Consider the following 115,343-nt stretch of genomic DNA (forward strand, 5'->3'; position numbering starts at 1 on the left):
GACGCTCGAAATAGCTTCCCGGCCTGCCGTAATCGGCAAGGCCGACGGCTGCGGGGTTGACCCCATGCAGGGCGGCGAGCGCGCCGTTCATGGAATCGTAGATCGCGGTGCGTTCCTCCGGGCGAAGATCAGGCAGCTTGCCGTCCCAGAAAATCCGCCCCTCCACGTAATCCATCACGTAGAACATGGACCCGATGATCGCTTCATCCTCGCACAGATGCAGGACGCGCGGCACAGGCACATCGGCCTGCGCCAAGGCAGCCATGATCCTGTACTCGCGATCGACGGCGTGAGCCGATTTCAGCAGCGCCCCCGGCGGTTTGCGCCGCAGGACGAAGCGGCCCTGCGTGGATGTGATGAGAAAGGTCGGATTCGATTGGCCACCGGCGAACTTCTCTGCACCCGTGAGGCGGCCGAAGCCTGGAATGGTCGCTGCGAGATAGGGGCCGAGGCGTTCCGTGTCGAGATGGGCTGCTTGCGCTGTCATGGGTTTCAACCAAGCACGGCGAGAGTGATCCACTCGGCCGCGAGAGCCGGCTTGTCCGATCCCTCGATCTCGACGGTGACCTGATAGCGCAGCACCGCTTGCGAAGCGGGCCGCATCGAAACGTCGGCGAGGGAGAAGCGCCCCCTCACCCGCGCTCCCACCGGGACAGGCGAAAGGAAGCGGACCCGGTCCAGGCCGTAGTTGATCCCCATGACTCGATCCTTGATCACCGGCAGCGCCTCCTGCCCCATGGCGGAGAGTAGCGATAGGGTGAGAAAGCCGTGCGAGACGGTGCCGCCGAAGGGCGTCTCCGCCCGTGCGCGTTCAGGATCCACGTGAATGAACTGATGGTCCTCGGTCACGGCCGCGAAGCGGTCGATTCTGGCCTGGTCGATCGCCTTCCATGACGAGACACCGACCTCCTGCCCGATCCGGCTCTTCAGGTCATCGAGGGAGACTGACACGGGCGCATGCGCGTTCATTCCGTCGCCTCTCCGAAGATCTTGTGCCCCGTCTCCACGCCGATGCCGCCGTCGAGGGGAATGATGGCGCCCGTCGTGTAGGCGCCGCCGCGTCCGCAGAGGAACAGGAGCGCTCCCGCGATGTCGTCGGGATGGCCGATGCGGCCGAGAGGCACGCTGGCGGCGACCTGCGCGCGCTTGTGCTCGTCGCCCGTGGCGAAGGCCGTCATGCGGCTCTGGAACGGTCCCGGTGCGAAGGCATTCACGGTGATGCGGCGCGGGGCCAACTCCTTTGCCAGGATGCGCGTGAGATGATGCACTGCAGCCTTGGACGTCGCGTAGGAATAGGCATTGTCGCCGATAGGCGCGGCGCCCATGACAGAGCCGAGATTGACGATGCGGGCGGGATCGCCGTCGCTGGCTGCCGCCTCAAGCAGAGGAAGCAGCTGCTGGGTCAAGGTGAAGAGCCCCGCCACGTTGACCGAGAACACACCGTCCCAGGCTTTGTGCGGAAAGCGCTCCAGCGGCTCGCCCCAGGTCTTGCCGGCATTGTTGACGAGGATGTGAAGGTGCGGGGTCCGCGCCTTCACCTCGGAAGCCACAGCCATCACGCCGGCTTCGGTCCCCACATCGCCGGCAAAGCCTTCCGCCGTGCCGGCGGCGTCGAGCGCATTCAGCTCCCGCGCCACGGCCTCGCAGGCCTCGCCCTTGCGCGAGGCGATCAGCACGCGCGCGCCGGCCCGCACGAGGGCCTCGGCGATCATGCGGCCGATGCCCGTGGCGCCTCCGGTCACGAGCGCCGTCTTGCCCGCGACCGAGAACAGTGAGCCGAGGTAATCCTGAGCCATCGGCCGGTCACGCGGCCGTGGGAAGGACATAGTCCTTAAGGATCTTGCGCAGCTCGAGCTTTGAGGTCTTGCCCGTCGCCGTCAGCGGAATGCTCTCCACGAACAGCACGTCGTCGGGCACCTGCCAGCTCGCCACCTTATTGGTGAGATAGGCCAGGATCTCGTCCTTTGCAGGCTGCGCATCCGGCTTCGGCACGACCACGAGAAGCGGTCGCTCGCCCCAGCGCGGATGCGGCATCGCCAGAACGGCACAATTGGCAACGCCCGGCGCGCCCATGGCTGCGTTCTCAAGATCGATAGAGGAGATCCACTCGCCGCCCGACTTCACGAGATCCTTCGTGCGGTCGACGATCTGCAGGAACCCGTCGGGGGTGATCTTGGCCACGTCGCCGGTCCTGAACCAGCCTTCCGCATCGAGCGCCTGGGCGGTGGCCGCTTCGTTGTTGTAGTAGCCCGACGCGATCGAAGGCCCGCGCACGCAGAGCTCGCCGAAGGCCACACCGTCCTTCGGCAGTTCCTTGCCGTTCTCGTCGACAATCTTCATGTCCACCATGAAGAGACGACGACCCTGGCGCACCTTGAGAGCGACCTTCTGGTCGAAGGGCAGCTGCTCCATCTCAGGGCTCAGCATGCCGAATGTGCCGATGGGGCTCATCTCGGTCATGCCCCAGCCGTGGCAGACGCTGATGCCGTAATCCCGCTCGAAGGCTTCGATCATGGGCTGCGGCGCGGCCGAGCCGCCGATGATCACGTAATCGAGCCCTTCCGGTTTGCGGCCCCTCTGCTTCATCTCGTGGAGAAGCCCGAGCCAGACGGTCGGCACGCCCCAGCTGCTGTCAACCTTCTCGGCCTCCATGAGATTGAAGAGGCTCGCGCCATCGAGCTTTGCGCCGGGGAAGATCAGGGAAGTGCCGGAGAGCGGCGCCGAATAGGGCAGTGCCCAGGCGTTGACGTGAAAGAGCGGCACGACGGGAAGGATCTTCTTCCCCATGCCGAAATAGCGCGAAGCCCCGATGACCGATGTCATGGCGTGGATCACCTGCGAGCGGTGCGAGTAGAGCACACCCTTGGGCTCGCCCGTGGTGCCGGAGGTGTAGCTGAGCGCCGCGGCGGTGTTCTCGTCGAGGTCGGGCCAGGTGATCGTCTCGGGCTGTCCGGTCAGCAGGTCCTCATAGCATTTAAGGCCATCGAGCCCCTCCTGCGCCGGCATCGTCTCGCGGCCGGTCATCGCCACGTAGGTGATGTTCTGGGGCAGCTTGGGGCGCAGGGCAGCGACAAGCGGCGCGAAGGTGATGTCGAAGAAGAGCGCCGTGTCTTGGGCGTGATTGACGATATAGACGAGCTGCTCGGGAAAGAGGCGCGGGTTGATGGTGTGGCAGACAGCCCCGATGCCGGAAATGGCGTAGTAGAGCTCGAAGTGCCGGTAGCCGTTCCAGGCCAGCGTCGCCACGCGATCGCCCGGCTTGACGCCGAGCGCGCGCAGCCCATGCGCCAGCTGGGCAACGCGCTTGTGAATGTCCTTGTAGGTGGTGCGATGGATGCCGCCTTCGGTGGTCACCGAGACGATCTCCGTGTTGGCGTGAACTTCCGCTGCCAGATCGATGATCGCCGGGATCGACAGCGGCCGATCCATCATCATTCCCTTCAACATCGTATCTTCCCTCCGTTTTTTGCTTATTCTCAGGAATTTATCGGTGGCTCGCGACTTGTCCAGCCTGACGCAGAGGCGGCATGGAGGCCTGATCGAGAACGGCAATGGTGGCGAGAGCGACCGCCGTCTGCTTTTCGCGCCCGTCCTTCTCGGTGAACACGTCCGCCGCCACGATGATCATGCGGCTGCCGGGTTTGACGACCCGCGAACGGCAGAAGAGCCGGTCACCATCGGCCGGCGAGAACAGGTTGAGCTTGTATTCGGCCGTGAGGACGCCCTGACCGGGCTTGAGCACCGTGGCGGCGGCAATCGTCGTGCCGTTGTCGATCAGGAAGGCCGTGACGCCGCCGTGAAACAGGCCGTGCTGCTGAAGCAGATCATCCCGGCGAGCAACGGAAATCGTCGAGGAGCCGGGCGCCAGCTCGTCGATCTGGGCCCCAACGAGGCGCATGAAGCCCTGGAGGGCCACTCGCTCCCGGATGCCGGCGGCGCGGCTTTCGAATGGGATTGCATCCATGCGGATCGCCTGCACCTCTGCGGAAAAGGCAGGACCGGCTCTGAGGCCGGCCCTGCCCATTGGGGATTTTACTGGCCGAGGCTTGCGGCCTCGATGGTCTCGACCTTGCCACCTTTGACCACGCCGACGACGATGTTGGCGTTGGTGCCGCCGCGCTCGTCGACGCTGGTGATGCGCGCGGGGTTCTTCTCCGGCGACAGCTTGCCGTAGGCCTCGCTCAGCTTGGCATGGACCGCCTTCGGGTCGGAGACGCTGCCGGCAAGCTTCATAGCCTCGGCCACCGCATTGAGGGTCGAGTAATGATAGGATGCTTCCGTGCCCGGGTTGCGGTCGTAGAGCTTCTTGAACTTGGCGATGAAGCCTTCCGCGCCGGGGCGCTTGTCGTAGATCAGCGGCAGAACGCCGACCGAACCTTCGAGCATATCCATGCCGCCGGTGACGGCCGCCATCTCGTCGAGCTTGGCCTGATCCATCACCACGAAGCCCCCCTTGAAGCCGAGCTCGCGCGCCTGCTTGGCGACGAGAGCCGTGGGCTCGGAGGCGCCGCCGATGAACAGCACATCGGGGCTCGCCGCCAGCACGCGGCTCACGCCGCTGTAGAAGTCGGTATCCTTGTTGTAGGACATGGGGTTCTCGGCCACGATCTGACCGCCGGCCTTTGTCCAGGCTGGACCGAAGAGCTGTGCCCAGGCCTTCGCGTAATCATGGTCGCCGCCCGCCATGGCGAGCTTCTTGCCGAAGGTCTTCATCTCCACGTTGATGAACGGCTGCACATAGCCCGCAAAGGACGGCGGAATGCGCAAGGTCAGCTTGTTGCCGCGCTCCGTCATATTCGGCACGCTGGTATAGGCGCCGAGGATGAAGTTGTCCTGCTCGTTGAAGGCCTGGATCGCGAAGGCGCCGCCGGAATGCGGCGTGAAGATCATCGGCGCGTTGTTCTGCGCCTTCAGGCGCTTCGCGTTCACGGCCGCTTCGCTGGGCGAGTACTTGTCGTCGAGCGCCACGATGTTGAACTTGTACTTCTTGCCGCCCACATCGAAGCCTCCGGCATCGTTGATCTCCTTCGCGGCCATTTCCAGGCCGACCAGGGTGTTTTTGCCGTAAAGCGCGGCGCCGCCGCTGAGCGGGCCGGTATAGCCGATATTGACGGTTTCCTGAGCCGATGCGACGGAGGCGAAGCCGGCGGCGAGCGTGACGGCGCCCGCGGTGTGAACCAGGTGTTTCCAAAGAGCCATTTGTTTCCTCTCCTCTTGTTCTTTCTTCACGGCGCAGGAGTTCGACCGTGATCGGCTCCCGTCTCTCTGTTGGCGAACTTTTTTATGGTTCGCAGGCTTCCACAACCGGCGCCGGATCAGGCGCCGATATAGGCTTTTCGAACACGCTCGTCATTGAGCAGGGTCTCCCGGTCGCCTTCCATGACGATCCGGCCGCTCTCGATGACATAGGCGCGATGGGCGATCTGCAGGGCGGCATAGGCGTTCTGCTCGGCCAGCAGCACTGTGGTACCCTTGTCGTTGATGGTCTTGATCACGCCTAGCACCTGCTTCACCACGAGAGGCGCAAGACCCAGCGAGGGCTCGTCGAGCAGCAGGACCTGAGGCCGCCCCATGAGGGCACGGCCGATGGCGACCATCTGCTGCTGGCCGCCGCTTAAAGAGCCGGCCATGTCGTTCCTCTTGTCGTACAGGATCGGAAACAGCTCAAAGACCTGATCGAGGATCCTGTCCGTTTCTGATCTGTCCTGGCGATGGACATAGGCCCCGAGCAGCAGGTTCTTGCGCACGGACATTTCGGGAAAGAGCTTGCGCCCCTCCGGGCAATGCACGACGCCGGACTGGACGATCTGGGACGGCTTGCGCCCCGCGATGTTCTGGTCCTTGAACCAGATGTTGCCGCGGTTGAGCTTGCGCAATCCGCTGATCGCCAGGAACAGCGAACTCTTGCCGGCGCCGTTGGCGCCCAGCATCACCACGAGCTCGCCGGGCTCCGCATGGATTGTGATCCCGTCGAGCGCGCGGAAGCTGCCGTAATTGAGCTGTGCCCCCTCAAGCCGCAGCATAATCGGCTCCCAGATAGGCTTCGATCACACGCTGATCCGACCGGATCTGCGCGGGCGGGCCCTCGGCGATCATCTCGCCGTGATCAAGCACGACGATCTTGTCGGCAAGACTCATGATCATGTCCATCTTGTGCTCGATGAGGCAGACGGTCAGCCCTGTTCGGATCATCTTCCGGATCAGCTCGGCGAGACCCAGGGTCTCCTCCGGGTTGACGCCGCCCGCCGGCTCGTCGAGCAGCACGATCTTCGGGTCGGTGGCAAGCGCCAGAGCAAATGCCACGCGCTTTCTCTCCTCCTGCGAGATGTCTGCCGCCAGATGGTGCGCGACAGAAGAAAGGCCGACGAAATCGAGCACCTCCTCCGCCTTGGCCCGGCAGCGATGCTCGTCTGCGCGCAGGCGCTGCGTGTTGAATACCACATCCCAGAAGGTGGACGTGGTACGTAGGCGGTGCCCGACGATCAGGTTGTCGAGCACGGTGGCCTGATCGAAGAGGTTGGTCGACTGGAAGGTGCGGGCGACGCCGAGCTTCGCGACTTGGTCCGGCCGCAGGCCCGTCACGTCCTGTCCGTCGAAGAGGATCCGTCCGGCTGTCGGCTTGTGATAGCCGCTCACCAGATTGAAGAAGGTGGTTTTGCCGGCGCCGTTCGGGCCGATGATGGCGTTGATGCGGTTCCTCTCGAAGGAGGTGGTCACGTCGCGGACTGCAGTCAGCCCGCCGAAGCGCTTGGTGAGGCCCTGGATCTCAAGCATTGCTTCGCACCTCCTGCTGAGATGCCAGAACGGACCTTTGCAGCCGCCTATCCTGAACGGAGGCCGCGGCGCGCCTCGCCTGCCGCTGGCGCCAATAGCCGATGAGGCCCTGCGGGAAGTACATGATCAGCAGAATCAGAAGCGGACCGAACACGATCATCCGGAAATCCTGCAAGAACTGCAGGGATTGCGTGAGCCAGGTGAGCAGGATCGCGCCCAGCAAAGGCCCGAACAGCGTTCCGATGCCACCGACGAGGATGAAGGCGATCATGTCGAAGGTGTGGCTCTCCAGTGCCATGGCCGGGCCGATGAAGCGTACGAAGCCGGCATAGAGGGCACCGGCCATGCCGGCATAGAAGGTGGAGAGCACGAAGGCCAGAACCTTGGTGCGCATCAGGTTGATGCCGAGCGTCTCGGCAAGGTCCTCACCGTTACGGATGGCGATGAAGGCGCGGCCGAGCAGCGAATGCACGATTCGGCTCATGAACCACAGGCTCAGCACCAGGAAGAACAACACGAGGTAGTACTGCGACCAGGTGTTGTCGAAGCGGATCGGGCCGAGGCCGGAGGGCGCCGGAATGTCGATGATGCCGACCGTGCCATGGGTCAGCGCGTCCCACTTCTCGATGATGAGATAGATGATGAAGCCGACGCAGAGGGTGAAGATCGAGAAGAAGTGGCCTTTGAGCCGCAGCGAGAGGAGACCGGCGAAGAACCCGACGACGGCGCTCAAGGCTCCGGCGAGCACGAAGGCGATCCAGTAGGGCACGCCGTAATCGACGGTGAGAACACCCACCGTATAGGCGCCGATGGCCATGAAGCCCGCATGGGCCAGGTTGAGCTGGCCCGTATAGCCCAGGATGAGGTTCAGGCCCACGGCCGCAATCGCCATGATGTAGGCAAGCGACATTACGTAGATGTAGTAGTCGTTTGCTGCGACCATCGGAAAGATGATGGCAAAAGCCAGCAGGACCGCGAGGAGAGGCTTCTGCCAGGTCTTCGACGTCATGCCCGGGCTCCGCTGGGAAAGAGGCCTTGGGGTCGGAACGACAGGATCAGGACGAGCAACGCGAAGGCGATGATGTCCTTGTAGTTCGTGGAGACATAGAAGGCGCCGAAACTCTCCGCGAACCCGATCACCAGACCGCCGACGATGGCGCCGGGGATGCTGCCCATGCCGCCGAGAATGATGATCACGAAGGCCTTCATGATCACGAGGTGGCCCATGGACGGATAGATCAGGTTGATGGGGGAAAACAGCGTCGCGGCCACAGCGGCCAGCGCACCGGAGATCGCGAAGGTCAGAACCGAAACCTTCGTGGCATCGATGCCGACGAGGGCCGCTCCTTCCCGGTTCTGCGCCGTGGCGATGATCGTGGAACCGGTGAGCGTGCGCGTGAGGAACAGGTGGAGGACGAACATCAACCCGAACGCCGCCGCGATGATGATGAGCCTCTGTGCGGGAGCGACGAGATCGAAGAGGCGCACGATCTGCGGGTAAGGCGGCGCCAGGCGGTGGAACTCCGCACCCCAGATCGCCTGAATGCCGGCCTCCAGGAACAGGAGGAGGCCGATCGCCGCGATCATGTCGTGCAGCGGCGGCGCATTTCGCAGGCGATGGAAGATGAGGCGATCCGACAGAACGGCGAGTGCCGCGACGACGACAGCCGCCCCGGCCATCGCAACCCAGTAATTCGCACCGAGCGAACCGACGAGATAGAACGCCACATAGGCGCCGACCATGTAGAGGGCGCCATGGGCGAAGTTGGGAATGTGGAGAATTCCGTAGACGAGCGTCAGACCAAGGGCCACGAGCGCATAGACGCTCCCGAGCGTCAGCCCGTTCAGAACCTGCTGAAAGAAGATGTTCAAGGAGCCGTGTCCTCCTCTTGGGCACCGGGCTCCCGTGCTCGACCGCATGCCCTGCCTGGCTGGGGCAGGAACGAGGGCCTTAAGCCTTGCGGCATCAAACCCTCAAGCAGATCAATCCGGGATCCTCGGATCGTTTCCTCTCGAATGAACGGTACGGTCTTTTCCGGAAGCCGAACCGCCGGCAGCGCTTCGTTGGCTCTGCCCTTTGTTGAGAAGAGACTGACACGAGACCCTGGCCTCGTCAACGGATCATGGGAGCAGAATTGCACCGATTTCAAACCGCTTCATATCTGCCCTGGACTCGACATTAGAATAACCGGTACAGTCGAGATGTTGCATTCATGGCATCGCGCCCGGCGCCCGTTCGTGCTAGGAGCTCATGTCATGGGCGGCCTTGCCTGCCTTCCCGGCCAGGAGCCACGAACCGTTATGACGCCGACCTCCAGCGCCCTTCCCCGCCAGACCAAGCGCTACGAGCAGAAGCGGCAATCCATCCTCGATGCCGCCGTGCGCCTCTTCAATCAGAAAGGATTGAAGGGGACGACCCTGGCCGATGTGGCCCAGAGCGTCGGGCTAATCACCAACAGCGTCACCTATTACTACCGCAAGAAGGAGGAGCTTGCGACGGCCTGCCTCCTGCGCTCCATTGAGGCCCTGGAGGAGCTTATCGCCGCAGCCCTGCGCCAGGAGACGCCGGAAGACCGCTTGAGGACGATCCTGCGGCTCTATTGCGAGACGCTTGCGGAGAGCGCTTCGGGCGCCCAGCCGCCGCTCATGAGCTTCAGCGACATGCGGTCGCTGACCAGCCCTCACATGGAACTGGTGTTCGGTACCTACAACCAGATGTTCCGACACCTGCGCAGCCTGTTCGACGGGGAGGATGCGCCGCCGCTGACGCGGGCCCAAAGGAACGCGCGGACGCATCTGCTGATTTCCGTCATGCATGGCGTCCGCCACTGGATAGACCATTACGAGCCGGAGGATTACCGGCGCGTCGCCGACAGGATCGGCGATATCCTCATCAACGGGCTGGCCGCTCCGCAATCCGCCTGGCATCCGACGGTCCTGCCGCATATGACCTGGCCCTCGGCCGAGGAGATCTCGCCCGAGGCCTTCCTGCGCTCGGCCACCATCCTGATCAACGAGCAGGGCTACCGGGGCGCCTCCGTTGAGAAGATCTCGGCCCGGCTGAACGTGACGAAGGGTTCGTTCTACCACCACAACGACAACAAGGACGATCTCGTGGCCGCCTGCTTCGAGCGCACCTTCGCCGTGGTGCGGCAGGTCCAGCGGGCGGCGGAAGCCAATGGAGAGACCGGCTGGGATCATCTCTGCGCAGCCACCAGCGAACTGATCCGCTACCAGCTCTCCGACCAGGGGCCGCTGCTGCGCATCTCCGCCTTCAGCGCCCTGCCGGAGGGCTTGCGTGGCGAAACGAAGCGCACCATTGACCGCCTGGCCCAGCGCTTCGGCAGCTTCGTCGTCGACGGCATGGTCGACGGATCGATCCGCCCGCTCGATCCCTCCGTCGCGGCCCACGTGGTCGACAGCATCATCAACGCGGCCGTCGAGCTCGAATGGTGGGTGCCCGGCATCACGACGGAATCAGCCGCCGACCTCTACGCCAAGCCCCTGTTCATGGGCGTGTTCACGCCGGACCCTTGCGAGGAAGAGCGCCAGCCGGCCAGCAGGGTGCGCAGCGCGGCGACCAGCGCCAGCGGCTGATCGATCAGGACATGATGATAGGCTTCCGGGATCGCGATGATCGGAGTTCCCGGCGGCGGGAGGCCTCTCATCCGTGCGATGTCATCCTCCCGCATCAAAGTCGAACGCTCCCCCAGCAGGATCGCCAAAGGGCATTTCGGAGCCGATAGCGCGGGTGCCGGGTCTTCCCACTCATAGTCGCGCCACAGGTAAGGGTCGAAGCGCCAGGACCAGCCGGATCCCTCCGATGTGCGGACCTGGGCCAGCGACGTCCGGGCAATGAAGTCCGCAATGAAGAGGTGTTCGCAGGGCTGGGCGGGAACGAGCCGGAAACGGTGCAGGGCGGCTTCCAGGGTGGGATAGATCTTATGGGGGCGCATTTCCCAGGGTGCGCCCTTCTCGCGGCGCTCGCGTCGTCGTTCGGCCGAGAAGATCGGCGTGTCGATGGTGATGACCCCGCCGAGCCGCTCTCCGTATCGGGCAGCGGTTTCAAGGATCGGGAATCCTCCGAAGGAGTGACCGATGAAGACAGGCTTTGCCGGACCTTCGAAGAGCCCTGTCGCCTCGGCAACAATCATCGCCTCCTGCACGAAGATGTCGAACGAGTAGCGCTCGCGCCGGTCCGACCCGCCCATGCCCGACCAGGAGAGGGCTGTGCAGCGATACTCGCTCGAGAAGAACGGCGCGATGAAGCTCCACCAATCGGCATGGGCTCCATTGCCGTGGAGGAACAGAAGCCCGGGCTTGCTGCGCTCGCCCCAGGTGAGCGTTTCGATCCTGGCGCCGGCCGCGTCGATGAAGCTGCGCTCCGGCGCATCCGCCAGAGCGTGCTTGAACCAGTCCGGCGCGCTCGGGGGCGCGTCGGAGAGGGACGCAAGCGGTGGAGGACGCAGCGGATCAGGAGCCGTGTCGTTCATGGCCAATGCGATCCTTCGTCAGAGATCGCGAAAGCCCCTGCCCTCGGCGACAAGGCGTTCGAGCAGGGCGGCTGGCTTGAAATCCGCTCCGAACTCAGCCTCGTAGGCGCGCAGCCGCTCCAGCACATGGCTCAAGCCCACCTGCTCGCCATAGAACATCGGACCGCCGCGGTAGACAGGCCAGCCATAGCCGTTGATCCAGACGATATCGATGTCGGAGGAGCGGATGGCGATGCCCTCCTCCAGGATCTTCGCGCCCTCGTTGATCATCGTGTAGACGCAGCGTTCCAAGATCTCCTGGTCCGAGATCGTGCGCCGCTCGATTCCCTTCTTCGCCGAGAGGTCGAGGATGATCTGCTCCACGAGCTTGGAAGGCTTGGCGTTGCGGTTCTCGTCGTAATCGTAGAAGCCGGCGCCCGTCTTCTGGCCGCGACGGTCCTGCTCGCAGAGGATCTCGCGCACCGTCGCGCCCTTCGAGGTCTCGCGCGACCAGCCGATGTCGAGGCCGGCGAGATCGGCCATGGCGAAGGGGCCCATGGGGAATCCGAACTCGTAGAGCACACGGTCCACATCCCAGGGCATCGCACCTTCGAGCACCAGACGGTTGGCCTCGCGCTGGCGCGGCGAGAGCATGCGGTTGCCGACGAAGCCGTGGCAGACGCCCACCAGCACGGCGATCTTGCCGATCCGGCGACCGAGCTGCATGGCGGTGGCGATCACGCGCTTGTCGGTCTTCTCCCCGCGAACGACCTCGAGCAGCCGCATAACGTTCGCCGGCGAGAAGAAGTGCATGCCGAGCACGTGTTCCGGCCGCTTCGTCATCGCGGCGATCTCGTTCACGTTGAGATAGGACGTGTTGGTGGCCAGAATCGCGCCGGGCTTGGCGATGGCATCGAGCTTGGAGAAGATCTCCTTCTTGATGTCCATGTTCTCGAACACGGCCTCGATGATGAGGTCGCAATCGGCAAGGTCTTCCAGCTTGAGGCTTCCGGTGAGGAGCCCCATGCGGTGCTCCACATCCTCCGCTCTCATGCGGCCCTTCTTGGCCGTGCTGTCGTAGTTGCGGCGGATGACCGACAGGCCGCGCTCAAGAGCCTCGGGCTTGGCCTCGACAATAATGACGGGTAGCCCCGCATTGGCGAAGTTCATCGAGATGCCGCCGCCCATGGTGCCGGCGCCGATGATGCCGACCTTCTTCACCGGCAGGGTGGGCGTGTCGTCGGAAATGTCCGGGATCTTCCAGACCTGGCGCTCGGCGAAGAACACGTGGCGCTGGGCCGCCGATTGCTCGCCGCTCACGAGCTCCTGGAAGAGTTGGCGCTCCAGCTTGATGCCCTCGTCGAAGGGCAGGTTCACGGCGGCCTCGATGCAGCGGATGTTGTATTCCGGCGCCTGGAAGCCACGGAACTTGCGGGCATTCGCCTTGCGGAACGTGTCAAAGATGTCCGACTTACCGCGAGCGGCCGCGATCTTGTCGTCGAGATCGCGCACCTTCTTCAGGGGCCGGTTCTCCGCGACCACCTTACGGGCAAAGGCGATGGCGCTCGCCAGAAGGTCGGTCTCGTCGACGAGCTCGTCGACGATGCCCATCTCTTTCGCAGCTTTCGCCGAGATGGGAGTGCCGGAGGTGACCATCTCGAGAGCGCGCTCCGGCCCGACGAGGCGGGGAAGGCGCTGCGTGCCGCCGGCGCCCGGCAGCAGGCCGAGCTTCACTTCCGGGAAGCCGACTTTCGCCGAGGGGACGGCCACGCGGTAGTGGCAGGCGAGCGCCGTCTCCAGACCGCCGCCGAGCGCCGTGCCGTGAAGGGCGGCGACCACCGGCTTTGCCGAAGCCTCGATGAAGTCCACGACTTCGGGCAGCATCGGGCGCTTCGGCGGCTTGCCGAATTCGCTGATGTCGGCGCCGGCGAAAAAGGTGCGGCCTTCGCAATGAAGCACCACGGCCTTGATGCCCGAATCGGAATTGGCTGTCCTGATTCCCTCGACGATGCCCTCGCGCACCTGCGCCGAGAGTGCGTTCACGGGAGGCGAATTGACGGTGAGCACCGCGATCTCACCGTCGCGCCTCAACGCGACGACGGGATTGATGCGGGTTGCGGAACTCGTCTCGGCCGCGCTGCTCATGCTGCTCTCCTCCCCTGATTCGGTACGCTTGTCTCAAGGACGTGTCTTAGTAGATCTCGAATAGACCAGCAGCCCCCATGCCGCCGCCGACGCACATGGTGACGACGCCGTATTTCGCGCCGCGGCGCTTGCCTTCGATGAGGATGTGCCCGGTCATGCGCGCGCCCGACATGCCATAGGGATGGCCGATGGAGATGGCGCCGCCGCTCACATTGAGCTTCTCGTTGGGAATGCCGAGCCGGTCGCGGCAATAGAGCACCTGGCAGGCAAAGGCCTCGTTGAGTTCCCAGATGTCGATGTCGTTCATGGTCAGGCCGTGTTGCTTAAGCAGCTTCGGCACCGCGAAGACCGGCCCGATTCCCATCTCATCCGGCTCGCAGCCGGCAATCGCCATGCCGCGATAGGCGCCGAGCGGCTGCAGGCCGCGGCGCTCAGCCTCCTTCGCCTCCATCAGAACGGCCGCCGAGGCGCCGTCCGACAACTGGGAGGCATTGCCCGCCGTAATGAAGCGGCCTTCCTTCACGCGCTGCCCGTCCTTGAACACCGGGTTCAGCGCCTGCAGATCCTCCAACCGCGTCTGCGGGCGATTGCCCTCGTCCTGCGAGAGTGTGATCTCCCGCTCGGAGGTGGCGCCGCTCGCCTTGTCGACGACGAGCATGCGCGTCGTCATAGGGACGATCTCGGCTGCGAAGCGCCCCTCGGCCTGAGCCTGCGCCGTGCGCTGCTGCGACTGCAGCGCGTATTCGTCCTGCGCCTCGCGGGAGATTCCATAGCGGTCCGCCACGATTTCGGCCGTCTCGAGCATGCTCATGTAGAGCGCCGGAATCGTCTCCACGAGCGCAGGATCCTTGGCGCGATAGCGGTTCGCATGCTCGTTCTGGACCAGGGAAATCGATTCAAGGCCGCCGCCGACGGCGATGCCGATCCCGTCGACGACGATCTCCTTGGCGGCCGTCGCGATGGCCATAAGACCCGAGGCGCATTGCCGATCCATGCTCATGCCCGCGACGCTCGTCGGCAATCCTGCACGTAAGGCCGCCTGGCGGGCGATGTTCGATCCGGTCGAGCCCTGCTGCAAGGCGGCGCCCATCACCACGTCACCGATCTCGCCGGGATCGACGCGTGCGCGCTTCACCGCCTCCGCGATGGCATGGCCGCCGAGGGCCTGAGCCTGGGTATCGTTGAAGGCGCCGCGATACGCCTTGCCGATGGGGGTGCGCGCCGTGGAAACAATGACAGCTTCACGCATCTTGGGATCCTCCCTGGATCGCTGGGGCCATGGCAGCCCCTTCATTCCAAGCCACCCGGCGCCGGCGGCGGCGAGCGCTCCTAACCTTGTCGGGTTCTATTAATGACAAAAGCGGTATGTTTTTGTCTAGCCTAAATCCTTTTGAAAATATGATGAAATTTCGCATCGGCACAGTTTTTCGAAAAATCGGCTTGCATCTGGAAACAGCGGAGATACCCTACCTTCAACACATAGTGCGCGCTTTCCGGGGAGGAAGCGAAGGATGCTGGCCCTACTCAGCAAACAGCCGGGCGGACCCGAGGTGCTCGTGCTGGAATCCGTGTCCGAGCCGCGCCCGAATCCGGGAGAGGTCCTGCTGGCCGTGCAGGCCTGCGGCGTCAATTATCCCGACGCACTGATCATTGAGGATCGCTATCAATTCAAGCCGGAACGTCCCTTCGCTCCAGGCGGTGAGGTTTCAGGTATCGTCGAGGCGGTTGGCGAAGGCGTGTCTTTCATCAAAGCCGGCGACCGGGTGATCGGCTCCTGCGGCTGGGGCGGCATGGCCGAGAAGCTCGCCATTTCCGCCAGCCGTTGCATTCCGATGCCTGACAGGATGCCCTTCGACGAGGCCGCGGCCTTCGTCATGACCTATGGCACCTCCTACCATGCGCTCAAGGACCGGGCTCATCTCAAGGCGGGCGAGACGCTGCTTGTGCTGGGTGCCGCCGGAGGCGTGGGGCTCGCAGCTGTGGAACTCGGCAAGGCCGTGGGCGCAAGAATCGTCGCGGCGGTCTCGTCGGAAGAGAAGGCGGCGCTTGCCCGGCAGCACGGTGCGCAGGAGAGCATCGTCTATGCACCTGGACCTCTCGACAGGGAGAGTGCAAAGACTCTGGCCGAGCAGTTCAAGCAAGCCTGCGGGCCCAACGGGGCCGACGTGATCTACGATCCGGTCGGTGGCGATTATTCGGAAGCGGCCCTTCGCGCCATCGCCTGGGAAGGCCGCTTCCTCGTGGTCGGCTTCCCGGCAGGCATCCCGAAGATTCCGCTCAACCTGCCACTCCTGAAATCCTGCCAGATCGTCGGCGTGTTCTGGGGCGCCTTCGCCAAGCGCGACCCCAAGGCCAATGCCGCCAATCTCCGGGAGCTTCTGGAGCTCTACGAGCGCGGCACCATCAGGCCGGTGATTTCCGAGCGCGTGCCGCTGGCCCGTGCGGGCGAGGCCATTGCGGCCTTGAGCGCGCGCAAGGCCATGGGCAAGATCGTCGTGACCATGAACGGAGCTGATGCTTCATGAGCCGCCCGGCCCATCCCTGGGAGCGCTCCTATCCATCCGGCGTTCGGTGGGATGCTCCCATCGAACCGACGACGCTGCCAAGGCTCCTGGACGAGGCGGTGGCGGCCTATGGTGACAGACCCGCCATCGAATATCGCGACAGGCCTGTCAGTTACACCGAGATCGGTCGTCAGGCTGATGCGTTTGCCGCCGCCCTTCTCCGATCATCGATCGATCCGGAAGGAGCTGTCGCCCTCTATCTGCCCAATACGCCTTATCATCCCTTCGCGTTCTTCGGCACTGCGAAGGCCGGAATCCGGCTCGCTCATCTGAGCCCCCTCGATGCCGAACGGGAGCTGGCGCACAAGCTGCACGACAGCGGCGCGCGCATTCTTGTGACGACCAATCTCGCCAGCATGCTGTCAATGGCGCTCAAGCTCTTGGATGCCGGCCATGTGGACCAAGTGATCGTCGGCGAAGACGCCGTCTGGGGATCGTGCCCGGCGCCTGTGATGCCGATCCCGGAGCGGCCCGATGTGATCACCTTCGAAGCTTTCACGCGCGATGTTGTTCCGCCCGCGCAATGGCCCACGATCACGCCTGACGACATCGCTCTGCTGCAATATACCGGCGGCACCACCGGCACGCCGAAAGGCGCCATCCTCACCCACGGCAACCTCACTGCGGCTGTTGCCATGTACGAGGCTTGGTTCGGCCCTCAGCTGAACACGCGCCCCGGCGAGCAGAAGGTGATCTGCGTCTTGCCCCTGTTCCACATCTATGCGCTGACCACGATCCTGCTGCGGCAGATCAGAAACGGCAACGAGATCCTGCTGCGCCTGCGCTTCGACCCCGAGACGACGTTGCGCGACATCGAGGTGAAGCGGGCGACCGCCTTTCCCGGCGTTCCCACCATGTGGATTGCGCTTGCCAATTATCCGGGGATCGAGAACCGCGATTTCTCCTCGATGATTCATTGCAGCTCCGGAGGGGCACCCCTGCCGGTCGAGGTCGGGGATCGCTTCCATCGCCTGACCGGTCAGCGACTTCTCGGCGGTTGGGGCATGACGGAAACATCCCCCGCCGGCACGAACCTGCCGCTCAAAGGACCGCCGAAGCCCGGCTCCATCGGCATTCCCATGCCGGGCGTCGAGCTCGACATCGTGTCCCTCGACGAGCCCCGCCGGGTGCTCGGCGTCCGTGAGACCGGAGAGCTTCGCGTCCGGGGTCTCAATGTCAGCCGCGGCTACTGGAACAAGCCCAAGGAGACGGCCGAGTCCTTTACCGAGCACGGGTTTCTGACCGGCGATATCGGCTACAGGGATGAGGACGGCTATTTCTTCATCGTCGACCGCCGCAAGGACATGATCATCTCCGGCGGCTTCAACGTCTATCCGCAGGTGATCGAGCAGGCAGTCTACGAGCACCCGCAGGTGGAGGAGGCCATCGTCATCGGCATTCCGGATGCCTATCGCGGCGAGGCCGCCAAGGTGTTCGTGAAGCTGAAGAACCGCGCACCCGGCTTCACTCTGGAGGAGCTGCAGGCCTTCCTCGCCGACAAGCTCGGCAAGCATGAGATGCCCGTAGCTCTCGAAATCCGCGATGCGCTTCCGCGTACCTCCGTCGGCAAGCTGTCGAAGGTCGAGCTGCGTGATGCCGAGCGGCGCAAGGCGGAGGCCGCAACATCGTGATCATCAACGCTCTTTCGCTTCAATTCTACGCTTAGAGGATATCGCCCATGGATCTGCGGTTCACCGATGAGGAGCTCGCCTTCCGCGACGAGGTGCGCGCATTCTTCCGCACGGCCCTTCCCAACTCAATCCGCCGCAAGATGATCGACGGCCACCACCCGAGCAAGGACGACCTCGTCACCTGGAGCCGCATTCTCAACGCCAAGGGCTGGGCGGTGCCGCACTGGCTGGTGGAATGGGGCGGCACCGGGTGGAGCCCCGTGCAGCAATACATCTTCCGCGACGAGCTGCAGCAGGCGCCCGCTCCCGAACCGCTCGCCTTCGGCGTCAACATGGTCGGACCTGTGATCTACACTTTCGGCAACGAGGATCAGAAGCGACGCTTCCTGCCGCGCATCGCCAATCTCGACGACTGGTGGTGTCAGGGCTTCTCGGAGCCCGGCGCCGGTTCCGACCTCGCGTCTCTGAAGACGACCGCCAAGCGCGATGGCGATCATTACATCGTCAACGGCCAGAAGACCTGGACCACGCTCGCACAGCATGCGGACTGGATCTTCTGCCTGGCACGCACCGATTCCGCCGTGAAGAAGCAGGAGGGAATCTCCTTCCTGCTCATCGACATGAAGACGCCGGGCATCACCGTCCGCCCGATCCAGACGATCGACGGCGGGCACGAGGTCAACGAGGTGTTCTTCGACGACGTGCGCGTGCCGGTGGACAATCTTGTCGGCCAGGAGAACAAGGGCTGGGACTATGCCAAGTTCCTGCTCGGCAACGAGCGCGTGGGCATCGCCCGCATCGGCATCTCGAAGGCGCGCCTGAAGCGCGTGCGTGAGCTCGCGAGCCTGGAGCGCGTCGGCGACGTTCCGCTAATCGCGATCCCGCGCTTTCGCGAGAAGCTCGCTGCCATCGAGGTGGAGCTGAAGGCGCTCGAGATGACGCAGCTGCGCGTGGTGGCCGCCGAGAGCCGGCGCGAGAAGGGCAAGCCCGATCCCGCCTCCTCGATCCTCAAGATCAAGGGATCCGAAATCCAGCAGGCCACCACCGAGCTTTTGATGGAAGTCGTCGGCCCCTTCGCCATGCCTTACCAGCCGGAAGAGGAAGGCCGCAACGAACCCCTCGATGGACCGGACTGGGCGAGCACCGCCGCGCCGACCTATTTCAACTGGCGCAAGATCTCGATCTATGGCGGTTCGAACGAAATCCAGAAGAACATCATCGCCAAGGCGATCCTGGGGTTCTGACCCCTCATGTGACATGAGCTTTGAGGAAACGCGGACATGGACTTTGATCTCAGCGAAGAGCAGCGCCTCCTGAAGGACAGCGTCGATCGCTTGATGGCGGACCGCTACGACTTCGAGAGCCGCCAGCGCTATGCCAAGGAGCCGGAAGGCTGGAGCCGTGAGCTGTGGAGCGCCTATGCCGAACTCGGCCTTCTCGCCCTGCCCTTCGACGAGGCTCATGGCGGCTTCGGTGGTGGTCCGGTGGAGACCATGACGATCATGGAAGCCTTCGGACGCTCGCTGGCGCTCGAGCCCTATCTTGCCACCGTCATTCTCGGCGGTGGCCTGCTGCGGCACGGCGGAAGCGAAGAGCAGAAGGCAGCTTATCTGCCCCAGATCGCCTCGGGCGATCTTCGTCTTGCCTTGGCCCACACGGAACGGCAGTCGCGCTACGACCTCTTCGATGTCGCGACGTCTGCCCGGCACGACGGCGGCGGCTTCGTTCTCGATGGCCAGAAAAGCGTCGTGCTGCACGGCGACAGCGCCGACAAGATCCTGGTGACCGCCCGCGTCGCCGGTTCCCGCCGCGACCGGGACGGCATCGGCCTCTTCCTCGTCGACGCTAACGCACCCGGCGTTTCGCGACGCGGTTATCCGACTCAGGATGGGCAGCGCGCCGCCGAGGTGACGCTGGAATCCGTGCGCGTCGACGCCGGCAATGTCATCGGTAACCCGGAAGGCGCTCTGCCCGTCGTGGAAAAGGTGACCGACATCGCCATCGCGGCCCTCGCGGCCGAGGCCATCGGCGCCATGGACGAGATGCTCAAGCTCACGGTCGACTACCTCAAGACCCGCCGCCAGTTCAACACCACCATCGGATCGTTCCAGGTGCTGCAGCACCGCTCGTCGGAGATGTTCATTGCCCTCGAGCAGGCGCGCAGCATGGCGATGTTCGCTGCCATGATGGCGCAGGAGGAGAATTCCGAGGAGCGGCGCAAGGCGATTTCCGCTGCGAAGGTGCAGATCGGCCGCTCCGGCCGTTTCGTCGGCCAGCAGGCGATTCAGCTGCACGGCGGCGTCGGCATGACCATGGAATACAAGGTCGGCCATCTCTTCAAGCGCGTGACGATGATCGACACCCTGTTCGGCGATGCCGATCACCATCTGTCCAAGCTTGCCGAAACCGGCGGCCTGATCGCGGCCTGAGGAGGCGTCGATGCTGTTTCCCATAAGCCCGCGAGCCGAGGAACTGCGCAACCGCGTGACGGAATTCATGGAAGCCCATGTCTATCCGGCGGAAGAAATCTTCGAGCAGCAGCTCAACGCCATGCCCAATCGCTGGGGTGTGGCGCCGGTCATGGAGGATCTGAAGGCGCGCGCCAAGGCTCAAGGGTTGTGGAACCTGTTTCTGCCCAAGCGCCATTACCCGGATTCCCTGACGAATCTGGAATACGCCATGGTCTGCGAGATCATGGGCCGCTCGCCCATCGGTGCGGAGCCGTTCAACTGCTCCGCACCCGATACCGGCAACATGGAGACGCTGATTCTCTATGGCACGGAAGAGCACAAGGAGCGCTGGCTCAAGCCCCTGATGGAGGGCGAGATCCGCTCGTGCTTCGCCATGACCGAGCCGGAGGTGGCCTCGTCCGATGCCACCAACATCCGCACGGAGATCCGCCGCGAAGGCGACGAATACGTCGTCAACGGACGCAAGTGGTGGACCTCCGGCGCCATGGACCCGCGCTGCAGGATCGCCATCGTCATGGGCAAAACGAATCCGGATGCGCCCAAGCACCAGCAGCAATCGATGATTCTGGTGCCGATGGACACGCCCGGCGTAAAAGTGATCCGCCCGCTCACCGTCTTCGGCTATGACGACGCGCCGCACGGCCATGCGGAGGTTTTGTTCGAGAACGTGCGCGTGCCCGCCTCCAACATCCTGCTCGGCGAAGGACGCGGCTTCGAGATCGCCCAAGGCAGACTTGGGCCCGGTCGCATCCATCACTGCATGCGCTCCATCGGCTTGGCCGAGCGGGCGTTGGAGACGATGTGCAAGCGATCCCTGTCGCGCAGCACCTTCGGCAGGCCCGTGGCCGACCATGGCGTGACGCGCCACTGGATTGCCGAGTCGCGCATGGAGATCGACCAGGCGCGCCTGCTCACGCTCCAGGCCGCGCGCATGATGGACGAGGTCGGCAACAAGGCGGCCCGCGCCGAGATCGCCATGATCAAGGTCGTGGCGCCGAACGTGGCGCAGAAGGTCGTGGACCGGGCCATCCAGCTCTGCGGCGGCGCCGGCGTCAGCCAGGATTTTCACCTTGCCTATGCCTATGCCCGCGCCCGTGTGCTGCGGCTCGCCGACGGCCCGGACGAGGTGCACCGTGAGACCGTCGCCAAGATCGAACTCGCGAAGTACAAATCCGCCGACCGGCCGCGCAATGCAGGACCTGCCGCATGAGCTCTCCCTTCGACCTCACCGGAAAGGTGGCCATCATCACCGGATCGAGCCGCGGCATCGGCCGCTCCATTGCGGAAACCATGGCCTCGCTCGGGGCCAGGGTCGTGGTATCGAGCCGCAAGATCGAGGCGTGCGAACCTGTGGTCGAAGACATCCGCGAGAGCGGCGGCGAGGCCATCGCCATGGCCTGCAACATCTCGCGAAAGGCCGAGGTGGAGGCCCTCGTCACCGGCACCCGGGAGCGGCTCGGGCCGATCGACATCCTGGTTTGCAACGCCGCCGTCAATCCGGTCTACGGCCCCATGAGCAGCCTCAGCGACGAGGCATTCGACAAGATCATGGGCGCCAACGTGAAGAGCAATCTGTGGCTCTGTAACCTCGTCATTCCGGAGATGGCGGAGCGGGGTGGCGGCGCGGTCGTGATCGTCTCGTCGATCGCAGGCATCAGGGGCACGGGGGTCATCGGCGGCTACGGCATCTCGAAGGCGGCGGACTTCGCGCTTGCCCGCAATCTTGCGGTGGAATGGGGCCCGCAGAACGTGCGCATCAACTGCATCGCGCCGGGCCTGATCAAGACTGATTTCGCGCGGGCCCTGTGGGAGGACCGGCAGGTGCTGGAACAGCGCAACACCCAGACTCCCCTGCGCCGCATCGGCACGCCTGACGAGATCGGCCCGGTGGCGGCCTTCCTGGCATCGTCGGCGGCAAGCTTCATGACCGGCCAGACCGTCATCGTGGATGGCGGTGTCACGATTGCATGACCGCCCGAGGGTGGAACAGGAAGAGCGCGATCCCGTTCCACTCCTGATTTCACCAGCGATCCGAGCTCATGGGAAACCTGCTTCGCATCATCCTCGCCATCCTCCTGCCGCCCGTCGGCGTGTTCTTCACCGTGGGCCTGGGCGGCCAGTTCTGGCTCAACATCCTGCTGACGATCCTGGGCTACATCCCCGGCATCGTCCACGCGGTTTGGATCATCGCGCGCCGGAACCCTCCGCAACCTCGCTGAAGACCGCACTTATCTTGGTGCTGGAGCGCACATCGCAGAACCTGTTACGTGAACGGAGTCCAAGTCCGACCGTTTCACTTCCGCAGGTGCCGAGCTCCTCGCACCTCGACGAGAGAAGACTTTTATGACGATCCTCGACCCCATTTCTGGTTGTCAGATCAAGATCGATCCCTCAGGCAAGCCAGACCGCTTGGCCGCTCGACAGGATCGTTTCGCCGGGAGGGAGCAACAGGCCCGTGCAGGCCAGACGCCCGGCGTACGAGCACGATCGACATCGCCTGACCTGCCGCCTCAGCGTCACTCCCCTAAGCGTACCGAAGCCTAAGTCCTCGAAAGGCTTGCTGCATTCAGCACGATCCAAACTCGGGATCCTCTCTTTGTCTCAGAGTTTCCGTTGGCAGGAGATAGTCAGGAACGGAATCGGAAAGCTTTCTCGACTGTGAGGCAAGGTGCCGCGATGCGGCCATGGGCTGGAACCCCCCTCGATCGTCGGACGTTACGTCGCGATTATCCAAGGGATTGAATCCATGAGAAAATTTGCTCTTCTGGCTGCAGCCGTGATCGGATCTGGTCTTCTTGCCGGCACCCCCTCGGTGGCTCAGCCGAGCATTCAGTTCGGTGTCGGCCCCGATGGACGCCCCCAAATCGGCGTTCGCGATCCTCAGCAGGAGGAATATGAGCGGCGCGAACGCTGGCGTCAGCGCCGGGATGCTGAGCGTGCATACGAGCAGGGACGGCGTGATGCTCGGCGCGATGAGCGACGCTATGGCGCTTACGAAGAAACCTGCCGAAACGTCACGATCGTGGAAGAGGACCGTTGGGGCCGCTCCGTGACTCGGCGCGTTCGCCGCTGCGACTGATAGGACTCGGAGACCTCGCAGCAAGCCTGTCGTCAAGCGTATGCGAGGGGTCCTCCCTACAGGGCTTTTTGCCCGCCAAAGTTAGCCTGTGGTTAACCCTATCGCCCTTAGGATCGAGGCTCCAAAGTGAAGGAGCCTCACGATGCGTATCCTCAAGAACTCGCTTGTCCTGTTTGTGTCGGCTTCTGTACTTGGCCCGTTCTTCGTCATGTCTGCCTACGCAACGACGATCCTGGCATCTGCCTTCATCGGCCATTAGGTTCATTCGAGACACGAAATGCCCGGACGATCCCGGGCTCGTAAACTGTCTTGGAATGATCGACCTGTTGCGCCTGACCGCCCGCTCTACGAGAGCTTAGGAATGGCGCACCCGACACGATTCGAACGTGTGACCTTTGCCTTCGGAGGGCAACGCTCTATCCAGCTGAGCTACGGGTGCTTGCGGCGATGGGCCTGGACTTTCCCTAGCCGATTACGGCCTTGAGGGCAACCTCTGACAACACGGATGGCCGCTTGGACCATCTTGCGGAAAAAGCGGTTGCCGCCTCTTCCGCACGGCAAGCCCGCGTTGCGGCGGCGGGCCGACCGTCAGAACGACCCTGCCGCTGCCCCGACTGCGTGATGGCGGCATCGACCGGCATCCCGCACGAAAAGTCCTGGAGCCTGTCAGGTCTCGTCGGTTGCGGCTCGCTGCCTGGAGACGTAGCCGAGGGCAAGCACCAGGACGGCCCCGGTGAATGCGCTCGGGATCTCCGCCTTATGGCCGAGGTCCTGACCGAGTTGCTCAAGCAGCCACGGATCGGAGATCAGCATCTCCCCGGCAACCCAGCCGAGAAGAGCCGCACCGGCCCAGACCAGAAGGGGCAGGCGATCCAGGAGGGCCATGATCAGAGCGGCGCCGGCCACGATGAGCGGAATGGAGATCGCCAGTCCGACGACGAGTAGGACAGTCGAGTCCTGCGCCACGGCGGCAATCGCCAGAACGTTGTCGAGGCTCATGACGGCATCGGCGACCACCACGGTCCACACCGCATGCCAGAGGCGATTGGTTTCCTTGACGCCCCCCTCGTCATCGTCGCCGGTCAGAAGCTTCACGGCGATCCAGAGCAGAAGAAGACCGCCTACGATCTTCAGGAAAGGCGTCGTCAGCAGTGCGGCGACGAGGATCGTGAAGATGATGCGCAGGCCGACGGCAACCCCGGCGCCCAGAATCATGCCGATGCGGCGCTTGTCATCCGGCAAGCCGCGGCAGGCCAGGGCGATGACGACGGCATTGTCTCCGGACAGGATGATATTGATCCAGATAATGCCGAGGAGCTTAAGAACTTGAGGGAGAAGAGCTTCCATGATGAAGGACTTGATCAGATGTCGCCGGGTGAACAGGAGCTTGAACCGGCTGCGACCTGAAAGGTCCGATCCCACAAGGGGCTCTGCGGCTCAGAGGTGTTCTCGGCAGAAAAAGAGGCACCGCCCCTGAAAGAACGTGGCGGTCGCGATTCAAACCGCCCGAGGACACAGCCCTCGGGTCTGCTTATTTTGAAAAGCTTGGCGGCCCGGTCGCGTGCGGGACCCCAGGCAGAGCGGGAACACCAACTGCCTCGATGCTCCGGCGCCAGCCCTGCCCTGCAGCACTCAGCGTCAGACTGCAGGAGGAACCCGGCAGGACGATATCGTCCAGGCCGCCGCCATCCTCGAAGGCATCGGGGCACGCCTCGCCGTCGGCCTCCCCTCGCTCAGGCAGTTCCGCCAGTGAGAGCACCTGTCCGAGATCATCGAGAAACGGAGGACTTGCCCCGTCGATGGCAGGCAGCCATGCGAAGAGAAGCAGCCCGAGCAGGGCCTGAGCGATGAGACATTGAATCCGGAAACGGGCCAACGCTTGATCCAGGTGAACCAGGGGATGCCTCAAGGCATCCAACCTGAACCTCTACCTAATGGATTAACGGCGGCAGAGCAAACAAACCGGCTCCGGATCGAGTTCGCCTGCCGAATTATGAGGTCTTAAGCGCACCGCTCCCAGCCTTAGGCAGGACCAGGGCGAGATCGGCCTCACTCAGAATCCGGAACTTTCCGGACTCCAGATCCTCCGGCAGATCCAGGGCGCCGATCCGGTCGCGGTGCAAGGCAGTGACGTGGTTGCCAACGGCCGCGAACATGCGCCGGACCTGATGATAGCGCCCTTCCGTCACCGTCACATGGGCGCTGGTCGGCGAGAGCACCTCCATCTGCGCCGGCAGCAGCGGCTTGTCCTCGCCTTCCAGCAGCAGGGTTCCGGCTGCGAAGGTCTCCGCTTCATCGCCTCTCAAAGGGCGATCGAGGGTCACATTGTAGCGTTTGGGGATACTCGCCCGGGGCGAGATAATCCGGTGCAGGAGATTGCCGTCATCGGTCATGAGCAGCAGCCCCGACGTTTCCTTGTCGAGGCGCCCGACGGTCGAGAGGGCCGGGTCGCGCCGGCGCCAGCGGTCCGGCAGCAAGCTGTAGACCAGAGGTCCGGCCTCCTTGTGGGAGCAGGTGACCCCCAGGGGCTTGTGCAGCATCAGGATGAAGCCCGGGGGCGGGTCGAGGGGCCTGCCCTGAACCCGCATCCGCTCCGAGAGGTCGCGGGTCACCGCGATGCGTTGATCGGAATCCTCGATCGTGCCCCCATCCAGGGTCACCAACCCGGCCCGGACGAGCTGCTGCACCTCGCGGCGTGAGCCATAGCCCAGATTGGCAAGGAGGCGGTCGAGACGGAGTGTCTGAGCCTTGCTCATTTGAGCGCCTCGTAGATCTTATAGCCGGCAGCCTCGGCCTTCGGGGTCACGCGCCGTAAAAGGGGCTTCAGCACCCCTTCGTAGGGCAGATGACGGTTGGCGACGAGCCAGAGAACACCTCCTGGCCGCAGGGCCTCGGCGGCCTGGCGGATGAAGCTCTGGCCCAGGGACTGGTCCTCGGCGCCGCCATCGTGGAACGGCGGGTTCATGACCACGAAGTCGAGCCCCTTAAGGCCGGTTCCGGCCCGAATGTCAGCCCAGCGGATCTCCGCCCGCGGGTCGTCGATATTGCGGGCGGCCATCTCGACGGCTCGGCGGTCGACATCGACCATGGCCAGGTGTTCCACCTTCGGGGAGGCCAGAATCGCCCGGGCGAGGATGCCGATGCCACAGCCGAAATCCGCGCCTCGGCCGCTCAGCGAAGGCAAATTCTGCTCCAGCAGCACGCTGCCGGGGTCGAGCCGGTTCCAGCTGAACACGCCGGGCCAGGTCCATAGACTCAGGCCTTCGGCCAGGCGCGGTCCGCCTTCGGCCAGGGCCGCGTCGAGGCCGTTCGGATCCGGCGGCCGTTCACAGGTGCAGATGCGATGATGCCGCCGGGATGTCTCTGAGACCGCGCAGCCGAAGCTTTTGAGTTCCTTGGCGATCCGGGAGCCGCCCTTGTCCTTGGGTGCAAGGGCTGTCAGGCGGCCGCCTGTTGCCAGCGTTCGCAGGGCCAAGGCGATGGTGTAGCGCCGCTCCACGGTGCCGGGTGGAGCGAGCACGAGCATGTCGGCAAGGGAGCTGCACTCTTGCTCTTCCAGCTTGGCGGAGCCGGGAATCAGGGGCGAAAACTGGATCGCCTCCTTCGGCGCTTCGGCCAATCCGGCTGATGGCGTTCCATAAACGCCGCTTCTCTTCGTATCTGGCAAGGTAACTTGGTCCACGCTGAACGCTCAGAGCATCGAGCGATGCCCGCTCCTTTGAAGTGCGCATCGCTCGATGCTCTGGCGTTCTTAATATGCCGTGGCCCGGAAGGTAAGCCTCATCGGTCGCTGGAGGTCTGGTTGGCATCGCCGGCCGGCCGGATTTCCGATTCCCCGACGGCCCGCTGGGTGCCGCTCACGGTCTCTTTGATCCTGTAGCCGCGCTCTCCGGTGCTGTCCTCCGGCATGAGTCGAATGATCTCGTAGGTGCCGCTCGTGCGATCGGCAAAATGGGTTGCCGTGGCATGGACCAACTGGCCCATGGAATATTTGTGGCTCACGAGGCTCTCCTTTTGCAGCAAACAAAAAAGCCGCTCCCAAGGAGCGGCTTTGCCAGGCGGCGCGGATGCCGCACCGCCTTTTCCGACAGCGAATTACGCCGTCTGGATGTTGTTGACGGCAACCTTGCCGGAACGACGATCCTCAGCCGTGTCGAAGGAAACCTTCTGGCCTTCACGCAGGCCACGGATTCCGGCGCGCTCGAGAGCAGTGGCGTGAACGAACACGTCCTTCTCGCCATTGTCCGGCTGGATGAAGCCGAAGCCTTTTTGATCGTTGTAGAACTTTACGGTGCCCGTCATCATGGGAGTATTCCTTGGTTTGTATGCATCAGTGCACGTGAGCAAGGGGCATGCGAAAGCACGACCGCGCGCTCGGGTTAGTCGATGTTTGGAAGAGTGTCTGAACGTGCGCCTGGCGTGCCAAGGCGTAACAGCCCGATTGTCCGGCCAAATGTCGATGGATCTTATGTACTGCCCATTCAAGGCGAATACAAGGCATGATCGCAGAAAGGGCCCAAGCCTCTTTTTCCGAAGGCCTGCCCTGCCTTTCAGCTTGCTCGCCAGCGCTCGGCCCATCGATTCAATACTTCAGACGCAATGCCCGAACTTCCTGGGTTTCGTCCCCACAGGTGATGCGGGCTCTCGGGCAGGCGGAGACGTAGACCGGCGTCGGGCAATAGGTTTGCATGAAGCTCTCGTCGATGGCGCAGGTCACGTGCACGCGATAGCCCCGCTGCGGAACGCCCGGCACGTCATGCAGGACAGAATAGCCGAGCCCCTGGTCGGCGAGCCTGGCAATGGGCCGCGTTGACTGGACCCGAGCGGACTGGACCCCGGTGACGGCGGTCATGTCGGCAGCCAGAGCCGCCGAGCCCAACAGACCGGACGCGAAAGCCGTTCCTAACAAAAGCTGCTTCATGCTGCGCCTCGCTGCATTCCCTTGAATTCGATCCCTGCCGCACCCGCCCGCGGGGGATCCGTGCAGGATTAATGCAAAGCTCAGCTTGGGGATCCACGCAGAAGGCTTGCACGAAGGATTAACCACGCCTTGATCCCCCAAGGCCCACCCCTCGGGTTTTAAGCAACCGGTAGGATTTTTGACCCGATAAACGCCATCCAACAAGGCGTGAACTGACCAGGATCCCATGCACCACATCCATCTTGCTGAGGGTATGCGGCTTCGTTTTCCGGCGCGCAGCGCCGACTTCGACCAGGGCGTCGAGATCGGCATCGTCGCAGCGCTGATGAGCCAGGATCTGACGGAATTCACCCGTAAGATCTCGCGCGAGAACCTGGGCCAAGTCCGCGCCCTGGTGGAGCAGTTCGGCTACCGGCTCGTCGAAGGTCGCGAGGATGGGGATTTCGTCGAGATCAACTTCCTCAGCCGCACAGCGCGCCCGCGCCTGCGGGTGGTCCATTCAGGCGCCTGATTCCCATCAGGCTCTTAAGACTCAAGCCGAAAACTTCTTTTCCATGGCGCGCAGCCGCTCGCGATAGGCGGTATAGAGGCCGCTGAGGGCAATGATCCCGGCGCCGGTGATTGTCCAGGCGTCGGGGATCGATCCGAACACAAGATAGCCGAGCGAACCCGCCCAGATGAGCTGGACATAGGAAAACGGCGCGATCAGCGAGGCATTGCCGTAGCGGTAGGCCAGGACGATCAGCCAATGCCCGATCGCGAACAGAACGCCCATGCACAGGCCGAGGCCGATCTCGGTTGCATCCGGCGTCACCCAGTTGAACGGCATGAGCGTACTCAGCACGAGCGTGCCGACGAGGGCGGAATAGGCCAGGGTCGTGAACGCATGATCACCGCCAATCTTCCGGGTCACGACGGCGCCGACGGCCCAGCTCGACGCACCGATCATCGGGAGCAGGGCCGCGAACTGGAAGGCGCCGGTTCCGGGACGGACGACGATCATGACCCCTATGAAGCCGACCGCCGCCGCACCCCAGCGCCGCCAGCCCACGGATTCCCCCAGAACGATCACCGACAGCGCCATGATGAGGATCGGCGAAACGAAGAAGATCGCCGTGGCATCGGCCAAGGGGAGATGAGGGAGGCTCTCGATGAACAAAAGCGACGAGCCCACCATTCCGAAGCCCCTGACCACCTGCAAACCCGGCCGGCGGGAGCGCAGCAGCGCAGGCCCTCCCTTCACCAGCACGATGGGAATGACCACGAGCGCAAACGTGACATAGCGCATCCAGGCCACCTCCGGGGGCGGCAGGGTGTAGGCCAACTGCTTGGTGATCACGTCCGCAATGGAGAACACGATTGTCGAGGCGATCAGGAACAGAATTCCCCGCAGCGGAGAGGGAGCCGGCAGGCTGGAGAGCTCCAGGGGAGCCGCGTTCGTCCGGACAGCGGGAGAGGAGGTCATGAAGAGCTCAAAAAAGAGGCTCGTGCGGGGGCCGCAACGAGCCTGGAGGTCTCAAGTCTGGAGGTAATAGGATTCTGCATAAAATACCGATTACCCCGGCAGAGAAGTGCAAACTCGGCACAGCGCGCATGCTTTGGGTGAATGGATCCGGTCTTGATGAGACCTACACTTGCACCATGAGCATAAGATAGCTGAGACCGAAAAGGTCTCACACTCCCGTCAAAGATTCCTGGCCGGCATGGCAGGTACGGAAAGCCCTTATGAAGGATCAATCGCCGGATATGCCGAGCCGCTTGGTAAGCGGAACCCCTGCCTTTCACCGCCTGAACCTGGCGCTGTTCGCCTCCGGCTTCTCGACCTTCGCCATTCTTTACTGCGTCCAGCCCCTCCTGCCGGAATTCTCGCGGGAATTTCACGTGAGCGCCGCCGCCAGCAGTCTGTCCCTGTCGCTCTCGACGGGGCTCCTCGCCGTGGCCATGCTGGTAGCGGGCTCCCTGTCGGAGGTGTGGGGGCGAAAACCGATCATGGTCGCCTCGCTCCTGCTCTCGGCCGTCCTGACCATCCTCTCCGCCGCAGCACCCAGCTGGACGAGCTTTCTGTTGGCACGCATGCTGATCGGCATCACCTTGAGCGGGCTTCCGGCCGTGGCCATGGCCTATGTGAGCGAGGAGGTGGATCCGAAATCGGTCGGCCTCGCCATGGGGTTGTTCATCGGCGGCAACGCAGTCGGCGGCATGACGGGACGGATCATCAGTGGTGCTCTCACGGATCTCGGCTCCTGGCGACTGGCCGTCGGTCTTATCGGCCTGATCGGTCTGGCTTCGGCCCTCGCCGCATGGAGGAGCCTCCCGGCCTCCGCTCATTTCCAGCCGCGCCGGGCTCGGCCGGCCGAGCTGCTGAGTTCATTCGGAGAGCATCTGCGGGATCCGGGTCTTCGCGCCCTGTTTGCCGAGGCCTTTCTGCTCATGGGCAGCTTCGTGACCCTCTATAACTATCTCGGCTATCGCCTGACGGCGCCGCCCTACTCGCTGAGCCAGACCGCCATCGGCGTCATCTTCGCGGCTTATCTGATAGGGACCTGGAGCTCGGCCTGGATCGGTGCTCTGGCCGGCCGGCTCGGCCGCAGGCGCGTGCTGTGGTCCATGATCGCGATCATGCTCGCAGGGACGGCCCTGACCCTCTTCGATCACCTGCTGCTCATCTTGGCCGGCATCATCGCGGTGACGTTCGGCTTCTTCGGCGGGCATTCGATCGCCAGCAGCTGGGTGGGCAGCCGGGCCGTCACGGCCAAGGCACAGGCCTCGGCTCTCTACCTGTTCTGCTACTATCTCGGCTCCAGCGCCATCGGCACCCTCGGAGGCGTGTTCTGGACCCGCTGGGGATGGCTCGGCGTAACCGGCCTCGTGTCCCTTCTGCTGCTCGCAGCCCTCGCTCTCGCCTTATGGCTCATGGCTCTCCCGCCCCGCAATGTCGGGCACGATTCAGCAGTTTCGTAGACTGGGACAACCAGGTAAGGCACTATAGAATTAGTGATAAATCAAAGGCTATATACACGAATTGTTACAATGTATATAAGCTTGATTTAGGATTAATCGTACTACGTGAGGCTATAGCAATCGATGTTCTATCTTGTAGAGCGTCTTATTGTTGCCCCATTAACCTTCATGTTGCGCACCCTTGTACAACAAACAAGGGAATGAATCGTGGATCAACGCAAGGTAACGCTCACACTCGCAAGCTTGTTCATTGCCGGCTCGGCTTTTATCTCTGCCTCCGTTGCGCAGGCTGAACCGGCCAGCACCTCCGGAAAGGTTATTCAGAGCGGTCGCGCCTCCTGGTACGGCCCGGGCTTTCATGGACGCAAGACAGCGAGCGGCGAAACCTTCAACACGAATGATCTGACCGCCGCCCACCGCACCCTCCCCTTCGGCACGAAGGTCAAGGTCGTGAACAAGCGGACGGGCCAGTCGGTCGTGGTTCGCATCAATGATCGCGGTCCTTACGCCCATGGCCGCGTCATCGACCTGTCCAAAGCCTCGGCACAGGCCATCGGCATTTCAGGCGTCGATCCCGTCGCCGTCGCCCAGCTCTGACGAAGACCTTTTCAGCCCAAAGCATTTTTTATTACCTAACCATTGCAAACCATCCCGGCCGAGACCTCTCGGCCGGGATGGTCAATGGAACCGAGACGCCGTCAACCCGCTTTTCCCCAGTCACCTTTTCTTGAGAAGAGGCCTTTGGAAGCGCATGCAGATCGGCTCGTTGCTCGCATCAACAACCGTCCTCCTGACTCTGCTGTTTGCCGGCAGCCTCACGGCTGAGGCTCAGGCTGGGCGTCCCTGGGTCGATCCTCCCGCTGGCTCGCCAGGATCGTCCTCGATTCCCGATATCGGGAATCAAGCCCCACCTGCGCCAGCACAATCGCCGCCAGCCCCACCAATCTCGGCACCTGCTGCGCCATCTGCGCAATCGGTACAGCCGCAGACGCCGATCGTCAGACCTGAGGTGCCAGTCACTCAGCAGGCAGAGCAGCCGAAGGTCCTTCCACCTGCTGTCTCGCCACCCACTGCCTCGCCTCCTGCAGTCACCGCTCAGCCGATGAAAGATCCGGATGCCGAGAAACGGCAGACACGAACGGCTACGGCCAAGGCATTTGCCATCGACTACCTCCATTCATGGTCGGCCTCGAACGATGCCGCGCTCGAAGCAACGGCAGCGTTCTATGCGCCCAGCATCCTTTTTCACGGGCGCGAGGTAAGCATGCAGCGGCTCTTCAACGAGAAACGTCGCTTCGTGCGGCGCTGGCCGGAGCGCGATTACCGTCCACGCGAGGATGGGATCGGCACTGTGTGCAACCCGGCGGGCGAGATCTGCACGGTGCACGCGGTGTTCGACTACACGGCGTCCCATCCCAAGCGCAGGCGAATTTCGCAGGGGACGGGAGCTCTTCAGCTTGTCGTCCACTTCATCGGCGACAGGCCCGTCATAGTTGCAGAACACAGCACGCTGCTCGGTCAGGAGCGCAGGCGAAATCTTGCCCTGGAGGGTGCTTCGAATGATCGATGATACCATGACACACGATCCATCCGCGGATCCGCGCCGCAACTGGAACCAGATGCGGGAGAGAATGCGTGAGACCATCCATGCAGAACTCGACAAGATCAACCCGACCGACGATGCCAGACGAGCGCTCGAACTGATCATCGAATCCTCCGTGCGTCCGTCGGAGGTGGATGGTGCGCTCAAGCTCACCATCATCGACCAGGACGGCAAGCCGCGGACGATCGAGAAGGAAGGGCAGCAGACCGAGTTCACGCTTCAGGACCTCTTGGAGGAACTACGCGTCAGGTATGGGGTGCTGTTCAGGTCGGCAAAGCCTGATGCTGCCGCTCTCGCGCAAGGCGAAGCCGGCCCCCAGAGGCGTGAGAAGCCGCAGCGGGACTGGCTCAAACTCGACGCCGAAGCGCTGAAGCCCGAGGCCGAAGCTCCCGCATCTCCGGCAGAACCTACTCCGCTTCAGAATCCTTCAATGGGGAAGCCGCGCATTCACGAATGGTCCCGTAACCCCTTGCGCAGCTGGAAGACCGCCCTGGTGCCAAAGCTCGGCTCGAAGGCCGAACCCGGAGACCAAGCCGCTCCGGTGGCAGCCGAGCATGAGCAGGCCGTGTTTGGCGGGATCCGCAGGCATTCCTGGCTGCGCCCTGGCCTTGCGCTCGGAGCCATTGCAGTTCTTGCTCTTCTCGGCGTCGGCGCCTTCCTGTTCCAGGGTGATGAGCCCAGCGTCCCTCAAGCCAGCGCAGCTGCTCCTGCCGAACCCAGTGATGTCGCATCCACGCCCATTCAGGATCCTGGGCCGTCGAGCACCGGCTCGACCGTGTCCTCCGGTTCATTGCGTGGCGTGCCGGACGTGATCGACACCGCCACCCTGTCCCTGAACGGAGAGGTTGTGCGTCTGTTCGGCGTCGAGTGGGCTCCCGGCGCCGGCAAGCCCGATGATCTGACCCGCTATCTCAACGGCCGCGAAGTTGCCTGCGAGCCAGCAGGCTCGAACGACGTATACCGGTGCCAGGTCGGAGGTCAGGATCTGTCGCGGGTCGTGCTCTTCAACGGCGGCGGGCGGCCGACGAACGATGCATCGCCGGAGCTGAAGGCCGCGGCCGACAAGGCTCGGGAGGCGAAGATCGGCGTCTGGGGCAAGCCGCAGCTATGAGAGCGGTCCTTGCCGGAACAAGGGCCGCTCACATGCTGAATTCATGGTATCAGGCGCCTGCTGCAGCAGGAGCGGGAATCTCGATCTCGATCTCAAGGGTCGAGATGTCCGAGTCGCGATTCATCTTCACCTGAACGTTGTCCTGCTCCACCATCACGTGGCGGCGGACGACGGCCAGGATCTCCTCCCGCAGCTGGGCGACGAGATCGGGCTTGCCCCCGACGATGCCGCGTTCATGCGCCAGCAGGATCTGCAGGCGCTCGCGCGCCACGGGCGCGGAGGTGCGCCGGTTGAAGAAGCTCAAGAGGTTCATGCAGCCCTCCGTCCGAACAACTTGCCGAACAGGCCCTTCTTGTCGGTGGGGATGGTAAGCTCGACGGTTTCGCCCTTGAGTCGGCGCACGGCATCGAAATAGGCCCGGCCCGGTGCGCTGGCAGGATTGTTGAGCGTCACCGGCGAACCGACGTTCGATGCCCGCAGGACCTCTTCGCTCTCCGGAATGATGCCGATGAGCGGAATGGAGAGGATCTCGAGCACGTCGTCGACCTTCAGCATCTCGCCGCGCTCGGCGCGGACGGGATCGTAGCGGGTCAGCAGCAGGTGCTTCTCGATGCGCTCGCCCTTCTCGGCCCGCTCCGTCTTGGAGTCGAGAAGGCCGATGATGCGGTCGGAGTCACGCACCGAGGAGACCTCGGGGTTCGTCACGACCACGGCAACGTCCGCATGCCGCATCGCCATCGTCGCGCCGCGCTCGATGCCGGCCGGGCTGTCGCAGATGATCCAGTCGAACTTCTGGCGCAGCTCGTCGAGCACGCGGGCCACGCCCTCTTCCGTCAGCGCATCCTTGTCGCGAGTCTGAGAAGCGGGAAGCAGCGACAGGTTCTCCAGCCGCTTGTCGCGGATGAGCGCCTGATTGAGCTTCGCATCGCCCTGCACCACGTTGATGAGATCGAACACCACGCGGCGCTCGGCTCCCATCACCAGATCAAGGTTGCGCAGGCCGACGTCGAAATCGATGACGACGACCTTCTCGCCGCCATGCGCCAGCGCCGCGCCCAGAGCTGCCGAAGACGTTGTCTTGCCAACGCCACCTTTGCCGGAAGTTACGACCAAGACTTTGGCCATTGTCGTCTCTCTTTCTTTCAATCCAATGTTTTCAGGATGATGGAGTCGCCATCCAGGTTCACTTGCACGGGCTGACCGAGGAACTTGCCCCCGAGATCGTCAGCGGTCTTGTAGAGCCCATCGATCGCAATCAATTCGGCTTCGAACTTGCGGCAGAAGATGCGGGCTTTGCCATTGCCCGTGCAGCCGGCGATGGCGCGGCCGCGCAGGGTGCCATAGATGTGAATCGAGCCGCCGGCGACGATCTCCGAGCCCGAGGCGACGGAGCCCAGGACCGTCACGTCCCCTTCCGGGTGAAGGATCGATTGTCCCGAGCGCACGGAGCCTTCGATGAGGAGCGACTTCTCCGGCACGGGCGCATCGCTGAAGGGCGCGCCAGCCGCGGCGACAGCGGCATTGGCCGCATCCGGCACATCGATATCGCCTGCCGGCTTGCCGCCGTTGATCTGGGGCGGCATGTCGGCGTCGACGTTCTCGGGAGCGGCGCCCTCCAGCCCGATCACGCGGATGTTGCGCATCTTGAAGGCCGCGAGCAGGAATTTCAGCTCGGACTTCGACGGCTTCAGGGAGGATACGTCGGCAATGATGGGACGCCCGGTGAAAAACCCGGGGGAGCGTTCGGAGACGGCGTCGAGGTCCTCGAGCCAGTCCCTCAGCGGCACTTCGGGCGCGAGGACCAGGGCCATGAAGGACCTGCCGCGGAAGCGAAGTGATGGTCGGTTGCGAACGGCAATGGTCACGGGAGTTCAGGTTCCTTAAATTCCCTCTGATTTCGACCGTTTATGGTTAACGGACCGTTAAAGGAGCTGCCAGACCCTCATAAATTTCTTAATGCCGCCGCCTGCCTTGCCCCTGAACCTCGCCCTGTGCGGGGATCGCCAATAAGACATTGAGCTTTTTCAAGGAATATAAAGATAAAGTATATCTCTTTTTGATTATTCTCTATCACTTCATGAGTACTAATCCGGACGCAAAGCACAATTGACCGCGGGTTCTATGAGCATACGATGAACCTCCTTCGTTTTGTTTCATCATTGCTAAGACGCTATTCAATCCATAAGCATTGAAAACGGAACGATCACATCGACAAACAGCCATAAGGCTCCTCCGGGGAGGACATTGATGTCGGGTCGAGTCTCTGCTTTTCCTTTCATACGCGGTCTTTTCGGCCGGCTCCCGTTTCAGGCTGCCGTCGCTGCAGCCTTTCTCGTATCCGGCACATTGGCCGTTTCGGCTCAGACGGAATCGACCTTCAATCCGGCCCGTGCGAATTCGGGCACGCTCGGGGTGATCTCAGGCGGCGCGGACGGCACCTATATCCGCATCGCGGCAGATCTCGCCAATGTGCTCGATGGGGAGGATTTGCGCGTGCTGCCGATGATCGGCCGCGGCTCGCTGCAGAACTTACGCGATATCATGTTCCTGCGCGGCGTCGACATCGGCATCGTGCAGATGGATGCCCGCGAGCAGCTGAATGCGGAAAAGCTGCAGGACAGCGCGGTGCGGCGCCTGCGCTTCATCACCCGCCTCTACAACGAGGAGGTCCACATCATCGCCAGCCGGGACATCACCGACATCCGGCAGCTCGACGGCAAGAAGGTCAACATCGACAAGGCTGGCAGCGGCACCAACCTGACCTCGCGCCTCATCTTCGACAAGCTCGGCATCAAGCCCGAAGTGACGACCTTCGATCAGGCCTCGTCCTACGCCAAGCTCAAGTCCGGCGAGATCCAGGCCGCCGTCTACGTCGCGGGCCGGCCGGTACGCGCCATCGCCGAATTCCAGACCGAGGGGCGCTTTCATCTCCTCCCGATCCCGTTCGAAGGGGAAATTGCAGAGAGCTATTTTCCAGCCAGGTTCGGGAACACGGATTACCCTCAGCTCGTCGACAGCACCAAGCCGGTCGAGACCCTGGCCGTCGGCAGCCTGCTCGCCGTGTTCAACTGGCCGGAGAATTCCGATCGTTACAACCGCGTGAAACGCTTCGTGGATGCGTTTTTCTCCCGCTTCGATGAATTCCTGCAGCCGGGCCGTCACCCGAAATGGAAGGAGGTCAACCTTGCGGCGGACGTTCCCGGATGGGAGCGCATCAGGCCTGCGCAGGATTGGCTCGACCGCGCCAAGACAGCCAGCAAACCCTCGCCCCAGGTGCAGAGCTTCGAGAGCTTCATGAACGGCCGGGGAATCAACGTCTCGGCAGAGCAGCGCGAAGTTCTGTTCCGCGAATTTCTGGCGTGGCAGAGCGACCGGCAGAGGGCCCTCCGGCGGACCAGCCGGCAAGATTGACATCCCAGGCAGGACCGAAAGCCGAAGGCTTCTCCTCACGCCTTCGGCGGCTACGGAAGGAGGTCCGACATGATTGGGCACAAATTATTTGGATCAAGACTTCTAACCACCGAATTGCTGACCACCACATTGCTTGGCCTCTCGCTCATCGGCCCCGCCGGCGCACAGGATTTTTCCCGCAAGGATGCTGGCACGGAAGCGATCGACCGCTCATTGGGCAACAGCATGGCGGCGAAGGATCTTCAGGACCTTCTCCCGCTTCTCCTAACCTCCCAGAAACGCATAGAGCTTGCCGCCGATCTTCAGGCATCCATCAGCAGAGGCGATCTGGGTGCAGCGGAGGCCAGCCTCAACGCAGCCATCGAGGTCGGAACCCTTGCGATTGTTCTTTTCGATCACCTGAAGGATCCGGGCCTGCTCCGCACCCTGCAGGATCTCGACGTTCCCATCGCCTCCTCTCTTCCCGCCGCGACCAGGACGGCTGCAGCCTTTGCAATGCCCGAAGCCTGCGGGATATCCGCTGCGGTTGACAGCACCAATCTGGCGCAACTGCAGCAGGCTCTTGAGCAGGAACAAGCCTACAGCGCCATGGTCTCGCAGACACTCACGGCGCTGATGCAAGAGCACAACGCCGTTACTGCTCAGCTGGAAGCGGCTTCAACCTCCCAGGACCTCAAATCAACCGAAATGCAGCAGGCTTTGCAGCAGGAGCAGGAGAGAAGCGAAACGCTCAAGCACGAGCTGCAAAGGCTCCAGGAAGAATACCAGGCCTTGCAAGCGGCCAAGAGGCAGGCGCCGCCCGTAGCGGATGTCTCCGCGTGGGAGACGCGTCTACAGCAGGAGCGTGAGAGAGGCGACCAGGCCGCGCGCCAGTTGGCCAGCGCCCTCGCGGAGCTGGGCAAGGTTCAGTCTCTCAAGGATGAAATCGCGACATCGGCAACATCGGCAACAGCCCGCTTGTCCGAGTTGGAAAGGGCTCTGGCGCGGGCCCAGATGCGGGGCGATGCGCTGACGCAGGAACTGGCGGATGCGAGCAGTGAACTGTGGACCCTGAAGGAGCCCCGGCAGCCGGGGCCTGCCCCTGTGCTGTTCCGGCTTGCGGCCGCAGGCGCGGAACCTCCGCTGGCCCCACCCCAGCAGGAGAGTGCTCCTGCCCCGGTCGCCGATGCGAAACCCTCGCCTCCCGAGAGCAAGCCGGCGCCGCCGGAAGCCACCTCGGCCCTGCCAGGCAAGGATCCTCCTCCCGTCGTCATCGCGTCCCTGCCGGAGGGCATCCAGCCGCTGCCTCTCGCCGTCACAGGCACGCTGCAACCGCCAGGAAGAACTGAGCCCGCCAGGGCCGAGGATCGCCTCGTTTCCCGTGCCGACGAACTCTTCCGCAAGGGCGACGTGAGCGGCGCCCGTCTCCTTCTTGAGCATGCTCTTGCGAGCGGCAACGCCCGTGCGGCCTTCCTGTTGGCCGAAACCTTCGATCCAAACGTGCTCTCGAAGCTCGGAGCTCTGGGCATTCGCGGCGATGCGGCGAAAGCACGGGAGTTCTACGGGCAGGCGCGGGCGCTGGGCATGACTCAGGCCGGGGAAAGGATGGAGGCTCTCAGGTAGAGGGCCTGAAGTTCGATGAAGAAAGGATCCGGCGAAGGAGAGGCGCCCTAGAACGGCACCCACTCGCCGCCTTCGGTCAGCGAATCCACCGCACGCTCAAGGGCGGTGCCGGCATCGAGCAGCTGCTGGGCTGTCTGCTGGATCTGCAGAGATGGTCCGGGCAGGCCGGCCACGTGCTCCGTCAACTCCCGCACCCGGTCGATCAACTCGATGAGATCGGCCGTGAGGGAAGCTCTCTCCTCTGCCTCTGCGGCAGGGGACCGTCCCGGCTTCAGACGGGGGGCGAGAGGGATCACGTTCGACATCGATTGAAAATCTTCTTTTGTTCTGCCGAGGGCAATGGAGTGCCCGAGCGTGATCCACAGCAAACCGCAGCCATAGGACCTGCTACGCTTCTTGGCGACCCCCTTTTTCTCGCAGTCTCGCCGTCTGGGATGCCCTGATCCGCCCCTTGACTCCAATATGGTGGAATTGCATTCTATCTTAATGGAGAACGCCTCACCCATTAACGCTCATCTGGCTACCCGTCTGCGCGGTCTCCGGACCGGATCGGGAATGACCCTCGACGGTCTCGCGGAGTGCACGGGAGTCAGCCGCTCGATGATCTCGCTCATCGAACGCGGCGAGAGCAGTCCGACGGCGGCTGTCCTCGACAAGCTCGCTGCCGGCCTCGGCGTGACCCTGGCGTCGCTCTTTGCGGAGAAGGACGGCACCGCTGCCTCTCCCTTGTCGCGACGCGGGGATCAACAGGTGTGGCGTGATCCGGAGAGCGGCTACATGCGGCGCAACCTGTCGGCTCCCGGCTTCCCCTCACCCATCAAACTGGTGGAGGTGGTGCTTCCGCCAGGCGCGCGTGTGGCCTATGACACGGGGCACCGGGCTGCAACAGTCCATCAGCAGATCTGGATCATTGAGGGCACCATCGAACTCACCCTCGGCGAAGAGACCTACCGCCTCGCTGCGGGCGACTGCCTGTCCATGCACCTCGACCAGCCGACTGTTTTCCGCAACCTGACCGACGCCCCTGCCCGCTATGTGGTGGCGCTCGCCACCGATGCGCGTGCGGGAGCAGGCCTGCACCGATGAGACGTCATCCATGAGCAACATCGCCATTCACGTGCTGAGTCCGGAGGAAGCCCGGGAGCAGGTCGGCGCCCTCTCGGCGGTTCTGATCGACTGTGTCGAAGGTGGCGCCTCGGTCAGCTTCATGTCGCCCCTGACCGGGGAGAGGGCCGATGCCTTCTGGCACGGAGTTGCCGATGGTGTCGCCGACAGGGAGAGGATCCTGCTCGTCGCCAGGGAGCCCTCCGAGGGCATGATCGTCGGCACCGTTCAGGTCATTCTCAAGCAGCCTGAGAACCAGCCCCATAGGGCCGACATCGCCAAGATGCTCGTCCACCGCCAAGCCCGCAGGCGCGGCGTCGGCGCGGCTCTGATGCGTGCGGCCGAAGAAGCTGCCGCCAAAGCCGGCAAGACCGTGCTCGTGCTCGATACGGTGACCGGCGGGGATGCCGAGCGGCTCTATGAACGGGTCGGCTGGGTCAAGTCGGGCGTCATCCCGAACTATGCCCTCTGGCCGAAGGGCGGATTCTGCGACACGACAGTCTTCTACAAGCAGATTTCCGCCGCCTGAGGAGGACATTGCTTGCACTGGGCAGAGGCTCCGCCTATGGCTAGAGCCTCGTAGGTCGTGGCGGCAGAACCTGTTACGGCTCTTCGAGAACCATCCTGCTTCTCCCCTCACCGCCAGACTGATCGATCATGGAATTGTCCACTGCGGCGCTGCTTGCCGCCTCGGGCCTTGCGGCCGGCCTCGTCAATGCCATCGCGGGCGGCGGCACCTTTTTCACCTTCTCCGCCCTCGTCGCCGCCGGTCTCCCGCCTGTCGTCGCCAATGCGACGAGCGCCGTGGCCGTCACCCCGGCCAATCTGTCGAGCGCATGGGCCTACCGGCGCGAACTCGCCACCAATGCCCGGCGCTTTGCGGCCCTTGGAATCGTCAGCCTGATCGGCGGCCTGGGCGGCGCGTACATTCTCACCGTCACCAACAACGATGCATTCCGGCAGCTCGTGCCGTGGCTCCTGCTGTTCGCGACCCTGCTCTTTGCCGCGAGTCCGAAGATCGTGGCGCTGGCGCGCGCCATCGGCAAGCACGAGGGTGACCATCCCTCCACGAAGGCCTGGGCCGCCGGCCTCGCGTTTCAGACGGGCGTCGCCGTCTATGGCGGCTTCTTCGGCGCGGGCATGGGCATCGTGATGCTGGCGGCGCTCGCCATCACCGAGGGTGATGATTTCCACCTGATCAACTCCGCGAAGCACCTCTGCTCCACGCTCATCCAGCTTGTTGCTGTTGTATTGTTCATCGCGGCCGGGCTCGTAAGCTGGCCCGAGACGCTCGTGGTAGGGGCGGCTTCCGTGATCGGCGGTTATCTCGGCGTCGCCTTCGGCCGCCGCCTGCCGGCGAGCATCATCCGCTGGCTCGTCATCGCAGTCGGCGCAGCCCTGACACTGTATTTCTTTATCCGCTGAATTCAGTAACCATATGCGAAATAGCGTGAGGCCGGGCGGCTTTTTGCAGGGTGCTGCCCGATTCACGCCACAAGCATGCTCCTTTCTGCCAAGACTCGATTCTGAGTTCTCGCAAAAAGGAAATGACCGTGGCCGAATCCCAAAATCTGTCAGGACTCGATGGAACGCAATCGGTGAGCGCTCTCGGCCTGCGATGGGCTGCCTTGCGCGGCATGCTGAACTCGCCGCTGATCATGGTCGAGGATCAGCGCGCATTGCGGGATGAACTGCTGCGCGAGCTGGCTACCATCGAGCAGGATTTCAGCGATCTGCCGTCGCGCAGCACGATGGAGATCTCGGCGAAGCTCGACATCGCGAAGTCAGCTCTGCGGGAGCGCGTCCAGAATGGCGAAGCCTGGCTCGTCGACCTGATCGACAGCATCCAGGCCGATCTCCACTCGGTTCATGCGAAAGCCCCGACTGCGACGCAGTCTGCAACGCCTTCGGGAAGCCGTTCACCTGCCAATCTCAGCCGCCCGCAACAGCAGCAGCGCCCTGAGGAATCCACGAGTCCGGCGGCTTCGAATGCGGAAACCGGAACATCGTCGGCGGCTTGATTGAAAAACGCCGCGCCTGACGGAACCAGGCGTGGCGCATGCGTTCGAACGCGTAACGTTCCTGCGCTACACAAGACCCGGATCGATGCTGCTCCGTCTCTCGAGCCACGCGGGAACGGGCAGGTTCTTGGAGCGCAGGAAATCCGGATTGAAGAGCTTGGACTGATAGCGCGTTCCGTAGTCGCAGAGCACGGTCACAATGGTGTGCCCGGGGCCAAGCTGCTTCGCGAGGCGGATCGCACCGGCAACATTGATGCCTGACGAACCGCCCAGGCATAAGCCCTCATGCTCCAGCAGATCGAAGATGATCGGCACCGCCTCCTCGTCCGGGATCTGGAACGCGACATCGATCGGCGCGCCTTCCAGGTTTGCGGTGATGCGGCCCTGGCCGATGCCCTCCGTGATCGACGAGCCCGAGGATTTCAGCTCGCCGGTCGTGTAGTAGCTGTAGAGGGCCGCCCCCATGGGATCGGCGAGAGCGATCTTGATCTTCGAATTGCGTTCCTTCAGCGCCATGCCGACGCCGGCGAGGGTGCCCCCGGTGCCGACTGCACTGACGAAGCCGTCGACCTTCCCATCCGTCTGCTCCCAGATCTCCGGTCCTGTGGTCTCGAGATGCGCCTGCCGGTTGGCCACGTTGTCGAACTGATTGGCCCAGATGGCGCCGTTCGGCTCAGCTGCGGCCAGACGCTCCGCCAGCCGTCCCGAGACCTTCACGTAGTTGTTGGGATTGGCATAAGGAACCGCTGGCACCTCGATCAGCTCGGCGCCGGCGAGCCGCAGCATGTCCTTCTTCTCCTGGCTCTGGGTGTCCGGGATAACGATCACGGAGCGGAAGCCGAGGGCATTGGCGACAAGCGCCAGACCGATGCCCGTATTGCCTGCAGTTCCCTCAACGATGATGCCGCCCGGGCGCAGCGCGCCGCGCCTGACCGCATCCTGGATGATGAAGAGCGCGGCCCGGTCTTTCACCGACTGGCCGGGATTCATGAATTCGGCCTTGCCGAGGATCGTGCAGCCGGTGAGCTCGGACGCGCGGCGAAGCCTGATCAGGGGCGTGTTGCCGATGGCGGCGGGAACGTCGGGTTTGATCGTCATCAGGTCATACCTCGTTGCAGAGCAGGAAGGCTTCCTCACATTCCTGAGGGCCTGAACCAGGAATGCCCAGGCTTATAATCACATTATATATATGTAAATTTACTGATAATTACATATCTTGACGTTCTTTATAACGAACTCCATGTTGGCTGCGCAAGACGCATGAGGCGCCTGGCAACTCTCTTATACGCAGCTTTAGGAGCCATCATGTCCAGCTCTGCATTGGCATCGCCTTTTCCCGAAGGAAACCGCGCGAGCCTGACCATCAACGCTCCGGCTACCTTTACAGCCGCAGCCGGCATCATCGGCGGGGCGGCTCTCCTGGGCGCGATCATCAACCCGCGTCAGGCGGCCCTCTATGTGCTCGGCGCGGCCCTCGGCCTTGTGCTCTATCATGCCGCCTTCGGCTTCACCTCGGCCTGGCGCGTCTTCATCGCGGACCGCCGCGGCGAGGGCCTGCGGGCGCAGATGGTCATGCTAGCCATTGCCTCGGTGCTCTTCTTCCCGGTCCTCGCCTCGGGCACCCTCTTCGGCCAGAGCGTTGCCGGCAATGTCTCGCCGGCGGGGATCGGCGTGGTCTTCGGCGCCTTCATCTTCGGCATCGGCATGCAGATGGGCGGCGGCTGCGCTTCCGGCACGCTGTATACGGTCGGCGGCGGCTCCACCCGCATGCTGATCACGCTCGCAGCCTTCATCGCCGGATCCGCCATCGGCGCTGCTCATCTGCATTGGTGGACGGCACTTCCGAGCCTGCCTGCCATTTCGATCATCAAGGTCTGGGGACCCTGGACGGCGCTCGCCGTGCAGCTTGCCGTCTTCGTCCTCATCGCAGTCGTGACCGTGGTGGCCGAGAAGCGCCGTCATGGGCGCCTCATCACGGCCGATCCTTCGCCGCGCCAAGGTCTCGCCCGCTTCCTGCGCGGTCCCTGGCCCATCGTCGCGGGCGCGGTCGCGCTGGCGCTCTTGAACTTCGTGACGCTCTACCTCGCCGGTCGTCCCTGGGGCGTGACCTCGGCCTTTGCGCTCTGGGGCTCGAAGATCGCGGCCGTCATCGGTTTTGACGTGACGAGCTGGCCCTACTGGTCCACGCCGGCCCGCCAGGCCGAGCTCAACGGCAGCATCTTCAACGACATCACGACGGTGATGGATTTCGGCATCATCCTCGGCGCCCTGCTGGCGGCGGCTCTGGCGGGACGTTTCGCTCCGACTTGGAAGGTGCCGCTGCGCTCCGCCATTGCGGCGATCGTCGGCGGTCTGCTCCTCGGCTATGGCGCCCGCCTCGCCTATGGCTGCAACATCGGCGCGTATTTCTCCGGCATCGCCTCTGGCAGCCTGCACGGTTGGGTCTGGCTCGTCGCGGCCTTTGCGGGCAACGTGCTCGGCACTCGGGTGCGTCCGCTCTTCGGCCTCGAAGTGGAACGCGTGAAGCTCACCAGCTGCTGATAGGCAAAGAGGCTTTCCGCTCGCATCCGGAAAGCCTCTCATCCGTTGCCGCGATGCCGACGGGTGGCGGCGCCTGTCAGGCTCGCGGCTGAGGCACGATGCGCATGTAGGGCCGCGGAGCCTTCCATCCGTCCGGATAAAGTTTTTTCGCCTCATCATCCGACACGGAACCGGCGATGATGACGTCCTCGCCCTGCCGCCAGTTCACGGGGGTCGCAACCCTGTGCTTCGCCGTGAGCTGCAGCGAGTCGATGACCCGGAGCACCTCATCGAAGTTGCGGCCCGTCGTCATGGGATAGACCAGGATCAGCTTGATCTTCTTGTCAGGGCCGATGACGAAGACGTTGCGCACCGTTTGATTGTCCATCGGGGTGCGCCCTTCGGAGCTGCCGCCCGTGCTCGCCGGGAGCATTCCATAGAGCTTGGAAACCTGCAGATCGGAATCGCCGATCATGGGGTAGTTCGGAGCATTTCCCTGGGTTTCCTTAATGTCGTTCGCCCACCGCGCATGATTGTCAACGGGATCCACGCTCAAACCGATGATCTTGACGTTGCGCTGGTCGAACTCAGGCTTGATCTTGGCCATGTAGCCAAGTTCTGTCGTACAGACGGGGGTGAAATCCTTCGGGTGAGAGAAGAGCACGCACCACGAATCTCCGATCCACTCGTGAAAGCGAATACGCCCTTGTGTCGTTTCAGCCTCGAAGTCCGGTGCTACATCGCCAAGCTGGAGCGCCATGGAAACCTCCTCTCGCAGAGCATGTATCCTCAAGAACGGATGAACTATACCACAGACTTCAGGGAGCCGGCATCGGCCTTGGCACGAGGTGCTGCTATTCCGCGCTGGAGAGTCGTGAGGATTTCCCGCTCGTGCTTTCCCGCCTGGCTTGCGCGATCACGCTCATGACCGTCTCGTAGGATTGAGCTCCGGAGACGAGATAGGCCTGCGCCCCGGCCGTGACGATCAGGGCAGGAACGCCGGAAATACCGATCTGCCGCGCCAGCTGCTGATCCTCCAGAACCTGCTGCGTGTACCGGCCGCTCGCGAGAGCCTCGCGCAGATCATCCGCTTCGAGATCGACGGATCGGCCGATGTCGAGGAGAACGTCCAGGTCGGCCAGATCGCGGCCCTCTTCGAAGAAGGCCTTGAACAGGGCCCGGTTCATGGCATCCAGAAGACCCGCTCCACGGGCGAACTCGGCGGCCTCATGGGCCCTGCGGCTGCGGGGCTGGACCGGCGGCAGCTTCAGGCTGAGGCCGCGGGCCTCAGCCATCGGATAGACGGACTGGCTCCAGACCCGGTGCAGATACTCCGCGTTGGGATCGAGCGTCGGCTCCGGCTCGGGCCGCAGCTCGAAGGAACGCCAGTCGATCTCGACCTCGTCGCCAAGCTCAGCCTGGATCCTCTCCAGGACGGGTCGCTCGAGATAGCAGAACGGGCAGACATAATCGCTCCAGACCAGAATCCGGATGGGATTGTCGTCAGGCATCGGTGCGCTCCTTTCCGCCGGGGATGATCTCACCTTTCGAACCAATGCTTCAGAGTTTCGCAGATTCGTGTGACCTTCCATCTTCACTCTTCAGTGACTTGATCAGGCCGCTCAAGGCCAGGAAGTCATTCTTGCGGGTGGATGTACGGCGCCAGGCGAGGCCGACCGTGCGCGTCGGTGCCTCGTCAGGAAACTCGATGAGCGCCACCCGCTGCCGGTCGACCTCCGACTTGGCGCACAGCTCCGGAAGCAGCGTGATGCCGTGTCCGGCCGCCACCATCTGCATGATGGTGGTCAGAGAAGCGGCCCCCAGGGCCTTCCGTGCCTGCATGTTGGCGATGCGGCAGAACTGAAGCGCCTGATCGCGCAGGCAATGGCCCTCCTCCAGCAGCAGCAGGCGTTCCTGACCGATGCGCTCATGCAGATCGCAGGTGGCCCATTTCTGCACGGCCTGGCTTTGGACCGCGACGAGGAAACGGTCCTCGAACAGGGCTATGGTTTCGATCTGCGGCTGCTGGATGGGCAATGCGAGAAGAGCCGCGTCGAGGTCGCCGCGCATCAGCTCCTCGAGCAATGCGTTCGTCTGCGTCTCGCGGATCTGAAGATCCAGGGCGGGATATTGCCTTGCGATCTCCGTAAGGATGTCAGGCAGCAGGTAGGGCGCAATCGATGGAATGATCCCGAGGCGCAAGGGGCCCGTGAGCACGCCATGATGCTGATGCGCGAAATCCGACAACTCGCGCACCTGGTTCAGGATCGCTTCGGCGCGGGCTGCGATCTCCTGGCCAACCTGTGTCACGGCGACGGAGCCGCCCCGCCGCTCCAAGAGCTCCACGCCGAGCTCGCGCTCCAGCTCCTTGATCTGCATGGAAAGCGCCGGTTGCGTGACAGCGCATTGATCGGCCGCCAGGCCGAAATGCTTTGTCCGTGCCAGCGTCTCGAAATATCGTAGCTGCCTGAGGGTCACCATGCCATAAGAATATCTGATCGCATTTTGCAATCAATACAATTGGATCTTATCGCGTCTCCCCGCCATGGTGCGCGGCGCTGAATGGGGACGACCATGACAAGAACAACGACGATGACCACCACGGCCGGGGCGCCGATTGCCGACAACCAGAACAGCCTGTCCGCCGGCTCCCGCGGTCCGCTGTTGCTGCAGGATTACCAACTCATCGAGAAGCTCGCCCATCAGAACCGCGAGCGCATTCCGGAGCGCGTGGTCCATGCCAAGGGATCGGCCGGCTACGGCACGCTGACCATCACCAGCGACATCACGCAATATTCGAAGGCGAAGGTCTTCTCCGAAATCGGCAAGCAGACCGAAGTGTTCCTTCGCTTTTCCACCGTCGCCGGCGAGCGCGGCGCGGCGGACGCCGAGCGCGACGTGCGTGGCTTCGCCCTCAAGGTCTATACGGAAGAGGGCAACTGGGACATCGTCGGCAACAATACGCCGGTGTTCTTCGTGCGCGATCCGGTGAAATTCCCCGACTTCATCCGCACGCAGAAGCGCCACCCGGCGACGAACCTGCGCTCGACGACGGCGATGTGGGACTTCTGGTCTCTCAGCCCCGAGACCCTGCATCAGGTGACGATCCTGTTCTCGGATCGCGGTCTGCCCCAGGGCTACCGCTTCATGCACGGCTTCGGTTCGCACACCTATTCGTTCATCAACGAGGCCGGTGAACGCTTCTGGGTGAAGTTCCACTTCAAGTCCATGCAGGGCATCAAGACCTGGACGAACCGCGAGGCCGAGACCATCATCGCCAAGGACCGCGAAAGCGCCCAGCGCGATCTCTACGAAGCGATCAAGGGAGGCGATTTCCCGCGCTGGAAGTTCTGCGTCCAGATCATGCCCGAGACGGACGCGGAAAAGACTGCCTACAATCCGTTCGACGTGACCAAGGTATGGCCGCATGCGGAATATCCGCTGATCGAGGTTGGCGTGCTCGAGCTCAACCGCAATGCGCAGCATTACTTCGCCGAGGTCGAGCAATCCTCGTTCTCGCCGTCCAACATCGTGCCCGGCATCGGCTTCTCGCCGGACAGGATGCTGCAGGGCCGCATCTTCGCCTATGCGGACGCGCATCGCTACCGCGTCGGCACCCATTACGAGGCGCTGCCCGTCAACCGCCCACGCTGCCCGGTGCATCACTACCATGCCGACGGCGGCATGCTGTTCGACATCCCGGACCGCGGAAACGCCTATTACGAGCCGAACTCCTTCAACGGTCCGGTGCAGACGCCCCGCGCCGCGGAGCCGCCGCTCAAGATCTCGGGCGATGCCGACCGCTACGATCACCGCGCCGGCAACGACGACTACAGGCAGCCGGGCGACCTGTTCCGCCTTATGACGCCGGACGAGCAGGGCCGGCTCATGGACAACATCGCGGAGGCGATGCGGGGCGTACCGGAGGAGATCGTGAAGCGCCAGATCGTCCACTTCTATCTCGCCGACAAGGCCTATGGCCTCGGCGTGGCGGACCGCATGGGCCTCAAGGGCGCAGTGATGATCCAGGCTGCGGAATAACAAAAATCCGTAGGGGCAAAGCGAGTGGCTCGGGAGAAATCCCGGGCCGTTTTTCGTTGTGTCACGCCACTGGCATTCCGGGGCGCCGAAGGCGAGCCCGGAATCCATAACCACGACGGCTCAAGAGAAGATGAGCGGCGTTGCACCTCTATCTGCAATTTTAGCGGTTATGGATTCCGGGCTCCGCTCGCGCGGCCCCGGAACGACTGCGGATGCAATTCTCAAACCAACCCCTCACCTTGCAAAAACGGATTGGTCTGCCTCTCCTGCCCGATGGTACTCATGGGGCCGTGACCGCAGATGAAGGTGATGTCGTCGCCGAGCGGCAGGAGCTTGTGCTTGATCGAGCGGATCAGTGCCTTGCCGTCTCCGCCCGGCAAATCGGTGCGTCCGACGGAGCCCTGGAACAGCACGTCGCCCACCAGGGCAAAGCGCTGATCTTTCGACACGAGAACGACGCTGCCGGGTGAATGGCCGGGGCAATGCAGCACGTCGAGAGTGAGATCGCCGACGCTCACCGTGTCGCCTTCGTTCAACCAGCGGTCCGGTGTCACGGGACGTGCTTCGAAGCCATACGCCCGTCCCTGTTCGGCGAGACGCTGCAGAAGAAAATCGTCGGCCTCGTGCGGCCCCTCGACCGGAACACCGAGTTCTTCGCGCAATTCGGCGGCGCCGCCCGCGTGATCGATGTGGCCATGGGTGAGGATGATCTTCTCGATGGTGACCCCGCTTTGCGCGATGGCTTGGCGGATGCGCTCGAGATCGCCGCCGGGATCGATCACGGCGGCCTTCTTCGTTGTCTCGGACCACAGCAGCGTGCAGTTCTGCTGGAAGGGGGTCACGGGAATGATGGCGGCGCGAATGTCGGGCACAAGGGAATCCTTCCTGTCGTCGGGATGAGACATAAGCGTCGAATACGGAACTGGGAAGCCTTAAGGCTTCCCAGCCCGCTTCACTTGACCTCGCGTCGCCCCGGTTCACATAGTCCCTCATCGAATCACAAGCGAGGACACGAGCATGGAAACCAGGGCCGCCGTGGCATGGGAGGCTGGCAAGCCGCTCACCATCGAGACCATCCGCATCGAGGGACCCAAGGCCGGCGAAGTGCTCGTGGAGGTGATGGCGACGGGCGTGTGCCACACCGACGCCTACACGCTCTCGGGTCTCGATTCCGAGGGCAAGTTCCCGGCGATCCTCGGCCATGAGGGCGCGGGCATCGTGCGCGAAGTCGGCCCCGGCGTGACGACGCTCAAACCCGGCGATCACGTGATCCCGCTCTACACGCCCGAGTGCCGCAGCTGCAAATCCTGCCTGTCGCGCCGGACCAATCTCTGCACGGCCATCCGGTCAACGCAGGGCCAGGGCCTGATGCCGGACGGCACCAGCCGGTTCCGCTGCGATGGCGAGACGGTGTTCCACTATATGGGCTGCTCGACCTTCGCGAACTTCACCGTGCTGCCGGAGATCGCATTGGCCAAGGTGCGCGAGGACGCGCCCTTCGACAAGATCTGCTACATCGGCTGCGGCGTGACCACCGGCATCGGTGCGGTGATCTACACCGCGAAGGTGTGGCCCGGCGCGAACGTCGTGGTGTTCGGCCTCGGGGGCATCGGCCTCAACGTGATCCAAGGCGCCCGCATGGTCGGTGCCGACAAGATCATCGGCGTCGATATCAACCCGGCCAAGGTCGCGATGGCGAAGAAGTTCGGCATGACCGACTTCATCAATCCGAAGGAGGTCGGCAACGACAAGGTCGTGCAGGCGATCGTCGATCTCACGGGCGGCGGCGCGGATTTCTCGTTCGATGCCACCGGCAACACGGACGTGATGCGTCAGGCGCTCGAATGCTGCCACCGCGGCTGGGGCGAGAGCATCATCATCGGCGTGGCGGAGGCCGGCAAGGAGATCGCCACCCGTCCGTTCCAACTCGTCACCGGCCGCGTCTGGAAGGGAACGGCCTTCGGCGGTGCGCGTGGGCGCACGGACGTGCCGAAGATCGTGGACTGGTACATGGAGGGAAAGATCAACATCGACGACCTGATCACCCACACCATGCCGCTCGACGAGATCAACACCGCCTTCGATCTGATGCACGAGGGCAAGTCGATCCGCTCGGTCATCGTCTATTGATCAGGGAACAGAGCATTGAGTTTCGAGACCGTCTCGCAATCCCGCTGCTTCGGCGGCACGCAGTTCGTCTACCGCCATGTTTCACGGGAGACCGGCACGCCCATGCGGCTGGCGGTCTTCGTGCCGCCGCAGGCGAAAGATGCGAAGGTGCCTGTCCTGTGGTTTCTCTCCGGACTGACATGCACGGAGGAGAACTTTACCGTGAAGGCGGGCGCTCAGCGGGTGGCTTCGGAACTCGGCCTGATGCTGATCGCTCCCGACACCAGCCCGCGCGGCGAGGGCGTGCCCGACGATCCGGACGGCGCTTACGATTTTGGCCTCGGCGCCGGCTTCTACGTGGATGCGGTTGAGGGGCCCTGGGCGAGGCACTACCGCATGCGCTCCTATATCGAGCAGGAGCTGCCGGAACTTGTCGCCGACACTCTGCCGGCGGACATGAGCCGGCAGGGCATCACCGGCCATTCCATGGGCGGGCATGGGGCGCTCACCATTGCGTTGCGCAACCCCGGCCGATTCAAGGCCGTCTCGGCCTTCGCGCCCATCGCTTCGCCGATGAATTGCCCCTGGGGCGAGAAGGCCCTGTCGAACTATATCGGCCCCGATCGGTCGGCCTGGCGCGACTACGATGCCTGTGCCCTGATCGAGGACGGCGCCCGCCTGCCCGACCTCCTGGTCGATCAGGGCACCGCCGATAGTTTCCTGGACAGCCAGCTCAAGCCCCAGCTGCTGGAGGAGGCCTGCGCCAAGGCCGGCCAGCCCCTGATCCTGCGCCGTCAGGAGGGTTACGACCACTCCTACTTCTTCATCGCCACCTTCATCGAGGATCACCTGCGCTGGCATGCCGAGCGGCTTGGTCTCTGATCGGGTTCATCCTTTCCGGAACAGCTCTGGGTGCCGGAGCTGGAGGGCCTGGACAAGGGCAAGGGTTTTCATATCGGCGATGGCGCCCTGCTCCATCAATCCCATGAGCTCGCCGATGCCGATCTCCAACACCTCGATCTCCTCGTGCTCATCAGCGAGCCCGCCGCCCTCACCCACCCGGTCGGCGGCGGTGTAGGGGGCCAGGAACAGGTGCAGGCGCTCCGTGGTCATGCCGGGGGCCGACCAGGCCTTTCCCACCGGCTCCAGCGTCCGAACCCGCAGGCCAGCCTCCTCCATGGTCTCGCGACGGGCACAAGTCTCCGCGTCGTCCTTGTCGAGCAGGCCCGCCACCGCCTCCAGGAAATCGGCATGTCCCTCCACATGCATGACGGGCGCTCGGAACTGCCGGATCAGGATGACCTTGCGCTGTTCCGGATTATAGGGAAGCACGGCCGCCGCATCGGCGCTGTTGAGAACCTCCCGCGCCATGGTTCGGCCGTCCGGCATCTGGACCGTCAGCTTGAGAAGCTTGCGCCAGCCCTCGTAGAGGGTTTCGACCTGCTTGATCTTGTAGCCTGCCACGTCCTGCTCTTTCCTGCTTTTGCGATTTTCACCCTATGACAACACGCAAAACGCTCAAGTTATCCCTCGCCTCATGGTGAAGCTTAAGGGCAGGTTCGTGCGTTAAGGGCAGGACATATAAGGAGAGTGGCGTGCTCGAGGATCTGGTTTCCGCCATCAGGACAAAGCAGGCGATCCTGTTCGCCGGAGCGGGCGTTTCCATGACCGTGGGCCTGCCCTCCTGGAGCACCCTGATCGAGCACATCGCCGACGAGCTGAACATCGACCTCTCCGACTTCAGGGGAACGGATCTCAACCACCTGACGCTTGCGGAATATTACCGGCTTAAGCAGGGCAGCATTGGCCCCTTGCGCAGCTGGATGGACCGGAACTGGAGCATTCCCGAGGAGACCCTGAAGAAGTCCCGCGTCCACGAGCTCATCTGCAAGCTCGACTTTCCGATCGTCTACACCACGAATTTCGACCGCAACCTGGAGACCGCCTATGACCTGCACGGCAAGAATTATGTGAAGATCGTCAACGCCAAGGACATCGCGCGCATCCGCGAGGGCATTTCGCAGATCGTGAAATACCATGGCGACTTCGACGACGACGGCTCCATCGTCATCGCAGAAACCGATTACCTCGAGCGGTTGTCCTTCGAATCACCCCTCGACATCAAGTTCCGCTCGGATTCGCTGGGCAAGACCATCCTGTTCATCGGCTACAGCATGACGGATCTCAACATCCGCTTCCTGATGCACCGGCTCTGGAAGACCTGGGCTGGATCGGGCTACGAGCGCGACCGTCCGCAATCCTACGTATTCATGCTGCGGGCCAATCCGGTCGAGCAGGCGGTCCTGGAGCAATGGGGCCTGCAGGTGCTGATGGAGAAGGAGTGTCCGCCGGAGAAGGCGCTGGAAAAGTTCCTCGCCAAGCTCAGCAAAGCCGTCGAGAAGGACGATGACGGTGTCTGATTGGCACCGGCACCGCCTTGTGCCAATGTGCCCGCCTTTCGCATATCTCAAGATGATTTCATGGCCGAAGCACAAAAACCCCGTCTCTCGCTACGCGACGTCCTGACCGACGGGCGCATTGCGCTCATGCTGCCCTTAGGGTTTTCCTCGGGTCTGCCATTCCTCCTCGTCTTCAGCACGCTCTCGGCCTGGCTGCGGGAGGCAGGGATCTCGCGGACCGAGATCGGCATGCTGAGCTGGGTGGCCCTGGCCTATTCCTTCAAGTTTCTCTGGGCGCCCATCGTCGATCGCTACGATGTGCCGGGTCTCGCGAATCTTCTCGGACGGCGTCGCGGCTGGATGGCGCTCTCCCAGATCGTCACGGCGCTCGGCCTCGTCGGCATTGCGCTGAGCAATCCGCAGACCAGCCTCCCTCTCACCATTGCCTCGGCGCTCCTCGTCGCCTTCGCCTCGGCCACGCAGGACGTGGTGGTCGATGGCTGGCGCATCGACGTGGCCTCCACCGAGCGCCAGGGCATGATGGCCGCCTCCTACCAGCTCGGCTACCGGCTGGCTCTCATCTGCGCGGGCGCAGGCGCGCTCTACATCGCGGAGTTCATGAGCTGGCGCAGCGCTTATTTTGCCATGGCCGTTCTCATGGGCGTCGGGCTCGTCGGCACGCTCCTGGCCCCACGCGGCAACGAGAGCGCTGCGCGCGAGCGGCTCCCCTTCAGCGCGGCGATCATCGAGCCGCTCACCGATCTCTTTCGGCGCAAGGGGCTGATCCTCATCCCCATCCTCGCGCTCATCGCCTGCTTCCGCCTGCCGGATTTCGTCGCCGGCGTCATGGCGAACCCGCTCTACATCGACCTCGGCTTCTCCAAGACCGACATCGCCGATGTGTCGAAGCTCTATGGCATCTGGGTCGGCATCGCCGGCGCCTTCGCGGGCGGCCTGGCGCTGACACGGCTCGGCCTGTGGTGGACGCTGCTGGTCGGCGCCGTGATCGCCGCCTCGTCGAACCTGATGTTCGCTTGGCTTGCTTTCGAGGGAGCCGACAAGCTCCTGTTCATCCTCTCGATCAGCATCGACAATTTCGCCTCGGGCTTCGCTGGCTCTGCTCTCATTGCCTATATGTCGGGCCTGACCTCGCCGGGATTCGCCGCCACGCAATATGCGCTGCTCAGCTCGCTCTACGCCCTGCCGGGCAAGCTCATCGGCGGTGCCTCCGGCGCTGTGGTGGATGCCTATGGCTATCCGCTCTTGTTCACAGCCACGGCCAGTATCGGCATCCCCCTGGTGATCCTGTGCTTCGTGGTGCGTCGGGATACCATGAAGACGGTCGCCAAGAGGGATGCGGAACTGGACGACACCGCGCCCGCCGTCGCTGCCGGGTCACGGGCATAAGCTCAAACAGTCATCCCGGGGCTGCGCAGCAGAGCCCGGGATCGTTGGACCAGAATGGCGCCTCATCTTGATAGCGACCCCGGCTCTGGCTCTGCTCGGCCGGGATGACGGATCATAGATCTGCAATCAAACCCAGCCACCATCCACGAGGTAGGTCTGCGCCGACATGGCGCTGGAATCGTCAGAGCCTAGGAACAGCGTGAAGTTGGCGATGTCCTGCGGCACGAGCTTGCGCTTCACACACTGGCGCTTGAGCAGTTCCTTCTCGCCTTCTGGAGTCAGCCAGAGATCGATCTGGCGCTGGGTCATGATCCAGCCCGGCACCACGCAGTTGACGCGGATGTTCCTGTCTCCGAGCTCCCGTGCCAGCGCGCGGGTGAGGCCCACCACGGCGGATTTCGCAGTCTTGTAGGCTGCGAAGGCATCGTCGCTCACCATGTAGCTCGTCGAGCCCATGTTGATGATCGAGCCGCCGCCCGCCTTCACCATGTCCGGCAGCACGGCCTGCGCTGCGAAGAACTGGTGGTCGAGATTGGTGGCGAAGCGCTCGCGCCAGTATTCCGGCGTCACCTGGTCGATGGTGTGGCGGTCGTCGCGCGCCGCGTTGTTGACGAGGATCGTGATCGGCCCGACCGCCTCGCTCGCGCGCCGAATCGCCGCCTGAAAAGCGGGGATGTCGCGCACGTCGCTATGCTCAAAGTGAACATCCTTCCCAAGCTCCTTCGCCAGGGCTTGGCCGGCCTCGGCGTTGTAGTCGAGGATGGCGACCTTACTTCCTTGCGCATGGAACGAACGCACAATGCTTTCGCCGATGCCGCTCGCGCCGCCGGTGATGAGAACGGTCTTGCCCTTCAGGGAGCCGTAAATGGTCTGGGTCATGAAACTCTCTTCTCGATGTCAATAAAGCGCTCTAAGAGACGCGCCGGCTCGCAGCCGGTCAACTCGCCCCCGGCCCCGGTGTTGCTCCCGGCGGACACTTGCCGAGAATGATCATGCCGAGCACCTCGTCCTGTGTCACGTCCTGCACGTTGGCGGAGCCCACGAGCTTGCCGTTCTTCATCACGCTGACCCTGTCGGCGAGGCCGAACACGTCGTGGATATCGTGGCTGATGAGGAAGATGCCGATGCCCTCCTTCTTCAGCTGCAGCACGAGGTCGGCCACCTGCTGCGTCTCGGCAGGCCCGAGCGCCGCCGTCGGCTCGTCCATGATGAGCACCCGGGCGTTGAAGTAGATCGCGCGCGCAATCGCCACCGACTGACGCTGGCCGCCCGAGAGTGCCTTCACCGGTTCCTTGAAACGGCGGAAATGCGGGTTGAGACGCGCCATCACGTTGCGCGTCTCGGCCTCCATCGTCGCATCGTCGAGGGTGCCATAGGGCGTGAGCACCTCGCGGCCGAGGAAGATGTTGCCGGCCGCATCGATATTGTCGGCGAGCGCCAGCGTCTGATAGATCGTCTCGATCCCATAGCGCTTGGCATCGCGCGGCGTCGAGATGTCGGCATGCGCGCCGTTCACGTAGATCTCGCCCGCATCCGGCTTGTAGGCGCCGGAGAGAATCTTGATCAGGGTCGACTTGCCGGCGCCATTGTGGCCGAGCAGGCCCACCACCTCGCCGGGACGAAGATCGACGGACACCCCGTCCACGGCCTTGATGCCGCCGAAGGCGATGGAGATGTTGCGCATCTCGACGAGAGGCGTCGTTCCATTCGTTTGCATGATGCGCTAATCCTTACTTGATGCGGCGGCGATAGAGGCTGTCGACCCAGACCGCCAGGACGAGCACAGCGCCAACGACGATGTTCTGCAGGGGCGTATCGACGCCGAGCAGCACCATGCCCGATTGCAGCGACTGCATGACGAGGGCGCCCAGCATGGCGCCGGCAATGGTGCCAATGCCGCCGGCAAGCGACGTGCCACCGATGACCGCGGAGGCGATCACGTAGAGCTCGTCGAGGCTGCCCGCCGCATTCGTCGCCGCGTTGAGGCGCGCGGTCGAGATGCAGGCAGAGATGCCGCAGAGCAGGCCCATGAGGCCGAACACCTTCATGAGGGTCCAGCGGGTGTTGATGCCCGACAGCTCCGCCGCCTCCGGATTGCCGCCGATGGCGAAGACGTAGCGGCCGAAGCGCCGGCGCGTGGCGATGAAGGTCATGATCAGGCCGACCACGACGGCGATCAGGACCGGCAATGCGACACCGTGCGGAATGAACAGCCCGCCCTCGGGCCATGCGATGCCGTTGGCTTCCGCCCAGCGGCGCGCCGTGCCGGCGGGAAGCGGATAGGCGTTGACGATGGCGGCGGCACCGAGCACGGCGACGCAGGCGACAACGGCGATGACCGCATCGGCCCAACCGGGCCGCACCGGGAAACCGAAGCGCAGGCGCCGCCGGCGCGCGAAGCCTAGCGCAATGACGATCAGGCCGCAGGCGAGCGCTGCGATGACCCATGTGACGGTGGCGCCGAGCGCGCCTTCCACGCCGCCGCCGAAGGCCTTGAAGCGCGTGTCCATGGGCGCGATGGTCTGCCCCGCCGTGACCCACCAGGCCGCGCCGCGCCACACCAGCAGGCCGCCGAGGGTGACGATGAAGGAGGGAATGCCGAGATAGGCGATGAGCCAGCCCTGGAAGAGGCCGATCAGCCCGCCGACCGTGACGGCGATCAGCACCGCAAGCGGCGCGGTGAGCCAATGCTCGAGCCCGAGATAGGCCGGCAGCCACTGTACCTGCGCGACGCCGATGATCATGCCGGTGACGCCGAGGATCGCACCCACCGACAGGTCGATGTTGCGGGTGACGATCACGAGCACCATGCCGGTGGCCATGATCGCCACGGAGGCGGTCTGGACCGACAGGTTCCAGAGATTGCGCGGGGTGAGGAACACGCCGCCGGAGAGGAGATCGAAGCCGATCCAGATGACCGCGAGCGCTGCCAGCATGCCGAGCATGCGGACATCGATCTCGAGCTTCGAGAGGAGCGAGCCGGACGCGGCGCTCGGCGGCGGGGCGGTGCTGGCAACGGGTGCGGTCATGGGAGTGGCTCGTTTGGAGAAGCGTCATTCCGGGGCCGCAAAGCGGAGCCCGACCCGGAGGGCCGCGCCGCAAGCGTGGAAATCCATAGCCGCTAGCAATGCAGGATGAAGCACAAAGGTCCGTGCATCGTCCTGAACCGTAGTGTTTATGGATTCCGGGCTCGCGCCAGAGGCGCGCCCCGGAATGACAGTGTTGGATCAGTTGCAGGCCTTCACACTGCCTGCCTTCACGCCCTGGCAGACCACCTCCTTGGAAGCCCAGCCGGCATTGATGACCACGTCGAGATTGTCCTTCGTGACCGCGACAGGGGTCAGGAAGAGAGCGGTCATGGTCTGCTTCTTCGGGCCAAGGTTCCATGGCTTCGCGCCTTGGATCTCGCTGAGCTTCTTGCCGCCGGCGAGCTGGATGGCGATCTCCGCGGCATTGCGGCCGAGTTCACGGGCGTCTTTGAACACCGTCACGGTCTGCGTGCCGAGCGCCACGCGGTTGAGCGCCGCCTTGTCGGCGTCCTGGCCCGACACCGGCACGGTGCCGGCCAACCCTTGAGCCGCGAGGGCCGCGATGGCGCCGCCTGCGGTGCCGTCATTGGCGGCGATCACCGCGTCGATCTTGTTGTTGTTCTTGGTCAGGAACTGCTCCATGTTCCGCTGCGCGTTGGCAGGGAGCCAGCCGTCGGTATAGGCCTCGCCGACATTCTTGATCTTGCCGGAAGCCATGGCGGGCTTGAGAACTTCCATCGAGCCCTGGAACAGGAAGTTGGCGTTCGGATCCGAGCCCGAGCCCTTGATGAAGGCGTAGTTGCCCTCGGGCTTGACCTTCAGAACCTCGCGAGCCTGGAGGCGACCGACCTCGACGTTGTCGAAGGTGAGATAGAAGGCCTGCGGGATCTCGATGAGGCGGTCGTAGCCCACGACTGCGATGCCTTCGGCCACGGCCTTCTCCACCGCGGGACGAACCGCATCGGCATCCTGCGCCAGAACGATCAGCGCCTTGGCGCCGCGGGAGATCAGGCTCTCGATGTCGGTGAGCTGCTTGGCAGGCGAGGACTGGGCATCGGCCGAGACATAGGTGCCGCCTGCCTTCTCGACGGCGGCCTTGATGGCGGCCTCATCCGTCTTCCAGCGCTCTTCCTGAAAGTTCGACCAGCTGACGCCGACCACCGGGCCCTTGCCTTGGGCGAAGGCGGCCCCGGCGGAGAGCGCCAAGGCGGCAAGGGAGATGAGAACGTGTTTCTTCGATACCATTGGTTCCTCCTGATCGGCGTCCCTCGGGGGTTCAAGGCGCCGGGCACATGGCAGCTGTCGGACCCAGGCGGATCGACGGACGTGGCTCAACCTGCCATGCATTATTGTTCGAGCGCGGAAATAATTATCCCGAGACAATCCACCTTCAAGCTCCCCTTTCTAATATTTTGGTCTGATATTCAGCACGCACCGATTTGTTTTATTCGTACTGTGAATAAACTACGGCCATGAGCATGCTTCCACTCTCGTCTCGTGAATCCGCCCGACGGCGCCTGCTCGATGCCTTGCGCCGGGAGGGGCCTCTGGCGCGCGTGGAGATCGGCCAGCATCTCGGCATGAGCCCGGCGACGGTCTCGGAGCTGACGGCAAGCCTGATCGACGAGGGCATCCTGATGGCGGAGGACAGCGCCGATCAGAGCCCGGGCCTGATGCGGGGGCGGCCCAAGACCCGCCTTTACTTCGCCGAGACCCTGGGGTCGGTCGTCGGGGTCTGGACGGGCTTCAACCGGATCGAGCTGCGGCTCGTGGACAGCGCCGGACGCACCCGGGCGAGCCGCCATGTGGAGCGCCGCCTGCGCAATCTCGAAGCCGAGGAGCTGATGGATGTGCTGGCCCAGACCATCGCCACTTTTGCCGAGGAGAGCGGCGCCCGCGACGTGAAGGCCGTGGGCCTCGCCTGCCAGGGCTATGTGGACACCCGCGACGGGATCGTGGCCTGGAGCCCGGTGCTCGGCACTCGCGACCTCCCCCTGGCGTCGGGCCTCAGCCAGCGTCTCGGCAAGCCGGTTCTCATGGAAAACGATGCCAGCGCCATGGCCTTCGCCATCGCACAGCGCAATGCCGACCTGCGCTCCGGCCGCACCGCCTGCCTGATGGTGGGCGACGGCGTGGGCCTCGGCTTTCTCATCCAGGGCGAGCTCTATCGCGGGGCGCGCTTCGGCGGCTCCGAGTTCGGCCATGTGCGCCTGCGGCGGAGCGGCCCGCAATGCCGCTGCGGCGGGCGCGGTTGCATCGAGGCCTATCTCGCCGATTATGCCCTGCACCGGGACGCGCAGCTTATCGACCACCGCCCAGCCCCGACCCTGCTGCTGCCGAGCGAGGAGGCCATGAGCGACATCGTGGGCCAGGCCCGCGCGGGCGATCCCGCCCTCCTCAACCTGTTTCATGCGGCCGGCGAGGTTTTGGGCGACGCGGTCGGCATCCTGATCCAGACGCTGGAGCCCGACCACATCGTGATCTGCGGCCCCGGCACGCGCGCCATGGACCTGCTGCGCCCGTCGTTCGAGTCCGCGCTCGAATCCCAGACCATTCCGGAACTGCGCGCGCTCGCCACCATCCACGTGGTGGAATCCTCCATGGACCTGCTGACGGAAGGCGTGGTGATGCAGGCCCTGCGCGACCTCGACCTCGACCTCGCGCGGCTGAAGGCGGCGTGAGAGTTTCACGACGGAGCGGGCCCCATCCTTGAGCCCTCATCCTGAGGAGCCTGCGGAGCAGGCGTCTCGAAGGATGCTTCCAGAGAGTACGGAATCCTCCTTCGAGACGGATTGCTGGCGCAATCCGTCTCAGGATGAGGTGAAAAGAACGAGGCTGACAAGAACACGGCTGTGCCTCAGCACAACGAAAATGCCGCCCGGCTTGCGCAGGGCGGCATGACTTTTAAGTCTTCGTCTTTCGTTTAGATGACGAAGAAGTCGTTGTGAGTCAGGGGAAGGTTCTTGGTCAGAGTTGCGATTTTCACCTGAGCCTTCGATCCTGTGCCGTCCTGATCGTAGTAGAGTGCGCCGGTCTTCTTGTCATAGATGATCCGGTCCTCCCGATCCTGCGCCTTCGTCGCCTTCACGAACATGTCCGAGCCGAACTTCTTCGGCTTGGACGCCGTGCCGGAGCCCAGCTTGGTGAAGTATTTGTTATCCAGGTGGAAGCTGTCATCGCGCACGTTGAAGTCGAGGATGCGGTCGACGTTGCTGCTCTTGTTGAGCTTGGTGTCGAACACGAAGGTGTCCTTGCCGGCTCCGCCCCGCAGCAGGTCGTTGCCGAGGCCGCCATAGATCTTGTTGGCTCCGGCATTGCCGGTGATCACATTGGCGAAGTTGCTGCCCTTGAGCTGAAGAGCGTTGCCGCCGATAGCGTACAGATACTCCACCTCGGTGCCGGCCCCCATGTTGAAGTTGACGGAGGCATAAACCGTATCGATGCCGCCGCCTGGCACTTCCACCACGTAGTCGCCGAGATCGTTGGCGTAATAGGTGTCGTTGCCGGTTCCGCCCTCCATGGCATCGATGCCGGTGCCGCCGTCGATCAGGTCGTCGCCAGCACCGCCGAAAAGAGCGTCGTTGCCACCAAGGCCGGAGAGGACGTCGTTGCCGCCCAAGCCATCGATCCTGTTGCTGGCATCGTTGCCGGTCAGCGCGTTGGCAACCTCGCTGCCGGTCAACGTGGTGGCCACCGTGCTCACATCCAGGCGGATGTTCTCGATGTTGGCGAAGTCGCTTTGGTGCGTCAGGACGAAGTCGCTGGTGATCACCACGGTATCGGTGCCTTGCCCGGCATGCTCGACGATGCGATCACCCGCAGCGACATAGTAGGTGTCGCTGCCGGTCCCGCCCTCCAGGATATCGGCGCCGGCACCGCCGACCAACACGTCATCGCCGGCTCCCCCTTCCAGGGTATCGGTACCAGCGTCACCGTTCAGCACGTCGTTGCCGCCTTCGCCCTTAAGACGATTGGCGATCTCGTTGCCAATCAGCGTGTCGCCAGAGCCTGAACCGATCAGGCCTTCGATGGATGAGAACGTGTCTCCGGCGACAGTGCCGGTCCCGCCGGCCGGCAGGGCGATCGTGACGGAAACGGTGGAACTGGCATAGCTTGCATAGTCAAAGCCTTCACCACCGTTGAGATCATCCGCACCGGCCCCGCCGTCTAAAGTATCAGAGCCATTCCATCCTGCGAGTGCGTCATTCCCGTCGCCGCCGAAAAGAGCATTATCATCGGTGTTAGTGCCCTGCAGGGTATCGTTGAATTTTGATCCTATCAGCCCCTTGATCGAAACCTTTCCTTCGTACATGCCATAAGTGTCGCCTGCTGCCTCGCCCCTGTTCTGGGACGCATCCCAAAGGACGGCAGCAACAGCTTCGGTAGCCCCTGCATAGGAGGCAAAGTTATCCCCAGCATCACCCTCCAGCCGATCGGCGCCAGCGCCACCTTGCAGCGTATCGTTGTCGGCATTGCCGAAGAGCTGATCAGCACCAGCACCACCGATGATCAAATCATTGCCGGCGAAGCCATAGATCTCGTCGTCGAGGATGGCGTTCTGCTTCTCCCCGGTCCAGCCGATCAGAACGTCGTCGTAGTTCGTTCCGCTCAAGGCCTCGATCTCGATATAGGTGTCGCCCTTGGCTTCATTGGTATTCTGCGATGCATCCTCAAGGCTGACCGTGACGCCGATGCCGGCGGTGGAGTATTCGTAGGTCAGATAATCGCGACTGTCGCCGCCCTCGAAATAATCCGCGCCTGCACCGCCATAAAGGAGATCCGAACCGCCAGCCCCTTTGAGGGTGTCATTGCCATTGAAGCCCTTGATCGTGTCGTTGCCGTCATTGGCCCAGAACTGGTTATCGTTCGCGTCACCCTCCAGCAGGTCATTGAAGGTCGAGCCGTCGATGACCTCGATGCCGTCATAGCTGTCGCCGGCGGCATATCCGGTGTTATCCGCGATCTTGTGCATGAAGACCTTTACGGCCGCATCGGCGTCGGCATAGGTGGCCGTGTCTTTGCCGGCACCGCCTACGAGGCTATCGCCCCCTGCGCCACCGATGAGATGATCATCTCCAGCGCCGCCTAGAAGCGTATCCTTTCCGTCATTCCCGTAGAGTTGATCACCGCTGTGTTCAGTCCCGACGTAGTAGTCGTTCTTAGCCGTGCCTTGGACGTTGACCTTGACGAGACGTGGATCAACAATGGCTGAGGATACGTCCTGCTGGCTGCGCGTCCAGTCTTCCCAAGCCACAGACAGACGTCCGTCGGCCATTTCTGTGATCGTGGGCTGGCGAAAACCGTTAGGACCGTCGAGGGTCAAGGGATTGTTATTCTCGTTGCCGCTGTTGCCATTGGCATCCATGACCTTCAGAAGGATTTTGGGTGTGAAGGTCGTGTCGGAATACGTGACGGCAATTCGGCCACCGCGGATTGCAGTGACATTGAAGTGACCCTCAAACGTATAAGCGTCGTTCGTGATTACGATGTCGCTGCCTGAGCCGATGCGAACACCGTCTTGGTTATAGAATCCGGCAACAAGGTTTTTACCTTGGGACTTGACAACGGCAAATTGTCCGTTGGGGACACCATTGGCATCCTTCAAGGCGACAACCTGCGATCTATCTCCAGCTCCCACATTTACCAATGTGCCAAGGGCGCCCGTATTACCGGTCAATGTAAAAGTTCTAAAATAAATGTTGTCGCCTTCACCATACGAGTAAACGTACTTGTTAGATGCAATCTGATTGATACTCGGGTAGTCAACTATCGAATCCCCATCATGGAGCACGTAGGGGCTGTTGTTCGTCAGCGAGCCATCGGCAGCATGCGCCTGGAAATAGACGAAGTTGTTCTTTGTGTAGATGCTCACGAAGCCGCCATCCATTTTGGATGACACAGAGGCCAGCTCTGAAGCACCGGTGACGTTCGTTGTTACCGTTCTGACATCGCCACCGCTGTAGCTACCATCGTCTTTGAGGGTAAAAACACGGGTCTTCAGCGTGCCATTGGTGACCGCACCCGCATTCCAGCTGACGACGAAGCTGCCATCGGTTCCGATAGCTTGGATGTCCAGATTGTTCCCTGGCGTGTTCTCAGTATCGATGGAGTAAACTGCACCATCAGTGTTGCCACCACCGTCATAAACCTGGAATTTCAGCTGATTGGCTTCACGCCATCCCACGACATAACCGCCATTCGGCAGGTAAGCGATCGAGGGCCGATCAGCATATTGTCCAGAGACTTCGCCGAGTCGGACATCGTATTTGGCTTTCCAGATTGCGAATGTCATGGTCACTCCTCCAATTGTTCAATCTTTGGCTGTTTAGCAACAGAATCACGCCAGGCCTGGCTGGGCTGCCCTGGTAAATGATCCAACGTTATGTTGCAAGAATATAGCGTTAAAAGTTTAACCGGAGGTGTTCTGCCGCACATGGCGGGCTCCAGCGGCCAATTCTCTATTGATTCCGTTAGGTTACACCCCAAGGGAAGCCGAGGATCGTCGCCTGGCGTGGAGCTCGCGGTGAGGTGATATGTAGCGGGACGGTAAGCCCGGGCCGGGTTTCGCCACCCCATAGCCATCCGCACCGGGAGCCGCTATTTCTTGCCATAAAGCAGCCTCACCAGCCCCCGAGACCCGATGCCCTCCTCCCGTCCTGTCCAAGCCGGCGATCACGTGTTTCTCGTCGACGGCTCGTCCTTCATCTTCCGGGCCTATTTCCAGTCCATGAACCAGGACCAGAAGTACAATTCCCGCTCCTCGGACGGGATGCCCACGGGCGCCGTGCGGCTCTTCGTGTCCAAGCTTCTGCAGTTCATGCGCGACGGGGCGGCGGGGCTCAAACCCACGCATCTGGCCATCGTGCTCGACAAGTCCGAGGGCTCGTTCCGCAAGGAGCTCTACGAGGATTACAAGGGCCACCGGCCCGATGCGCCGGAGGACCTGAAGGTCCAGATGCCGATCATGCGCGAGGCGATCCGGGCCTTCGGGCTCGAGCCTGTGGAGCTGCAGCGCTACGAGGCGGACGATCTCATCGCCACCTATACCCAGCAGGCGAAGGCGCGCGGGGCGGACGTGCTCATCATCTCCTCCGACAAGGATTTGATGCAGCTCGTGGGGCCCAAGGTCTGCTTCTACGATTTCGAATCGGGCTCCAAGGGCAAGCCCGGCTACCGGCCCGAGCGGAATCTCGATGAGGCCGCCGTCATCGAGAAGTGGGAGGGCATCCCGCCGGAAAAGATCGGCGACGTGCTGGCGCTCATGGGCGACACCTCGGACAACGTGCCGGGCGTGCCCGGCATCGGGCTCAAGACCGCAGCCCAGCTCATCAAGGAATACGGCGATCTCGAAACGCTGCTGGAGCGCGCGGGCGAGATCAAGCAGCCCAAGCGCCGCGAGACGCTGATCGCCAACACGGAATCGGCGCGCCTGTCGAAGAAGCTCGTGACTCTCGACTGCGAAGCGCCCGTGCCGGTGCCCCTCGACGAGCTGCGCGTGCCGAACCCCGATCCGAAGACGCTGGTCGGCTTCCTCAAGGCCATGGAGTTCTCGACCCTGACCCGGCGCGTGGCGGAGCTCTACGAGGCCGATCCGTCAGCGATCCCACCCGACCCGCGCCTCATGCCCGGCGGCGAGGCGATCCGCTGGACCGGCAACGGAACCGGCGTGACGGCGCCCACCGACGATGCGGTGCCCTTCTTCGACAAGGCCGACGCGGCCTCGGGCGAGGTCGATCCCTTCGCAGGCCTCGACCTGCCAGAGACCGCAACCCTCCGCAAGCCCGTCGAGGGCCTCGGCACGCCCTCGCAGCTGGCCGGCACGCGCGCGACGGAGGCCTCCTCGGCTCCCATCGACGTCACATCTTATGAGACCGTCACCAGCCTGGAGCGCCTGAAGGAATGGGTTGCCCTAGCCCGGGAGCAGGGCTATGTGGCCGTCGATACGGAGACGAGCGATCTCGACGCCAACCGCGCCGATCTCGTCGGCTTCTCGCTCGCTGTGGAGCCGGGCAAGGCGTGTTACGTGCCGCTGCAGCACCGTGATGAATCCGATCTCTTCGGCGGCGGCCTCGTCAAGGGCCAGATTCCCATCACAGATGCCCTCGACGTGATCCGCCCGCTTCTGGAGGATCCTTCAGTCCTCAAGATCGGCCAGAACATGAAATACGACTGGATCGTGTTCGAGCGCCACGGCATCGAGGTGCACCCTTATGACGACACGATGCTGATCTCCTACGTGCTTGATGCCGGAAAAGGCTCGCACGGCATGGACGAGCTCTCGCGCCGCCATCTCGGCCACTCGCCGATCACCTTCTCGGATGTCGCCGGCACGGGCCGGAACAAGGTGACCTTCGACAAGGTCGAGATCTCCAAGGCCACGGCCTATGCGGCGGAGGATGCGGACGTTACCTTACGCCTCTGGCATGTGCTGAAACCCCGCCTTGTCTCGGAGCGCCGCGCAACGGTCTACGAGACGCTGGAGCGCCCGATGGTCGACACGCTGGCGCGCATGGAGATGCGCGGCATCATGGTCGACCGGCAGATCCTGAGCCGCCTCTCGGGCGATTTCTCGCAATCCCTCGCACGCCTCGAGGACGAGATTCACGAGATGGCGGGCGAGAAGTTCTCGCTTGGGAGCCCGAAGCAGATCGGCGACATCCTGTTCGGCCGCATGGGCCTGCCCGGCGCCAAGAAGACGCCCTCCGGCCAATGGGCGACGCCCGCGACGCTGCTCGACGAGCTAGCGCAGGCCGGCCACGAGCTGCCGGCCAAAATCCTCGAATGGCGTCAGCTCTCTAAGCTGAAGTCGACCTATACGGACACGCTGCAGGAGCACATGAACCCTGAGACCAAGCGGGTGCACACCTCGTTCTCGCTGGCCTCTACCACGACGGGGCGGCTTTCGTCGTCGGATCCCAACCTGCAGAACATCCCGATCCGCACGGAAGCGGGCCGCAAGATCCGCAAGGCCTTCGTGGCGCAGGAAGGCCACAAGATCATCTCGGCGGACTACAGCCAGATCGAGCTGCGCCTGCTGGCCCACATCGCCGACATCCCACAGTTGCAGGAAGCGTTCGCCAATGGCGTCGACATTCACGCGGCGACCGCATCCGCCATGTTCGGCGTGCCCCTCGACCAGATGACGGGCGACCTGCGCCGCCAGGCCAAGACCATCAATTTCGGTATCATCTACGGCATCTCGGCCTTCGGCCTCGCCGTGCGCCTCGGCATCGGCAACCAGGAGGCCTCCACCTTCATCAAGCAGTATTTCGAGCGCTTCCCCGGCATCCGCACCTATATCGACGACACGAAGAAGTTCGTGCGCGAGAAGTCCTACGTGACAACCCTGTTCGGGCGCGTCTGCCACTACCCGCAGATCAGGTCCGGCAACCCGTCCGAGCGCGCGGGGGTGGAGCGCCAGGCGATCAACGCGCCGATCCAGGGCACCGCCGCCGACATCATCCGCCGCGCCATGATCCGCATGGAGGATGCGCTCAAAGCCGAGCGCCTCTCCGCCCGCATGCTGCTGCAGGTGCACGACGAACTGGTCTTCGAGGTGCCGGACGATGAGGTCGAGGCCAGCTTGCCCGTGATCTCGCGCGTGATGACCGAAGCCCCCTCCCCGGCCGTGTCGTTGAAAGTGCCGCTGGCCGTGGACGCCCGCGCCGCGCAGAACTGGGATGAGGCGCATTAGCATGGCAGCGTTGCGCTTCAACGTTCGGAGCGTCCTGCTCCTGCTGCCATGCGCTTTGCTTGTTGGTTTCTTCGTTTACGATCTCGGGGTATCCCTTACCGCGCCTGTCTGCCTTTCTCCCGCCAGTCTCGGCACAGGATGCCTTCCTTTGGGATGGGAAGGTCCTTTTTCCGACCACTGGGGCAACAGGTCGCGCAGCAATGCAGTCATCGATAGATCATTGAACCTCGGTTTTGGTTTGATGGTTTTCACAATCTGTTCAGCGCTGCTTTACAGGCGCAGCGCCGAACGTTCGAATCAATCTCTCATCGTCATGCTCCAGATCGGCTTGGTGCTTGCACTCCTGCTCAAGAGCACATTGTTGAACGAAGCCTCATGACGGCAGATCTTGACTGCCATGGAAGAGGCCCAGCTGCTTTGAGCAGCCTTCTCGTTCGGCATGCTGCTGCAGATGACGCTCAAACGATCTTCGGTTTCGTGTCAGGTCTGATCGAGGACCATCTGCCCGGTCAGGCACCCTGGACGTCGGCAGAGCGGATTGAGACGGACGGCTTCGGTCCCGATCCCCTCTTCGAGGCTCTTATCGCCGAGCGGGACGCTAAGCCTGTCGGCTTCGTGTCGTTTTTCCGCGGCTACGCAGGCTGGCGCGGCAAGCCGATGGGTATCGTTCATGCGCTCTATGTTCTGCCCGAAGAGCGCCGCACGGGAGCAGCGCGAGCGTTGATGGCCGCCGTTGCGAAGATCGCACTGGAGCGGGATTGGGTGCGTGTCGAGCTCTTCGTCGAAGAAGAGCGGCCTGCCATCCACTTCTATGAAGCGATCGGCATGCGCGATCTTCATCACCGGCACATGCGGCTAGACGGTGAGACGCTCGTGCATTTGGCCAACAACTGCCTTTGACTTCCTAATCGGATGCTCCACCATCTTCGCAAGCATTGCGAAAGAGAGAGGTCCGGAGTACCCCATGACCTACGAACTCTACTACTGGCCGACGATCCAAGGACGCGGCGAGTTCGTGCGGCTGGCCCTCGAAGAGGCGGGCGCCGACTACATCGACGTGGCGCGGGAATCCGAGGGCGTCGCCGTGATGCTGCGGATGATGGAGCATGCCGGGCATCCGCCTTTCGCGCCGCCTTTCCTGAAGGACGGCGAGACCGTCATCGGCCAGACGGCGGCGATCCTGCTGTATCTCGGGGCACGGCACGGGCTCGCGCCCAAGGACCCGGAAGGCGGTCTCTGGACGCACCAGATCCAGCTCACCCTCAGCGACTTCGTGGCGGAAGCCCACGACACCCATCATCCGGTCGGCGTCGACCTCTATTACGAGGACCAGAAAGGGGAGGCCCTCAAGCGCGCGAAGGCGTTCCGCGGCAGCCGCATCCCGAAATTTCTCGACTGGTTCGAGACGATCCTCGCCCGCAATCCTGCAGGCGAGAGGCATCTCGTCGGCAGGTCTCTCACCTATGTCGATCTCTCCCTCTTCCAGGCCGTCGAGGGCCTCTCTTACGCCTTCCCCAAGGCCACGGCCCGCGCCCTGAAGACATCGCCTCGGGTGGCGGCCCTGCATGATGCCGTAGCGGAAAGACCACGCGTCAAGGCCTACCTCGCAAGCCCGCGGCGTATTCCCTTCAACGAAGAGGGCATTTTCCGGCGCTATCCCGAACTGGATGGCTGAGCCGCAAGACCGAAAAACTTCACAGGACCAAGAATCTTGAAGCAGCCCCTTCCCCTACCTTTTGGTAAGCGCTATATTGTAACGTGATTATCAACGGGGCCTCATTTTGCCGGGATGTGGGGTGCCATCGCAGCTTCGCTCTGAAGCCTTCATGCGCCGCGGAATCCGCCGATGAAGCGGAAGGTAGCCGCCATCCTCGCTGCGGATATCGTCGGCTTTTCCCGCCTCATCGCGGAAGACGAGGATGGGACGCTGCAGCAGCTCGCGGCCTATCGCAACGTTCTGGACGATTTCGTGGCTCATCATGGCGGGCGCGTTTTCAATACGGCCGGCGACTCGATCATGTGCGAGTTCGACAGCGCGGTGGAGGCCACACGCGCGGCCATCGACATCCAGGACTACATGAAGGCGCAGAACCTTGCCTGTCCGCAGAACAGGCGGCTGCAGTTTCGGATCGGCATCTCGGTGGGGGAGGTGGTCGAACGCCAGAATGACCTCTTGGGCATGGCCGTCAACATCGCGGCCCGTCTGGAAACCCTTTCCTCCCCAGGCGGCATCTGTCTCTCGCGCGCCGTCCATGAGGCCGTTTCCGGCCAGATCGCCGTGCCGTTCATCGATATCGGCGAGCGGCAGGTGAAGAACATTCCCTTCCCAGTCCATGCCTTCACGATTGTCGGACCGGATGCGGGGATCACGGCGCAGCCGCCGCGGTCTCCCCTGCGGAGGCTGGCCCTGTCGGCGCTGTCGCTCGCGGGCGCCTGCCTGATCGTCCTCGTCGGCGCAGGAGGGCTTGCTTCGCATCGCCAGCCGTCAAGGCCGATGGAGCCGTTGGCGGCGAGCCGGGATTCCCGGGCTCCGGTTCGGCAATCCGCTCAGGCTCTGCTGCTCCCTGCCGATCCGATCGAGGTCTTCTCGCGGCTCGTGCAGCGCGGAGGACAGATCGAAGACCCGCACTCTGCGCCGGGCCTGTATCACAATGCCCTGCTTTTTGAGGCGAAGGGCGAGTCCATCGGTGCGCATCGCGCCTATTACACCCTGGCCCGGATGGGCCTGGACTTCGTCGATCCGCATCTGCGCTATGCGGCGCTTGTCCGAGCCCATGAAGGGCGCTTCATCGCGCGGCAGGTCTATGCCGAGTTGAACGAGGATGCGCCGACCCGCGCGACGGCCCTCGTCCATGCCCTGCAATTCGACGGCGCGGAGCGGAAGGCGCGGATCGGCGTCCTGATCGGGAAACATCCGGATTACGCACCGGCCTACTTCTTCCTGGCCGAGGAGTATTCGCAAGACAAGACCGGCAGCCTGCAGACCGCGCAGGACAGGCAGACCGAACGTGCGGCGCTCACCGAATTTCTGAAGGCGCACCAGGATAGCCGCCTGGCGCAGTTCTTCCTGGATCAGGCCGTCGCCGCCGACTGGATCGACAGAGCCCAAAGACGCCATGCGAGGCATGCGGTGTCGGCCGAGAACATTGTGGCGCTGCCGGCCTTCGAGCCCTAGTCCTGTTCAGTCGACGAAAGCATCGCGACACGCTCGATACCCTGGGCCGTATCAACGATGGGTTAGGACCTGCCCCTTTAGGATCTCTCCCCATAAAAGCCACATCAACCGTGATTGAACTGATGGCGATGCATCGTGCAGGCGACGTCGACCCGCAGCGTGGCGCGGTTGCCGCTGATCATGTCAGGAGCCGGCCATGAGTGATGAGAAAGAAGGGGTTGCCATCCGTCTCTGGCGCGACCGCGCGCAGCTGCGCGAGGAGGAGCGGAACGAGGCCCAGGCCCGCCTCCGCATCGCCCTGGAGAAGGTGGCGATCCTGATGGCCGAGAACGAAAGGCTCGAGGCTGAGAACAAGCGCCTGCGCGCCCTTCACGCGCCGGACACGGTCTCAGCCCGTGCCGAAACCGAGCTTCAGATGGAGGCCCTCAAAGGCGCGCTCCTGCCGCTGATCTCCCAACCGACCGGCCAGCTGAACGCCTGAGGGTCTTCAATCTGCTGGATCCTGCTGCACCGCACTGAGCCAAGCGGGGAGATCGCCTGCCTGAACCGACTTATCCACACGCCAAGCTTAGTCTTTCACTGGGCTGTCATGCCTAGGCATTAGGACTTGCCTTCCTGGATGATACACCATTTCATAGCATGGTGTTTGGAATGCTGCCTTGTGCTGACGCAACGTGAGGGCCCATCATGGCGAATGTCTGGATCAACGAGTTTCACTACGATAATGCCGGTACTGACACTGGAGAGTTTATTGAGATTGCAGGACTTGCCGGAACGGATCTGACGGGTTGGAAAATTATCGCCTTCAACGGCAATGGCGGCGCAGCTTACGCCACCCTCAATCTGACTGGGGTGATTGGCAATGCGACTGGGACTGGGCACGGATTCTTCAGCTTCACGGCTGCACAATTCACTCCGGCATCGGGCACCACTCCTGTGACCTTCCAGAATGGGAACACGGCTGGCACTGAGCCAGACGGCTTTGCCCTAGTTGATAACAATGGCAATGTCGTCGAATTCATCAGCTATGAGGGCGTGATCTCAACGACTTACAATAACCAGTCCATCACCAGCACGAATATTACGAATGGTACTGGGACTGGGGTGTTCGAAGACGGCACCGGAGCCGTTGGCGGCTCAATTCAGCGGCAGGGTACGGGCGACAGCTCGGAAGATTTCACCACTTGGGCGGTTTTCAATACAGCTGATACCGCTACTGCAGGCAATATCAACGCCGGTCAGACGTTCACCTCTCCCGATCCAACCCTCTCCATCGCGGCCACAAGTGCCGACAAGGCCGAGGGCAGCGATGGAACGACAACCGAATTCACCTTCACAGTCACGCGCTCATCCACTACAGGCTCACCAACCGCTACCTGGACTCTGGATCCAGGCCAGGCTTCGCTCAACGACTTCGTCGGCCCTCTCACCGGAACAGTCACTTTCGCCGACGGCTCGCCGACGGCGACGATCACGATCCAGGTTGCCGCAGATGCCGAGTTCGAGCAGGACGAGACCTTCTCGGTCACGCTGTCCGACCCGGTCGGGGCTACTATCCCCGATGGTTCGGCGACGGCGACCGGTCAGATCGACAATGACGATACGACCACAGACGAGATTCTTTCCATTTCCGCTACTCCTATCGTTCAGAATGAGGGCAAAGCTCCTGATTTCACAATCTACACCTTCACGGTCACCCGTGAGAACGGCGACGGCACGACAGAATTCACTTGGTCCATTAGGGGTCTTGGCGACAATGGCTTGACCCCTGAGGATTTCTTAGAGACGACAGACAAGGTGACCTTCGCTGAAGGGCAGACCGAAGCTGTTGTCCAGATTCGTGTCCGGGGAGACGCACGCTTCGAAGCCGACGAGCCATTCGAGGTCCGCATCAGCACCGAAAAGGCTGATGTTCAAATCCAGAATGACACCGCAAGCGGCACCATCACGAACGACGATCTGCAGCAGAGCTTCTCCATCGCGGCGACGAGTGCCGTGAAAGCCGAAGGGGATAGCGGCGAGACGGTGTTCACCTTCACCGTCACCCGCGCCAACTCGACGGGTGAAGCTGCAACGATCGACTTCGATCTGAGCGGCCTTGGCGGTGCGGGCCGGGCGACGAGCGACGATTTCGTCGATGCTGACGGAGGAACAATCCAGTTTGCTGCCGGCGAGACCACCAAGACCATCGAGATCAGGGTAAGGGGCGATACGACGATCGAGCAGAATGAGGCTTTCTCGGCCACCCTGTCTAATCCCAGCGAGGGCGTACTGGGCACTGCAACGGCGGGCGGGCAGATCGTCAACGACGACTTCCATCGAATCTATGAGATCCAGACGCAAAATCCCAACCGGGAATCAGTCCTCAACGGTCAGACGGTCACCACCACCGGCATCATCACCGGCATTCAGATGACCGGCACCACGCGCGGCTTCTACATCCAAGATGTGACGGGTGACGGCAATGCTGCCACCTCCGATGGCATTTTCGTGTTCATGGGATCGAACTGGACTCCGAGTTTCGAGGTCGGCGACGAAGTTGCCGTCAACGGCCGGGTCGACGAAAACTTCGGCCTCACGCGGATTGACGGTGGCACAACGAGCCGCGCTGCAACAGTTACCCTCATCGACAAGGGCAACGCTTTGCCTGAAGCGATTGTCATCGGCCCCAATGGGATCAAGCCGCCGACTACCTCCGTTGCAGAGGCTATTGATTTCTACGAAGCCTTGGAAGGCATGCGCGTCACCATCGAGCCGACCCGTGTGGTCGGCGCGACCAACAATTTCGGTGAGATCTACACGGTCATCGAGGGGGCCTACGATCCATCGAGCCTCAATGACCGCGGCGGCCTGTCCATCGCGCCGGGCGACTTCAACCCGGAGCGGATCCAGTTCGACAACATCCGCGATAGCCTCAACATGCCGATGCTTGACGTGGGCGCAAGGCGGGATTCCATCACCGGAATCATGTCCTACGGCTTCTCGACCTATGAGGTGCTGATCGGCACTTCACCCAAGGTGACGGCGCAATCGACCCTGCAGGCGGAAGTCACGAACGTGAGGGCCTCGAACGAGTTCTTCCTCTCGTTCGCCAATTACAACGTCGAGAACCTGGACATCAATGATGACGACGGCGATGCGGACGTGGATGGCGGCCAGTTCGCCAAGCTCGCCGACCAGATCGTCAAGAACATGGGCTCACCGCACGTTATCGCCCTGCAGGAGCTTCAGGACGACAGCGGCACCGTCGACAACGGCATCCTTTCCGCTGACATAACCTTGCAGAAGCTCGTGGACGAGATCGTCAAGGCGGGAGGGCCACGCTACAAGTTCGCCTATCTCAACCCCGAGGACGGAAAGGATGGCGGGGCAGATGGCGGCAACATCCGTCAGGCCTTCCTCTACAACGATGATGTGGTGGATCTCGTCCCCGGATCGCTTGAGCGTATCATCGATCCGGATCCCGCGGTCAACGACGCCTTCAATGCAAGTCGAAAGCCTCTTGTTGCGAAGTTCATATTCAATGGTGAGGAATATACCTTCATCAACAACCACTTGAACTCGAAGAACGGCGACGGCGCGATCTTCGGCACCACCCAGCCACCCGCTCTCGGCAGCCAGGCTCAGCGCATCGAGCAGACGAAGCTCATCAACGCCTATGTCGACGACCTGCTGGCGGACGATGCCAATGCGAACATTGTCGTCCTCGGCGACATGAACGACTTTTCCTGGAGCGACCCGCTCAAGACCCTCGACGGCACTTTCGGCGGCGGTCAGCAGGTCCTCTGGAACATGGCGGACGAGTTCATCGCCAATCCAGCCGACCGGACCGACTACGTATTCGAGGGTAATTCCCAATCACTCGACCACATCTATGTCTCGGCCGCCATGCGAGCCCGCATGGAAGCCCTGGACATCCTGCGCATCAACTCGGAATTCGATATCGAGCAGCGGGCGAGCGATCACGACGCCCTCGTGGCGCGCTCGACCTTCAAGATCACCCGTGCGGCAGCGGGCAATTCCACGGTCGTCGGCGATGATGGCAGCAATGCCCTGCTCGGCAACGGCGGCAACAATGTCATGAATGGTGGAGCCGGCCGCGATTACCTGCAGGGCGATGCCGGCAGCGACCTGCTGATCGGAGGATTGGGAGCGGATGGTCTCTTCGGCGGAGACGGCATCGACTGGGTTTCCTATGAAGGAGCGTCCACCGCGGTGCGTGCGAACCTAGCTGCGCCTGGCGGCAACACCGGGGAGGCAGCCGGGGACACCTATGGTTCCATCGAAAACCTGCTTGGCTCACGTTTCGCGGACGCACTGTTCGGCAATGCCGGAACAAACGTCATCGACGGCGGGCTCGGTGCGGATGTGATGAATGGCGGCGCGGGCGACGACGCCCTCATCGTCGACAACGCCGCTGACGTCGCCATCGGAGGCAGCGGCAGCGACACCGTGGCGACCTCGATCAACTTCGCCCTGGGCGGGGATGTGGAGAACCTCATCGCCACCGGCGCGGCGGCCCTGCAGCTGAAGGGCAACGGCCTCGCCAACGCGATCACCGGCAACGCCGCCGCCAACAAGATCCACGGCGGGCTCGGCAACGACCTGCTGCGGGGCGGCTCGGGCAAGGACGTGTTCGTGTTCGATACAAAATTGAACAAGAGCACGAACGTGGACAGGGTTTACGACTTCAAGTCCTCTGACGACAGCTTCTACCTGGACAATGCGGTGTTCACGAAGCTGGGCCCCGGCTCGGCATCCCGGCCGAAGAAGTTCACCAGCGACATGTTCGTGACTGGCACGAAGGCGCAGGACCGGGAAGACCGGATCATCTACGACAAGAAGACGGGCAATCTTTATTACGATGCCGACGGTACCGGTAAGATCGGGCAGGTGAAGATCGCCACGATCGTCAACAAGACAACCCTCAAGTTCGACGACTTCTTCGTCATCTGAGCGGCTGACGCTCGATCCCCTTACAGCGGAAGGCCCCGATCAATCGGGGCCTTTTGTTTTGAAGGCTGGGCTCAGGCCGCCACGCGGCCCATGGCTTCGTTCAGGCATTCCACCGTGACGCTGCCGCCCCTGGCGACGAGGCTGCAGCCCTTGGGCACCTCGCGCCAGCCCTTTGTCTTGTCGTCGATGGGCTCGGAGACGATGAGCAGGTTGCCGTCGTCCTCGCGGAAGTAGAGGGTCGGCGGCTTGGCGTCGCACGCCCAGCGATAGACCCAGAGGCTCTCGCCGTCGGTGAAGGCGGCGGTGAAGCGTAAGGCCTCCTCGATGCCGGCTTCGTCCATCAGGCGGCGCACCACTTTCAGCGTCCGCGCCATGGCCGTCACCGGCTCCTCGGCCAAGCCGTTGGCAAGCGCCATGAGGAAGATCGCTTCCGAATCCGTGGTGCCGAGGCGCCGGTCGTAGAGCTCGTCCGGGATCATCGCCTCGAGGCGCCGCTTGATCCGCCCGTAGCCGCCGATCTGGCCGTTATGCATGAAGAGGTAGCGGCCATGGGTGAAGGGATGGCAGTTGGCCCGGGTGGTCGAGGTGCCGGTGGAGGCGCGCACATGGGCGAAGAAGAGGCGCGAGCGCACCTGCTCGCACAGGCTCCTCAGGTTCTCGTCGGACCAGGCGGGGCGGACCTCCCGGTAAACGCCGGGCTCGCTGCGCTCGCCATACCAGCCGATGCCGAACCCGTCCCCGTTGGTTCCCGTCTTGGCCTCGACCGCGTGCAGCGACTGGTGCACGAGCGAATGGGCCGGGGCACAGACGAGTTCGTCGAGGAAGATCGGCTCCCCCCGATAGGCGAGAAAACGGCACATCGGTCTAAAAAACCCCCGGCACAGCAAGGCTTTGTAACGATGTTGTACTATCTTTGACTTATGGTGAATAGCCGGTTAACGGCCACGCCGTTGCGGCCGTGAAGCCGTTCCCATAAAAGCGGTCTTCCATCACTTGAAGAACGAGCCGGTCGCGCCGGCCTGCCGGGGACCTGTACGCATGCTTCGCCACTCTCGCCTGGCGCTCGCCGCCGCCCTGACCCTCCTGCCCCAGGCAGCCTTCGCGGCAGAGTTCGATGGCGCGAGCCTCGGCTTCGCATGGGCCCTGCCCTTCATCGGCATCCTCCTCTCCATCGCCCTGTTCCCGCTGCTGGCCTCCCATTTCTGGGAGCATCATCAGGGCAAGATCGCGGCTCTGTGGGGGTTTTTGGTGCTGGTGCCCATGGCTCTCGTCTTCGGGCCGACGACGGCAATCCACGCCCTCGCCCACACGGCGCTCCTGGAGTACATCCCGTTCATCCTGCTCCTGCTCGCCCTGTTCACGGTGGCGGGCGGCATCCTCGTGCGCGGCAACATCCATGGCGCGCCGGGCACCAACACGGTCCTTCTCGCCATCGGTACCGTGCTCGCCAGCTTCATCGGCACCACGGGCGCCTCCATGGTGATGATCCGCCCGGTGATGCGCGCCAACGACGACCGGCGGCACAACATGCACGTGATCGTCTTCTTCATCTTCCTGGTGTCGAACATCGGCGGCTCGCTCACGCCGCTCGGCGACCCGCCGCTCTTCCTGGGCTTCCTGCGCGGCGTCGACTTCTTCTGGACGACCACGCACCTTCTGCCGGAGACGCTGTTCGCCAGCATCCTCCTGCTCGCCCTGTTCTTCGTGATCGATCTGGTGATCTACAGGAAGGAAGGCCACGTGCGGCCCGATCCGACGCCGGACAATCCGGTGCGCGTCGTGGGCGGCATCAATTTCCTGCTGATCTTCATCATCATCGCCGCGATCCTCATGAGCGCCACCATGGATCTCGGACGGGTCACCCTGCTCGGCGCAGAGATCGAGCTGGCCAATGCTTTGCGCGATCTCATCATGATCGCGGTCACCATCATTTCGCTGAAAGTGACCCCGAAGGCGAACCGGATCGAGAACGGCTTCTCCTGGGGCCCGATCAAGGAAGTGGCGAAGCTCTTCGCCGGCATCTTCATCGCCATCATTCCGGTGCTCGCCATGCTGAAGGCCGGTGCGAACGGCGCCTTCGCGCCCCTCGTCGCCCTCGTGACCCATCCGGACGGCAGCGCCAACAACGCCGCCTATTTCTGGCTCTCGGGCGGCCTCTCGTCGTTCCTCGACAACGCGCCGACCTACCTCGTGTTCTTCGAGCTCGCCGGCGGCAACCCGCAGCAGCTCATGACGACCGGCGCGCTGACCCTCACCGCGATCTCGGCGGGCGCCGTGTTCATGGGCGCCAACTCCTATATCGGCAATGCGCCCAACTTCATGGTCTATGCCATTGCCCGCGAAGGCGGCGTGAAGATGCCGAGCTTCTTTGGCTACCTGCTCTGGTCCGGCGCGATCCTAATCCCAACCTTCCTCATCCTGACGCTGCTGTTCTTCAGGGCTTAAAAAATCCGTCATTCCAGACGCCTGTCAGGCGATCCGGAATCGCAAGCCGTATAAAGCACCACTCTCATCACGCGATCCCGGGTTCTGCTGCGCAGCCCCGGGATGACGGCAGACTAGGCGCCCAACCGATCCGCCACGTCCTCGGCGAGTGAGAGGCTGGAGGTCAGCCCCGGGCTTTCGATGCCGAAGAGGTGGACGAGGCCAGGCAGTCCATGCTCCGCCGGGCCGTCGATCATGAAGTCGGCGGCCTTCTCGCCCGGCCCGGTGAGCTTCGGGCGGATGCCGGCATAATCGGGCACCAGCGCCCCGTCAGGCAATCCCGGCCAGTAGCGGCGGATGGCGGCGTAAAAGCTCTCCGCGCGGCTCGGATCGACCTCGTAACCCTCCCGTTCGATCCATTCCACGTCGGGCCCGAAGCGCATGCGGCCCGACAGGTCGAGGGTGACATGGGTGCCCAGGCCTCCGTCGACAGGCGACGGATAGATGAGCCGCGAGAAGGCGGCTCTGCCGAGGCAGCCGAAGTAATTGCCCTTGGCGAGCACGAGCGGGGGCACGCGCGCGACCGGATAGTCCTCGGTTGCGCGGGCAAGGGCCTGCGCGCCGAGGCCCGCCGCGTTGACCACCGCGTCCACCATGATCCCGGCGGGGTCCGCGCCGCCGACCTGCACATTCCAGCCCGTTCCGCTGCGCACAAGACGCTCGGCCGGAGCATGGAAGGCGATGACGCCGCCGGCATCCTCCAGGTCGCCCTGCAATGCGAGCATGAGCGCGTGGCTGTCGACGATGCCGGTCTCACGGGACAGCACGGCCCCGGTGCAGGAGAGGTTCGGCTCAAGCCGCCGTGCCTCCTCGCCGGTCAGGAAGGAGAGGCCCTCGACGCCGTTCGCCAGCCCCTGCTCGTAGATGCCCTCGATCTTGGCCTGTTCGAGATCACCGGTGGCGACGATGAGCTTGCCGCATCTGGCATGCGGCACGCCATGGCTCTCGCAGAAGGCATAGAGCCTGCGGCGTCCTTCAACGCAGTGGCGGGCGCGGAGCGAACCGGACCGGTAATACATCCCGGCATGGATCACCTCGCTGTTGCGCGAGGAGATTCCGTTGCCGATGCCACCGGTCGCCTCCGCCACGATCACATCGTGTCCGCGCAGGCTCAAACGCCGCGCGACGGCAAGCCCCACCACGCCGGCGCCGATGACCAGAACGTTGATGGCTGCCTCCTGCGAAGGATTTTAGAGGCGCTTGCCCGTCCGTTCGTCGAACAGATGCACGAGGCGCGGATCCGGCGTGATGCGGATCTGCTGGCCGGGCTTGGCGTCGACGCGTTCGCGGAACACGCCCACCACGTCGGCGCCGGCGAATTTCGCGAAGACCTGTGTCTCCGATCCGGTCGGCTCGATGACGGCGACTTCGGCCGGCAGGCCGTTGGCCTCGTCCAGCATGAAATGCTCCGGCCTGATGCCGTAGACGACCGGCTGCCCGTCCGAGGCCGCGGGCGCATGGGTGACCGGCAGGACGGTGCCGTCCTGCGCGACGAAGCGGCCGCCCTGCAGATGCCCCTTCAGCATGTTCATGGCGGGCGAGCCGATGAAGCCCGCGACGAAGAGGTTCGCCGGCCGGTCGTAGAGCTCGAGCGGCGCGCCGATCTGCTCGACCACGCCGTCATGCATCACCACGATCTTGTCGGCCATGGTCATGGCCTCGATCTGGTCGTGGGTGACGTAGATCGTGGTGGTCTTGAGCCGCTGATGCAGGGCCTTGATCTCCGTGCGCATGGCCACCCGCAGCTTGGCGTCGAGGTTGGAGAGCGGCTCGTCGAAGAGGAAGACCTGCGGGTCGCGCACGATGGCGCGGCCCATGGCGACGCGCTGGCGCTGGCCGCCGGAGAGCTGGCGCGGATAGCGGTCGAGGAACTTGGTGAGGCCGAGAATCTCGGCGGCCCGGTCGACCCGCTGCTTGATCTCGGACTTGGGCGCCCGCTTCAGCTTGAGGGAGAACCCCATGTTGTCCGCCACCGTCATGTGCGGATAGAGCGCGTAGTTCTGGAACACCATGGCGATGTCGCGCTCCTTGGGCGGCACGTCGTTGACCACCCGCGGGCCGATGCGAAGCTCGCCGCCGGAGATGTTCTCCAGGCCTGCGATCATGCGCAGCAATGTGGACTTGCCGCATCCGGACGGCCCGACGAGGGTGACGAACTCCCCGTCCTGGATGTCGATCGATACGCCCTGGATGACCGATACGGGTCCGAAGCTCTTCTGGATGTTGCGAATCTCGACCGAGGCCACAGGGCTTCCCTCCAAATCGTCGTTGACCGGCACCTTTGGCCCGGCCGGATCATCGTAGGCACCTGCAGGAACGGGTCAAGCAGGCAGGCCGCTTCTTCCCAAATGAGCTAGCTTGAGCTCGGAAGATCCGACGGCAGATCCGCCTCCGGAGCCAGGACCTTGCCGGGGTTGAGGATGTTGTGCGGATCGAGGGTTCTTTTCAGCGTTCGCATCAGGTCCAGGGCCACCGGGTCCTTGTAGCGCGCCAGCTCGTCGCGCTTGATGAGGCCGATCCCGTGCTCGGCGGAGATCGAGCCGTTCATGCCGTCCACGATGTCATGAACGATCCGGTTGAACCGCTCCCATTGGCGTAAGAACGCCGCCTTCTCCATGCTGACGGGCTGGCTCAGGTTGAAGTGGATGTTGCCGTCCCCGAAATGCCCGAAGGCGCAGACGCGCACGCCGGGCATCGCTTCCTCGCAGGCCTGCGTTGCGGTGACGATGAAATCCGCCACTCGGGAGACGGGCACGGCGACATCGTGCTTGATCGACCCGCCCTCGAGCCTCTGCACGTGGGCCAGGCTTTCCCTTAAGGTCCAGAGTGCATCGCCCTGGGCCTCGCTCGCGGCAAGGACGGCATCCTCCACGATTCCCGCCTCCAGCGCCTCGCCCAGGACCCTTTCGAGACGCTCGCGCAGGTCGATCCCGGGATCGGGCGACGACAGCTCGATCAGGGCATAGGCCTCGTGCTCGCCTGCAAGCGGACGGACGGCACCGGCGGCGTGCCTGAGAACGACCTGCAAGGCAAAGCGCGGCATGAATTCGAAGGCCGTCAGCTGGTCTCCCGTTCGCTGGCGCAGGCGCTCGAAAAGATCGAGCGCCGCATGGGGGGAGGCGCAGCCCACGAAGGCCACGGTGCGGGCCTTCGGATGGGGAAAGAGCTTCAGCACGGCGGCCGTGACGATGCCGAGCGTTCCCTCCGAGCCGATGAAGAGGTTCTTGAGATCATAGCCCATGTTGTCCTTGCGCAGGCCTTTCAGCCCGTTCCAGATCCGCCCGTCGGCGAGCACGACCTCGAGCCCGAGAACGAGGTCGCGGGTATTGCCGTAGCGCAGCACGTTCACACCGCCGGCATTGGTGGCGATGTTGCCGCCGATCCGGCACGAGCCCTCGGAGGCGAGCGACAGGGGGAAGAGGCAATCCGCCTTCTCCGCCTCGTCCTGCACCGCCTTCAGGATGCAGCCAGCCTCGACCGTGATGGTGGCGTTGAAGGGATCGACCTCGCGGATGCGGTCGAGCCTTTCGAGCGACAGGACGATGCCGCTGCGCGGAACGCCGCCGCCCACAAGGCCCGTGTTGCCACCCTGAGGCACGATCGCGACACCGGCTTTCGCGCATTCGCGAACGACGAAAGCTACGTCTTCCGTGCTGCCGGGACGGACGACGGCCATCGCCGTGCCGCGATAGAGCTTCCGCTCCTCGACGAGATAGCCTTCCATGGCAACAGAATCGCGGATGACCTGCTGGTTGCCCAAGCGCTGGGACAGGCTGTCGAGCAGTTCGAGGTGGGTGTCGGGCATCGGGAGCACCAAAAGAAAAAGGCGGCCAGAGGCCGCCTTCTACACGATTTCAGCGCATCGTGCGGAAAAGTGGATCCGGTTTTCCGGTCCACACGATGCGCAAGTTAAGAATGAGCATCGGATAGATCCCAAAAGTGCATTCCACTTTTGGGTCCGATGCTCGAGAAGAGATAACTCTCAGGCTTTAGGCCGCGATCGAGGTCTGCGGCCCTGCGGAGCGCACGTCGGAATCCACGTGACCTTCGAAGCGCTTGAAGTTCTCGTTGAACATATCGATCAGGCGCTTGGCGGTCTCGGCGAACTCCGCCTTGTTCTGCCAGGTCTTCACCGGATACAGGATGTGCGGCTCGACGCCGGGCACCGAGGTCGGCACCGCAAAGCCGAAATAGGGATCGCGGCGGAAATCGGCGCGGGAGAGCGAACCGTCGAGGGCTGCGGTGAGCAGACGGCGGGTGACGCGGATCGGCATGCGCCGGCCCACCCCATACTTGCCGCCGGTCCAGCCCGTGTTGACGAGCCAGCAATCCACATGGTGCTTGGCGATGAGGTCGCGCAGCAGGTTGCCATAGACGGACGGATGCCGCGGCATGAAGGGTGCGCCGAAGCAGGTGGAGAAGGTGGCCTCCGGATCCTTCACGCCCTTCTCCGTGCCCGCCACCTTCGCGGTGTAGCCGGAGAGGAAGTGGTACATGGCCTCGGCCGGAGTCAGCTTCGCGATGGGAGGCAGGACGCCGAAGGCATCGCAGGTGAGCATCACGATGTTCTTCGGAATGCCGGCGCGGCCCGTGGCGCTCGCGTTGGGAATGAAGTCGAGCGGATAGGCGCAGCGCGTGTTCTCCGTCCTCGAGGCGTCGTCGAAATCGGGGATGCGCGTAGTCGGATCGATCACCACGTTCTCCAGCACCGTGCCGAAACGCTCGGTGGTCGAGAAGATTTCGGGCTCCGCCTCGCGGGACAGGCGGATGGTCTTGGCATAGCAGCCGCCCTCGAAGTTGAAGACGCCTTTCTGGCCCCAGCCATGCTCGTCGTCGCCGAGCAGGATGCGGTTCGGATCGGCCGAGAGCGTGGTCTTTCCGGTGCCCGAGAGGCCGAAGAACACGGCCACGTCGCCCTCCTTGCCCACATTGGCGGAGCAATGCATGGGCATGACGTTCTGCGACGGCAGCACGTAGTTGAGATAGGTGAAGACCGACTTCTTCATCTCGCCCGCATAGGACGTGCCGCCGATAAGCACGATCTTGCGCTTGAAGTCGCAGGCGATGACCGTCTCGGAGCGGCAGCCGTGGCGGGCCGGATCGGCCTTGAAGGACGGCAGGTCGATGATGGTCAGCCCCGGCACGTAATCGGCGAGCTCGCCCTGCTCGGGACGGATCAGGAGGTTGCGGATGAAAAGGGAGTGCCAGGCATATTCCGTGAAGACCCGCGCCTTGACCCGGTAGGCCGGATCGGCGCCGCCGTAGAGGTCCTGCGCGAACAGCTCCCTGCCCTCGGCATGGGCGAGGAAGTCGGCTAGCAGGGTGTCGAAGTGGCCGGGCGTGATGGAACCGTTGTTGTCCCACCAGACGGTGCTTTCCGTGGTCTCGTCGCGCACCACGAACTTGTCCTTGGGCGAGCGGCCCGTATGGATCCCGGTCTCGGCCAGAAGCGCGCCACCCTTCACGAGCTTGGTCTCGCCCCGCGTGAGGGATTGCTCATAGAGCGAAGGCGCCTCAAGATTCCAGTAGACCCGTTTGAGATTGCGGAGGCCGGAGGCCTCAGCGCCCTGTGCGCTGTTGAAGACGCCGATATTTTCCACGGAAGACTTCTCCTGATTGCCAGTCACCGCGCAGCCGGATGTGCCGCCGTCCGATGGCCGTCACTTGGGGTGGATCAAACAATGCGGCGGAAACCGTACCGTCTCGCTTGAACATAGAACCTTCTTTAGGTCAGCTGACGGGACCGTCAACTCAAGTCGTTTCATCGCATTCTATTTTCGCCGAAACCAGATCTCAATCACCCGCTGTTCCGGGGATTTTCAGGGTTTGGGAGGGTTCTTTCGTATGATTGACAGCTTCTCCCAGCGGAAATCCCGGTTTCTCAGAGCGGGACTGCCTGCGCGCTTTGCGCCAGGGGCAACCTTTCCATTCCGTAAGAGTGCGTCCATCCCCGGTTGAAGCGACAGATCCTAGACCCCACTATCAGGACCACCCCTGGTCCTCGCCCAGGGGAAAACCATATTCATGCCACGAGAAAGGCGCAGTTGGGGACATTTTAAGGCCCTCTGCGTTGTCAGACGAGACACAGTAGCTGACTTTCGTCCGTGCCAAGCTAAGGAAGAGTTCATGCCAACGATCGCCCTTGTCGATGACGATCGCAACATCCTGACCTCTGTTTCCATCGCCCTCGAGGCGGAGGGCTACCGCATCCAGACCTATACGGACGGGGCCTCGGCTCTGGACGGGCTCAAGCATGCCCCGCCGGATCTGGCCATCTTCGACATCAAGATGCCGCGCATGGACGGCATGGAGCTGCTGCGCCGCCTGCGGCAAAAATCGGACCTTCCCGTGATCTTCCTGACCTCGAAGGACGAGGAGATCGACGAATTGTTCGGCCTCAAGATGGGCGCCGACGACTTCATCCGGAAGCCCTTCTCGCAGCGTCTCCTGGTCGAGCGCGTGAAGGCGGTGCTGCGCCGCTTCGCCCCCAAGGACCAGAGCGCCCCAAAGGAAGCCGATCCGAAGGCCCTGGAGCGGGGTCAGCTCAAGATGGATCCGGAGCGCCATGCCTGTACCTGGAAGGGCGAGCCGGTCACCCTGACCGTGACGGAGTTCCTGATCCTGCAGGCTCTCGCCACACGCCCGGGGGTGGTGAAAAGCCGCAACGCGCTCATGGATGCGGCCTATGACGATCAGGTCTATGTGGACGACCGGACCATCGACAGTCACATCAAGCGCCTGCGCAAGAAGTTCAAGTCGGTTGACCAGAGTTTCGAAATGATCGAGACCCTTTACGGCGTGGGCTACCGCTTCAAGGAAGGCTGAGCCCATTGAGGGCTCAGGCAGCCCGGCGCGCAACCTGGAAAGACCGTCATGGTCCGGTGCCTTCCATCGGGTCATGAGTCAAGCGAGTGGCATGAAGGCTGACCCCATCCACGCCGAGGCGGCATTCGACGATCCGCCTGCCCCCCATGGCGTCCTGGCCCGGCTGAAGCATTTCGGCCGCATGCTGGTGCAGCGCGCCTCGTCGAGCCTGACGCGCCGGATCGTCGTGCTCAACCTCGCCGGTCTGGTGGCCCTGCTGATAGGCTTCCTCTATCTCAACCAGTTCCGCGAGGGCCTCATCGAGGCGCGGGTGCAGAGCCTGCTCACCCAGGGCGAGATCATCGCCGGCGCGATCGCCGGTTCCGCGACGGTGGAGACCAACACCATCACCATCGATCCGGACCAGCTGCTGCAGATGCAGGCCGGAGAGACGGAGCGGTTCAACGACGAATCCCTCTCGTCGCTCGAATTCTCCATCAACCCCGAGCGCGTCGCGCCCCTGTTGCGCCGGCTGGTGACGCCGACCAAGACCCGCGCCCGCATCTTCGACCGGGAGGGCATGCTTCTCCTCGATTCCCGGTCGTTCTATTCCCGCGGCGACATCCTGCGCATGGACCTTCCTCCCGTCGCCACCGTGGAGGACACGATGACCGCCATGGAGCGCACCTGGAACAGCATCCGCAAGATGTTCCGGCGCACCAAGCGCCCTGTGCTAGAGGAGGCGGGGCCGATCAACGGCAAGTCCCTGGCAGAGGTGCAGCAGGCCTTCGGAGGCCAGCAGGCGAGCGTGGTGCGCGTCAACAACCGCGGTGAGACCATCGTGTCGGTGGCCGTGCCGATCCAGCGCTTCCGCACGGTTCAGGGCGCGCTCCTGCTCTCGACCCAGGAAGGCGACATCGACGCCATCATCGCCTCGGAGCGCTTCGCCCTGCTCCAGGTCTTCCTGGTGGCCGCCATCGTGATGATCGTGCTGTCGCTGTTTCTCGCCGGCGCCATCGCGGGTCCTGTCCGGCGCTTGGCGGAAGCGGCCGAACGGGTGCGCTGGGGCACGAAATCGCGCCAGGAAATTCCCGACTTCACCGGCCGCGCCGACGAGATCGGCCACCTGTCGGGCGCCCTGCGCGACATGACCAGGGCGCTCTACAACCGGATCGACGCCATCGAGAGCTTCGCAGCGGATGTGGCGCACGAACTGAAGAACCCGCTCACGTCGCTGCGCAGCGCCGTGGAGACCCTGCCGCTCGCCCGCAGCGATGATTCCCGCCAGCGGCTCCTGTCGATCATCCAGCACGACGTAAAACGCCTCGACCGGCTGATCAGCGACATCTCGGACGCCTCGCGCCTCGATGCGGAGCTTGCCCGCGCCGATGCCGAACCCGTGGACATGGTGCGCCTGCTCGAGGCGGTGGTGTCGGTGGCCAACGAGCGCCGCCAGGAGCACGACGCGCTCATCACGCTGAATATCGACAATGCGGCCAAGAACCGTGACGCCTTCCTGGTGCTCGGCCATGACAGCCGCCTGGGGCAGGTCTTCAACAACCTGCTCGACAACGCCCGCTCGTTCTCGCCGCCCGACGAGGCCGTCAGGGTGTCCATGCGCCGGCGCCGGAACGAGGTCGAAATCCTGGTCGAGGACAGGGGTCCCGGCATCGAGCCCGATGCCCTCGACCGCATCTTCGAGCGCTTCTACACCGACCGGCCCGAACAGGGCTTCGGCCAGAATTCGGGCCTGGGGCTGTCCATCTCCCGCCAGATCATCGAGGCCCACCGGGGCACGATCCGGGCCGAGAACCGGCTTGGAGCCCCCGACGAGAGCGGCGAGCCCAGCCGTCTCGGCGCCCGCTTCGTCATCCGCCTCCCCGTCGAAGGGGCCAGGGCCCGGAAGGACCAGGGGAGAAAAGGCAAGGACCGGGTGAAGCGCGAGCGCGAAGCGGGGAAGGCAGAGCCTTGAGCGACGCGCAGACCATCCACGCGGGCTGCGTGCTCGTCGGCGAGGCCGGGCTGCTGATCCGCGGCGTGTCGGGCTCCGGCAAATCGACCCTGGCCCGTGAGGTGCTGTCCTGCATCCGCCAGGTCGGCGGCTTCGCCCGGCTTGTCAGCGACGACCGGACCCGTATCGAGGCCCGGCACGGTCGCCTCGTGGCCTCTCCGGTGAAGCCGCTTAACGGATGCATCGAAGTGTTCGGCCTCGGCATCGTCCGGCAGTCCCATGAGCCGGCTGCCGTCATCCGCCTGGTGATCGATCTCTGCGAGAGCCTGCCGCGCTATCCGGAAGAGCTTGACAGGCATGCTGCCCTCTGCGGCGTCATGGTCCCTCGCGTCCGCATGCAGGCCGGGGCAGTCTCGGCGGACATCGCCTTGGGCTGCCTGAGTGGTGTTTGCGACACGGTAGTGACACTGTGATGAACTTTTCGACTCAATGCACTTGCGCTTGGCTTCGCGGTGCACAAAATAGCGGCTCCGCTCTCGGAGCGTTCGGACCTGTAACATTATGATTGGAATGGTGCTCGTCACCCACGGGCAGCTCGCGACGGAATTCAAGGCAGCGCTCGAGCATGTGGTGGGACCCCAAGAGCAGCTTGAAACCATCACGATCGGCCCCGAGGACGACATGGAGACACGGCGCAAGGACATCATGGATGCCGTGTGCCGGGTCAATTCGGGGCAGGGGGTCGTGGTTCTGACGGACATGTTCGGGGGCACCCCCTCGAACCTCGCCCTGTCGTGCATGAATGGCGGCTCCGTCGAGGTGGTGGCCGGCATCAATCTGCCCATGCTGATCAAGCTCGCCAGCGTCCGCGACGAGGAACCCTTGAACGACGCGGTGTCCCACGCCCAGGAAGCGGGGCGCAAATACATCAACATCGCCTCGCGCGTGCTCTCGGGAAAGTAACCAGCATGGACGGCTCCCTCGATCAGGACTGCCCCCCGGTCGTCGTGCCCGAAGGTGCCCTGGTGCGGGAGCTGCCCATCATCAACCGCCGCGGGCTGCACGCCCGCGCCTCGGCCAAGTTCGTCCAGACCGTCGAGCGCTTCGATGCCGACGTGACCGTCACCCGCTGCGGCGAGACCGTGGGCGGGCGCTCCATCATGGGCCTTCTCACCCTCGCAGCCGCCCAGGGCACCACGATCACCGTCACCGCCAAGGGGGCCGACGCCTCGGCCTGCCTGCAGGCCATCGACGATCTTCTCGCCAACAGGTTCGGCGAGGACGAGTAGGCTCCAAGGGGTTCCCCCGCACGTCATCACCGGCCTTGTGCCAGTGATCTCGATGCCATGAAGCGCCGAGCCTCACAGGATCGGGATGGCCGGGACAGCCCGGCCATGAGGGGACGGTTGTTGATGCTCGCCCTCCGTAAAACATATAAAGACATCTTTATATCTTGATTGCCTCTCCGGCGGCTCTCTGGTAGAGACGGCGCCAATTCACCCGGAACTGGTGCAAAAGAGAGGCCACATGGCACAGGATTACATCGTCAAAGACATCGGCTTGGCCGAGTTCGGCCGCAAGGAAATCTCCATCGCCGAGACCGAGATGCCGGGCCTCATGGCCGTCCGCGAGGAATACGGCGCGAAGCAGCCCCTGAAAGGCGCCCGCATCGCCGGCTCGCTTCACATGACCATCCAGACCGCGGTGCTGATCGAGACCCTGAAGGCTCTCGGCGCCGACATCCGCTGGGTGTCCTGCAACATCTACTCGACCCAGGACCACGCCGCCGCGGCGATTGCCGCCGCCGGCATTCCGGTCTTCGCCTACAAGGGCGAGACCCTGAAGGAGTACTGGGACTACACCGCCAAGCTGTTCGACTGGCACGGCGGCGGCATGCCCAACATGATCCTCGACGACGGCGGCGACGCCACCATGCTGGTGCATCTCGGCCTGCGCGCCGAGCAGGGCGACACCGCCTTCCTCGACAAGCCGGGCTCGGAAGAGGAAGAGGTCTTCTTCGCGCTCATCAAGCGCCTGCTCGGCGAGAAGCCGAAGGGCTGGTTCGCCGGCCTCGCCGACTCGATCAAGGGCGTCTCGGAAGAGACCACCACCGGCGTGCATCGCCTCTACATCATGGAGAAGGAGGGCAAGCTCCTCTTCCCGGCGATCAACGTCAACGACTCGGTCACCAAGTCCAAGTTCGACAACCTCTATGGCTGCCGCGAATCCCTCGTCGACGGCATCCGCCGCGGCACGGACGTGATGATGGCCGGCAAGGTCGCCATGGTCGCGGGCTTCGGCGACGTGGGCAAGGGCTCGGCCGCTTCGCTCCGCCAGGCCGGCTGCCGCGTGCTCGTGTCGGAAGTCGACCCGATCTGCGCCCTGCAGGCCGCCATGGAAGGCTATGAGGTCACGACGATGGAAGACGCCGCCCCCCGCGCCGACATCTTCGTCACCGCCACCGGCAACAAGGACGTCATCACCCTCGACCACATGCGGGCGATGAAGGACCGGGCCATCGTCTGCAACATCGGCCACTTCGACAACGAGATCCAGGTCGCGGGCCTCAAGAACTTGAAGTGGAACAACGTGAAGCCGCAGGTCGACGAGATCGAGTTCCCCGACGGGCACCGCATCATCCTGCTCTCCGAAGGCCGCCTCGTGAACCTCGGCAACGCCATGGGCCATCCGTCCTTCGTGATGTCGGCCTCGTTCACCAACCAGACGCTGGCCCAGATCGAGCTCTTCACCAACCAGGGCAAGTACGAGCGCAAGGTCTACACCCTGCCCAAGCACCTGGACGAGAAGGTGGCTTCCCTGCACCTCGAGAAGATCGGCGTGAAGCTCACCAAGCTGCGCCCCGATCAGGCCTCCTATATCGGCGTGTCCGAGAAGGGCCCGTTCAAGCCGGATCACTACCGCTACTAATCGGCCCTCACGCCACTCCCTCCCGAAAGCCCGGCTCCGCCGGGCTTTTTTCTTGGACCGCTTCCTTGCGACGCCCCTATCGAATCGACAAGCTGTCGCACCCGCATGTGTGTGTCCCAATTGCAATATGGTTCGACGAATTGCGCACAGGTTCTCCAAAGGAAGTTTAAGCCGGTATTAACCCCCTTCCTGGCGGAGTCAGGGGTGGTCTAGAGTGAACGCGAATCGACCGGCTGTGCTTTGGCTTCGAACCTGCGCCGGCAGTTCCGTTCATGCGTAGACGGTTGACTCCTGCGGCGTCGGAAGGCGCAGCCGGGGATTGATCCAACTTGGCCTGATTGTCGGGCCGCCAACACGGGAAGGGCAGCACGGCATGGCCGCGCACGGGGAGCGACACGACCGCAGCGGGGACGGGAAAAGCCTTCTCGTCGGCTCGGCCCGTGTGTCCCTGCCCCTGATGCTGCTCGCCGGAACCTCCCATGCGGCCCTGGCCGACGACCTGCTCCTGCCGTTATCCGAGAAAGCCTCGGATCTCCTCGGCTTCCTGCACAGCTTCGACCTGCACAACGCCGTCTATTTCGGCCTCTTCATGGGCCTCGTGGCCTTCTCGACCACAACATCCCTGCTGCTGATGCGCGAGCAGAAGCGCGCCGCCCGCGTGGAGCGCTCCCTGAGGAACGAGCTTGCGGCTTTGCGCGGCGCCGACGATCTCGCGGCCCTCCTCATGGGCTCGGAGCGCCAGCTGCTCGTCAGCTGGCACGGGCGGGATGGCGAAGTCCGCTTCCAGGGCGATCCCTCGATCATCGGCGAGAATGCCCCCGCCCAGCGCGCCCTGGCCTTCGGCACTTGGCTCACCGCGGCCGACGCGGCTGCCGTCGAAAGTGCCCTGGAGCAGCTCAAGGAGCGAGGGCAGGTCTTCCGCCTGACCGCGCGTTGCGTCGGGAACCGCTTCATCGACGTGGAAGGCCGCACCATCGGCGGCCGGGCGATCCTGCGCCTGCGGGATGTTACCGGCGATCGGGCCGAACTTCTCAAGGTGCAAGCCAACCTAGCGACGGCGCGCAGCGATCTGCGCTCCATGACCATGCTCCTCGACGACGTGGCCTATCCGCTCTGGATCCGCGATGCGGACGACAGGCTGCTCTGGGCGAACCAGGCTTACCTGCGCTCGGTCGAGGCCCGCGACCTCGACGACGCCGTCAACCGTTCGCTCGAGCTGCTCAGCGCAACGACCCGGGAGGATGCGCGCCGTCAGCGCCAGGAGGGCTCTACCTACGCGAGCCGCGTCACGGCGGTGGTGGCAGGCCACCGCGCAGTTCTCGACGTGATCGAACGCCCCACGGCCGGCGGCAGCGCCGGCATTGCAGTCGACGTATCGGAACTGGAGGCGGTGCGCACCGACCTGCAGCGCCAGATGGATGCGCATGTGCGCACCCTCGATCAGCTGCCCACGGCGGTTGCGATCTTCGACGGCGCGCAGAATCTCATCTTCAGCAACGCCGCCTATCAGCGCCTCTGGGGCCTCGATGCAGGCTTTCTCGCCTCGCGCCCGACGGACAGCGAGGTGCTCGACCGGCTCCGGGCAGCCCGCAAGCTTCCCGAACAGGCGGATTTCCGCGCCTGGAAGGGCGATTTCCTGCAGGGCTACCGCTCCGTCGAGCAGCAGGAGACCTGGTGGCACCTGCCGGACCGGCGCACGCTCCGCGTGGTCGTCAATCCCAATCCGCAGGGCGGCGTGACCTATCTCTTCGACGACGTGAGCGAGCGCTTCGAGCTGGCTTCGCAGGTCCATTCGCTCACCCGCGTCCAGAGCGAGACCCTCGATACCCTGAAGGAAGGCGTTGCGGTGTTCGGCTCGGACGGGCGCCTCAAGCTGCACAACCGCGCCTTCGCCGAGATGTGGAACCTCGCGCCCGAGATGACGGCCGCGAACCCGCATATCGACACGGTGATCAAGGCCTGCCGTCCCCTGGCTCCGCGCGACGAGCCCTGGATCGACATCCGCGGTGCGGTGGCGGGCCTCGCCGACATGCGCATGGGCCTCTCCTGCCGCATCGAGCGGCAGGACTGCTCGGCGCTCGATTGCACGGCGCAGCCCCTGCCCGACGGCGCAACGCTCCTGAGCTTCACCGACGTGACGGCGAGCGTGAACGTGGAGCGCGCGCTCACCGAGCGCAACGACGCGCTCGAGCGCGCCTCGCGCCTTCGCGACGAGTTCGTGCATCACGTGTCCTACGAGCTGCGCTCGCCGCTCACCAACATCATCGGCTTCACGCAGCTTCTCGGCGACGAGACGGTGGGCGCGCTCAACCCGCGCCAGCGCGATTACGCCGATCACATCATGCGCTCGTCGGCGTCGCTGCTCGCGATCCTCAACGACATCCTCGACCTCGCCTCCATCGACACGGGCTCGCTCGAGCTCAGCCCTGAGATCGTCGACATCCGCTCGACCATCGAGGCCGCCATGCGCGGGCTTGAGGATCGTCTCGCCGAATCCTCGCTGAACCTTATCATCGACGCGCCGGACGACATCGGCACCTTCGTCGCCGACGGCAAGCGCGTGCGCCAGATCCTGTTCAACCTGCTCTCCAACGCGGTGGGATTTTCCTCGCCCGGACAGACGATCCGCGTCTCGGCCCGCAAGCACGGCGGCGAGGTGGTCTTCGAGGTGCAGGATCAGGGCCGCGGCATCCCGCCGGAGATCAAGGCGCGCATCTTCGAGCGGTTCGAGAGCCATACCCTGGGAACGCGTCACCGCGGCGTGGGCTTGGGCCTGTCGATCGTGCGCTCCTTCGTGGAGCTGCATGGCGGGCGCATCGACATCTCGTCCGCGCCGGGCATGGGCACCACGGTCACTTGCATCTTCCCGAATGTCCGGCATGAGACGCCCTCCGATGGCCGAGCGGCGCAATCCGCGTTAACTCCCATCGCAGCCGAGTAGGAACAGCGATGGTGAATGGACCGGCCCTCATGCCCGAGCAGGATCTTTTGCAGGCCGCATGGCTTGTGACGCTTCCCGATCACGAGGCGACGGAGCGTTTTGCGAAGGTGCTCGCGGAAGAGTTCAGGCCCGGCGATCTCGTGACCCTCTCAGGAGGCCTCGGCGCCGGCAAGACGACGCTGGCCCGCGCCCTCGTGCGCACGCTGGCGGGCGACCCGGAGCTCGAGGTCCCCAGCCCGACCTTCACCCTGATGCAGGTCTATGACGGCCAGCAGCCCGCCATCGTCCATGCGGACTTCTATCGCCTGTCCGGCGGCTACGAGCTGGTGGAGCTGGGCTGGGACGAGATGACGGAGAATGCGATTGCCCTCGTCGAGTGGCCGGAGCGCGCCCAGGATGCCCTGAAGCCCGACCACCTCGACATCCGGCTCGATTTCGCCCCCGGCGGCCAGGGCAAGGGCCGCCTCGCCATGCTCACCGGGACGGGCGCCTTCGCCTCCCGGCTCCAGCGCATGAAGGCCTACCGCAACCTCGTGGAGCGCTGCGGGTGGGCCGATGCCAGGCGTCAGCCCATGCAGAGCGACGCCTCCGTGATCCGCTCCTACGAGCGTCTCGTGAAGCCTGACGGCTCGACCGCGCTCCTGATGATCTCGCCGCCGCGCCCGGTCGGGCCCGCCGTGCGGCGCGGCAAGCCCTACACGACCATTGCCAAGCTTGCCGAGACGGTTCATGCCTTCGTCGCCATGGACAAGGGCCTGCGGGCCCTGGGCTTCAGCGCGCCCTACATCTACGGCGAGGACCTGGACACAGGCCTCCTCCTGATCGAGGATCTCGGCTCCGAACCCTTCACGGACGGGGATGGGCCGATCCCGGAGCGCTACGCGGAAGCCACGCGCCTGCTCGCTCGGCTCCACGGCCAGACCCTGCCGCAATCGCTGCCTGTCACTGATGGCATCGACCACGCGATCCCGCCCTACGATCTCGAAGCCCTCCTGATCGAGGTGGAGCTGCTGCTCGACTGGTACGTGCCGCATATCATCGGCACCCAGCTCTCGGGTTCGGTGCGGGCGGAATTCATCAATCTCTGGACCGAGACCCTGGGCGAGGTTCTCTCGGCGCCGACCACCTGGACCGTGCGCGACTTCCATTCGCCCAACCTGATCTGGCTGCCGGGGCGCGAAGGCCTCCAGCGCGTCGGCATGATCGACTTCCAGGATGCGGTGCTGGGCTCGCCCGCCTACGACGTCGCCTCGCTCCTGCAGGATGCGCGCGTGACCGTGCCGCCGGAGCTGGAGCTGAAGCTCATCGGCCTCTATGCCCGCGACCGGAAGGCGGTCGATCCGGCCTTCGACGTCTCGGCCTTCGCCCGCGCCTACGCCATCATGGCGGGCCAGCGCGCCACCAAGATCCTCGGCATCTTCGCCCGTCTCGACCGTCGGGACGGCAAGCCGCACTACCTCAAGCACCTGCCGCGGATCGAAGCCTATCTCATCCGCAACCTCGCCCATCCGGCCCTCGGGAAGCTCAAAGGCTGGTACGAGACCTACCTGCCGCGGCTCATCCCCCATGCGGATGAACCTCCTCCCGAAGCCTGAGCCAGTCCCTTGTCCCAGACCCCTCCGCATGCGCCCCGCAAAGCCATCGTCCTCGCTGCAGGCCTCGGCAAGCGCATGCTGCCGATCACCGCCACGATTCCGAAGCCCCTCGTGAAGGTGGCGGGCCGGAGCCTCATCGACTTCGCCCTCGACAAGCTGCACGAGGCCGGCGTGGAGTTGGTCGTGGTGAACGTGCACCACTTCGCCGACATGCTCGAAGCGCATGTACGCACCCGCGAGGCGCCGCGCATCATCATCTCCGACGAGCGCGCGGAGCTGCTCGAAACCGGCGGTGGCGTAAAGAAGGCGCTGCCGCTCTTGAGCGACGAGCCCTTCATCACCTTCAATTCCGATTCGCTCTGGATCGAAGGTCAAGAGCCCAATCTCAAGCGCCTCGTGGCCGCCTGGGATCCGGAACGGATGGACATCCTGATGCTCGTCGCGCCGTTATCCACAAGCATCGGTTTCGAAGGCCGCGGCGATTTTCACCAGGATTCCGAGGGCCGCCTGCGCCGACGCGGAACCGATGACAGCGCGCCTTTCGCCTACGCGGGCGTGGCCATCGTGAAGCCGGAGCTCGTCCACGGCACGCCGGATGGAGCCTTCTCCGCCAACGCCTTCTACGACCGCGCCATCGCGAAGGACCGCCTCTACGGCTTGTGCATGGAGGGGCGGTGGCTGCATGTTGGAGAGCCGCAGGCCATTGCCGAGGCCGAACGATGCCTCGCCGCCAGCAAGCGATGAGGTTTGGGAGTGCCCACCAGTCCGCGCGTGTTTTCGATCCCTCCGGGTTGCGCCTTCCTGCCGACCCTGGTGGACGCGCTGCTGGAGGGTAGGCTCGTCGGCTCCTTAGGCGATGATCCCGCGGCGCTCTCCGACATCACGATCTATGTCCCCAACCGCCGCGCCACCCGCGCGCTGATCGCTCTTCTCGCCGAGCGCGGCGAAGGCCGGGCGCAGCTCCTGCCGCGCATCGTGCCGCTCGGCGAGACGGACGAGGCCGAGTTCGAGCTCACAGGGCTCGAGGGCACGCCGCTGCAGGAGGCCGCGAGCCTGAAACCGCCGATCCCGCCCCTGGAGCGCCGCCTCATCCTCACGCGTCTCGTGCAGCGCTGGTCGGCTGAAGTGGACCGCGCCCTGCTGCAGCTCGGACCCGAGGTGCCCTTCATGGTGCCGGCCTCGCCCGCCGATGCGGTGAACCTCGCGGGCGATCTCGAGACCCTGATGGATGCCTTCACCACGGAAGGCATCGACTGGCGCGCGCTCGAACTGGCCGTTGACGCGGATTACTCGAAATATTTCGAGATCACTCGCCACTTCGTGCAGATCGCCAGCGAGAACTGGCCGAGCATCCTCGCCGAGCGCCAGGCGAGCGATCCGGCGCAGCGCCGCAACGCCTTGCTGGAAGCGGAGGCCCGGCGCCTCACCCGCGAACGCCCGGAGCAGCCGATCATCGTGGCGGGCTCGACGGGCTCGGTGCCGGCGACCGCGCATCTCATGGGCGTCATCGCGCGTCTGCCCAAGGGCGCCATCGTGCTGCCCGGCCTCGACACGGATCTCGACGAGGAGAGCTGGTCAACCATCGGCGGCCACGGGGACGACGAGAATGATCCGGTGCACAGCCATCCGCAGGCCTCGCTCCGCCGCCTTCTCGACAGGCACCTGCGCATTCCACGCTTCGCCGTCACGGTTCTGGGCGAGCTTCCGGACGCAGGAAGAGCCCGCAATCATCTCCTCTCGGAAGCCTTGCGTCCTGCGGACACCACGGATCGCTGGTCGCTGATCGCGCCCGATGATCGGGTCGCGTTGAGCCGGAGCGGCTGCGAGGGGCTTGCCATCATCGAAGCCATGGACGAGCGCGAGGAGGCCTTCGCCATCGCCATCGCGCTGCGCGAAACGCTCGCTCATCCGTACAAGACGGCGGCGCTCGTCACGCCGGATCGCGCGCTGGCGACGCGGGTGACGGCGGAACTCGCCCGCTGGGGCGTGAGCGTCGAGGATTCCGCCGGCATCCCGCTTTCCGACACGCCGGCCGGGCGCCTCGCGCGTCTGGCAGCCGAAGCGGCGGCCGACGACTTGAGGCCCGTGCGGCTGCTCGCGCTGCTCGCGCATCCGCTCGTGCGCCTCGGCCTGCCGCGCGCCACCGTGGAGCATGCGGCAAGCGTGCTCGAGATCGGCGTGCTGCGCGGGCCTGCGCCTGCGCTCGGCATCGAGGGCCTGCGCGCGGCGTTGGCCAGCCGGCGCGCCGAGAACAATCATCGCACGCCGCGTCCGCGCAAGCGCCTGACGGAGGCCGACTGGGATCTCGCCGACGATCTGCTGAAGCGCCTCGGCATCGCCTTCGACACCTTCACGCCTGCCGTGCACGGCGAGGGCAAGCTCGATCTGATGGCGCTGGTAGAGCATCATCGCCGCGCCGTCGGATGGCTCTGGACCGGCCCCGAGGAGGACCCGGAGGAGCAGGAGGGAGAATCCTCCCGGGAAGCGCTCGCCGCGCTCTTCGACGATCTTGAACACTCGGACATCCGCGCAGAGGAAGGCCACCCGCTCGAAGGCCGCTTCAATGATTACCCCACCTTCTTCACGGCGCTCGCCAAGCAGCGCGCTTTAAGCCCCTCGCCGCGCTCAACCCATCGCCGCCTGAAGATCCTCGGCCTTCTCGAAGCGCGCCTTCTCTCGGTCGACCGCGTGGTGCTCGGCGGATTGGACGAGGGCACCTGGCCGCCGCGCACGGTGACGGATGCGTTCCTCAACCGGCCCATGCGCTCGCGCGTCGGCCTGATGCCGCCGGAGCGCCGCATCGGCCAGACCGCGCACGATTTCGTGCAGGCGCTCGGCACGCACGACGTGGTGATCACCCGCGCCCACAAGCGCGACGGCTCGCCCATGGTGCCCTCGCGCTTCCTGCAGCGCCTGAAGGCGTTCACCGGCAAGGAGGTGTGGGAGACGATGACGAAGGCCGGCGAGTATTACCGCCGCCTCGCGCGCACCCTCGACACGCCGGAGCCCGCACCGCCCTTGGCCCGCCCGAAGCCGAAGCCCGACCCCGCCCTCTTCCCGCGTCGTTTGAGCGTCACGGAGATCGAGACGCTGGTGCGCGACCCCTATTCCATCTTCGCACGCCATATCCTCAGGCTCGATGCTCTCGATGCGATCGCGGTGACGCCGAGTGCTGCGGATCGCGGCACGATCATCCATGACGTGATCGGAACCTTCGCCGAGAAATACCCGAAGGCCATTCCCGCCCATGCGCTGGAAGAGTTGCTGGCGCTCGGCGCCGATGCTTTTGCGAACATCGCCGAGACCTACCCGGAACTCTATGCGGAATGGTGGCCGCGCTTCACGCGGCTCGCCACCGAGTTCGTTGTGTGGGAGCAGGCGCGCCGTCCCTCTCTCGTCGAGGTCTATGCGGAGCGCTCAGGGTCCCTGTCGATCCCGCTGCCGGACGGCTCGATATTCTCCTTGCGCGCCCGCGCCGATCGCATCGAGCAGCGCCGCGACGGCGGCTTCGCCATCATCGATTTCAAGACGGGCCAGCCGCCGGGTGTCAAAGAGGTGTATGCCGGCTTCTCGCCGCAGCTGACGCTGGAGGCGATGATGCTGATGAAGGGCGCCTTCAAGGGCCTGCCAATGGCTAAGGAAACGCCGGACCTCATCTACATCCACACCACCGGCGGACGCACCCCTATCGATCCGCGCGAGATCAAGCCTGGACGAGGAGAGGAGCGCTCGGTAGCCGAGATCGTGGAGGAGCATCGCCGCCGCTTTGAGGGGATGATCGTGCGCTACGCCAAGGGCGAAGCCGCCTATCTCTCGCGGCCCTTCCCGAAATATGCGCGACGCTTCTCCGAATACGATCATCTGGCGCGCGTGAAGGAATGGTCGCTTGCGAGCGCCGGTGGCGGCGAGGGCTTCGAATGAGCACCGATCTCGTCATCCCACAATACACCAAGGACGCGCAGCGCCGCGCCGCGAACCCGCGCGCCTCGGCCTGGGTGTCGGCCAATGCGGGTGCGGGCAAGACCAAGGTGCTCACCGATCGTGTGGTGCGCCTGCTGCTTGCAGGCTCCCTGCCGGGACGCATCCTGTGCCTCACCTTCACCAAGGCCGCCGCCGCCAACATGGCGATCCGCGTCTTCGAGCGCCTCGGCCGCTGGGTGACCCTGGACGAGGAGAGCCTTATCCAGGAACTGACGGAGCTCGAGGGCGAAAAGCCGAGCCGCAAACAGGTGAAGCTCGCGCGCACGCTCTTCGCCCGCGCGGTGGAGACGCCGGGCGGTCTCAAGATCGACACCATCCACGCCTTCTGCGAGCGCCTCCTGCACCTCGTGCCCTTCGAGGCCAACGTGCCGGCGCGCTTTGCCGTGCTCGACGAGAGCCAGACCGACGAGATGCTGGCGCAGGCGACATCCAACGTCATGGCCGATGCGGCGAGCGGCAGTTTTCCGGAACTGGCTGAGGCGCTCGACATCATCAGCGTCGATGCGGTGGGCGATGCGCTTTCGTCCGCCATCAATGCCGCCCTGAAATGCAAGACGTTCCTGCACGATCCCACGGGCTCCGCCCAGCTGCGCAAGGAACTCGGGCTCGGTTCGGATGAGACGCTCGAAGTCATCGAGCGCATGATGCTGGAAGGCGGCTTCAAGCCGGAGGAATGGCCTGCCATCGCGCAGGAGCTGCTCGGCGGAAAATCCACCGACCAGAAGCGCGCCGCATCCCTCATCGCCGCCGCCGAGGCCGCCGAACTCTCCGAGAAGCTGGAGAACTATCTCTCGGTGTTCCTCACCGATGGCGGCACGCCGCGCAAGGGATCGGCCTTCCTCACCAAGGATGTGAGCGAGAGCCTGAAGGATCAGCTGCTGCGCGAGCAGGACCGCGTGTGCTCGCTCATCGACAAACGCAAGGCCGCGCGCGCCGCCGAACGCACGGGCGCGCTGTTCACGCTTGCATCCGAAATTCACACGCGCGTCGAGCAGGCGAAGATGCGCCTCGGCGCCCTCGACTTCCAGGACCTCATCGACAAGACCCTGGCGCTGCTCTCGCGCGGCGACACGGCCTGGGTGCTCTACAAGCTCGATCGCGGCATCGACCATGTGCTGATCGACGAGGCGCAGGACACGAACCCGGAGCAATGGGAGATCCTGCGCAGAATCACCGAGGATTTCACCGCAGGCGCCGGTGCGGCGGGCGGGCGCGTGCGCACGCTCTTTGCGGTGGGCGATCCCAAGCAGTCGATCTACGGCTTCCAGGGCGCTGCCCCACAGGAATTCGAGACGACCCGCCGCAGCTGGTCGCAGAAAGTGCGCGAGGCGGCACTCGCCTTCGAGGACGTGTCGCTCACCATGTCGTTCCGCTCAGGGAAAGCCGTGCTCTCGGCCGTGGACGCCACCTTCGCGGTCGAGCGGCACTTCAAGGGCCTGTCCTTCGAGGACAAGGCCATCGGCACTGTTCACGAGAGCGCGCGGCCCCACGCACCGGGCCTCGTGGAATTGTGGCCTGTCGAAACGCCTGCGGAGGAAGAAGAGCCCGAGGCCTGGGTTCTGCCCGTCGACGAACCCGAACAGCAATCCCCACCCGTGGTGGTGGCGCGGCGCATTGCGCAGGCCGTGAAATGCTGGACCACCAAGGGCGACGAGATGGGCCGCGTCTGGAGCGCCAGCGACATCCTCGTGCTGGTGCGAAAGCGCGGTACAGCCTTCGAGGCCGTGATCCGCGCCCTGAAGGGCGCAGGCGTGCCGGTGGCGGGCGCCGACCGTCTCAATATCGGCGAGCACATCGCCGTGCTCGATCTCGTGGCGGCGGGCCGCGCAGCGCTCCTGCCCGACGACGACCTCACACTGGCAACCGCGCTGAAATCCCCGCTCGTGGGGCTCACCGACGACGACCTCATCCGCATTGCTGTCGACCGCGCGGAAGAGGAGTCCCTTCATGCGGCGCTGGCGCGCCATGCGCAAGCCGGCGATGCGAAGGCGAAGCGCGGATGCGAGGCGTTGAACGCCTGGCGCGAGCTGGCCAAGATCCACGGCCCCTTCGGCTTCTTCGCCACCCTGCTCGGACCACGCGGCGGACGCTCGCTGCTCGTGGCGCGGCTGGGGAGCGAGGCGGGCGATGCCATCGACGCTTTCCTATGCTTCGCGCATCAGTCGGAGATGACGGAGACGCCGTCGCTCACCTATTTCCTCAGCCGGTTCGAATCGGCCGACCACACCATCAAGCGCGACCTCGATTCCGTGAACAACGAGGTGCGCGTGATGACCGTGCACGGGGCGAAGGGCCTGGAGGCGCCCATCGTCGTGCTCATCGACGGCTGCGAGGTGCTGGGCCGCGATCCGGCACTGCTGCAGCTGCAGACGACAACAGGCGACAGGATCCCCGTCTGGGCGCCGGGCAAGAATTCCGATTCGAGCGTGATGGCTGAAGCCCGTGACCTCCTGCACGCCAAGGGGCACGAGGAGCACAACCGGCTGCTCTATGTGGCCATGACCCGCGCCAAGGACCGGCTTGTGATCGCGCCCTACCGGACAACCGGCAACGAGACCAAGCAGGAGGCCTGGTGCGAGATGATCCGCCACGGGCTCGTCGAGAAGGCCGGCGGACTGGAACTCGACGAGGCGCCCTATGGCCCGATCTCGGTCTGGCGCGACGGCTCGCCCTTGGCCCGCACGCTGGCGGCCGAATCGGACGTCCCGCCGCTCGATCCCGTCGCCGTGCCGGGCTGGCTGACGACGGCGGTGGCGGCGGAGCCCGAGCCCCTGCCGCCGATCCGCCCGTCGAGCGCGCTCGGCGCCGCCGACCGCATGACGCGTCCGGGCGACGGTCCCTACGCGCCCGAGGCGCGGTTGCGCGGCACCCTGGTCCATGCCCTGCTGGAGCGCCTGCCCGCGCTCACTCCCGAGCACCGGGCGAGCATGGCGCGCGCATACATCAAGGCCCGCGCCCCGCGTCTGGCGGCAGAGATGCGGGAATCGATCCTGGCCAATGCCCTCGACGTCCTCGATCACCCGGACCTGAAGCCGCTCTTCGGCAAGGGCTCGCGGGCGGAAGCGCCCATCGCAGGCCGCGTGATGACGGCGGAGGGCGCAATCATGGTCTCGGGCCAGATCGACCGTTTGGCAGTGCTCGACGAAGAGGTGCTGGTAGCGGACTTCAAGACGACGGCGCGCCCTCCGAGACCCGGCCAGACGCCGCCACGCTCTTACGTGGCGCAGCTTGCCCTTTACAGGGCGCTGCTCGCCGAGATCTACCCGGGCAGGCGCATCCGCACCTTCCTGGTCTGGACCTCGGGCCCGGCGATCCACGAGCTCATGGAACCCGACCTGGAATCGGCACTTACCCTCATCAAAGCGGCGTGAGGGGAAGCCCCCTTGCTTGATTCCCGTAACGCCCGTTCTTACCTTGGCCCTATAGCCGAGCGGCTCGAAACCTGAGTCGCGTTCAATGTCAAAGGTGATGGTATGGCGACCGTTAAGGTGACCGACTCAAGCTTCGCGCAGGATGTCCTGCAATCCTCCGAGCCCGTCGTGGTCGATTTCTGGGCCGAGTGGTGCGGCCCCTGCCGCATGATCGGTCCCGCTCTCGAAGAGATTTCCGACGAGATGGCCGGCAAGGTGAAGATCGCCAAGCTCAACGTGGACGAGAACCCGCAGGTCTCCTCCCAGCTCGGCATCCGTTCGATCCCGGCGCTGATGGTGTTCAAGGACGGCAAGGTCGTCGCCCAGAAGGTCGGCGCCGCCCCCAAGGGCGAGCTCTCCCGCTGGATCCAAGCTTCGGCTTGATTGGTTTGAGATTTTGAGATGACAGAAGGGGCCGAAAGGCCCCTTTTCTTTTGATAAACGGGCGCGGCGTTGTGAACCCTCTCCCCCCTGCGGGGGAGAGTTGGAGAGGGGGGTGTGAGCGATAGCCTATGAAGGTTTGGCGCCAGCACCCCCCTCCCTAGCCCTCCCCCACAAGGAGGGAGGGGACTTGCGCCACACTCGTCCGACGATCCCGGATCTCCGCTGCGCTTCGTCGGGATGACGAGGCGGGACGGTTATTCCGGCAAGGTCCCGTTCGCCGCCAGCACCTCGCCGGCGAGATACAGCGAGCCGCAGATCAGCACGCGGGGCGGGCGGTCCCAGACGTAGTTGTGGAGCGAGGCGAGCGCGGATTCGACGCTTGCCGCCGTCGAGGTGGTCAGCCCCACGCCTGCCGCGATGGACGCGACCTCCTCGGCCGGGCGGGCTGCGATCTGGCCGGAGATCGGCACCGCGATCACCTCCCGCGCCAGCCCTGAGAAATTCTTGAAGAAGGCCCCGGAATCCTTGGTGCCGAGCATGCCGGCGATCAGCACGAGGGGGGCGTCCGAACGCTCGCTCTGGTCGGCCATGGCAGCGGCGAGAACCCGGCCGCCATCGGGGTTGTGGCCCCCGTCGAGCCAGATCTCGCAGCCCTGCGGCGCGATCTCCGGCAGGCGGCCCCGGTTGAGGCGCTGCAGACGGCCGGGCCATTCGGCGCGGGTCAGCCCCGCCTCGAAGGCCTGGGCCTCGAACTGCTCGAATCCGGCGGCGCGCAGGGCCGCGATCGCCGTGCCGGCATTGGTGAACTGATGGCGGCCGATGAGCTTGGGCCGCGGCAGGTCGAGAAGGCCCTTCTCATCCTGATAGACGAGGCGCCCGCCTTCCTCGTGCACGGAGAAATCCTGCTGGCCGACGAAAAGAGGCGCGGCGCCGATGCGCTCGGCCGCGTCGCGCAGGGCCTGGTCGGCTTCCAGATAATCCTGCGGAGCGATCACGGCCGGGCAGCCCCGCTTGAAGATGCCGGCCTTCTCCCCGGCGATCGCCTTGAGCGTCGTGCCGAGATATTCCGCGTGGTCGTGCCCGATGGGCGTGACGACGGCCGCAGCCGGCCTGTCGATGACGTTGGTGGCGTCGAAACGGCCCCCCAAGCCCACTTCAAGCAGGAGCACGTCGGCAGGCTCCTCGGAAAAGATCAGCAGGGCCGCCGCGGTGGTGATCTCGAACACGGTGATCGGCTCGCCCGCATTCACCGCTTCGCAGCGCCGGAAGGCCTCGACGAGCCTCTCCTCGCTCACATAGCGCCCGCCGCCGAATTTCCCCAGCCGGATGCGCTCGTGGAAGCGCACGAGATGGGGCGAGGTATAGACGTGGACGGCAAGCCCCGCGCTCTCCAGGATCGCCCGCATGAAGGCGATGGTCGAGCCCTTGCCGTTGGTGCCGGCCACATGGATCACCGGCGGTAGGCGGCGCTCAGGGTTGCCGAGTTGCCCCAGGAGCCGCTGGATTCGCCCCAGCGACAGGTCGATGGTCTTGGGGTGCAGGGCGAGAAAGCGCGCAATCAGCGCATCGGAGGACTCATACGCACCGCGAACACCCATGGCCGACTTCCTCGTTCCCTTCAGGACGCTGGAACTAGCACCTGCCGCCTGGGCGGGGAAGAGAGCCAGGGATAATAAGATTGCTTCTCAGGAACCGGGCGCATGGGTGTGACGGCAGCACGGTTCCTCACGCCGCGACAGCACCTGCACACAGTCAGGCTGTCGACAGGATCCAACTTGTGGTGGATAGAAGGTGAACAACGGCCATTGTCCTCAACACGCCGGTAGCAACACCACCTGAGATGTCGCTGAGATCATGCCAACCCGCATAGATCCGAGGTAGGCACACTATAAAAATCGACCAAACATAACAGCTTGTAGATAGAGAGATCTAATCGGCGAAATAGTAATCCTTGATTCAACTTTAGAGTTGCACTGCCTCGTTCATCATCCAAAATGAGTATAGGCAATAATATCTATAAACCTCCAATTTATACCCTTCCTCTCTGCCTATACATCGCTTTCTCCTACAGAATAAGCTGATCAAGGAAGCAGATCAGTCTACTGGTCATAGAAGGGGAGTGAAATGGCAACTGCTCGTCTTGAGTCTGTTCACATTGGTCGCGTGGGTGAGACCAGCATCTATCGCGTAGATCTAAGCCAGAGCGGATTCGGCACCATCGGTGCGATCACGATCCACGATGACAATGTCCTTTCCGGTAGTACCGGCGTCTACTCAGGAATGGACTTGGATTTTGTCAGGCTCCTCAATTCCGCGACGGATGCTGCGACATTAACAGGGCTGCCTGGAGAACCCATTTTCGATTTTAGCGCCAGCGGTATCGTGTTTCAGCCTGGGTTCCAGACGCCTCTCGGGCCAACCGACCCGCCCGAGTGGAACACCAATCTCCAAGGAACGTCTGGCTTCAACATCTACGACCCAGATAAGGCCATGCTTGGCAGTGTGAATGACGGAACCCTGTCCTTGGGTGAAGGTGGGCAGATAACCTTCCTGCTCAAGACGCCTCTCTCAACGAATGGTCGATACTTCTATTTTGGCGAGGCAGGCAATGTAGACTTGGCGAACTATGTCCTAGTTTCGGATACGCCATCCTCTACGCCATCCTCGGAGCCGCGGGATTTCACCCTGATCGGAACCCCCGGCAACGACACCATCAGGGTCGGTGTCGGATTGAACATGCACCTGCAGTTCATCGATACCACTGTGTATGGCCGACGTGGTGACGATAGGATCGTCGGTGCCTTCGGCAATGACAGGCTTTACGGCGAGTCAGGAAAAGACCTGCTTTGGGGCCGCTCAGGGGACGATTGGCTTCGTGGCGGCACCAACAGCGACAGGGTCTACGGCGAAGCCGGCCAAGACACGATCAATGGCGGGGCTGGTATCGACCGACTTTCCGGCGGCGCGGGCGGTGATGTGTTCGTGTTCGACTCAAAGCTTGGAACCTCACGAACGGACCGCAAGGTGAACTTCGACACGATCACGGACTTCAATGTGAGAGGCGACAGCCTATGGCTCGACAATGCGGTCTTCAGGAAGATCGGTAGCGGAACAGCATCCAATCCGGGCGCTCTGAACAAGGAGTTCCTCACCACCGGCAGCAAGTCTAGAGAGCGGGACGATTACCTGATCTACGACAAGAAGACGGGGGTCCTCAGCTATGATGCGGACGGCTCCGGATCCAAAGAGGCGGTGGAGTTCGCCCAGCTCAAGAAGGGCCATTCCCTCACCTACAGGGATGTCTTCGTCATCTGATCATGCCTGTTCAGCGACCGCCTTCAGTGCAGGTGCCTCGGCTGAGGGTCCATCGACTCCCCTCTGTTAGGGCGTTCTCTTCTGCACGAACACAATTCCGGACTTCGGGGAAGCGCGATTGTGGAACCCGTTTTAAAGTGTTCGGATCGCATTCGCACCAGATTATGGAGCGCCGGCGCGACTATGGAGTAAAAGCGTCTCCTATGAGACCGCCCTCCGAGAGGCGCTTTCTTTTTGTCCGGCTTCTTCAAGCCCCGGTACCTCTCTTTCAGCACCGCTCACGAAAAAGCCCCTCACGACTGGGCGTGAAGGGGCTTGAAGTTAGGCGAAGGCTTTAGGGTAGAAGGGTCACGAGGCCTTCGAGAAGACTAACGGTTGAAGACCAAGAATTATTCCATCTGCTGATCCAAATCGAAGAACAAAGCCAGATGCACGCAACGTCCTCAAGGGACAGCACCCGCGCCTCGAAGAACTCCTGCTCGCGGCCAGGGGCTGCAAGCGGTTTGGCTGTCAGACTGGCTTCCAAGAGCAGTGCCTGCGGATCGCGGTTCATGCTGCGCATGCGCTCCGACAACTGCCGCTTGAGGCGATTGAATGCGGTCTCGCCTTGTGCTCGGAGAGAGCAAAGGTTGCATCGGTCTCAAAGGACAGATCCGGCACGAAGCTCCGGTTCGCCTACGTCGCGGCCAGATCGGCCTGCGCCATGGCCAGCGACACCGCACCGGCAGAGCGCATCAGCGGTGACATGCAATAAGATCGCCCTTCCTGAAGCAGCGCAGATGCACGATCTCTTTAGGCAGATAGACGCTGTTGCGGCCAGTCAGGGGATCGGAATAGCGATAACGCAGCCGCCCTGTGGTTAGGCGCTCGACGCCAACACACCATGGACGAGCCCGCGACAGCAAAAAGTTACTCGGCGGCAACCGCAACGGCCGTCGTTCCCGGCGAAGCCGCCGGCGCCTTCATGAAGAGGCGCGACAGGCGGGCGACGGTCGCCTTCAGGTCGTGGCGATGGACGACCGCGTCCACCATGCCGTGCTCCTTCAGGTATTCGGCACGCTGGAAGCCGTCGGGCAGCTTTTCGCGGATGGTCTGCTCGATCACGCGCGGACCGGCAAAGCCGATGAGCGCGCCGGGCTCGGCCAGGTGCACGTCGCCCAGCATCGCATAGGACGCGGTCACGCCGCCGGTGGTCGGGTTGGTGAGCACGACGATGTAGGGCAGCTTCGCGTCGCGCAGGCGGCGGATCGCCACCGTGGTGCGGGGCATCTGCATGAGGGAGAGGATGCCCTCCTGCATGCGCGCGCCGCCAGAGCCGGCGAAGAGCAAGAAGGGGGTCGTCTTGTCGAGGGCCGTCTCGGCGCCCTTGATGAAGGCCTCGCCGGCCGCCATGCCGAGCGAGCCGCCCATGAAGCCGAAATCCTGCACCGCAACGGTCATCGGCAGGTCCTCGACCCGGCCGAAGCCGACCTTGAACGCATCCTGCTGGCCGGTCTTGGCGCGGGCATCCTTCAGGCGGTCGATGTAGCGCTTCTCGTCCCGGAATTTCAGGGGATCGACGGCGACCTCGGGCAGGGCCACGTCGAGCCAGGTGCCGTTGTCGAACACCAGCTGCAGGCGCTGGGTGGCGGAAATGCGCATGTGGTGGTTGGAGCCGGGGATCACCCACTGGTTCGCCTCCACATCCTTGTGGAACACCACCTGCCCGGTCTCCGGGCACTTGATCCAGAGATTGTCCGGCGCCTCGCGCTTGAAGAGCGTCTTGATCTTCGGACGGACGACTTCGGAAATCCAGTTCATTGCCAATCCTTCTCTGTCAGGAGCGCCCTCTCTGTCAGGGCACCCTTGAGCCCTCATCCTGAGGAGGCCGACAGGCCGTCTCGAAGGATGAGGGCGTCTCCTGTGCGCTCTGGATCCTCCTTCGAGACGCCGCTACGCGGCTCCTCAGGATGAGGCAGAGAGTGATGCACCAGGCCCGTCATGCTGAGGAACCTTGCTCTATGTATTAGGCCGCCGCGCGTTTTGCCACCGAGCGTACGCCGTCGCTCAATTCCTTCACCAGCTTCGTCACCGCCTCGACGGTGCCTACCGTTGCGCGATCCTGGTCATCGAGGGTGTTCTTGAGCGCATCGATGAGGGCCGAGCCCACCACGACGCCGTCGGCGCCTTGGGCCACCGCCGCCGCATGCGCCCCGCTCTTGACGCCGAAGCCCACCACGACGGGAAGGGGCGTGTGGCGCTTGATCCGCTCGACCGCCGTGGCAACCTTGCCGAAATCCGGGGTCGCGGCACCGGTGATGCCGGTGATCGACACGTAATAGACGAAGCCCGCCGTATTGCTGAGAACCGCCGGCAGGCGCTTGTCATCCGTGGTCGGGGTCGCGAGACGGATGAAGGCGAGACCCGCCTTCAGCGCCGGCAGGCACAGCTCGTCGTCCTCTTCCGGCGGCAGGTCGACCACGATCAGGCCGTCGACGCCAGCCTCCTTGGCATCGACCAGGAAACGGTCGACGCCGTAGACATAGATCGGGTTGAAATAGCCCATGAGGATCACGGGCGTGTCGGAATCCTCCGCCCGGAAGCGGCGGATCAGGCCGAGGGTCTTGACCGTGTCCTGGCCCACCTTCAGAGCCCGCAGGCCTGCCGCCTGGATCGCCGGACCGTCGGCCATGGGATCGGTGAAGGGCAGCCCGAACTCGACGATGTCGGCTCCGGCCTTCGGCAGGCTCCTGAGGATTTCGAGCGAGGTCTCGGGATCCGGATCGCCCGCCATCACATAGGTGACGAGCGCGGCGCGGCCGTCCGCGCGGCATTTTTCGAAACGGGCTTCGATGCGTTGGGTCATGGGCTGCGTCTTTAGCATGGGAGAGAGGTGAGGTGAAACCTGTTCGGTCTCCGAAGCCGAACCTCCGTCGTCATGCCCGCACTTGTCGCGGGCATCCACGTCTTTGCCGTGGTTGAAGGCGTGGATGGCCGGGACGAGCCCGGCCATGACGGAAAGGTCAAACGATCTGGTTGCCCAGATGCTCGGCGATCTGGAACAGGTCCTTGTCGCCGCGGCCGCTGATGTTGACCACCATCAGGTGATCCTTGGGCTTCTGCGGCGCGAGCTCGATCACCTTGGCAAGCGCATGGGCGGGCTCCAGAGCGGGCAGGATGCCCTCGAGGCGCGAGCAGAGCTGGAAGGCTGCAAGCGCCTCGTCGTCGGTGGCCGAGATGTAATGCACACGGCCCATCTCGTGCAGCCAGGCATGCTCCGGGCCGATGCCGGGATAGTCGAGGCCGGCGGAGATGGAATGGGCGTCGGCGATCTGCCCGTCCTGGTTCATCAGCAGGTAGGTGCGGTTGCCGTGCAGCACGCCCGGGCGTCCGCCGGAGAGCGAGGCGGCATGGAGATTCGACAGGCCGTGGCCCGCCGCCTCGACCCCGTAGATCTCCACGTCCTTGTCGTCGAGGAAGGGGTGGAACAGCCCGATGGCGTTGGAGCCGCCGCCGATGCAGGCGACGAGCGAATCCGGCAGGCGGCCTTCCGCCTGCATCATCTGCTCGCGGGTCTCGGTGCCGATCACGCACTGGAAGTCGCGCACCATGGCCGGATACGGATGCGGGCCCGCCACCGTGCCGATGCAGTAGAAGGTGTCGGCGACGTTGGTGACCCAGTCGCGCAGGGCCTCGTTCATGGCGTCTTTGAGGGTCTTCGTGCCGGATTGCACCGGCACCACCTTGGCGCCCAGCATGTTCATGCGGAACACGTTGGGCTTCTGCCGCTCCACGTCGACGGCGCCCATATAGACGATGCACTCAAGCCCGAAGCGCGCGCAGAGCGTGGCGGTGGCAACCCCGTGCTGGCCGGCGCCGGTCTCGGCGATGATGCGCTTCTTGCCCATGCGGCGGGCGAGAAGAATCTGGCCCAGCACGTTGTTCACCTTGTGCGCGCCGGTATGGTTCAGCTCCTCGCGCTTGAAGTAGATCTTGGCTCCCCCCGATAGGCCGGAGGCCGTCGAAACCTCCCGAAGGTGCTCGGTCATGCGCTCCGCGAAATAGAGCGGGCTCGGACGGCCGATATAGTGGGTCGAGTAGCTCGCCATGTCGGCGTGGAACGACGGATCGTCCCTGGCTTCCTCATAGGCCTTTTCCAGCTCGAGAATGTTCGGCATCAGCGTCTCGGCGACGAAGCGTCCACCGAAAGTGCCGAAATGCCCGCGCTCGTCGGGACCGGTGCGGAAAGAATTGGGTTGGGCTTGAGCTGACACGGGCTGTTCTGCCTTCGGATTTCAATGCACGCCTGGAAGCGAACGTGCCGTCCTGTTCTAGTGATGGGCAGCAGCGAATGCTGTCCGGGCGGCCCTGATGAAGGCCTCGATCCTGGCCGGATCCTTGCGACCCGGTCCGACTTCCACCCCGGACGAGACGTCGACGGCCTGCGTCCTGGTGAGCCGGATCGCCTCCGCCACGTTGTCCGGGTTGAGGCCTCCTGACAGCATGAAGGAAACCTTGCGGTCAAGCCCGTTGAGCAGCCGCCAGTCGAAGGGAATCCCGTTGCCGCCGGGAAGCGCGTCGGCCGTGCGGGGCGGCTTGGCATCGAGCAGGATGCGGTCGGCGTCGGCATAGGAGGTAAGAGCCTGGAGATCGGAAGGCTCTGCCACGCCGAGCGCCTTCATGACCGGCCGCTTGACCATGGAGCGGATCTCGGCGACGCGCTCAGGGCTTTCGCTGCCATGCAGCTGGATCAGGTCAGGGTTGATGGCCTCGACCGCCTGGGCAATGTCCTCGTCGCCCGGATTGAGCAGAAGCACCACGCGTTGCGCTCGGCCCCTCGCCTGCAGGGAGAGCTTGTGGCCGAGATCGAGGCTGACGTGACGGGGGCTCCTGGGGATCCGCACAAAGCCGACCATGTCCGCACCTGCACCCAGGGCGGCATCGAGGGTCTCGGGCGTGGAGAGCCCGCAGATTTTGATCAGATTATCCATAAGGGCTATTTTACTACGTTTTTGCCAGCGAACGCCATACCAGCATCGCCGCAGCCAGATCCTCCAGCGCCGCACCCACCGATTTGAAGGCGGTGATGACGGCAGGCCCGCGATTCGGCGGGGTCCGACACAGGTCGGCCAGGGTGCCGCGAACATGATCCTCGGCGATGGCGCCCCGGTGCAGGGCCACCGCCACGTCCCCGCCCTCGACCTTGGCGGCCGGCGTGTCGACATACACCTGAGCCCGGCGCAGGGCCTCGTCGTCGGCCTCGCGCATCTTGAGATTGAAGGCGCCCACGAGGTCGAGATGCGCGCCGTCCTTGAGCCAGGCTCCCTTGACGATGGGCGCGGTCGAGAGCGTTGCGCAGGAGACGAGATCCGCCCCGCGCACGGCCGCTTCCAGATCGATGACGGCGGTGACCGGCAGGCCCTCGGACCTCAGCTCCGCCGCCAGGCTCTCCGCCCGCTCTGCCCTATGGTTCCAGAGCGCTACCTCGGCGATGGGCCGCTGGCTCATATGAGCACGGATCAGGAAGGGCGCGAGGGAGCCTGCCCCGACCATGACCATGCGGCTTGCATCCTCACGCGCCAGATACCGCGCCGCGAGCGCCGAGGCGGCGGCCGTCCGCCAGACGGTCAGACGCGCGCCGTCGAGGACGGAAACCGGTTCGCCCGTGGCGCCGTCCATCAGCAGATAGGAGCCCATCACGCTGGGAAGGCCCCTGGCGCCGTTCTCCGGGAAGACCGAGACGATCTTCACGCCGAGAAAGCCGTCCTGCATCGCAGGCCCTGTCCAGGACGGCATCAGCAGAAGCGTGCCATGGGCGCCCGGCCGTTCGATCTCGTGGTGATGACGGACCGGCGTGACCATGTCGCCGCGGAAGGCCTCGGCCAGGGCGTCGATCAGAGCCGGAAAGGTGAGGATACGATCGATCTCGGCGGAGGTCACGACGCGCATGGTGGATTGTTCTTAGATACTGCGGGCCTGGGATGGGATGGTGGCCGGCAGGGTCGTGGTGGAGGGGCTCTGCGCCTTCAGGCGCTCGGTCTCGTAGCGCAGCTGGCGCGTCTCGCGCCGCAGCTGCCGGCGGGTCTTGCGGTTTCTCCCTTGAGCGAGCCAGCTCGCCGTGCCGCCGATCAGGATCCCGACCATGATGGCGGCGAAGATCACCGCGAACAGGGGCAGCTGGAACGCGAATTCCGGCGCTGCTTGCGAGAAGGGATCGAGGGACAGGGTCACCGGAGCCCGGTTCGCCACCGCGAGCAGGACGATCAGGATGGCGACCGGCAGGAGAATGAGCGCCTTCAGAAAGCGAATCACGAACACCTCTCGAGAATTATTGGGCGGCCGCCGCCTTCATCGTCTTCGGAGCCGGGGCGTTGAGACGCTGACGCATCTCCTTGCCCGTCTTGAAGACCGGGACGACCTTTTCGGAGATGGAAACGGATTCGCCCGTGCGCGGGTTGCGGCCCGTGCGGGCATCGCGTTTCTTGACCGAAAATGCACCGAAGCCGCGCAGCTCGACCCGGTCTCCCCGGGCGAGCGCATCCCCGATGGTGTCGAGGATCGCATTCACGATCTTCTCGACATCGCGCTGATAAAGATGCGGGTTCTGCTCGGCGATCTTGAGCACCAGTTCGGATTTGATCATGGAAAAGCTATATCTTTGACGTTGCTTTATTTTTCCGAAGGGTGCCAGACAGCCAGGAGGCCGTCAAGCTGCGCAATCTCGGCATGAGCCGATGTCCGGCGCAAGGTTTCGGCCACCCGCTCGAAGCCGAAGAGGTCGGCCACGGTAGCACCCATGGCGAAGATCGACAGATCCCGATCCGAGCTCGGCTTCCAGTCGCGAATCGGCAGGTCCTTGGCCACACCCTTCTCCTGCTCGAGCCAGGCCACCGCGTCGCGCTCGCTGCCGATCCGGTCGATGAGCTTCAGAGGCACGGCCTGACGGCCGCTGAAGACCTGGCCGGTGGAGGCGGTGGAGAGTTCGCCCTCGTTCAGGCGGCGGCGCTCCCGCACCAGGGTCTTGAACCAGTCGAAGGTGTCGTTGACCACCGCCTGCATGGCGGCCCGCGCCTCCGGCGAGGTCGGTGTGAAGGGGTTCGGCTCCGCCTTGAGCGGCGCGGACTTCACCGCCTCCACCTTCACGCCGATCTGGCCCATGAGGCCCGTGAGGTCGGGGTATTGGAACAGCACGCCGATGGAGCCCACGATGGAGGTCTCGCGGGCCACGATGTAGTCGGTGGCGATCGCCGTGATGTACCCTCCGGAGGCCGCCGTTCCATCGACGAAGGTGACGACCGGCTTCTTCTCGGCGAGCCGGCGGATGTTGCGGAAGAGCTCTTCCGAGCCCGTCGTGGTACCACCGGGGCTGTTGATCGAGATCACCACTCCGGACACCGCGCTCGAATCGCCCACCCGCCGCATCAGGTCGGCGAGGCGCTGGTTGCCGGTGATCACGCCGTCGACGGAGATGCGGGCGACCTGGTTCTGGATTGCGCCATAGCCGGCCCGGTCCGCGGCGGCGTAGCCGATGGCGGCAACCGCGGCGATCAGGCCCGAAAATCCGGCCACCCGCCAGAAGGAGAGCTTGCGGCGCAGGCGGCGGCGGTCGGCAATGGCTTCGGCATCGATGGACATCGGCTGGTCCCTTGAATTCGGCTCTTGCTTCGTTTGCATGAAGTGCGAGGGGACGCACCCTATTGCGAAGCCAGATAGGGCGGCAAGGGACAGGGCCAATAAAAAACCCGCGCGAGCGAGCGCGCGGGCTCCCGGGCTGTCTGGCTGATAAGAGTACGGTGGCATGTTTCCTCCCCCTTGCGGGGAGGGAGCGAGGGTGGGGGTCGGACAGTCGGAGCGCTGGGTCTGATCCAGAAATCATCAGAATTGCTACAGAGCATCCCCTCTCCCGGGCGGGAGAGGGGCAGGGGTGAGGGTGTGGCGCTTGACCAGCAAAGCAGCGTCGCTTCCGCATCAACACGAAACCCGTAGCACCTTATTCGGGACCGGCCTGCCCTCACCCCAACCCTCTCCCAATCGGGAGAGGGAGAAGCACTAGCTGGATCCAGGTTTCTCCAAGCTGCACTACCCCCACCCCTGCCCCTCCCCGCAAGGGGGAGGGGAATAAGGTGCAGTGCCTTCCGAATACCCAAAACAAAAATCCCCGGGCCTTTCAGCCCGGGGATCCGTCAGACTCTCGAAAAATCGAGAAGCTGATTACTTCTTGTCCTTGGCCTTCAGGGCGGCGCCGAGGATGTCGCCGAGCGACGCACCCGAATCGGCCGAGCCGTACTGAGCCATGGCTTCCTTCTCCTCAGCGACCTCGAGAGCCTTGATGGAGACGGTGACGCGACGGGCCTTGCGGTCGAACTGCGTGACGCGGGCATCGAGCTTCTCGCCGGCGGCGAAGCGCTCGGGGCGCTGGTCAGCGCGGTCACGAGCGAGCTCGTTGCGCTTGATGAAGGTGGTGAGGTCGGTGTCGACGAGCTTCACCTCCAGGCCGCCGTCCTTCACCTCGAGAACCTCGCAGGTGACGATCTGGCCCTTCTTCAGCTCGCCGGCCTCGGCGAAGGGATCGCCGGCCAGCTGCTTGATGCCGAGCGAGATGCGCTCCTTCTCGACGTCCACGTCGAGAACCTGGGCGCGCACGACATCGCCCTTCTTGAAGTCGTCGATGACCTGCTCGCCCGGACGGTTCCAGTCGAGGTCCGAGAGGTGGACCATGCCGTCGACGTCGTTCTCGAGGCCGATGAACAGACCGAACTCGGTCTTGTTCTTCACCTCGCCCTCGACCTCGGTGCCGACAGGGTGCTTCTCGGCGAAGGCCTCCCACGGGTTCTGGAGCGTCTGCTTCAGGCCCAGCGAGATGCGGCGCTTCACCTGGTCGACCTCGAGGATCACGACCTCAACCTCCTGCGAGGTGGAGATGATCTTGCCGGGGTGGACGTTCTTCTTCGTCCAGGACATCTCGGAGACGTGGATCAGGCCTTCGATGCCGGGCTCGAGCTCGACGAACGCACCGTAATCGGTGATGTTCGTGACGCGGCCCTTCAGCTTCGCCTGGACCGGGTAGCGGGCGGCGATGCCCTCCCACGGATCGGCCAGCAGCTGCTTGATGCCCAGCGAGATACGGTGCGTCTCGTGGTTGATCTTGATGATCTTCACCTTCACCGTCTGGCCGATGGTTACGACCTCGGACGGATGATTGACGCGGCGCCATGCCATGTCAGTGACGTGCAGCAGGCCGTCGATGCCGCCGAGGTCAACGAACGCACCGTACTCGGTGATGTTCTTGACCACGCCGTCGATGACCTGCCCCTCTTCGAGGTTCGCCACGAGCTCGGAACGCTGCTCGGCGCGGCTCTCTTCGAGGACCGTGCGGCGCGACACGACGATGTTGCCGCGGCGGCGATCCATCTTGAGGATCTGGAACGGCTGGGACACACCCATGAGCGGGGTGACGTCGCGCACGGGGCGGATGTCGACCTGGGAGCGCGGCAGGAACGCCACTGCGCCGTCGAGGTCGACGGTGTAGCCGCCCTTCACCTGGTTGAAGATGGTGCCGTTGACGCGCTCCTGGGCCTCGAAGGCCTTCTCGAGCTTCACCCACGACTCTTCGCGGCGGGCCTTGTCACGGGAGATGACGGCCTCGCCCAGCGCGTTCTCGATGCGCTCGACATAGACCTCGACCTCGTCGCCGACGACCACGGTCTGGTCGCGGTTCGGGCCGGCAAATTCTTTCAGGGCGACGCGACCTTCGGTCTTGGCGCCGATGTCGATGACCGCGACGTCCTTTTCGATCGCGACCACCTTGCCCTTCACGACCGAGCCTTCGCTGATCTCGTTCGTGCGGAAGGATTCTTCGAGCAGGGCCGCGAAATCTTCACGGCTCGGCTGTTGCAAAGCTGCAGACATAGGTTCTCCTGAATGGCCCTCGTTCAAAGGGGCAACGCCGGCGGCTCGTGTTAACGGGCCGTTTCCAGCCGCCGCTGCCAGGGACGCCCCTTCAGGGCCATGTCCAAGGCATGCTGCTCCACAGAGCAGGCCGGCGTATCATCGACGGATGGAAACGCTTGGTCCGACAGGATTTTTTCGGAACACCGCGAGGGCGCGGAACACGCACCCTGACAATCGAAACCGTCACTGTCCTGTCGGATGGGGGTTGTCTTAACCTAATTGGCCCCGGATCACAAGGGTTTCAAGCCTTTGAGCCTGATGACGGACTCAGCCCGGCCATTCCCCGCGCCGGGCCTGGGTGAGGGCCCAGTCGAGCGCCTGCTCGAGCCGATCGTTGCCCCAGAACATCTCCCCGTCCTCGGCGAAGAAGGTCGGCGCGCCGAACAGGCCGCGGGACTGCACCTCCTCGCCCATCCGGCG

The 115,343-nt window shown here is 63.9% G+C and carries 100 protein-coding genes and 1 tRNA gene (2 of these 101 cut by a window edge); 48 read left to right on the forward strand and 53 right to left on the reverse strand.

What is annotated here, in order from left to right:
- The 10 genes from ILT44_RS02645 to ILT44_RS02690 all read right to left on the reverse strand — a co-directional run.
- Nucleotides 1-487, reverse strand: partial view of a phosphotransferase family protein gene (locus tag ILT44_RS02645; RefSeq protein WP_204238014.1) — the 5' end (the start) only. The gene continues 548 nt to the left of window position 1, outside the view; only the first 487 of its 1,035 coding nucleotides appear in the window; its start codon is at nucleotides 485-487; its stop codon lies off the left edge, out of view.
- Nucleotides 488-492: 5 nt separating this feature from the next.
- Entirely contained in the window at nucleotides 493-969 is a 477-nt protein-coding gene (locus ILT44_RS02650; RefSeq protein WP_204238015.1) for a MaoC family dehydratase, read from the reverse strand.
- On the reverse strand, nucleotides 966-1,796 hold the full coding sequence (locus ILT44_RS02655; RefSeq protein ID WP_204238016.1) for an SDR family oxidoreductase: 831 nt from the start codon (nucleotides 1,794-1,796) through the stop codon (nucleotides 966-968). The genes ILT44_RS02650 and ILT44_RS02655 overlap by 4 nt, the downstream gene beginning before the upstream one ends.
- Nucleotides 1,797-1,803: 7 nt before the next feature.
- Nucleotides 1,804-3,447, reverse strand: coding sequence for a long-chain-fatty-acid--CoA ligase (locus tag ILT44_RS02660; RefSeq protein ID WP_204238017.1), 1,644 nt, complete (start codon nucleotides 3,445-3,447; stop codon nucleotides 1,804-1,806).
- A 37-nt stretch (nucleotides 3,448-3,484) separates the two neighbouring features.
- A complete protein-coding gene (locus ILT44_RS02665) occupies nucleotides 3,485-3,964 on the reverse strand; it encodes a PaaI family thioesterase (protein WP_204238018.1) in 480 nt (159 codons plus the stop codon).
- 68 nt (nucleotides 3,965-4,032) lie between these two features.
- The gene (locus ILT44_RS02670; protein ID WP_204238019.1) at nucleotides 4,033-5,199 is read right to left on the reverse strand and encodes an ABC transporter substrate-binding protein; all 1,167 of its coding nucleotides are present in this window, start codon (nucleotides 5,197-5,199) and stop codon (nucleotides 4,033-4,035) included.
- A 116-nt stretch (nucleotides 5,200-5,315) separates the two neighbouring features.
- Complete coding sequence (locus ILT44_RS02675) at nucleotides 5,316-6,023, reverse strand: ABC transporter ATP-binding protein (RefSeq protein ID WP_204238020.1); 708 nt, start codon at nucleotides 6,021-6,023, stop codon at nucleotides 5,316-5,318.
- The gene (locus tag ILT44_RS02680) at nucleotides 6,010-6,774 is read right to left on the reverse strand and encodes an ABC transporter ATP-binding protein (protein ID WP_204238021.1); all 765 of its coding nucleotides are present in this window, start codon (nucleotides 6,772-6,774) and stop codon (nucleotides 6,010-6,012) included. The genes ILT44_RS02675 and ILT44_RS02680 overlap by 14 nt, the downstream gene beginning before the upstream one ends.
- Nucleotides 6,767-7,783: a branched-chain amino acid ABC transporter permease gene (locus ILT44_RS02685; RefSeq protein ID WP_204238022.1), complete on the reverse strand. Its 1,017-nt coding sequence runs from the start codon at nucleotides 7,781-7,783 to the stop codon at nucleotides 6,767-6,769. The genes ILT44_RS02680 and ILT44_RS02685 overlap by 8 nt, the downstream gene beginning before the upstream one ends.
- Nucleotides 7,780-8,646, reverse strand: a complete 867-nt coding sequence (locus tag ILT44_RS02690; RefSeq protein ID WP_204238023.1) for a branched-chain amino acid ABC transporter permease — start codon at nucleotides 8,644-8,646, stop codon at nucleotides 7,780-7,782. The genes ILT44_RS02685 and ILT44_RS02690 overlap by 4 nt, the downstream gene beginning before the upstream one ends.
- Before the next feature lie 384 nt (nucleotides 8,647-9,030).
- Here ILT44_RS02690 and ILT44_RS02695 point away from each other — a divergent pair, with 384 nt between their 5' ends.
- The gene (locus ILT44_RS02695) at nucleotides 9,031-10,371 is read left to right on the forward strand and encodes a TetR/AcrR family transcriptional regulator (RefSeq protein ID WP_204238024.1); all 1,341 of its coding nucleotides are present in this window, start codon (nucleotides 9,031-9,033) and stop codon (nucleotides 10,369-10,371) included.
- On the opposite strand, the gene ILT44_RS02700 is transcribed toward ILT44_RS02695, so the two are convergent.
- The 3 genes from ILT44_RS02700 to ILT44_RS02710 all read right to left on the reverse strand — a co-directional run bounded on the left by ILT44_RS02700 (nucleotide 10,266) and on the right by ILT44_RS02710 (nucleotide 14,640).
- Nucleotides 10,266-11,267 (reverse strand): alpha/beta fold hydrolase, encoded by a 1,002-nt coding sequence (locus ILT44_RS02700; RefSeq protein WP_204238025.1) that lies wholly within the window; start codon nucleotides 11,265-11,267, stop codon nucleotides 10,266-10,268. The two genes, ILT44_RS02695 and ILT44_RS02700, sit on opposite strands and share 106 nt — an antisense overlap.
- Before the next feature lie 18 nt (nucleotides 11,268-11,285).
- Complete coding sequence (locus ILT44_RS02705; protein ID WP_307826297.1) at nucleotides 11,286-13,355, reverse strand: 3-hydroxyacyl-CoA dehydrogenase NAD-binding domain-containing protein; 2,070 nt, start codon at nucleotides 13,353-13,355, stop codon at nucleotides 11,286-11,288.
- 82 nt (nucleotides 13,356-13,437) lie between these two features.
- Nucleotides 13,438-14,640, reverse strand: coding sequence for an acetyl-CoA C-acyltransferase (locus tag ILT44_RS02710; protein WP_204238027.1), 1,203 nt, complete (start codon nucleotides 14,638-14,640; stop codon nucleotides 13,438-13,440).
- A 262-nt stretch (nucleotides 14,641-14,902) separates the two neighbouring features.
- Between ILT44_RS02710 and ILT44_RS02715 the strand changes: the two genes are divergently transcribed.
- The 8 genes from ILT44_RS02715 (at nucleotide 14,903) to ILT44_RS02750 (ending at nucleotide 23,136) form a co-directional block, all read left to right on the forward strand.
- The gene (locus ILT44_RS02715; protein ID WP_204238028.1) at nucleotides 14,903-15,916 is read left to right on the forward strand and encodes an NADPH:quinone oxidoreductase family protein; all 1,014 of its coding nucleotides are present in this window, start codon (nucleotides 14,903-14,905) and stop codon (nucleotides 15,914-15,916) included.
- Complete coding sequence (pimA, locus tag ILT44_RS02720; RefSeq protein ID WP_204238029.1) at nucleotides 15,913-17,586, forward strand: dicarboxylate--CoA ligase PimA; 1,674 nt, start codon at nucleotides 15,913-15,915, stop codon at nucleotides 17,584-17,586. Before ILT44_RS02715 ends, pimA begins: the two co-directional genes overlap by 4 nt.
- A 47-nt stretch (nucleotides 17,587-17,633) precedes the next feature.
- The gene (gene pimC / locus ILT44_RS02725; RefSeq protein ID WP_204238030.1) at nucleotides 17,634-18,830 is read left to right on the forward strand and encodes a pimeloyl-CoA dehydrogenase large subunit; all 1,197 of its coding nucleotides are present in this window, start codon (nucleotides 17,634-17,636) and stop codon (nucleotides 18,828-18,830) included.
- A 36-nt stretch (nucleotides 18,831-18,866) separates the two neighbouring features.
- Entirely contained in the window at nucleotides 18,867-20,015 is a 1,149-nt protein-coding gene (locus ILT44_RS02730; RefSeq protein WP_204238031.1) for an acyl-CoA dehydrogenase family protein, read from the forward strand.
- Between the two features lie 10 nt (nucleotides 20,016-20,025).
- On the forward strand, nucleotides 20,026-21,267 hold the full coding sequence (locus ILT44_RS02735; protein WP_204238032.1) for an acyl-CoA dehydrogenase family protein: 1,242 nt from the start codon (nucleotides 20,026-20,028) through the stop codon (nucleotides 21,265-21,267).
- Nucleotides 21,264-22,028, forward strand: coding sequence for an SDR family NAD(P)-dependent oxidoreductase (locus ILT44_RS02740; protein WP_204238033.1), 765 nt, complete (start codon nucleotides 21,264-21,266; stop codon nucleotides 22,026-22,028). The genes ILT44_RS02735 and ILT44_RS02740 overlap by 4 nt, the downstream gene beginning before the upstream one ends.
- Nucleotides 22,029-22,096: 68 nt before the next feature.
- On the forward strand, nucleotides 22,097-22,276 hold the full coding sequence (locus ILT44_RS02745; protein WP_204238034.1) for a YqaE/Pmp3 family membrane protein: 180 nt from the start codon (nucleotides 22,097-22,099) through the stop codon (nucleotides 22,274-22,276).
- A 527-nt stretch (nucleotides 22,277-22,803) separates the two neighbouring features.
- On the forward strand, nucleotides 22,804-23,136 hold the full coding sequence (locus tag ILT44_RS02750; protein ID WP_204238035.1) for a hypothetical protein: 333 nt from the start codon (nucleotides 22,804-22,806) through the stop codon (nucleotides 23,134-23,136).
- A gap of 362 nt (nucleotides 23,137-23,498) precedes the next feature.
- Here the strand turns inward: ILT44_RS02750 and ILT44_RS02755 are convergent.
- The 8 genes from ILT44_RS02755 to ILT44_RS02790 form a co-directional block, all read right to left on the reverse strand.
- Nucleotides 23,499-23,575, reverse strand: a tRNA-Arg gene (locus ILT44_RS02755).
- Between the two features lie 227 nt (nucleotides 23,576-23,802).
- Nucleotides 23,803-24,483, reverse strand: coding sequence for a TerC family protein (locus ILT44_RS02760; protein WP_239467864.1), 681 nt, complete (start codon nucleotides 24,481-24,483; stop codon nucleotides 23,803-23,805).
- A gap of 184 nt (nucleotides 24,484-24,667) precedes the next feature.
- Entirely contained in the window at nucleotides 24,668-25,012 is a 345-nt protein-coding gene (locus ILT44_RS02765) for a hypothetical protein (protein WP_204238037.1), read from the reverse strand.
- 115 nt (nucleotides 25,013-25,127) lie between these two features.
- A complete protein-coding gene (locus ILT44_RS02770) occupies nucleotides 25,128-25,892 on the reverse strand; it encodes a pseudouridine synthase (protein ID WP_204238038.1) in 765 nt (254 codons plus the stop codon).
- Nucleotides 25,889-26,803, reverse strand: coding sequence for a class I SAM-dependent methyltransferase (locus ILT44_RS02775; RefSeq protein ID WP_204238039.1), 915 nt, complete (start codon nucleotides 26,801-26,803; stop codon nucleotides 25,889-25,891). Before ILT44_RS02775 ends, ILT44_RS02770 begins: the two co-directional genes overlap by 4 nt.
- Before the next feature lie 113 nt (nucleotides 26,804-26,916).
- Nucleotides 26,917-27,138 carry a hypothetical protein gene (locus ILT44_RS02780; RefSeq protein ID WP_204238040.1) on the reverse strand — a complete coding sequence of 74 codons (222 nt, stop codon included), beginning with the start codon at nucleotides 27,136-27,138 and terminating at the stop codon, nucleotides 26,917-26,919.
- Nucleotides 27,139-27,231: 93 nt separating this feature from the next.
- Nucleotides 27,232-27,441, reverse strand: coding sequence for a cold-shock protein (locus ILT44_RS02785; protein ID WP_036357668.1), 210 nt, complete (start codon nucleotides 27,439-27,441; stop codon nucleotides 27,232-27,234).
- Between the two features lie 277 nt (nucleotides 27,442-27,718).
- Nucleotides 27,719-28,057 carry a hypothetical protein gene (locus ILT44_RS02790; protein ID WP_204238041.1) on the reverse strand — a complete coding sequence of 113 codons (339 nt, stop codon included), beginning with the start codon at nucleotides 28,055-28,057 and terminating at the stop codon, nucleotides 27,719-27,721.
- Between the two features lie 226 nt (nucleotides 28,058-28,283).
- Here ILT44_RS02790 and ILT44_RS02795 point away from each other — a divergent pair, with 226 nt between their 5' ends.
- The gene (locus tag ILT44_RS02795; protein ID WP_204238042.1) at nucleotides 28,284-28,568 is read left to right on the forward strand and encodes a hypothetical protein; all 285 of its coding nucleotides are present in this window, start codon (nucleotides 28,284-28,286) and stop codon (nucleotides 28,566-28,568) included.
- A 21-nt stretch (nucleotides 28,569-28,589) separates the two neighbouring features.
- On the opposite strand, the gene ILT44_RS02800 is transcribed toward ILT44_RS02795, so the two are convergent.
- Nucleotides 28,590-29,522 (reverse strand): DMT family transporter, encoded by a 933-nt coding sequence (locus tag ILT44_RS02800; RefSeq protein ID WP_204238043.1) that lies wholly within the window; start codon nucleotides 29,520-29,522, stop codon nucleotides 28,590-28,592.
- Nucleotides 29,523-29,782: 260 nt separating this feature from the next.
- Here ILT44_RS02800 and ILT44_RS02805 point away from each other — a divergent pair, with 260 nt between their 5' ends.
- The 4 genes from ILT44_RS02805 (at nucleotide 29,783) to ILT44_RS02820 (ending at nucleotide 33,732) form a co-directional block, all read left to right on the forward strand.
- Nucleotides 29,783-31,018: an MFS transporter gene (locus ILT44_RS02805; RefSeq protein ID WP_204238044.1), complete on the forward strand. Its 1,236-nt coding sequence runs from the start codon at nucleotides 29,783-29,785 to the stop codon at nucleotides 31,016-31,018.
- Between the two features lie 207 nt (nucleotides 31,019-31,225).
- Nucleotides 31,226-31,615, forward strand: a complete 390-nt coding sequence (locus ILT44_RS02810) for a septal ring lytic transglycosylase RlpA family protein (protein WP_204238045.1) — start codon at nucleotides 31,226-31,228, stop codon at nucleotides 31,613-31,615.
- A 505-nt stretch (nucleotides 31,616-32,120) separates the two neighbouring features.
- Nucleotides 32,121-32,588, forward strand: a complete 468-nt coding sequence (locus ILT44_RS02815; protein WP_204238046.1) for a hypothetical protein — start codon at nucleotides 32,121-32,123, stop codon at nucleotides 32,586-32,588.
- Nucleotides 32,578-33,732, forward strand: a complete 1,155-nt coding sequence (locus tag ILT44_RS02820; RefSeq protein ID WP_204238047.1) for a thermonuclease family protein — start codon at nucleotides 32,578-32,580, stop codon at nucleotides 33,730-33,732. The genes ILT44_RS02815 and ILT44_RS02820 overlap by 11 nt, the downstream gene beginning before the upstream one ends.
- A 49-nt stretch (nucleotides 33,733-33,781) precedes the next feature.
- Here ILT44_RS02820 and minE read toward each other — a convergent pair whose 3' ends face one another.
- The 3 genes from minE to minC are packed head-to-tail and all read right to left on the reverse strand — an operon-like array spanning nucleotide 33,782 to nucleotide 35,597.
- Nucleotides 33,782-34,045 (reverse strand): cell division topological specificity factor MinE, encoded by a 264-nt coding sequence (gene minE, locus ILT44_RS02825; RefSeq protein WP_204238048.1) that lies wholly within the window; start codon nucleotides 34,043-34,045, stop codon nucleotides 33,782-33,784.
- Nucleotides 34,042-34,857, reverse strand: a complete 816-nt coding sequence (gene minD / locus ILT44_RS02830; RefSeq protein ID WP_203441603.1) for a septum site-determining protein MinD — start codon at nucleotides 34,855-34,857, stop codon at nucleotides 34,042-34,044. The genes minE and minD overlap by 4 nt, the downstream gene beginning before the upstream one ends.
- A gap of 17 nt (nucleotides 34,858-34,874) precedes the next feature.
- Nucleotides 34,875-35,597: a septum site-determining protein MinC gene (gene minC / locus ILT44_RS02835; RefSeq protein ID WP_204238049.1), complete on the reverse strand. Its 723-nt coding sequence runs from the start codon at nucleotides 35,595-35,597 to the stop codon at nucleotides 34,875-34,877.
- A gap of 382 nt (nucleotides 35,598-35,979) precedes the next feature.
- Here minC and ILT44_RS02840 point away from each other — a divergent pair, with 382 nt between their 5' ends.
- Nucleotides 35,980-37,143, forward strand: a complete 1,164-nt coding sequence (locus ILT44_RS02840) for a TAXI family TRAP transporter solute-binding subunit (protein WP_204238050.1) — start codon at nucleotides 35,980-35,982, stop codon at nucleotides 37,141-37,143.
- A 69-nt stretch (nucleotides 37,144-37,212) separates the two neighbouring features.
- Complete coding sequence (locus tag ILT44_RS02845) at nucleotides 37,213-38,745, forward strand: hypothetical protein (RefSeq protein WP_204238051.1); 1,533 nt, start codon at nucleotides 37,213-37,215, stop codon at nucleotides 38,743-38,745.
- 47 nt (nucleotides 38,746-38,792) lie between these two features.
- Here ILT44_RS02845 and ILT44_RS02850 read toward each other — a convergent pair whose 3' ends face one another.
- Nucleotides 38,793-39,050 (reverse strand): hypothetical protein, encoded by a 258-nt coding sequence (locus ILT44_RS02850; protein WP_204238052.1) that lies wholly within the window; start codon nucleotides 39,048-39,050, stop codon nucleotides 38,793-38,795.
- Between the two features lie 181 nt (nucleotides 39,051-39,231).
- Between ILT44_RS02850 and ILT44_RS02855 the strand changes: the two genes are divergently transcribed.
- From ILT44_RS02855 to ILT44_RS02870, 4 genes are all read left to right on the forward strand, one after another.
- Nucleotides 39,232-39,831, forward strand: coding sequence for a helix-turn-helix domain-containing protein (locus tag ILT44_RS02855; protein ID WP_255549660.1), 600 nt, complete (start codon nucleotides 39,232-39,234; stop codon nucleotides 39,829-39,831).
- A gap of 10 nt (nucleotides 39,832-39,841) precedes the next feature.
- A complete protein-coding gene (locus tag ILT44_RS02860) occupies nucleotides 39,842-40,378 on the forward strand; it encodes a GNAT family N-acetyltransferase (RefSeq protein ID WP_204238054.1) in 537 nt (178 codons plus the stop codon).
- Nucleotides 40,379-40,506: 128 nt separating this feature from the next.
- Nucleotides 40,507-41,274 (forward strand): sulfite exporter TauE/SafE family protein, encoded by a 768-nt coding sequence (locus ILT44_RS02865; RefSeq protein ID WP_204238055.1) that lies wholly within the window; start codon nucleotides 40,507-40,509, stop codon nucleotides 41,272-41,274.
- A 128-nt stretch (nucleotides 41,275-41,402) separates the two neighbouring features.
- On the forward strand, nucleotides 41,403-41,870 hold the full coding sequence (locus ILT44_RS02870) for a hypothetical protein (protein ID WP_204238056.1): 468 nt from the start codon (nucleotides 41,403-41,405) through the stop codon (nucleotides 41,868-41,870).
- Between the two features lie 66 nt (nucleotides 41,871-41,936).
- On the opposite strand, the gene ILT44_RS02875 is transcribed toward ILT44_RS02870, so the two are convergent.
- Nucleotides 41,937-42,968, reverse strand: a complete 1,032-nt coding sequence (locus tag ILT44_RS02875; protein WP_204238057.1) for a cysteine synthase A — start codon at nucleotides 42,966-42,968, stop codon at nucleotides 41,937-41,939.
- A gap of 207 nt (nucleotides 42,969-43,175) precedes the next feature.
- On the opposite strand from ILT44_RS02875, the gene ILT44_RS02880 reads away from it, so the two are divergent.
- Nucleotides 43,176-44,411: a YeeE/YedE family protein gene (locus ILT44_RS02880; RefSeq protein WP_204238058.1), complete on the forward strand. Its 1,236-nt coding sequence runs from the start codon at nucleotides 43,176-43,178 to the stop codon at nucleotides 44,409-44,411.
- A 76-nt stretch (nucleotides 44,412-44,487) separates the two neighbouring features.
- Here the strand turns inward: ILT44_RS02880 and ILT44_RS02885 are convergent, their stop codons facing one another.
- From ILT44_RS02885 to ILT44_RS02895, 3 genes are all read right to left on the reverse strand, one after another.
- Nucleotides 44,488-45,150, reverse strand: coding sequence for a peroxiredoxin (locus tag ILT44_RS02885; RefSeq protein ID WP_204238059.1), 663 nt, complete (start codon nucleotides 45,148-45,150; stop codon nucleotides 44,488-44,490).
- A gap of 94 nt (nucleotides 45,151-45,244) precedes the next feature.
- On the reverse strand, nucleotides 45,245-45,901 hold the full coding sequence (locus ILT44_RS02890; RefSeq protein WP_204238060.1) for a DsbA family oxidoreductase: 657 nt from the start codon (nucleotides 45,899-45,901) through the stop codon (nucleotides 45,245-45,247).
- A 49-nt stretch (nucleotides 45,902-45,950) separates the two neighbouring features.
- Nucleotides 45,951-46,871: a LysR substrate-binding domain-containing protein gene (locus tag ILT44_RS02895; RefSeq protein WP_204238061.1), complete on the reverse strand. Its 921-nt coding sequence runs from the start codon at nucleotides 46,869-46,871 to the stop codon at nucleotides 45,951-45,953.
- 93 nt (nucleotides 46,872-46,964) lie between these two features.
- Here ILT44_RS02895 and ILT44_RS02900 point away from each other — a divergent pair, with 93 nt between their 5' ends.
- Nucleotides 46,965-48,431: a catalase gene (locus ILT44_RS02900; protein WP_204238062.1), complete on the forward strand. Its 1,467-nt coding sequence runs from the start codon at nucleotides 46,965-46,967 to the stop codon at nucleotides 48,429-48,431.
- A gap of 221 nt (nucleotides 48,432-48,652) precedes the next feature.
- Here the strand turns inward: ILT44_RS02900 and ILT44_RS02905 are convergent, their stop codons facing one another.
- Complete coding sequence (locus tag ILT44_RS02905) at nucleotides 48,653-49,336, reverse strand: MBL fold metallo-hydrolase (RefSeq protein WP_372441121.1); 684 nt, start codon at nucleotides 49,334-49,336, stop codon at nucleotides 48,653-48,655.
- Between the two features lie 112 nt (nucleotides 49,337-49,448).
- Between ILT44_RS02905 and ILT44_RS02910 the strand changes: the two genes are divergently transcribed.
- A complete protein-coding gene (locus ILT44_RS02910; RefSeq protein ID WP_204238063.1) occupies nucleotides 49,449-50,561 on the forward strand; it encodes an S-(hydroxymethyl)glutathione dehydrogenase/class III alcohol dehydrogenase in 1,113 nt (370 codons plus the stop codon).
- 15 nt (nucleotides 50,562-50,576) lie between these two features.
- Nucleotides 50,577-51,422, forward strand: coding sequence for an S-formylglutathione hydrolase (fghA, locus tag ILT44_RS02915; protein ID WP_204238064.1), 846 nt, complete (start codon nucleotides 50,577-50,579; stop codon nucleotides 51,420-51,422).
- 6 nt (nucleotides 51,423-51,428) lie between these two features.
- On the opposite strand, the gene ILT44_RS02920 is transcribed toward fghA, so the two are convergent.
- Complete coding sequence (locus tag ILT44_RS02920) at nucleotides 51,429-52,004, reverse strand: NUDIX domain-containing protein (RefSeq protein ID WP_204238065.1); 576 nt, start codon at nucleotides 52,002-52,004, stop codon at nucleotides 51,429-51,431.
- A 131-nt stretch (nucleotides 52,005-52,135) separates the two neighbouring features.
- On the opposite strand from ILT44_RS02920, the gene ILT44_RS02925 reads away from it, so the two are divergent.
- Together ILT44_RS02925 and ILT44_RS02930 are read left to right on the forward strand one after the other, a co-directional pair.
- Entirely contained in the window at nucleotides 52,136-52,960 is an 825-nt protein-coding gene (locus tag ILT44_RS02925) for an SIR2 family NAD-dependent protein deacylase (RefSeq protein WP_204238066.1), read from the forward strand.
- A gap of 60 nt (nucleotides 52,961-53,020) precedes the next feature.
- Nucleotides 53,021-54,346, forward strand: a complete 1,326-nt coding sequence (locus ILT44_RS02930; protein ID WP_204238067.1) for an AmpG family muropeptide MFS transporter — start codon at nucleotides 53,021-53,023, stop codon at nucleotides 54,344-54,346.
- 126 nt (nucleotides 54,347-54,472) lie between these two features.
- Here the strand turns inward: ILT44_RS02930 and ILT44_RS02935 are convergent, their stop codons facing one another.
- From ILT44_RS02935 to xylF, 4 genes are all read right to left on the reverse strand, one after another.
- Nucleotides 54,473-55,225: an SDR family NAD(P)-dependent oxidoreductase gene (locus tag ILT44_RS02935; RefSeq protein ID WP_204238068.1), complete on the reverse strand. Its 753-nt coding sequence runs from the start codon at nucleotides 55,223-55,225 to the stop codon at nucleotides 54,473-54,475.
- Between the two features lie 58 nt (nucleotides 55,226-55,283).
- On the reverse strand, nucleotides 55,284-56,063 hold the full coding sequence (locus ILT44_RS02940) for an ATP-binding cassette domain-containing protein (protein WP_204238069.1): 780 nt from the start codon (nucleotides 56,061-56,063) through the stop codon (nucleotides 55,284-55,286).
- A gap of 13 nt (nucleotides 56,064-56,076) precedes the next feature.
- The gene (locus tag ILT44_RS02945; protein WP_204238070.1) at nucleotides 56,077-57,375 is read right to left on the reverse strand and encodes a sugar ABC transporter permease; all 1,299 of its coding nucleotides are present in this window, start codon (nucleotides 57,373-57,375) and stop codon (nucleotides 56,077-56,079) included.
- 198 nt (nucleotides 57,376-57,573) lie between these two features.
- Nucleotides 57,574-58,620: a D-xylose ABC transporter substrate-binding protein gene (xylF, locus tag ILT44_RS02950; RefSeq protein ID WP_204238071.1), complete on the reverse strand. Its 1,047-nt coding sequence runs from the start codon at nucleotides 58,618-58,620 to the stop codon at nucleotides 57,574-57,576.
- A gap of 227 nt (nucleotides 58,621-58,847) precedes the next feature.
- Here xylF and ILT44_RS02955 point away from each other — a divergent pair, with 227 nt between their 5' ends.
- A complete protein-coding gene (locus ILT44_RS02955) occupies nucleotides 58,848-60,056 on the forward strand; it encodes an ROK family transcriptional regulator (protein WP_204238072.1) in 1,209 nt (402 codons plus the stop codon).
- Between the two features lie 242 nt (nucleotides 60,057-60,298).
- Here the strand turns inward: ILT44_RS02955 and ILT44_RS31605 are convergent, their stop codons facing one another.
- Nucleotides 60,299-63,667: a calcium-binding protein gene (locus tag ILT44_RS31605; RefSeq protein ID WP_204238073.1), complete on the reverse strand. Its 3,369-nt coding sequence runs from the start codon at nucleotides 63,665-63,667 to the stop codon at nucleotides 60,299-60,301.
- Nucleotides 63,668-64,015: 348 nt separating this feature from the next.
- Between ILT44_RS31605 and polA the strand changes: the two genes are divergently transcribed.
- From polA to ILT44_RS02995, 7 genes are all read left to right on the forward strand, one after another.
- A complete protein-coding gene (polA, locus tag ILT44_RS02965; protein ID WP_204238074.1) occupies nucleotides 64,016-67,069 on the forward strand; it encodes a DNA polymerase I in 3,054 nt (1,017 codons plus the stop codon).
- Between the two features lies 1 nt (nucleotide 67,070).
- Nucleotides 67,071-67,448 carry a hypothetical protein gene (locus tag ILT44_RS02970; protein WP_204238075.1) on the forward strand — a complete coding sequence of 126 codons (378 nt, stop codon included), beginning with the start codon at nucleotides 67,071-67,073 and terminating at the stop codon, nucleotides 67,446-67,448.
- Nucleotides 67,449-67,486: 38 nt separating this feature from the next.
- Nucleotides 67,487-67,969, forward strand: a complete 483-nt coding sequence (locus ILT44_RS02975; protein ID WP_204238076.1) for a GNAT family N-acetyltransferase — start codon at nucleotides 67,487-67,489, stop codon at nucleotides 67,967-67,969.
- Nucleotides 67,970-68,033: 64 nt separating this feature from the next.
- On the forward strand, nucleotides 68,034-68,744 hold the full coding sequence (locus ILT44_RS02980) for a glutathione S-transferase (protein WP_204238077.1): 711 nt from the start codon (nucleotides 68,034-68,036) through the stop codon (nucleotides 68,742-68,744).
- A gap of 171 nt (nucleotides 68,745-68,915) precedes the next feature.
- A complete protein-coding gene (locus ILT44_RS02985; protein WP_204238078.1) occupies nucleotides 68,916-70,244 on the forward strand; it encodes an adenylate/guanylate cyclase domain-containing protein in 1,329 nt (442 codons plus the stop codon).
- Between the two features lie 196 nt (nucleotides 70,245-70,440).
- A complete protein-coding gene (locus tag ILT44_RS02990) occupies nucleotides 70,441-70,725 on the forward strand; it encodes a hypothetical protein (protein WP_204238079.1) in 285 nt (94 codons plus the stop codon).
- 206 nt (nucleotides 70,726-70,931) lie between these two features.
- A complete protein-coding gene (locus ILT44_RS02995; RefSeq protein ID WP_204238080.1) occupies nucleotides 70,932-75,200 on the forward strand; it encodes a DUF8508 domain-containing protein in 4,269 nt (1,422 codons plus the stop codon).
- A 71-nt stretch (nucleotides 75,201-75,271) separates the two neighbouring features.
- Here the strand turns inward: ILT44_RS02995 and ILT44_RS03000 are convergent, their stop codons facing one another.
- Nucleotides 75,272-76,060 carry a class II glutamine amidotransferase gene (locus ILT44_RS03000; protein ID WP_204238081.1) on the reverse strand — a complete coding sequence of 263 codons (789 nt, stop codon included), beginning with the start codon at nucleotides 76,058-76,060 and terminating at the stop codon, nucleotides 75,272-75,274.
- A gap of 178 nt (nucleotides 76,061-76,238) precedes the next feature.
- Here ILT44_RS03000 and ILT44_RS03005 point away from each other — a divergent pair, with 178 nt between their 5' ends.
- Nucleotides 76,239-77,645, forward strand: coding sequence for a sodium:proton antiporter (locus tag ILT44_RS03005; RefSeq protein WP_204238082.1), 1,407 nt, complete (start codon nucleotides 76,239-76,241; stop codon nucleotides 77,643-77,645).
- A 113-nt stretch (nucleotides 77,646-77,758) separates the two neighbouring features.
- On the opposite strand, the gene ILT44_RS03010 is transcribed toward ILT44_RS03005, so the two are convergent.
- The 4 genes from ILT44_RS03010 to ILT44_RS03025 all read right to left on the reverse strand — a co-directional run bounded on the left by ILT44_RS03010 (nucleotide 77,759) and on the right by ILT44_RS03025 (nucleotide 83,284).
- Nucleotides 77,759-78,853 carry an NAD(P)/FAD-dependent oxidoreductase gene (locus tag ILT44_RS03010; protein WP_307826299.1) on the reverse strand — a complete coding sequence of 365 codons (1,095 nt, stop codon included), beginning with the start codon at nucleotides 78,851-78,853 and terminating at the stop codon, nucleotides 77,759-77,761.
- A gap of 21 nt (nucleotides 78,854-78,874) precedes the next feature.
- A complete protein-coding gene (locus ILT44_RS03015) occupies nucleotides 78,875-79,930 on the reverse strand; it encodes an ABC transporter ATP-binding protein (RefSeq protein WP_204238084.1) in 1,056 nt (351 codons plus the stop codon).
- A 107-nt stretch (nucleotides 79,931-80,037) separates the two neighbouring features.
- Entirely contained in the window at nucleotides 80,038-81,489 is a 1,452-nt protein-coding gene (locus tag ILT44_RS03020) for an FAD-binding oxidoreductase (protein ID WP_204238085.1), read from the reverse strand.
- Between the two features lie 184 nt (nucleotides 81,490-81,673).
- Nucleotides 81,674-83,284 carry a phosphoenolpyruvate carboxykinase gene (locus tag ILT44_RS03025; protein ID WP_204238086.1) on the reverse strand — a complete coding sequence of 537 codons (1,611 nt, stop codon included), beginning with the start codon at nucleotides 83,282-83,284 and terminating at the stop codon, nucleotides 81,674-81,676.
- Nucleotides 83,285-83,810: 526 nt separating this feature from the next.
- On the opposite strand from ILT44_RS03025, the gene ILT44_RS03030 reads away from it, so the two are divergent.
- From ILT44_RS03030 to trxA, 12 genes are all read left to right on the forward strand, one after another.
- Nucleotides 83,811-84,509: a response regulator transcription factor gene (locus tag ILT44_RS03030; RefSeq protein ID WP_204238087.1), complete on the forward strand. Its 699-nt coding sequence runs from the start codon at nucleotides 83,811-83,813 to the stop codon at nucleotides 84,507-84,509.
- Nucleotides 84,510-84,600: 91 nt separating this feature from the next.
- Complete coding sequence (locus ILT44_RS03035) at nucleotides 84,601-86,460, forward strand: sensor histidine kinase (RefSeq protein WP_204238088.1); 1,860 nt, start codon at nucleotides 84,601-84,603, stop codon at nucleotides 86,458-86,460.
- Nucleotides 86,457-86,912: an HPr kinase/phosphorylase gene (locus ILT44_RS03040; RefSeq protein WP_204238089.1), complete on the forward strand. Its 456-nt coding sequence runs from the start codon at nucleotides 86,457-86,459 to the stop codon at nucleotides 86,910-86,912. The genes ILT44_RS03035 and ILT44_RS03040 overlap by 4 nt, the downstream gene beginning before the upstream one ends.
- Before the next feature lie 88 nt (nucleotides 86,913-87,000).
- On the forward strand, nucleotides 87,001-87,402 hold the full coding sequence (locus ILT44_RS03045; protein ID WP_239467859.1) for a PTS sugar transporter subunit IIA: 402 nt from the start codon (nucleotides 87,001-87,003) through the stop codon (nucleotides 87,400-87,402).
- A gap of 5 nt (nucleotides 87,403-87,407) precedes the next feature.
- Nucleotides 87,408-87,728, forward strand: coding sequence for an HPr family phosphocarrier protein (locus ILT44_RS03050; RefSeq protein WP_204238091.1), 321 nt, complete (start codon nucleotides 87,408-87,410; stop codon nucleotides 87,726-87,728).
- 238 nt (nucleotides 87,729-87,966) lie between these two features.
- Nucleotides 87,967-89,367 (forward strand): adenosylhomocysteinase, encoded by a 1,401-nt coding sequence (gene ahcY / locus ILT44_RS03055; RefSeq protein WP_204238092.1) that lies wholly within the window; start codon nucleotides 87,967-87,969, stop codon nucleotides 89,365-89,367.
- Between the two features lie 373 nt (nucleotides 89,368-89,740).
- Nucleotides 89,741-92,308: a PAS domain-containing sensor histidine kinase gene (locus ILT44_RS03060; protein ID WP_204238093.1), complete on the forward strand. Its 2,568-nt coding sequence runs from the start codon at nucleotides 89,741-89,743 to the stop codon at nucleotides 92,306-92,308.
- 8 nt (nucleotides 92,309-92,316) lie between these two features.
- On the forward strand, nucleotides 92,317-93,903 hold the full coding sequence (gene tsaE, locus ILT44_RS03065) for a tRNA (adenosine(37)-N6)-threonylcarbamoyltransferase complex ATPase subunit type 1 TsaE (RefSeq protein WP_204238094.1): 1,587 nt from the start codon (nucleotides 92,317-92,319) through the stop codon (nucleotides 93,901-93,903).
- A gap of 9 nt (nucleotides 93,904-93,912) precedes the next feature.
- The gene (locus ILT44_RS03070) at nucleotides 93,913-94,647 is read left to right on the forward strand and encodes a nucleotidyltransferase family protein (RefSeq protein WP_204238095.1); all 735 of its coding nucleotides are present in this window, start codon (nucleotides 93,913-93,915) and stop codon (nucleotides 94,645-94,647) included.
- 3 nt (nucleotides 94,648-94,650) lie between these two features.
- On the forward strand, nucleotides 94,651-97,824 hold the full coding sequence (addB, locus tag ILT44_RS03075; RefSeq protein WP_372441123.1) for a double-strand break repair protein AddB: 3,174 nt from the start codon (nucleotides 94,651-94,653) through the stop codon (nucleotides 97,822-97,824).
- Nucleotides 97,821-101,255, forward strand: coding sequence for a double-strand break repair helicase AddA (gene addA / locus ILT44_RS03080; protein ID WP_204238097.1), 3,435 nt, complete (start codon nucleotides 97,821-97,823; stop codon nucleotides 101,253-101,255). The genes addB and addA overlap by 4 nt, the downstream gene beginning before the upstream one ends.
- 102 nt (nucleotides 101,256-101,357) lie before the next feature.
- Entirely contained in the window at nucleotides 101,358-101,678 is a 321-nt protein-coding gene (gene trxA / locus ILT44_RS03085) for a thioredoxin (RefSeq protein WP_204238098.1), read from the forward strand.
- A gap of 254 nt (nucleotides 101,679-101,932) precedes the next feature.
- Here trxA and ILT44_RS03090 read toward each other — a convergent pair whose 3' ends face one another.
- Nucleotides 101,933-103,276 carry a bifunctional folylpolyglutamate synthase/dihydrofolate synthase gene (locus ILT44_RS03090; protein ID WP_204238099.1) on the reverse strand — a complete coding sequence of 448 codons (1,344 nt, stop codon included), beginning with the start codon at nucleotides 103,274-103,276 and terminating at the stop codon, nucleotides 101,933-101,935.
- Between the two features lie 526 nt (nucleotides 103,277-103,802).
- Between ILT44_RS03090 and ILT44_RS03095 the strand changes: the two genes are divergently transcribed.
- Nucleotides 103,803-104,993, forward strand: a complete 1,191-nt coding sequence (locus ILT44_RS03095) for a calcium-binding protein (protein WP_204238100.1) — start codon at nucleotides 103,803-103,805, stop codon at nucleotides 104,991-104,993.
- 909 nt (nucleotides 104,994-105,902) lie between these two features.
- On the opposite strand, the gene accD is transcribed toward ILT44_RS03095, so the two are convergent.
- From accD to ILT44_RS03145, 10 genes are all read right to left on the reverse strand, one after another.
- The gene (gene accD / locus ILT44_RS03100; protein ID WP_204238101.1) at nucleotides 105,903-106,793 is read right to left on the reverse strand and encodes an acetyl-CoA carboxylase, carboxyltransferase subunit beta; all 891 of its coding nucleotides are present in this window, start codon (nucleotides 106,791-106,793) and stop codon (nucleotides 105,903-105,905) included.
- A gap of 205 nt (nucleotides 106,794-106,998) precedes the next feature.
- Nucleotides 106,999-107,838, reverse strand: a complete 840-nt coding sequence (gene trpA, locus ILT44_RS03105; RefSeq protein WP_204238152.1) for a tryptophan synthase subunit alpha — start codon at nucleotides 107,836-107,838, stop codon at nucleotides 106,999-107,001.
- Nucleotides 107,839-107,995: 157 nt separating this feature from the next.
- Nucleotides 107,996-109,246, reverse strand: a complete 1,251-nt coding sequence (gene trpB / locus ILT44_RS03110; protein ID WP_307826294.1) for a tryptophan synthase subunit beta — start codon at nucleotides 109,244-109,246, stop codon at nucleotides 107,996-107,998.
- 57 nt (nucleotides 109,247-109,303) lie between these two features.
- Nucleotides 109,304-109,963, reverse strand: a complete 660-nt coding sequence (locus ILT44_RS03115; protein WP_204238102.1) for a phosphoribosylanthranilate isomerase — start codon at nucleotides 109,961-109,963, stop codon at nucleotides 109,304-109,306.
- A gap of 13 nt (nucleotides 109,964-109,976) precedes the next feature.
- Nucleotides 109,977-110,921 (reverse strand): bifunctional Delta(1)-pyrroline-2-carboxylate/Delta(1)-piperideine-2-carboxylate reductase, encoded by a 945-nt coding sequence (gene lhpI / locus ILT44_RS03120; protein ID WP_204238103.1) that lies wholly within the window; start codon nucleotides 110,919-110,921, stop codon nucleotides 109,977-109,979.
- A 12-nt stretch (nucleotides 110,922-110,933) separates the two neighbouring features.
- Nucleotides 110,934-111,284 carry a LapA family protein gene (locus tag ILT44_RS03125; protein WP_204238104.1) on the reverse strand — a complete coding sequence of 117 codons (351 nt, stop codon included), beginning with the start codon at nucleotides 111,282-111,284 and terminating at the stop codon, nucleotides 110,934-110,936.
- A 16-nt stretch (nucleotides 111,285-111,300) separates the two neighbouring features.
- Nucleotides 111,301-111,615: an integration host factor subunit beta gene (gene ihfB / locus ILT44_RS03130; protein ID WP_204238105.1), complete on the reverse strand. Its 315-nt coding sequence runs from the start codon at nucleotides 111,613-111,615 to the stop codon at nucleotides 111,301-111,303.
- Between the two features lie 26 nt (nucleotides 111,616-111,641).
- Nucleotides 111,642-112,607, reverse strand: coding sequence for a signal peptide peptidase SppA (gene sppA / locus ILT44_RS03135; protein ID WP_204238106.1), 966 nt, complete (start codon nucleotides 112,605-112,607; stop codon nucleotides 111,642-111,644).
- A gap of 576 nt (nucleotides 112,608-113,183) precedes the next feature.
- Nucleotides 113,184-114,881 (reverse strand): 30S ribosomal protein S1, encoded by a 1,698-nt coding sequence (rpsA, locus tag ILT44_RS03140; protein WP_204238107.1) that lies wholly within the window; start codon nucleotides 114,879-114,881, stop codon nucleotides 113,184-113,186.
- A gap of 309 nt (nucleotides 114,882-115,190) precedes the next feature.
- On the reverse strand, nucleotides 115,191-115,343 hold the final stretch of the coding sequence (locus ILT44_RS03145) for a 2-hydroxychromene-2-carboxylate isomerase (RefSeq protein ID WP_204238108.1). Its footprint extends 477 nt past the window's final position; the window shows 153 of its 630 coding nt (coding positions 478-630); the start codon falls outside the window, past its right edge — the gene reads right to left on this strand; its stop codon occupies nucleotides 115,191-115,193.

It is taken from the genome of Microvirga arvi (assembly GCF_016892765.1).
GTDB lineage: Bacteria > Pseudomonadota > Alphaproteobacteria > Rhizobiales > Beijerinckiaceae > Microvirga > Microvirga arvi.

Coding starts and splice junctions, on each gene's coding strand:
- ILT44_RS02885 (WP_204238059.1), bottom strand. CDS start 45,150: ATGGCGCTCCAGCTTGGCGATGTAGCACCGGACTTCGAGGCTGAAACG.
- ILT44_RS03050 (WP_204238091.1), top strand. CDS start 87,408: ATGGACGGCTCCCTCGATCAGGACTGCCCCCCGGTCGTCGTGCCCGAA.
- ILT44_RS03000 (WP_204238081.1), bottom strand. CDS start 76,060: ATGTGCCGTTTTCTCGCCTATCGGGGGGAGCCGATCTTCCTCGACGAA.
- ILT44_RS02860 (WP_204238054.1), top strand. CDS start 39,842: ATGAGCAACATCGCCATTCACGTGCTGAGTCCGGAGGAAGCCCGGGAG.
- ILT44_RS02930 (WP_204238067.1), top strand. CDS start 53,021: ATGGCCGAAGCACAAAAACCCCGTCTCTCGCTACGCGACGTCCTGACC.
- ILT44_RS02805 (WP_204238044.1), top strand. CDS start 29,783: ATGAAGGATCAATCGCCGGATATGCCGAGCCGCTTGGTAAGCGGAACC.
- ILT44_RS02940 (WP_204238069.1), bottom strand. CDS start 56,063: ATGCAAACGAATGGAACGACGCCTCTCGTCGAGATGCGCAACATCTCC.
- tsaE (WP_204238094.1), top strand. CDS start 92,317: ATGGTGAATGGACCGGCCCTCATGCCCGAGCAGGATCTTTTGCAGGCC.
- ILT44_RS03035 (WP_204238088.1), top strand. CDS start 84,601: ATGAAGGCTGACCCCATCCACGCCGAGGCGGCATTCGACGATCCGCCT.
- ILT44_RS03045 (WP_239467859.1), top strand. CDS start 87,001: ATGATTGGAATGGTGCTCGTCACCCACGGGCAGCTCGCGACGGAATTC.
- ILT44_RS02745 (WP_204238034.1), top strand. CDS start 22,097: ATGGGAAACCTGCTTCGCATCATCCTCGCCATCCTCCTGCCGCCCGTC.
- ILT44_RS02680 (WP_204238021.1), bottom strand. CDS start 6,774: ATGCTTGAGATCCAGGGCCTCACCAAGCGCTTCGGCGGGCTGACTGCA.
- ILT44_RS02790 (WP_204238041.1), bottom strand. CDS start 28,057: ATGAAGCAGCTTTTGTTAGGAACGGCTTTCGCGTCCGGTCTGTTGGGC.
- ILT44_RS02815 (WP_204238046.1), top strand. CDS start 32,121: ATGAAAGATCCGGATGCCGAGAAACGGCAGACACGAACGGCTACGGCC.
- ILT44_RS02760 (WP_239467864.1), bottom strand. CDS start 24,483: ATGGAAGCTCTTCTCCCTCAAGTTCTTAAGCTCCTCGGCATTATCTGG.
- ILT44_RS02990 (WP_204238079.1), top strand. CDS start 70,441: ATGAGTGATGAGAAAGAAGGGGTTGCCATCCGTCTCTGGCGCGACCGC.
- ILT44_RS02685 (WP_204238022.1), bottom strand. CDS start 7,783: ATGACGTCGAAGACCTGGCAGAAGCCTCTCCTCGCGGTCCTGCTGGCT.
- ILT44_RS02875 (WP_204238057.1), bottom strand. CDS start 42,968: ATGACGATCAAACCCGACGTTCCCGCCGCCATCGGCAACACGCCCCTG.
- ILT44_RS02865 (WP_204238055.1), top strand. CDS start 40,507: ATGGAATTGTCCACTGCGGCGCTGCTTGCCGCCTCGGGCCTTGCGGCC.
- pimC (WP_204238030.1), top strand. CDS start 17,634: ATGGATCTGCGGTTCACCGATGAGGAGCTCGCCTTCCGCGACGAGGTG.
- ILT44_RS02855 (WP_255549660.1), top strand. CDS start 39,232: ATGGAGAACGCCTCACCCATTAACGCTCATCTGGCTACCCGTCTGCGC.
- ILT44_RS02900 (WP_204238062.1), top strand. CDS start 46,965: ATGACAAGAACAACGACGATGACCACCACGGCCGGGGCGCCGATTGCC.
- accD (WP_204238101.1), bottom strand. CDS start 106,793: ATGAACTGGATTTCCGAAGTCGTCCGTCCGAAGATCAAGACGCTCTTC.
- ILT44_RS02945 (WP_204238070.1), bottom strand. CDS start 57,375: ATGACCGCACCCGTTGCCAGCACCGCCCCGCCGCCGAGCGCCGCGTCC.
- ILT44_RS02840 (WP_204238050.1), top strand. CDS start 35,980: ATGTCGGGTCGAGTCTCTGCTTTTCCTTTCATACGCGGTCTTTTCGGC.
- sppA (WP_204238106.1), bottom strand. CDS start 112,607: ATGTCCATCGATGCCGAAGCCATTGCCGACCGCCGCCGCCTGCGCCGC.
- ILT44_RS02785 (WP_036357668.1), bottom strand. CDS start 27,441: ATGATGACGGGCACCGTAAAGTTCTACAACGATCAAAAAGGCTTCGGC.
- ILT44_RS02970 (WP_204238075.1), top strand. CDS start 67,071: ATGGCAGCGTTGCGCTTCAACGTTCGGAGCGTCCTGCTCCTGCTGCCA.
- ILT44_RS31605 (WP_204238073.1), bottom strand. CDS start 63,667: ATGACATTCGCAATCTGGAAAGCCAAATACGATGTCCGACTCGGCGAA.
- ILT44_RS02675 (WP_204238020.1), bottom strand. CDS start 6,023: ATGCTGCGGCTTGAGGGGGCACAGCTCAATTACGGCAGCTTCCGCGCG.
- minD (WP_203441603.1), bottom strand. CDS start 34,857: ATGGCCAAAGTCTTGGTCGTAACTTCCGGCAAAGGTGGCGTTGGCAAG.
- ILT44_RS03030 (WP_204238087.1), top strand. CDS start 83,811: ATGCCAACGATCGCCCTTGTCGATGACGATCGCAACATCCTGACCTCT.
- ILT44_RS02850 (WP_204238052.1), bottom strand. CDS start 39,050: ATGTCGAACGTGATCCCTCTCGCCCCCCGTCTGAAGCCGGGACGGTCC.
- ILT44_RS02730 (WP_204238031.1), top strand. CDS start 18,867: ATGGACTTTGATCTCAGCGAAGAGCAGCGCCTCCTGAAGGACAGCGTC.
- ILT44_RS02795 (WP_204238042.1), top strand. CDS start 28,284: ATGCACCACATCCATCTTGCTGAGGGTATGCGGCTTCGTTTTCCGGCG.
- ILT44_RS02995 (WP_204238080.1), top strand. CDS start 70,932: ATGGCGAATGTCTGGATCAACGAGTTTCACTACGATAATGCCGGTACT.
- ILT44_RS02710 (WP_204238027.1), bottom strand. CDS start 14,640: ATGCGTGAAGCTGTCATTGTTTCCACGGCGCGCACCCCCATCGGCAAG.
- ihfB (WP_204238105.1), bottom strand. CDS start 111,615: ATGATCAAATCCGAACTGGTGCTCAAGATCGCCGAGCAGAACCCGCAT.
- addA (WP_204238097.1), top strand. CDS start 97,821: ATGAGCACCGATCTCGTCATCCCACAATACACCAAGGACGCGCAGCGC.
- minE (WP_204238048.1), bottom strand. CDS start 34,045: ATGAACCTCTTGAGCTTCTTCAACCGGCGCACCTCCGCGCCCGTGGCG.
- ILT44_RS03115 (WP_204238102.1), bottom strand. CDS start 109,963: ATGGATAATCTGATCAAAATCTGCGGGCTCTCCACGCCCGAGACCCTC.
- ILT44_RS02740 (WP_204238033.1), top strand. CDS start 21,264: ATGAGCTCTCCCTTCGACCTCACCGGAAAGGTGGCCATCATCACCGGA.
- lhpI (WP_204238103.1), bottom strand. CDS start 110,921: ATGCGCGTCGTGACCTCCGCCGAGATCGATCGTATCCTCACCTTTCCG.
- ILT44_RS03090 (WP_204238099.1), bottom strand. CDS start 103,276: ATGGGTGTTCGCGGTGCGTATGAGTCCTCCGATGCGCTGATTGCGCGC.
- xylF (WP_204238071.1), bottom strand. CDS start 58,620: ATGGTATCGAAGAAACACGTTCTCATCTCCCTTGCCGCCTTGGCGCTC.
- ILT44_RS02665 (WP_204238018.1), bottom strand. CDS start 3,964: ATGGATGCAATCCCATTCGAAAGCCGCGCCGCCGGCATCCGGGAGCGA.
- ILT44_RS02770 (WP_204238038.1), bottom strand. CDS start 25,892: ATGAGCAAGGCTCAGACACTCCGTCTCGACCGCCTCCTTGCCAATCTG.
- ILT44_RS02935 (WP_204238068.1), bottom strand. CDS start 55,225: ATGACCCAGACCATTTACGGCTCCCTGAAGGGCAAGACCGTTCTCATC.
- ILT44_RS02905 (WP_372441121.1), bottom strand. CDS start 49,336: ATGTCTCATCCCGACGACAGGAAGGATTCCCTTGTGCCCGACATTCGC.
- ILT44_RS02910 (WP_204238063.1), top strand. CDS start 49,449: ATGGAAACCAGGGCCGCCGTGGCATGGGAGGCTGGCAAGCCGCTCACC.
- ILT44_RS02650 (WP_204238015.1), bottom strand. CDS start 969: ATGAACGCGCATGCGCCCGTGTCAGTCTCCCTCGATGACCTGAAGAGC.
- ILT44_RS03060 (WP_204238093.1), top strand. CDS start 89,741: ATGGCCGCGCACGGGGAGCGACACGACCGCAGCGGGGACGGGAAAAGC.
- ILT44_RS02655 (WP_204238016.1), bottom strand. CDS start 1,796: ATGGCTCAGGATTACCTCGGCTCACTGTTCTCGGTCGCGGGCAAGACG.
- ILT44_RS02890 (WP_204238060.1), bottom strand. CDS start 45,901: ATGCCTGACGACAATCCCATCCGGATTCTGGTCTGGAGCGATTATGTC.
- ahcY (WP_204238092.1), top strand. CDS start 87,967: ATGGCACAGGATTACATCGTCAAAGACATCGGCTTGGCCGAGTTCGGC.
- ILT44_RS03005 (WP_204238082.1), top strand. CDS start 76,239: ATGCTTCGCCACTCTCGCCTGGCGCTCGCCGCCGCCCTGACCCTCCTG.
- ILT44_RS02800 (WP_204238043.1), bottom strand. CDS start 29,522: ATGACCTCCTCTCCCGCTGTCCGGACGAACGCGGCTCCCCTGGAGCTC.
- ILT44_RS02985 (WP_204238078.1), top strand. CDS start 68,916: ATGAAGCGGAAGGTAGCCGCCATCCTCGCTGCGGATATCGTCGGCTTT.
- ILT44_RS02820 (WP_204238047.1), top strand. CDS start 32,578: ATGATCGATGATACCATGACACACGATCCATCCGCGGATCCGCGCCGC.
- ILT44_RS02700 (WP_204238025.1), bottom strand. CDS start 11,267: ATGAACGACACGGCTCCTGATCCGCTGCGTCCTCCACCGCTTGCGTCC.
- ILT44_RS02845 (WP_204238051.1), top strand. CDS start 37,213: ATGATTGGGCACAAATTATTTGGATCAAGACTTCTAACCACCGAATTG.
- rpsA (WP_204238107.1), bottom strand. CDS start 114,881: ATGTCTGCAGCTTTGCAACAGCCGAGCCGTGAAGATTTCGCGGCCCTG.
- ILT44_RS02955 (WP_204238072.1), top strand. CDS start 58,848: ATGAGCATGCTTCCACTCTCGTCTCGTGAATCCGCCCGACGGCGCCTG.
- ILT44_RS02660 (WP_204238017.1), bottom strand. CDS start 3,447: ATGTTGAAGGGAATGATGATGGATCGGCCGCTGTCGATCCCGGCGATC.
- ILT44_RS02880 (WP_204238058.1), top strand. CDS start 43,176: ATGTCCAGCTCTGCATTGGCATCGCCTTTTCCCGAAGGAAACCGCGCG.
- ILT44_RS02895 (WP_204238061.1), bottom strand. CDS start 46,871: ATGGTGACCCTCAGGCAGCTACGATATTTCGAGACGCTGGCACGGACA.
- trpA (WP_204238152.1), bottom strand. CDS start 107,838: ATGACCCAACGCATCGAAGCCCGTTTCGAAAAATGCCGCGCGGACGGC.
- ILT44_RS03020 (WP_204238085.1), bottom strand. CDS start 81,489: ATGCCCGACACCCACCTCGAACTGCTCGACAGCCTGTCCCAGCGCTTG.
- ILT44_RS02750 (WP_204238035.1), top strand. CDS start 22,804: ATGAGAAAATTTGCTCTTCTGGCTGCAGCCGTGATCGGATCTGGTCTT.
- ILT44_RS02715 (WP_204238028.1), top strand. CDS start 14,903: ATGCTGGCCCTACTCAGCAAACAGCCGGGCGGACCCGAGGTGCTCGTG.
- ILT44_RS03095 (WP_204238100.1), top strand. CDS start 103,803: ATGGCAACTGCTCGTCTTGAGTCTGTTCACATTGGTCGCGTGGGTGAG.
- trxA (WP_204238098.1), top strand. CDS start 101,358: ATGGCGACCGTTAAGGTGACCGACTCAAGCTTCGCGCAGGATGTCCTG.
- pimA (WP_204238029.1), top strand. CDS start 15,913: ATGAGCCGCCCGGCCCATCCCTGGGAGCGCTCCTATCCATCCGGCGTT.
- ILT44_RS02735 (WP_204238032.1), top strand. CDS start 20,026: ATGCTGTTTCCCATAAGCCCGCGAGCCGAGGAACTGCGCAACCGCGTG.
- polA (WP_204238074.1), top strand. CDS start 64,016: ATGCCCTCCTCCCGTCCTGTCCAAGCCGGCGATCACGTGTTTCTCGTC.
- ILT44_RS02695 (WP_204238024.1), top strand. CDS start 9,031: ATGGGCGGCCTTGCCTGCCTTCCCGGCCAGGAGCCACGAACCGTTATG.
- ILT44_RS02980 (WP_204238077.1), top strand. CDS start 68,034: ATGACCTACGAACTCTACTACTGGCCGACGATCCAAGGACGCGGCGAG.
- ILT44_RS02670 (WP_204238019.1), bottom strand. CDS start 5,199: ATGGCTCTTTGGAAACACCTGGTTCACACCGCGGGCGCCGTCACGCTC.